Raw genomic sequence first — 115,343 nt, 5'->3', positions numbered from 1 at the left:
GGCCTGGTCCTTCCTGAGCTGGGCAACCCGATCTTCCCCGCGCTCGCCGAGGTGGTCGGCGGCGCGCTCGCCCAGCGCGGCTTCACTCCTGTGCTCTGCACGCGGACGGCGGGCGGGCTGTCGGAGTCCGACTACGTCGAGATGCTCCTGGAGCAGCAGGTGTCCGGCATGGTCTTCGCCGGCGGGCACTACATGGAGGCCGACGCGCCCCACGAGCACTACCTGCGCCTGCTCGACCTGCGCCTGCCCGCCGTGCTCGTCAACGCGGCGATCGGCGAGCTGAGCTTCCCGTGCCTCGCCACCGACGACGTGGTGGCGGTGGAGCAGGCGTTCGGCCACCTGACCTCGCTCGGGCACACGCGCATCGGCATGGTGCTCGGCCCGCGCGACCACGTGCCCTCGCGCAGGAAGCTCGCGGCCTTCGAGGCCGAGGCCCGCAGGGCCGGGCTCGAGGCGGGCCCCGACACCGTGGAGCACAGCCTGTTCTCCCTGGAAGGCGGCCAGGCCGTGGCGACCCGGCTGGTCAAGAACGGGATCACCGGCATCATCTGCGCCAGCGACGTGCTGGCCCTCGGCGTCCTGCGCGCGGTGCGCCGCCTCGGCATGTCGGTGCCGGAGGACGTCTCCGTGGTCGGCTTCGACGACTCGGCGTTCATGAACTGCACGAACCCGCCGCTGACCACCGTGCGCCAGCCCATAGAGGCGATCGGCAGGACCGCCGTCACCCTGCTCGTCAACCAGATCGACGGCGGCTCGGTCACCGCCGAGGAGCTCCTCTTCGAGCCCGAACTGGTCGTCCGCGGCTCCACCGGCCCGGTCAGGACGCGCGACTAGCCCGCTTCTGCGCACCCACATCGGACGGGAAGGGCCACCGGTGAAGCGAGCGGTCACCCGCAGGGCCGCAATCCCGGGCCGCAGACCATACCGGAACCCCAGGTCATAGGCCGGGGCGGTATGTCGGGCCGGCGGGCTGGTGTGACGTCAAGGTCACAGAGCTGTTACCGCTGGGTGCACTGTCACTTTTTTGCATCATGCACGCCAGAGTCTTGCTGGGATATGTCTGCCTCTATATGTTGCTCCCAACCGGTTCGCGAAGCTGTACCAGATCTTGAGCCTCGTAGTCGGGGGCAGTCCAGGAGGGACACATCCATGAAACCCCGCAACCTTGCGATCCTGCTGAGCGCAGGGATCGCGCTCGCCGCTGCCGGATGCGGCAGCGGCACCGGCAGCACCCCTGACGCCAAGTCGTCGCAGGGCTCAGCGGCTCCCGCCGCGGCGGCACCGGTGACGATCACGGTCGGCTGCAAGCCTCCGAAGAACAACCCGAAGGAAGTAGCCCAGTGGGACGCGGACGTCGCGGCGTTCCAGAAGCTGCACCCGAACATCACGGTCGAGGGCAAGGACGCCTTCCCCTGCATCGTTCCCGAGACGTTCCAGGCCAAGCTGGCCGGCGGGGAGATGGAGGACCTCTTCTACGTCTACTACACCGACGTCCAGAAGATCATCGGCGCCGGTCAGGCGGCGGACATCACGCCGTACCTCGACAGCGTCCCCGCGGTGAAGACCATCCGTCCTGACGTCATGACCGTCTTCAAGAGCGGCGAGAAGGTCTACGGCCTCCCGAGGGTCAACTACTCGACGGGTCTGGTGTACAACCGCAAGCTGTTCACCCAGGCCGGCCTGGACCCCGAAGCCCCGCCCAAGACCTGGGCCGAGGTGCAGGCGGCGGCCAAGAAGATCGCCGCGCTCGGTCCCGGCTATGTCGGGTACGGCGAGTACAGCGCCGGCAACACCGGCGGCTGGCACTTCACCTCCTCCCTGTTCGGCCGCGGCGGCGACGTCGTCACCCCCGACGGCAAGAAGGCCGCCTTCAACAGCCCCGAGGGCAAGGCCGTCCTCGAGAACCTCAAGACGATGCGCTGGACCGACAACAGCATGGGCACCAAGCAGCTGCTGCGCTGGGAAGACCTCATGCGCATGATGGGCAGCGGCAAGCTCGGCATGATGATCGGCGCCCCCAACGTCGTCCAGGAGGTCAACAACACCTTCAAGGGCAAGTTCGAGGACTACGGCGTCGCCGGTCTGCCGGAAGCCACGAAGTCCCTCAGCGGTGGCGACGGCTACATGTTCAACCCGAAGGCCTCGCCGGAGAAGATCAAGGCCGGCCTTCAGTGGCTGGAGTACAGGTTCCTGACCCCCGGACAGGGCCAGTTCAACTACGAGCGGGCCAAGGCCGACGGGCTGCCGGTCGGACTGCCGGACATCGACCTGTTCGGCAACACCGAGCCGGGAAAGAAGATCCTGGACCTGCGCAAGCAGTTCGCGACGATCCCCGTGGAGCACTTCCAGACGTACATCGACGCGAACTCCACGGTCGAGTTCAAGCTGGAGCCGCCCAAGGCCCAGGAGATCTACGCGGTCCTCGACACGGCCATGTCCGCCGTGCTGACGAGGCAGGACGCGAACATCGACCAGCTCCTCTCGGACGCGCAAAAGAAGGTCGACAACATTCTGGCGAAGTCCAGCTGATGCGGCTCAGGGGTGCCGGCCGCCAAGGGCCGGCACCCCGTCCAGGCACGATCGAGATCAGGAGTTCAGAATGACCACGATGTCCGTGAGAGGATCACGGCGCCGCACCCCGGGGGCGGTGCGGCGGCGTGTACGCCGCAATTTGACGGCGTACGGGTTCCTCTGCGGGGCGCTGATCTGCTTCGCGTTCTTCTCCTGGTACCCGATGGTGCGGGAGTTCCTGCTGAGCTTCCAGAAGACGAACTTCGTCGGACCGCCCGAGTGGATCGGCCTGGACAACTTCCGCACGGTGACCGAGGACTCGGCGTTCATCCCGGCCTGGACCAACACCGCCGTGTTCACCGGGCTGGCGCTGATCGTCGGATACGCCGTGCCGTTCGTGGCGGCGATCGTCCTCAACGAGCTGAGGCACGCCAAGGCCTACCTCAGGTTCGTGGTCTACCTGCCGGTGATGCTGCCGCCGGCCGTCGCGGTGCTGCTTTTCAAGTGGTTCTACGACCCGGGCCCCGGCCTGTTCAACCAGATCCTTGACCTCGTCCACCTGCCGGGACTGAGCTGGCTCGACTCCACCAGCACCGCGCTGATCTCGCTGGTACTGGTCTCGACCTGGATGAACCTCGGCACCGGCACGCTGATCTACCTCGCGGCGCTGCAGAGCATCCCGGGCGAGCTGTACGAGGCGGCGGAACTCGACGGCGCGGGCCTGTTCAGACGGGTATGGCACGTCACCATCCCGCAGACCAAGCTCATCCTGCTCGTGATGCTGCTGCTGCAGATCGTCGCGACCATGCAGGTCTTCATCGAGCCGTACCTCCTCACCGGCGGCGGCCCGGAGAACGCGACCGTGACGGTCGCCTACCTGATGTACCAGTACGCCTTCAGCTTCGGGAACTTCGGCGGCGGCGGCGCGCTGGGACTCATGCTCATGATCGTCCTGATGGTGTTCTCCGCCGTCTACCTGCGGGTCTCGCGGGACAACCAGATCTAGGAGGGAGTGGCGACGATGTCGAGCAGCACCGTGCGATCGAGCAGTGACCTCCGGCCGGGCCGCCCCGCGCGCCCCGCCCCGCCGCCCGCGGCCCGCGACGGCAGGCCCTCGCGCCCGCCGCGCAGGCGCAGGAAGGCGCCCGAGCGCCCCGTCCGCGGCCTGGTCTCCCCGCAGACCCTGAGCACCACCCACGGGCGGATCATCTACTGGATCATCCTCGTCACGGTCGTGGTGGGCTTCACCGCGATCTTCGTGTTCCCGCTGTACTGGATGGTCACCGGGGCGATGAAGTCATCCGACGAGCTCGCCCAGATCCCGCCGTCGTTCTTCCCCACGTCGATCGACTGGGGCGTGTACAAGGAGGCGTGGGACCAGCTCGACCTCGGCCTGTTCCTGCGCAACACGATCGTCTACGCGGCGGGCGCCTGGCTGTTCACCCTGGTCATCGACGTCACCGCCGCCTACGCCCTGTCGAAGCTGCGGCCGGTGCTCGGCAAGGTCGTCCTCGGCGGGATGCTCGCCACGCTGATGATCCCGCCGACCGTGATCCTGCTGCCCGCCTACCTGACGGTCAAGGATCTGCCGATCCTGGGCTGGAACCTGCTGAACACGCCATGGGCGATCTGGCTGCCCGCCGCCGCCAACGGCTTCTTCATCTTCCTGCTCAAACGGTTCTTCGACTCGATCCCCCGGGAGCTGCTGGAGGCCGCCGAGATCGACGGCGCCGGCCCGGTCAGGATCCTGTGGTCCATCGTCCTGCCGGTGTCCCGGCCGATCATCGGCGTGGTGTCCATCCTTTCGGTGATGAGCGTCTGGAAGGACTTCGTCTGGCCGCTGCTCGTGCTGCCGGACGGCGACAAGATGTCGATCAGCGTGGGCATCTCCTCGCTGTCGGCGCAGATGCCGCAGAACGTGCTCATGGCCGCGCTGGTCATCGCCAGCATCCCGGCCATCGTGGTGTTCTTCGTCTTCCAGCGCAGCATCATGGCGGGCCTCACCGCCGGAAGCCTCAAGGGATGACCCGGCGCGGGCCGTAACCGGCCACCACCACAGCGCACACCCGCCGCACCCGCCGCGGCCCGCACCCTCCGGTCGCGGCGGCGCGGGACGTACACCGAATCTGTAAGGAGAGACTCCAGCATGTCCGAAACGTGGTGGCGGGGAGCCGCGATCTACCAGGTCTACCTGCGAAGCTTCGCCGACGGCAACGGCGACGGCATCGGTGACCTGGCCGGCCTGCGGTCCCGCCTGTCCTACCTCGCAGACCTCGGTGCCGACGCGATCTGGCTCAACCCCTGGTACCCCTCGCCCATGGCGGACGGCGGCTACGACGTGGCCGACTACCGCGACATCGAGCCGTCGTTCGGCACGCTGGCGGAGGCGGAGAAGTTCATTCAGGAAGCCCACGCGGTGGGCATCAAGACGATCATCGACATCGTGCCCAACCACGGCTCCGACCAGCAGGAATGGTTCCTCCAGGCGCTGGCCGCCGGCCCCGGCTCGCGGGAGCGGGCGCGCTTCTGGTTCGCCGAGGGCCGCGGCGACCTGCCGCCGAACGACTGGCAGTCCATCTTCGGCGGCCCCGCGTGGACCCGGGTGGCCGACGGCCAGTGGTACCTCCACCTGTTCGCCCCCGAGCAGCCCGACTTCAACTGGACCAACCCCGAGGTCGTCGAGGAGTTCCACGACGTGCTCCGGTTCTGGTTCGAACGCGGCGTGGACGGCATCCGCATCGACTCCGCGGCCGTCCTCATCAAGGACTTCGACAGCGTCGAGGAGTCCTACACCGACCACGACGCCGTCCACGAGATCTACCGGGGCTGGCGCCGGATCGCCGACGAGTACGGCGACCGCATCCTCATCGGCGAGGTGTGGCTGCCCGACCAGGAGCGGTTCGCCCTCTACCTGCGGCCCGACGAGATGCACACCGCCTTCAACTTCGACTTCATGGCCCGCCCGTGGGCGGCCGGGGAGCTGCGCGCGTCCATCGACCTGACGCTGGAGACGCACCTGCCGATCGGGGCCCCGCCGACCTGGGTCCTGTCCAACCACGACGTCCCCCGGCCGGTGACCAAGTACGGCAGGGCGGTGACCTCCTTCGACCACGGCGAGCGCAGGGACGGCATGCCGTCCGACCTCGCGCTCGGCGAGCGCAGGGCCAGGGCCGCGGCGCTGCTGGCCATGGCGCTGCCCGGCAGCGTGTACGTCTACCAGGGCGAGGAGCTCGGGCTACCCGAGGTCGACGACATCCCGGGCGAGCTGCGCCAGGATCCCATTTGGCGGCGGTCCAAGCACACCGTCCCCGGCCGGGACGGCTGCCGGGTGCCGCTGCCGTGGTCGGGTGAGGAACCGCCGTTCGGCTACAGCACCGGCGAGCCGTGGCTGCCGCAGCCCGCCTCCTGGAAGGAACTGACGGCCGAGGCCCAGTCGGCGGACCCGAACTCCATGCTCTGCCTGTACCGGACGGCGCTGCGGATCCGGCGGGCCGAGCTGGGCGACGGCGCGCTGCGCTGGCTTGAGGCGCCGAGCGGGGTGCTGGCCTTCACCCGCGAGTCCGGGCTCGCCTGCGTGGTCAACTTCAACGCCGATCCGGTCGCGCTCCCGCCCCACGAGAAGGTGCTCCTCACCAGCGGCCCGCTGGAGGGCGACGCCCTCCCGTCCGACACCGCCGCCTGGATCCGCCTCTCCGGCTGAACCGGGACCGGCGTCAGCCGAAGAGGTCGGTCTCGTGGCCCTCGTCGTCGAGCGGGCCGGGGTCGCCGGCCAGCCGGGTGAAGTACTCGACGGGCAGGACCGGCTGGCCCACGTTGTTGGAGAGCGCGAAGAACCGGCCCTCCACCGTGATCTGCGTGCGGTGGGCGCGCAGGGCGGCGATCTTCGCCTCGAGGTGGGCGCTCGCGTCGACCTTGGTGGTCACCTGGTCGTCCGGGACGCCGAACCCGAAGTCCTCGACCGACTTCAGCCGTACGAACGGCCCGGTGTCCACGGCCCGCTCCAGCACCGACAGCGGCGTCGCGGTGGCGTAGAACCGCGACGGCGACCACGGCTCCCCCTCGCCGAACGCCGGGTCGGCGGCCTTCTCGAAGGCCCGCCACGCGACGCGGTGCGCCTGGATGTGATCGGGATGGCCGTAGTAGCCGTTGTCGTCGTAGGTCACGATCACCTGCGGCCGCACCTCGCGGACGATGCCGACCAGCTCAGCCGCCGCGAGGTCCACATCGGCCTGCCAGAAGCACGCCGGATCGTCGTTGGTGGGCGCCCCCATCATGCCGGAGTCGCGCCAGCGGCCGGCCCCGCCGAGGAAGCGGTGGTCGTCCACCCCCATCGCCGCGCACGCGCGCGCCAGCTCCCTCACGCGGTGTTCCCCGAGCCGGTCGTCCCGGTCGGCGCCGAGGTGGCGCAGCTCCGGCGGGATCACGTCGCCCTCCTCGCCGAGCGTGCAGGTGACCAGGCAGACGTGGGCGCCTTCGGCGGCGTACTTGGCCATCGTGGCGCCGGTGCCGATCGACTCGTCGTCGGGATGCGCGTGGACGAAAAGAATTCGACGATCGGGCGACATGACCGACCTGCCTTTCCTTCTATGGCTTTCAGCCGGGTCCGCCGAGGGGTCCCGCGTTGTCTCCGGTGGGGCCCCTGTTCGCGAGCGCTCGCGAGGGCCCGAATCCGGGACCTTACTCCACCGGCGCGCCGGAGCGAACCCTGGCCGGCCCGGTGGAGCCGCGGACGACCAGCTCGGGCTCGTAGAGCAGCTCCTCGGCCGTGACCGTCGCCCCCTCGATCTGGCTGACCAGCAAGGTCACCGCCGTCCTGCCCATGGCCTCGATCGGCTGGCGCACCGTGGTCAGCGGCGGGTTGGTGCAGTTCATGAAGGCCGAGTCGTCGAAGCCGACGATCGAGACGTCCTCGGGCACCGACATGCCCACCCGCCGCACGGCCCGGATGGCGCCGAGGGCCAGCGGGTCGCTCGCGCAGATGACGCCGGTGACGCCCCTTTTCAGCAGCTTGGTGACCACGGCCTGCCCGCCCTCAGGCGAGAAGAGGGTGTGCTCGACCGACTCCGGGCCCACCTGGACGCCGGCCTCGCGCGCCGACGCGGTGAACGCCGCGAGCTTGCGCCGCGAGGGGATGTGGTCCTCCGGCCCGAGTACCAGCCCGATGCGTTCGTGGCCGAGCGAGATCAGGTGGCCGAACGCCTGCTCGACGGCGACGGCGTCGTCGGTGGACACGCGGGGGAAGTCGAGGCTGTCGGTGGCCGCGTTGACCAGCACGACGGGCAGGCGTAGCTCCAGCAGCCGGAAGTAGTGCTCGTGGGGCGCGTCGGCCTCGGCGTAGTGGCCGCCCGCGAACACCACCCCGGACACCTGCTGCTCCAGGAGCATCTCGACGTAGTCGGCCTCGGACAGGCCGCCGGCGGTGCGGGTGCACAGGACGGGGGTGAACCCCTGCTGGGCGAGCGCGCCGCCGACCACCTCCGCGAGCGCGGGGAAGATCGGGTTGCCCAGCTCGGGGAGCACCAGGCCGGCCAGGCGCGCCCGCTCGCCCCGGAGTTGCGTGGGACGCTCGTACCCGAGCACGTCGAGCGCGGTCAGCACGGCGGCCCGGGTCGCCTCGGCCACCCCCGGCTTGCCGTTGAGCACCCGGCTGACGGTCGCCTCGCTGACGCCGACCTTCTTCGCCACTTCCGCAAGTCGCCGTGTCACGGCGCAATCATAGGTCGGCGCTCTGCAAATGGCTTACAGCCTGATGACATCGCCATGGAACGGTGGCCGCACCGTGATGTCACCCGCTTGCACGCCCTTACCACCATTTGCAACCGCCGCCTCCGCGCGCCTGTCAGCCGCGGCCGGATCTCAGCCCCAGAAGGCCAGGAAGCGCTCGGTGAGCGCCCGGCCCTGCGCGCGACCCGCTTCGGCGGCGGGCGTGCGGACCGCCGGGTCCAGGGGGTCGGGTCCCATGGCCGCGAGCGACGCCTCGTCCGGGGCGACCACCGTGACGCGGGACTCACCGCCGAGGGACGCCACCACTCCTCCGAGCTGGGGATCCTCCATCGGCGCCAGGATCAGCACGCGGTCGGCCCCGGCGGCCAGGTCGGCGTTGGTCGCCGAGCGGACCCCTCCGTCGGTGTAGCGGGCGGCGCCGATCGTCACCGGAGGCCACACCCCGGGCACCGCGCAGCTTGCGGCGACGGCGTCCACCAGGTCCACCCCGGAATCGCGGTCGAACACCCGGTGCTCGCCGGTCGCGGTGTCCACGGCGACGACCGCCAGGTCGGCGTCGGGCCACTCGTGGCGGGGCAGCCGCCCGGCGATCACCTCGCGCCGTACGGGCTCGGCGACCGTGTCGGCCGCGAGCGCCAGCCGCCCCATCTCCTTGCGGAGCCGGGGCAGGTCCTGCTCCCGCTGGAAGAGGCCCTCCAGCGAGGCCATCAGCTCCTCGATCGGCACCCCGCTGGGGAGTTCCTTGTTCTGCAGTGCCGGGTCGGCCTGCCGCCGGTACAGCTCCGCCCAGGAGAGGCCGCTGGTGATCTGGGCGGCGACGGTCGCTCCGGCGGAGGTCCCGATGATCCTGCCGGCGGCGCGGAGGTCGACGCCGCCGTCCGCCAGCCCGGCGAGGACCCCGGTCTCCCACGCGATCCCGGCGACCCCGCCCCCGCCCAGCACCAGAGCTCGTTTGGTCACGATATATCCCCCTTACTCGCCGTTATGGTGGTCAGGCTAGCCCAGCGGGCCGACCGGCTCCGGGCCGCCGGTGACGACGGTGACGACGCGGGTGCCGGGCGCGAACGCTCCCGCGGCGACCAGGGCGAAGATGCCGTACATCATCTTGGCGACGTAGACGCGCTCGAGCGTCAGGCCGTGCCGGGCGGCGAAGTCCTCGATGAACGCGTCCAGCTCCGGCGTCCTTCTGGCGTAGCCGCCGAAGTGGAAGCCGCAGTCGAGGCTCCAGTTCGACGTCGGCGCCCCGAGGGCCCCGCGCTGCAGGCGCTCCACCTCGCCGGCCAGGAACCCACCGCCCTTCAGCACCGGGAAGCCCAAGGCGCGGCGTCCCGGGGCGAGCCCCGCGGCGATGCCCGCCAACGTGCCGCCCGTACCGCAGGCACAGCAGACGACGTCGAACCCCCCAGCGCCGCCGATCGCCCGCGCGCCGAGCCCGACGCCGTCCCCGGCTTCCGCGCCGAGAACGGCCGCTTCCCTGGCCTCGATGCCGAGCTGGGCGTCAAGCTCGGCGGGCAGCTCGGCGCAGCCGCGTACCGCGAAGGCGTTGCTGCCGCCCTCGGGGAGCAGGTAGAAGTCACCCCACTCGGCACGCAGCCGGGAGATCACCTCGGGGGTGTCCTTGGCCCGGTAGGTGGCGCGGTCGAGATAGGAGAGCCGCATGCCCCACGAGACGGCGAGCGCGAGAGTGGGGTTGAGCGGCAGGTGCTCCTCGCCGCGGATCACCCCGATCGTCGCGAACCCGAAGCGGCGCCCGGCCGCGGCGGTCGCCCGGATGTGGTTGGAGTAGGCGCCGCCGAAGGTCAGCAACGTGTCCTTCCCCTGGCGGCCGGCCTCGGCGAGGTTGTACTTGAGCTTGCGCCACTTGTTCCCCGGCAGCTCGGGGTGGATGAGATCGTCCCGTTTCAGGAACAGGCGGACGTCGCCGAGCCGGTCGTCGCGCAGCTCTTCCAGCGGGCTCGGCAGCGACAGCCGCAGCCCCCCGGGACCTGTGTCGCCGTTGTCCACAGGCCCAGCTTGGCACGCGCCAGGAGGTGGAGGCGGCTCGGTAGGCTACCTCCGACCCCGAACACGAGGAGAACGCGTCATGCGCGCTGTCGATGCTTTCCGTGCGGCATACGGCCGCGACCCCGAGGGTGCCTGGCGCGCTCCCGGGCGGGTCAACCTGATCGGGGAGCACACCGACTACAACGACGGCTACGTGCTGCCCTTCGCGGTGCCGTGGGGCGTCACCGCCGCCGTCGCCAGGCGCGACGACGACACCCTCAGGCTGCTGTCCCTCCAGGACGCCACCGCCGGCTCGGATGGCGAGGACGCCGGCCCCCGGCCGATGACGATCACCGAGCACGACCAGGCCGGCGGGTGGTCCCGCTATGTCGTCGGGGTCTTCTGGGCGCTGCGCCAGGCCGGCCACCACGTGGGCGGCGCCGACCTGGTGATCGACGGTGACGTGCCGAAGGGCGCCGGGCTGTCCTCCAGCGCCGCGCTGGAGGTCGCCGTCGCCATGGCGCTCAACGACCTGTACGGGCTGGGCCTGGCCAAGATCGACCTCGCGCTGATCGGGCAGAAGGCCGAGAACGACTTCGTCGGCATGCCCTGCGGCATCATGGACCAGGCGGCGTCCGCGCTCAGCGAGGAGGGCCACGTCCTGTTCATGGACTGCCGCAGCCTGACGACGCGCAACGTGCCGCTCGACCTGCCCGCCGAGGGGCTCCAGATCCTGATCATCGACACGGGCGTCCACCACGAGCTGGCCGACGGGCAGTACGCCCGCCGCCGTCGCGACTGCGAGAGCGCCGCCGAGCGCCTCGGGGTCAAGGCGCTGCGGGACGTCACTGACCTGGCCGAGGCCCTCTCCCGGCTCGACGGGGACGAGCGCAAGCGCGTCCAGCACGTCGTGACCGAGAACCACCGGGTCCAGGCCCTGATCGGGCTGCTGCGCGCGGGCGCGGTGCGCGAGATCGGCGCCCTGCTGAACGCCTCGCACCTCTCGCTGCGCGACCAGTACGAGGTCTCCTGCGCCGAACTGGACGTGGCGGTCGAGGCCGCCGTCCGCGGCGGCGCGCGCGGCGCCCGCATGACCGGCGGCGGCTTCGGCGGCTCGGCGATCGCCCTGGTGGCCGACGACCGGGCGGACCGCGTCCGCGAGGAGGTCACCAAGGCCTACGACCAGCACGGCTGGGCCCCCCCACGCTTCCTCCCCGCCACCCCCTCCCCCGGCGCCCGCCGCCTCCTATAGCCCGGCAGCATCTCCCCCCGCCGCCCGTAGCCGGTAGCCACTCATCCGCGCCGGGCGGCCTCCCCTTCCCCGGGGCTCGGCGGCACGGTCGTTCTGTGTGCGCTCAACGCTAGATCGCCTGCCCGGTCCATACCGCTTTGCCGTAGAAGCGGCAGGCGGTGCCGCCGAGGACGGCGGCGCGGTCGGCCTCGGGCAGCCCGGCGAGCAGCACGCCGGTCTCCCGCCACACCTTGGCGTAGTCGCCCGCCAGGATGGCCATCGGCCAGTCGCCGCCGTACATCAGCCGGTCCGGGCCGAACACCTCGAGCGCGTGGTCCACGTAGGGGCGCAGGTCCTCGGCGGTCCACGTGGCGGGGTCGGCGGCGGTGTTGAGCCCCGACACCTTGGCGTACACGTTGGGGTGCTCGGCGGCGCGGGCGAGCAGCGACGCCCACGGCTCCCATTCTCGTTCCCTGATCGGCGGCTTGGCCAGGTGGTCGATGACCAGGCGCAGGCCGGGCACCCGCTCGGCGAGGACGGGGACGTGCTCGAGGTGCCTGGGCAGCACGGCGACCACGTCGAAGGTGAGTCCGGCCTCGGCGAGCAGGCCGAGGCTCTCGATCACCGGCTCCTGGACCACCCAGTCAGGGTCGGGCTCGTCGTGGATGAGGTGCCGGACGCCGACGAAGCTCGGGTGGCGGCGGTACCGCTCCAGCGCCTCGGCCGCCTCGGCCGGCCGCAGCAGCGGGACCCAGCCGACCACGGCGGCGACGAAGTCGCAGGCGTCGGCCTGCGCGAGCATGGCGTCGGTGTCGGCGTAGGAGTCCGCCGCCTGGACCAGGACGGTGCGGTCGACTCCGGCGGCGGCGAGCTGCGGGATGAGCTCCTCGGGCTCGAAGGTCCGGTAGATCGGCCCGCTGTCGGGGGTCAGCCAGGGATAGGACCCGGTCTCCAGGTTCCAGAAGTGCTGGTGGGCATCGATGATGGTCACCGTTCCCCCTTCAACGCCGGCGACTGGACAAGCTCCAGAGTGATCTCGTCAGATCGCGAAAATAGCAGGCGAATCCGCCGGTGTTCACGCCTGCGGTGATCTCGTTGGGCGGCGAGACGAAGCGCACCCCATCGTGCTGAGCTCGGGCGAGCGCCCTCCGGAAGGCCGGGCCGATCCGGCCTCAGGCCCAGCCGAGCTCCTCACGGAAGGCCTCGAGCGCGCGGCCGAAGGCCTCGCGGGTCAGGACCGCGCCGGCGTGCGGTCCCGAGGCGATCGGCTCCTCGTGGAAACGGCCGGGCAGTTCGTCGGGACCGGCTCCCTCGCGAACGGCGTAGGCGCGCATCAGGTCCAGACGCCGTCCGCCCGCCTCGAGAAGTTCCTCCACGGTGGACGGGGTCCCGGACACGGCGGTGACCAGGGACGTCACGTGGTCGAGGGTCAGCGGCCTGGTCGGGGTGGCGGCGAAGACGCAGACGTTGAGCGCGTCCAGGGCGCTCCACAGCCGCAGCAGGCGGGCGGTGCGCCGGCCTCGCTCCGCGTCCAGCGCGAGCGCGGGAGCGGGCTCGACGCCGATCCGCCCGGCCTCCGGGAAGCAGTACGGCAGGCCGAGGACCGGATCGAAGTCCAGGTCGTGCTCCAGCGCGTCGTAGCGCGGCCCGCCCGGGGCGGCGGCGTAGCCGAGGCCGATTCCCGGCTGGACCCGGGGGTCGAAGCACGGCACCTCGGCGCCCTTGACGGTCATCGCGAACCGCGCCGCCTCCGGCCCGATCAGCCGGGCGGCCCGGGCCGACCCCTCTGCCAGCAGGTCGCCGAGCGCGCCTCCCCGTACCGCGACGTCGTTCGCCAGGCCCGCGAGCGCCGCCGCGTCGCCGAAGGCGGGTCCCCCCGGCAACAGACCGTGCGCCGCGCACTCCATGGCGAAGGCGAGCGTGCCTCCGAACGAGACCGGGTCGAGGCCCAGGTCGTTGCAGAGGGCGTTGGCCGCGAGGATCGCGTCCAGGTCGTCGATGCCGAGGTTCCAGCCCAGCGACAGGAACGCCTCCTGGCCGAGCCCGCCGGTCCGCCGCTCGGGCGCGTCGGGCGGCGCGTACACCTTGAGGCAGTCGTTGGGACAGCCGGGGCAGGCGCCCGCCGTCGCCACCGCCAGCCCGTCGTAGGACGCCCGGCCGGGCGTCCGCAGGCCGCCGTCGTCCCCGGTCACCGAGAAGTTCCGCACGGCGGCGTATCCCGGGTCCGGCCGGTCACCGGCCCAGCCCGCGAAGCCGGGTTCGGCGTGCTGCCACGCGGTGAGCGGGTTGCCGGGCATGGCCGCCCGATAGTAGGCCGCCAGGGCCGTCAGCGCATCCGGGTCGGCGACAGAGGCCGGGGCGTCCCCCACGCAGACGATCGCCTTGAGGTTCTTGGCGCCGAGGACGGCGCCCAGCCCGTACCGCGCGGCGGCGTACGCGTGGTCGGTCACCACGCCGGCGTACCGGACCAGGTTCTCGCCCGCGGGCCCGATCGCCGCGACGTGGGCCCGGGCTCCGTGCCGGGCGCGCAGGGCGTCGGTGGTGGCGGCGGTGCCGAGGCCGCACAGTTCCCCGGCGGCGTGCACCGACAGGCGGCCCTCCTCGATCAGCAGGTAGGAGAGCGTGGTGGCCCGGCCGGTGATCGCCAGGGCCTTCGCCCCCGCGCCGCGCAGGCCGGCCGCGAAGGGCCCCAGCGCGTGCGCCTCCCCCGCCATCCCGGTGAGAGGGGACTTCGCCAGGAAGACGCACTTGGCCAGCCCCGGCCCCGCCGCTCCGCCCAGGACGCCCGCGGCGACGTACAGCAACGACCGCGGATCGTACGGCGCGAGGCCCGCGGGCGTGCGTTCGGCCAGCAGCCGCAGGCCGAGGATGGACCCGCCGAAGTGGCCGGCCTCGGCCGAGCGGTCCTCCCGCTCGACGGTCTTATGGGTCAAATCAACGATAAACGGCACGAAACACCCTCACGCCTTGGTTCGCACGAAACCGGACGAGCCGATCCTAGGAAGGGCGAACATCCTGCACCGAGAAGGGTGTGGGACGGAAGACCGCGTGCGCATGGAGGGTGACGGCGGGATCCCGCCGCCCTCCGGCGGCGGCCAAGGCGCGGGCAGACGGAAGCGGCGCCCCCGGCAGGCGGGGACGCCGCTTCCGATCATGCTTCGAACAGGTGCGGGCGCGTCAGCGCGAGGCCGGCTGGACGACCCTCCGGACCGCCTTGGCGGCCGACGCGCACGTGGCGGCGGGAGCGGTGGTGTCCGGCACGACGGGGAACAGGCGACGGAGCCCGCTCGCTTCAAGGACCCGGTGCACGGAGGACGAGGCGGCCACGATCCGCAGGTCACCGCCGAGGAGCACCGAACGCCGCCGGGCGGCCATGAGCGCCCCCAGCCCGCTGGCGTCCATGAAGGTGACCCCGGACAGGTCGAGAAGGAGCCGGGCCTGCGGCAACTGCAGCAGGGCGATGAGCCGCTCCCGTAGCTGCGGGGAGCAAGAGATGTCGATGTCCCCGCTGACCCGGCACAAGGTCGAGTCGGCGCGAACTTTTATGGACAGGTCCATGACGGACCTCCAATCGCGGACGCGAGGGCGGCTCGCGGTGGTGCAAACCGCCCCGACTTGCGTCCTTGAGGTGAAGGCGGCAGCGCCGCCTTCACGTGAGCCTTTCGGCCGTGATGCTTAGAGCGGGCGAACCTGCTCCGCCTGGGGGCCCTTCGGGCCACGAGTCGTCTGGTAGTCGACGCGCTGGTTCTCCTCCAGGCTGCGGTAGCCGCTGGAGTCGATGGCGGAGTAGTGGACGAAGACGTCCGCACTGCCGTCATCGGGAGCGATGAAACCGAAGCCCTTTTCGGCGTTGAACCACTTGACGGTTCCCTGAGCCATGAAACTGATCTCCTCATGAGACGATCTACGAGGTCCACGGCGTGGATCCTCGGGTTGTTTAGCGACCGACCGCCCCTTGAAACACTTGGCTTCGCACGGTGGAACGCCCGCTGTAAGAACTCCGCAGGCGCTGCTACACGTTAACGAACCTCCACTACAACCGCTCCCATTCAACACCATCTGGAGCCCGTTGGCCAACGCAGGGGGTCGCGGTGGATGAACACCCGTCTGCGACCGCGTATCCCCTGGTGCCGCGGGCGAACAGGAGCGGCGTGCCGCTAGGCGGTCAGCGGGGGGAAGGCGGGGGCGCGGCGCTCCAGGAAGCTCGCGACGCCCTCGCCGAAGTCGGGCCGCCCGAACGACTCCGCCATCAGCCGTTCGGCCTCGGCGGCGGAGCCCTCCAGGGACTTCTCCCAGTCGCCCCACAGCTGCCTCTTGATCACCGCCATCGAGGTGGGCGAGCTGTGCGTCGCCAGTTCGCGCGCGTAGGTCAGGGTCTCCTCGAGCAGCCGCTCCCCCGGCACCGCGCGGCTCGCCAGGCCCAGCTCGACGGCCTCGGCGCCGGTGAACGTGCGGCCGGAGAGCAGGATGTCCATCGACTTCGCCTGCCCGATGAGCCGGGGGAGGATCCAGGCGATGCCGTACTCGGCGACCAGCCCGCGCCGGACGAAGGCGGTGGTCCACTTGGCCTCGGCGGCCGTGAAGATCAGGTCGCACACCAGCGCGTGCACCATGCCGAGCCCGGCGCACGCGCCGTTGACCGCCGCGATGATCGGCTTGCGGATCGTCGTCGGGAAGATGTTCGGACGCTCGTCCGGCTCCTGGTCGTAGGAGCCGTCCTGGAGCGCGGCGAGCGTCTGGAAGTCCGCCCCCGCGCAGAAGCCCTTCCCGGCGCCGGTGACGATGATCACGCGCACGCCGGGGTCGCGCTCGGCCTGCTCCAGCAGGTCGAAGTAGCTCCTGCCCAGCGCGTCGGTCCACGCGTTCAGCCGGTCGGGCCGGTTGAAGGTGAGCGTCAGCACGCCCTCGTCCAGCGACGACAGCACGAGATCGGACATGGAACCTCCCGGAGAGACCGCTACAGAATAACGTTCTACACGAGTTCCCGGGAAACGGAGGACCCCATCACCCTTCGTACTGGCTCTTGCGCTGATGATGGACGAGCGCCGGCGTGAGCTGCACGTCGTCGTAGTAGCGGTGGAACACCGGTGTCAGCGAGCCCGACAGCGGCGGGACGATCCACGACCAGTCGGCCGGGCACATGCGCCCCGAACGCTCCTCGCGCTCCAGATGGGAGAGGAACCGGCGCGACTCGGTGTGATGGTCGGTGATCGTGACGCCCGCCTCCTCGAAGGAGTGCAGCACGGCGACGTTCAGCTCGACCAGCGCCTGGTCCTTCCACAGCGTGCGGTCGCTGGAGGTGTCCAGCCCCAGCCGCTTCGCGACGACGCGCAGCCGGTCATAGCGGTCCGCGTCGGCCAGGTTGCGCGCGCCGATCTCGGTACCCATGTACCAGCCGTTGAACGGCGCGCACGGGTAGCAGACGCCGCCGATCTCCAGGCACATGTCGGAGATCGCGGGCACGGCGTGCCAGCGCAGGCCGAGCTCGGCGAACCACGGGTAGGCGGGGTGGACGAGCGGCACCTCCAGGATCGCGTCCTGCGGAATGGTCGCGAGCAGCGGCGGCTTCCCGCCCGCCTCGATGATCAGCGGCAGCACGTCGAAGTCCGTGCCGGGGCCGCCCGGCCATCCGAGGCGGCGGGCCGTGGCGGTGATGTCGGCGTTGCGCGCGTCGCCCGCCAGGAGCGTCCCGTCATGCCCCCGGTATCCCGCGTACCGGATGAGCTGCTCGTTCCAGATCCTCGGCCCGGGGCGGCCCGGGCGGTCCTGGCCGAAGACGGTGATCGTGGGACGGACCCGTCCCGCCCCGGTCGCCTCCCGCAGGTGCTCGACCGCCTCCACCGCGATGCCCTCGGCGGTGTCGACGAAGCGCCGGTCGCGCACGCGAAGCGACTGCCAGTACAGCCGGCCGATGCACCGGCTGCTGTTGCGCCAGGCGACGCGCGCGCCGAAGACCAGTTCCTCGTAGGTGTGGGTGTAGGTGCCCGTCGCCGTGATCTCGGCCAGGGCCTCGTGCAGGCGAGGCCAGAAGGGGCCCGCGGAGGGGTTCTCCGTGTAGTACAGGCGCAGGAACTTGTCGGCTTCGTCGGGATCCACGACCCCGTCACCGCTCGCGGGACGGTGAAGCGGAAGGGCCACGGGACAGCTCCGCGCGGCAGACCCGCGGACGCCGTCGCTTTCGTAGATCGACAGGGGGACTTCGCTCCGTCCGGAAGGCGACATTGGGGCTCCAGCCTGTCCGGGGACGGACGCGGAGACGCCCTCCCCTTCAGGGGGCGGCACAGGAGTCGTACGACCCCATCGTCGCGCCGCGACAGCAGACTTTACCGGAAGTCGGGACCTCAGCCAGCCCAACACAGGACAACCGCCACATCATTCACATGGGCGTCATAGCCTTTCCGGGAGCTCTGACGCCCTGTGCGCAGCGGCCCTCCCCGCTGCGGTCGGCACGATCCGCGGCAACCGGACTCCGGGTCTCCCGCGACCACGGTGACAATGAGCGCCGACGCGTATGCGCAGGGGCACGAAGTGCGGCAGACCCACATCTTGAGGCATCGTCTGTGATTTGTCCCGCCTTATCGCAGACGAGTTGGTGCGCCCGGGAACGACGACAGCCCCAGGGGGCTTCCCCTGGGGCTGTGTGCGTGGCTCCCGCGATAGGACTCGAACCTATAACCTGCCGGTTAACAGCCGGCTGCTCTGCCGATTGAGCTACACGGGATCGTTTGCGCGTCGCGGGAAAGGTGTTGGCCCTCCCTTGCGGCGCGAAACTAGATTAGCGCATTCCGGGGGGTGCGTGTCGCACCCAGATCGCGCGGGCTTCGCGCAGATGCCCTTCCGGCAGAACACGCGGCGCATCTGGACCATAACCGCTCCCAGCCGGGGTAGGGGAGCCGGAGAGCGGGGGATGCCAGCGGCACGCGGGAGGTAGAAGATGCGATATCGATTCACGTTCGCCGTAGGCCTGGCCGTCGGCTACGTCCTCGGTAGCAAGGCCGGGCGGGAACGGTACGAGCAGATCAAGCGGATGGCACTGCGGGTCGCCGACAGCCCCATGGTGCAGCAGGCCGCCGGCGTGGCCGGGGCCCAGGCGTCCAAGGCGGCCGAGGTGACCAGGCACAAGCTCGGCGACGTGCTCGGCGACCGGGTGCCGTTCCTGCACAGGAACGGCTGGAGCGCCGTCAAGGACGACACGGGCACCGGCTGGCCCGACAGCGAGATGGACCGCGTCACCTGATCGGCGGCCCAAGGAGGCGACCCGCGCGCAACCCCCGCCCGCGGGCCGCCTCCATCCGCGCGCCTGCCCTGCCGCCTTCATCGGCGCGCCCGGCCTGCCGTCTTCATCCGCGCCCGGCCTGCCGCCTCCATCCCCGCGCCCGCCCTGCCGTCTTCAGACGCCGAGGTTGCGCCGCAGCTCTTCCAGGGCCTGCTCGGCGGCGGCCCGCAGCCCCGGGTCCGCGGGATCCAGGCCCGCGTCGAACACGAACTCCCACTCGGCCGCATCCTGGCCGGGCACCCGGCGCGCGACCAGGCGCACTCCCCCGCGATCCCCCAGGCGCACGTGGCGGCTGGCCAGGATCGAGGAGGTGACCCGCTCCCGCACGGCCTCCGGCAGGCGCCCGGGATCGGGCAGGTCCACCCGCCGCTGGGTGCCATCGGTGCCCACGACGAGCAGGCCCTCCTCGTCCCACACCGCCCGGTCGATCCGGTACCACGGCAGCGGGGCTCCGGCCGGCAGGCGTAGCGCTCGGTCGGTGGCCACCACGTAACCGCCGTCCGCCGTCCGCGCGTGGACGAGCACGCGTTCGCCCGCCTCCAGCGTCACGCCGGCCTCCGGAGGAAGGGTTCTCGCGCCCCAGGGAAATCGCATGGGTGAAAGCTACCCGGCGAGCAGGTCGAGGGTGAGCGCGGCCGACCAGGAGAAGTCCCGGCAGCCCCGGCCCATCCCGTCGAAGGGGTCGAAGCACTCGCGGAACCCCGCCTGGCGCACCAGGCGCAGGGTGCTCGAGGCCAGCAGCGCTTCCAGACCTCCCAGCCCGTGCTCGGCCGCCGCCTGCCGCAGCAGCCAGTTGGTGTTCACCCAGGACGGGCCGCGCCAGTACGTCGTCCGGTCGAACTCCAGTGCCCGTACCTCGCAGCTCGGCACCGGATACCCGCTGGGGCCGAGGAAGCGGGACTCCAGCAGCTCGGTCAGGACGCCGACGATCGGCGCGGGCATCCCGGGGTCCAGCAGCGGGCCGAACCCGCCGATGGTGCGGATCGGGATGAGCCGCCCGGCGCGCAGGTCCCGCGCGTAGAAGGCGTCGTCCCACAGGCGGCCGAGCAGTCCCGTGCGGATCCGCTCCACGGCCTCGCGGAACGGCGTGCCGTCGGCCCCGATGGCCTCGGCCAGGTTGGCCAGGGCCAGGCAGGAGGCCAGCCAGATGCCGTTGAACATCGGGTCCTCGACGGCGAAGGGGTGCTCGTCCCGCAGGTAGCCCGCGCCGTAGCCGGCGTCCCGGTAGCGCATGGCCAGCCACACGTACCGGTCGTGGTGGCTGTCGGACCACCACTCCTCCGGGCCGTGGGCGTAGTGCACCATGGGAAGCGCGGCGAGCGGGGCGTCCCAGACGGGGCTGTCGTCCAGGCCGGACTCCCACGGGTGGACGATCGACGCCAGGCCCTCGCCGCCGAGGTCGCGCGCCGAGGCCAGGTAGCGGTGCTGGGCCACCAGGACCGGCCACGCCCTGCGGACGAACCCCAGCGCCTCGTCCCGGTCGGCGGCGTACCGCCAGATCCACCACACGGCGCAGGCCTGGAGCGGCGGCTGGGTGAGCCCGGAGGTGAGCGTCCCGCGCGGGGCGGCGGCGCAGTCGCCGGACCGCCACAGCGACGGGCCGGGGTAGTACGCCGCGGCCGTGGCGCGGTCGAAGACGATGTGCGGCACCATGCCGGTGCTCCACTGGCCCGCGAACAGGCTCAGGAGCTCCGAGCAGGCCCGGGACCACCGGCGGCGGGCGAGCCCGATCGCCACGAAGGCGGAGTCCCAGCTCCACTGGTGGGGGTAGCGCCCCACGGCCGGCACGGTGGCCGATCCCGTCCAGTTCGCGTCAAGCACGTCAAGTGCGGCCTGCTCGAGCGCGGTGTCGTCGTCGAGGCCGAGCCGCGCGTCCATCGGATCGTCGGCAGGAGGCCGTCGCCGTCAAGGAGGCGAAGGCCGTCACCGCTGTTCCCAGGCCGTCACCTTGGGAGGACGGGAGTGCGGTTCCTGCCTTCCCTCCTTCCCTGGCACGGTGTTCCTGACGGGTGTCCCCCGTCAGGTGCCACGGCCGCGGTCCCGGCGCCGGTCACGCCGAGGCGTGACCCGGGCCGGTGCCCGTGCCCGTCCAGGGCCCATGGCCGGCAGGTCCTGGACGGGCACGGGGCGGCTCAGTCGAGGTAGTCGCGCAGCATCTGCGCCCGCGTCGGGTGGCGGAGCTTGGCCAGGGTCTTGGACTCGATCTGCCGGATGCGCTCGCGCGTCACGCCGAACTCCCGGCCGACCTCCTCCAGGGTCCTCGGATGGCCGTCGGACAGCCCGAAGCGGAGCTGGATGATGCGCTGCTCCCGGTCGGAGAGGGTGGCGAGGATGTCGTCCAGCTGGTCCTGCAGCATGATGAACGCCGCGGCCTCGATCGGCACCACGGCGTCGGCGTCCTCGATGAAGTCGCCGAGGTCGGAGTCCTCCTCGCCGATCGGCGACTGGAGCGAGACCGGCTCCTGCGCGATGCGCTGGATCTCGACCACGCGGTCCACGGGAAGGTCCATCTCCATCGCGATCTCCTCGGGAGCGGGCTCCCTGCCGAGATCCTGATGGAGCTGCCGCTGGACGCGGACCAGCTTGTTGATCGTCTCCACCATGTGCACGGGAATTCGAATCGTGCGCGCCTGGTCGGCGATCGCCCGGGTGATCGCCTGGCGAATCCACCACGTGGCGTAGGTCGAGAACTTATATCCCTTGGTGTAGTCGAATTTCTCGACCGCGCGGATCAGCCCGAGGTTGCCCTCCTGGATGAGATCGAGGAAGAGCATTCCGCGGCCGACATAGCGTTTGGCGATGGACACCACGAGCCGCAGGTTGGCCTCGATGAGCCGCTGCTTGGCCCGCACGCCCTCCCAGACGAGCTCCTCGAACTCCGGTTTGGCCAGTCGCAGACCGATGTCACCCAGTTTGTCCTCGGCGAACAGCCCTGCCTCGATCGCCTTGGCGAGCTCCACCTCCTCCTCCGCCGTCAGGAGAGGCACTCTGCCGATCTCCCGCAGGTAGATGCGGACGAGGTCGCTGGTCGGCGCCCGCTTGCCGACATCCTCCTCATCGGGGCGGGGGGTGTCCTCGTCGCCCTGGGGCTCGAGCACCTCCACACCCTTTTCGGCGAGCATCCGCACGACACGCTCCAGCGCGTCGGCCGGCAACTCTGAGCGGTCGAGCGCGGCGGCCACGTCGTCGACGGTGACGCTCCCGCGCTCCTTTCCTCTCGCGACGAGATCCGCCACCTGGTCTACCGACGGCGGTCCGCTTGGCAGCACCGATGTACCCACGGGACATAGTCTGCGGTATAGGGACCGGAAAATGGCAGGCCTATTTTTGTCACCGGAGGTAAGGCCAAAGCCATTACCGAATTGATATCAAACAAAAGTTTGGCCGTGGTGAGGAGCGGAAAGTAAAGTTAATTACGCCCCGACGGCGCGTTCTCTTAACACACGCCGTTGTTGTTCGAGCGCCACGAGCTCGCCGAAGAGCCGGTTGTACTCCTGCAGCTGCTCGACCGGGTTGAGCCGCTCCATCTTGGCCTTGACCTGCACGAGCGCGCGCGTCACGGCGATCTCGGCCAGCCGGGCGAGCACCGCCTGGCCATAGCGCTCCTCGCTCGCCAGCTCGGCCCGCACGGGCTCGACGGCGAACCTGGTGGCGAGCGCCCGCAGGCTCTCATCCTCGGTGGCGCCGACCAGCAGGTCGACCCACTCGCGTCCGCCGGGTCCGCCCGCCACCGTGCCGCCCGCGGTGATGATCAGCTCGTACAGCGCGACGTGCTCGGGCGCGCTGAACGCCTGCGCCCCCAGCGCGTCGAACTCCGGCCCCATCAGCGCCGGGCGCTGCACCGCGAGCTTCAGAGCCTCCGCCTCGATGCGCGCCACCGGGTCGGCGGGATCGGCCGGACGCGCGGCCCCCGCCCGCCTGGCGCCCCGCTCAGGGGCGCCACGGCCGCCTGTGGGGCGCCCGCCGACCTCCTGGATGCGCCGCAGCACCATGCGCTCGTCCATGAACCCGAGCCAGCGGTCGAGGTCGACGGCGTACCTGCCGCGCAGCGCGGAGTCCTTGATGCCGGCCACCAGCGGCGCCGCGGCGTCCAGGGCGGCGAGGCGGCCCTCGTTCGTGGTCAGCTCATAGCGGGAGATGACGCTGCGGATGGCGAACGCGAAGAGCGGCTCGCGGGCGGCGATCAGGTCGCGGACGGCGGCGTCGCCCTGCTTGACCCGCAGGTCGCACGGGTCGAGCCCGTCGGGCTGCACGGCCACGAAGGTCTGGGTGACGAACTTCTGCTCGTCGGCGAAGGCCCGCAGGGCGGCCTTCTGCCCGGCCGAGTCGCCGTCGAAGGTGAAGACGACCTCGCCGCGGAACTCCGCCTGGTCGAGCAGGAGCCTGCGCAGGACCTTGATGTGCTCCTCGCCGAAGGAGGTGCCGCAGGTCGCGACCGCCGTCGGCACGCCCGCCAGGTGGCAGGCCATCACGTCGGTGTACCCCTCGACGACGACGGCCTGGGAGCGCTTGGAGATCTCGCGCTTGGCCAGGTCGATGCCGTACAGGACCGAGCTCTTCTTGTAGATCGGGCTCTCGGGGGTGTTCAGGTATTTGGGTCCGTCGTCGCTGTCGAGCAGCTTGCGCGCGCCGAACCCGATGACCTCGCCGGTGATGTCGCGGATCGGCCAGACCAGCCGGCCGCGGAACCGGTCGACCGGCCCGCGGCGGCCGTCCCGTGCCAGGCCGCCCTTGATCAGCTCGTTGGCGGTGAAGCCGCGGCCCTGCAGATGGCGGGCGAGGCGGTCCCACTCGACCGGGGCGTAGCCCACCCCGAAGTGCTCGGCGTCGACCCGCTCGAAGCCGCGCTCGGACAGGAAGCGCCGGCCCGGCGCCGCCTCGGGCGTGGGCAGCAGGGAGGCGTAGAACTCGGCGGCCGCCTTGTGCGCCTCGATCAGGCGGCTCCGCTCACCCTGCTCGCGCCCGGGGACGTAGCCGCCCTGCTCGTAGCGGAGCTGGATCCCCGCGCGCTGCGCCAGCCGCTCGATCGCCTCGGTGAAGGAGAGGTGCTCCAGCTTGCGGACGAAGGTGATGACGTCGCCGCCCTCGGCGCACCCGAAGCAGTACCAGTAGCCGCGCGAGGGGGTGATGTTGAAGGACGGGGACTTCTCCTCGTGGAAGGGGCACAGGCCTTTGAGGTTGCCGCCGCCCGCGTTGCGAAGCTGGATGTGCTCCCCCGCGACCTCGGCGATCGATGAGCGCTCTCGCACGAGCGCGATGTCCTCGTCACTGATCCGCCCTGCCACGCCGTGAGTCTACGACTCGCCGCCGACAGCCTGGCCCGCTAACCGTCCAGCATGGGTGATTTTCCGCGAATGGGTCATGGTGGGGGTGAAGGTCGGTTACAAAGGAAACGCTAATTTCGGTAACGTCGAGCGGGTGAAGATCATGCGACCGGGGCGACTCACCGCCATTGCCGCAACGGTGCTGGTCAGCGCCGCCTGCGCCGCTCCAAGCGGGGTGCCCGGCATCAGCACGCTGCCGCCCGCGCCGTTGCAGAGCGTGCCCGCCGGCGTGCCGGACGCACTCGACTCTCAAGCCTCTCCCAGCCGGGCCGGCGTGGAGCTGGAAGCCGCCGAAGCCTCCCCCAGCGCGCGGGCCGAGATCGACGCGGCGACGCTGAAGCCCAGCCCCTCGGCGACCACGTCCGCCGTGAAGCCCCCGGCCGGCGAGGACCCCGTCCGCGTGCCCCCGCCCCGGATCTCGAAGTTCACCTACGTCTTCCCCGTGCGCGGCTGCCGGGTGAGCTACGCCCGCAAGCAGCTGGTCCTGCCGAAGACGACGATCTGGGCGGGGAAGGGCTGCGCGTTCGTCTCCCCCGTCGGCGGCGTCGTGCACGAGGTGAACGCAAGCAACCGCTGGAAGGCCTTGACCGACCACGGAGCCGACCGCGAGGGCCGCTTCGTGTCCGTGCTGGGCGCGGACGGAGTGCGCTACTTCGGCGGCCACCTGGACTCCGTCGAGCCGGGGCTGCGGGCCGGCGACCGGGTCGGCGCGGGCCAGGTGCTCGGGCGCGTCGGCGACTCGGGGAACGCCAAGGGCGAGGGGGCGAACCTCTACTTCTCGGTCTCCTGGCCCACCGCCGCCAAGTACTGGTGGGTACGGCGCGGAATGGTCGATCCGTGGACCTACCTGGACGCCTGGCTGAACGGCAACCCGACCCTCTCCCCCGCCCAGCAGGTGGCCGCCGCGCGCTCCAGGGTCGGCGCGACGCCCCCCTGCCGGACGCTGTGCGCCTCCAAGCCGGTGAAGAAGAAGCCCCCGCGCCCCGTCCCCACCCAGACCGCCGACCCCGACGGCGTCACCAAGGGCTAGCCCAACCCCCGCGAACCCCTCCGGCTCACCCACCGCTCATCGGCGCCGGCGCCGCCACACCTCTACTCGCCGTCGCGGCGCCAACGCACACACACGAACGAGGTCACCCGATTCTCCTCCGGTGTGGTGCTTTAACACTCGGCGCCGCGGCGGCGGGACGGGGTACGGCGGTGACGGCGCCGGTGTGCGGCGGTTCCGGTCAGTGGCGAGAGCCGAGGGTGCGGTGGAGGGCGATCGCGGAGCCGTCGGTGAGCGAGGCGATCTGGTCGATCACCACGCGCAGGCGGGCGGCGTCGTCGGCCGCCTCGGCGAAGGCCGCCCGCAGCGCCGGCTCCAGCGTCCCAGGGGCACCCAGCATGATCATCGAGGCCAGCTCGGCGATCAGCTCGCGCTGCCGGGCCTGGTTGGCGTGGTGGTCGTCCCGCGACATCACATAGTGCGCCGTGACGCCCTTGAGCAGCGCGCACTCCAGCCGGGTGACCCTCGGCACGATCAGGTCGGCGCCGTGCCGGGTGAACCCCCGGCCGTACGCCTCCAGCGTGGCCCTCTGCGCCGACAGGCAGAACCGCCCGATCAGCGCGCTGGTGAACGACTTGAGCGCCACCAGGTCGGCCATGGTCTCGGTGAACCGCGCCGGCCACAGCGGCTCGGCGACCAGGCGGGCCAGCGTCTCCTCCAGCTCGGTGAGGCAGGAGTCGTCCGCGTACGCCTTGAGGGTGCGCTCGCACACCTCGCGCCGCTCTCCCGCGTCCCTGAGCAGTGCCGGGGTGACGTGCCCGGAGTGCATGGCGTCCTCCAGGTCGTGCACGGAGTACGCCACGTCGTCCGACCAGTCCATGGTCTGGGCCTCGAAGCAGACCCGGTCGGCCGGCACGCCCTGCCTGACCCATCGGAAGACCGGCAGGTCGTCGGGGTAGACGCCGAACTTGGCGCCGTGGGCGGAGGTCCAGGGATACTTCAGCGCCGAGTCGAGCGTCGCGCGGGTGAGGTTCAGCCCGGCACTGCGGCCGTCGGCGGTGAGGACCTTGGCCTCCAGGCGGGTCAGCAGCCGCAGGCTCTGCGCGTTGCCCTCGAAGCCTCCGCACCGGGCCGCCAGCTCGTTCAGGACCGTCTCGCCGTTGTGCCCGAACGGGGGGTGGCCGAGGTCGTGCGCGAGGCAGGCCGTCTCCACCAGGTCGGGGTCGCAGCCGAGCGCCTTGCCCATCTCCCTGCCGATCTGGGCGCATTCGAGAGAGTGGGTCAGCCGGGTGCGCGGGATGTGGCGGCCGTGGTCGGGGATCTCTCCCGGCCCGACCACCTGGGTCTTGGCGGCCAGCCGCCGCAGCGCCGCGCTGTGCAGGACCCGCGCCCGGTCGCGTTCGAACGCGCTGCGCTCGGGGTTGCCGGGAGGTTCCGGCACCCATCTGGCCTGATCGAACTCGTCGTACTCTCTCATCGGTAGCCGGATGCTACCCCCGCTACCGGCGGTACATGACAAACATGCAGGAAACTCACGATGTCTGGCGGGTCTCGTCTTTCCCCGCAGGTCAGGAGCCCCGTACGGCCCCCTAGAGGACACCGCCGCCACCCCGGCGCGCTGGACGCCCGGCCCGTACGACGGGCGGGCCGCGTGGGACGGCGCGGGCGGCGCTCGGGCTCGCCGGGCCGGCCCGCGGGATCTTGTGAAGACGTCCGCGGGCCGGCCGTCGCGCGTCAGCGAGAGTCGGAGCCGCCGCCGCTCAGGGCCGCGCGGCCCGCCTCCAGGCGGGCGACAGGAACCCGGAACGGCGAGCAGGACACGTAGTCCAGGCCGATCTCGTGGCAGAAGCGCACCGACTCCGGGTCGCCGCCGTGCTCCCCGCAGATGCCGATCTTGAGGTCGGGGCGCGTCTTACGGCCCTCCTCGACGGCGATCGTCATCAGCCGGCCCACGCCCGCGCGGTCGATGCTCTCGAACGGCGACACCCCGAAGATGCCCAGCTCCAGGTAGCGGGAGAAGAACGCGGCCTCGACGTCGTCCCGGGAGAATCCCCAGGTCATCTGGGTGAGGTCGTTGGTGCCGAAGGAGAAGAACCGCGCCGCCTCGGCGATCTGGCCGGCGGTGAGCGCCGCGCGCGGCACCTCGATCATCGTGCCGATCAAGGCCTCGACTCCGGCCCGCTCCAGGATGCGCTCGGTCTCGTCGCGCACGCCCTCCAGCTCCTGCACGGCGCTGACCAGCGGGATCATGATCTCGGCCCGCGGGTCGCCGCCCGCGGCGCGGCGCTCCACGGCCGCCTGGGCGATGGCCCGCACCTGCATGGCGAACAGGCCGGGGATCACCAGCCCGAGGCGCACGCCCCGCAGGCCGAGCATCGGGTTCTGCTCGTGCAGCCGCTTGACCGCCGCGAGCAGCTTGCGGTCCCGGTCCGCGGCGTCGTCGCCCGCCAGCGCGACCTTCACCGACAGCGCGGTCAGGTCGGGCAGGAACTCGTGCAGCGGCGGGTCGATGAGCCGGATCGTCACCGGCAGGCCGTCCATCGCCGCGAGGATGCCGACGAAGTCGGACTTCTGCAGGGGTTCGAGCGCGTCCAGCGCCGCCTGGCGCTCCTCCGGCGACACGGCCAGGATCAGGTCCTCGACGAGCTGGCGCCGCTCGCCCAGGAACATGTGCTCGGTACGGCAGAGCCCGATGCCCTGGGCACCGAACCTGCGGGCGCGCGCCGCGTCCTCGGGGGTGTCGGCGTTGGCGCGCACGGCCATGCGGCGCCGCTCGTCGGCGTGGGTCATGATCCGGTGCACGGCCTGGACGAGGGCGTCGCCGGTGCCGCCCGTGCCCTCGAAGTACTCGACGACCGGCGAGGCCATGACCGGCACCTCGCCCAGGTACACCTCGCCGGTGGTGCCGTCGATCGAGATGACGTCGCCCTCCTCGACGACCACGCCGCCGGGCCCGGTGAACCGCCGCTCCTTCGCGTCCACCTCGAGTCGCTCGGCGCCGCACACGCACGTCTTGCCCATGCCGCGGGCGACCACCGCGGCGTGCGAGGTCTTGCCGCCCCTGCTGGTCAGCACGCCCCGGGCGGCGATCATGCCGGCGAGGTCGTCGGGGGTGGTCTCCCGGCGGACCAGGATGACGTCCTCACCCTGGCCGGAAAGCTCCTCGGCCCGCGCGGAGGAGAACACCGCCTTGCCCACGGCCGCGCCGGGCGAGGCGTTCATGCCCTTGGCGATGGGCCGCAGGTCGGCGTGGATCGCGAACCTCGGGAACATCAGCTGCGCGAGCTGGTCGCCGCTCACCCGCTCGACGGCCTCGTCGAGGTCGATGAGGCCCTGGTCGGCGAGCTGCGTCGCGATGCGGAACGCCGCCCCGGCCGTGCGCTTGCCGACGCGGGTCTGCAGCATCCACAGCTTGCCGCGCTCGATCGTGAACTCGATGTCGCACAGGTCGCGGTAGTGGTTCTCCAGTGTCTCCATGATGCCGATCAGCTGCCGGTAGGACGCCGGGTCGATCTTCTCGAGCTCCTGCAGCGGCAGCGTGTTGCGGATGCCGGCGACGACGTCCTCTCCCTGCGCGTTCTGCAGGTAGTCGCCGTACACGCCCTGCTGCCCCGAGCCGGGGTCGCGGGTGAAGGCGACGCCGGTGCCGGAGTCCATGCCGAGGTTGCCGAAGACCATCGCGACGATGTTGACGGCCGTGCCGAGGTCGGCGGGGATGCGCTCCTGGCGGCGGTAGACCACCGCGCGCGGGGCGTTCCACGAATTGAACACCGCCTCGACGGCCATCCGCATCTGCGAGCGGGGATCGGAGGGGAACTCCTCGCCCGTCGCGTCCTTGACGATGCCCTTGTAGATCTCCACGAGGTGCTGGAAGTCGGCCGCGCCAAGGTCGAGGTCGCTGTCGACGCCCTTGGTCCGCTTGGCGTCGTCGATGGCGTCCTCGAAGCGGTCGCCTTCGATGCCGAGCACGGTCCTGCCGAACATCTGGATGAGCCTGCGGTAGGAGTCCCAGGCGAAGCGCTCGTCGCCGGCCTGCTCGGCCAGGCCGTGGACGGACTCGTCGTTGAGGCCGATGTTGAGGACGGTCTCCATCATGCCCGGCATCGAGAACTTCGCGCCGGACCGGACGCTGACCAGCAGGGGGTCGCCGGCGGCGCCGAGGCGCTTGCCCATCCCCGTCTCCATGTCCCGGAGATGCGCCTCTACCTCGTCCCAGAGCCCCTCGGGGACGCCGCCGTCCGTGAGGAAGCTGCGGCAGGCCTCGGTCGTGATCGTGAAGCCCGCGGGCACGGGAAGACCCAGGTTCGTCATCTCCGCGAGATTGGCACCCTTACCACCGAGGAGATCCTTGAGATCCTTGTTGCCCTCGGTGAAGTCGTATACGTATTTGGGCACTGGGACTCCTTCAACGACTTCAATGGCGTCCGATTCCGCCTCGTTCCGGGGACTCTACCTACGATTTACCGCAGGAAACGTCACTCATCCCATACGAGGGCGTTTGCCCTGCTAGGCCCCAATATAGCGGTCTAATCCATTGAGCCTGAGAGTCCGCACCCGGCCGAAAGTCGGGCCCGCGAACCGTGGTATATACCAATTCTTGGATCATTCACGGCGATTAACCGACGGTTCACTGGCCGGGAATTGGTGTAGACCATGAGGTGTAAACGCGTGGAAATGCCGCGCCGCACGCGAGAGCCCCGCGAACTCCGCACCACGGCGGGCTCGCGGGGCCCCGGTCAAGGCTCGCAGAACGGTCCCGTCAGGAGTGCGAGGTGTTCACCACGCTGATCGCGTTCTTGGCCACCACGGCGGCCCACGGCACGATGACCACGGTGCCGTCGCGCTCGAACACCTCGGCGTCCTCGCCCTCGTGCCCGAACTCCAGCGGCAGCTCGGCGACGGCCTGCGTCTTGCCGGTGGCGGCGTCGATCCGCACCACCCGGGGCGCCAGGTCGCGATGGTCACCGGTCTCCAGCGCCAGGACCCCCTTGTCGTCGGCGCGGATGAAGTTCAGCTTGCAGTCCGACCCGCCCGAGGACTTCCAGAGCGGCTTGCCACCCCGCATGTCGAAGGCCACGGCGTAGTCCCTGGAGCGCAGCTTGCCCGGCACGTTCTTGGAGAAGGTGGCCAGATACAGCGTGTCGCCGTGGACCGTCATCCGCAGGTGCTCGTTACCCCCCTCGAAGGCGATGGCACGGCTCATCGACAGCAGGTCGATCTCCTCCGTGGGCGAGAAGTCCGACACCTGCTTGCCGGCCTCGTCCAGGACCGTGAACCGCTGCCCCTTGGCGCCCGACATGAGCACCGGCGGGTCGGCGGACAGCACCATGTCCGGCCCCTCGTCCGGCGCGTCGAACTTCCACTTGATCTTCCCGGTCGCGGGCTCGAACCCATAGGTCGCACCACGCGGGAAGCAGTTCAGGGTGACCACGACGACCTTGGCGCCGGCGCCGAGGCCGGTCGAACGGCAGCCGCTCGGCGGCGTGCCCCGCCACAGCCCCTTGCCGTCGGAGAGGCGGTACGCCCGCAACCCCGCCCCGGGCTGGGCGATCACGACGTCCCCGGCGAGCGCCAGCTCGGGCACCTCGATGGACCGCGACCCTCCCAGCCGCTTCTCGGCCGCCACCTGCGCCTTCCAGAGCACCTTGCCGGTGCGCGCGTCGATGCCGGCCAGATGGTCGCAGGCGTCCCCGCCGCCGTAGGCGATCACGCCCTTGCCGTCCTGCAGGGTGGGGGTCGCGCCGCAGAGGGATCCGGAGGGCGCCGGGGTGCCCCAGACCCGCTTGCCCGTGCCGAAGGCGTAGGCCAGCACGCCGTCCCGCTGCACCCGGACCACCGCGGTGTCCGTCAGCCACGAGGCGAACATCAGCTCGCCGTCGAAGTCCGAGCTGTCGGGCTGCGCGAACGGCACCTTCCACGTCCCGGCCGCCGCTCCGCCCGCCGGGGCGCCGCCCCGGCTCGCGACGAACCACGCCGTGCCCCCGCCGAGGATCAGCAGCCCCACCAGCCCGAGCGCCACGAACAGCACGGTCCTGCCGGTGCGCCGCGGCGGCGCCGGCGGCCGCGGTCCCTGCCCGTACGGCCCCCCGAACCCCTGGACCGGCGGGGCGGGGTACGGGGAGGCGGGGTACGGCGCGCCCGGATAGGGCTGCTGCGGCGGCCCCGGATACGGCTGCCCTTGCGGCCCTCCCGGGTACGGCTGCCCCTGCGCACCCCCCGGGTAGGGCTGCCCCTGCGGCCCTCCCGGGTACGGCTGCTGGGGAGCGGGATACGGCTGCCCTTGGGGAACCTGGCCCGGATAGGTCTGGCCCGGAGGGGTCTGGCCGGGATGGGGCTGGGCCGGGTAGGTCTGGCCGGGGTATCCCGGTGGCGGGTACTGGGCCCGGTCCGGGTAGGGCGCCCCCGCGTCCTCCGGACCGTACGGCTGCGACTGGTGCGGGTCGGTCATCTTCGTCATCCCCCGGTCAGCCGAGCTTGCCGCGGACGTACTGCGCCCACTGCCGCTCGAACTCCTGCCTGCTCACGCCGAGTACGTCCTGGAGCGCCGTGTCGGCCTTCTTGTCCCGGTAGTACGCGGCCACGAAGGCCGTCATCCTCTCCTCGCCGTATCGCTCGGCGATCAGCTGGATCGCCAGGTGGCCGAGCTGGTAGTTCACGCTCGTCAGGCCCTCGGCGTCCCAGGAGAGATTGTCGGGGATCTTGCCGGTGAACGGCTGGTCGAGCTGCCCTCGCACGTACGCGCGGGTCTGGGGTGTGCGGCCGTTCGCGTTCAGGCTCTCGCCGCGGTGGGCCATGAACTCCGCGAAGCCCTCGATGATCCAGTTGTCCCCGCCCAACACCTCGAACTCGCCGTTGTCCAGGGGGGCCATCACCGAATGCGCCATCTCGTGCCGGAAGATCTCCCGCACGCCCTTGGCGTCGTCGAAGAAGGGCGAGGCGGTGTCCACCACGATGCGGGACCCACCGATCTTGACCTTGTCCCCGCTCCCTCCGAAGGTCGGCATGCCGATGGAGACGCCGGACTCGGTGACCTTCTCCACGGTGCGGAACAGGTGCCCCAGCTGGGCCCGGCCCTTGGCCAGGGCGACCACGAAGCCGGCGGGCACCTCGGCGCTCCCGTCACCGTTCTTCGCCCAGAAGTCCAGGTCCTCGGCGGCGGCCCGCTCCGCGACGGGCGCGATCTGGCGGGCCCGCGCGGCCTGCGCCGGAGGGGCGAGGACGATCGTGTGCAGGGTCTTGGTGACCGAGATGTCCGGCCAGCTGTCCCACGGGGCCGGGTAGAAGACGGTCTTGTCCTCACCGAAGGCCGCGGGGGCGCCACCGACCTTGGTCACGACCAGCGGGGCGTCCTTGCTCGCCTTGGTCACCGTCCAGCGGTACCACTCGGCGACCGGGCGCAGGTCGATGCCCGCGAACTGGTGGACGAAGGCGACGTCGAGGGAGAAGGACACCTGCCGCCCGAAGTTGTCCTGGGCGAGCCCCTGCTGCTTCAGGATCTCGAAGGAGGCCGACTGGAGCGGCAACTTGCGCAGGTTGGCGAAGGTGCGGGTCTGCGCCTTGACCAGGGCCGCGTTCTTCTGGTCGAAGATCTTCAGGTAGCCCTTCAGGTCGCCCGTCTGGTAGGCATTGCCGTGCTCTAGCACCGCCTTCTTCAGTTCCGCCTCGGTCACGGCGATCGTGTCGGAGTTTCCCGTGCCGGCGGCGTTCTCGGCCGGGGACGGCTTCGCGAGCATCATGCCGACCAGCGCGCCCACGCCGACGGTGAGCAGCACGACCAGCGCGCTGAGCGCCACCCACAGGCCCGTCCTGCGACGGCGCGGCGGCGGCCCGGGAGGCGGGTACGGGCCCTGCGGCGGGTACGACGGTTGCGGGTACGGGGGCTGACCACCCGGCGGCGGGTACGGCGGCTGGGGAGCCTGCGGTGGCGGCCACGACTGCGGTTGCGGATGGTGCGGAAAAGACTGCCCCGATGTCACTTTTGCCCCATAGGTAACAGCAGTTGCAGAACGCCGCAAACCCTACCCAAAACCCGGCGGGGCCCGGGGTCCGTTACCAGTACTGGCCGGCCGCGCGGGCGGAGCGGGAAGCCCGGCACGGCCGGTCCCCGCCTCGGCCCCGGTGGCGGTCACGGTCATGGTCATGGTCGCGGTCGCGGTCGTGGGCGTTCACAGTGTGTCCAGGGAGGCGCGGCGGCGGCTCTCCGCTTCGAACACCTTCAGCAGGACGCCGGCCGTGACCGCGTACCCGAGGCCCACCACCGCCTCGGCGCCCAGGTCCGCCGGCACGGCCCCCTGCCCGGACACCAGGGCCCGCGCCGCGCGCGCCGCGTGGGTGATCGGCAGCAGGTCCCCCAGCGCCCCCATCCACGCGGGAAGCCTGTTCAGCGGGATGTTGACCCCCGTCAGCAGGAGCATCAGCGAGGTGGCCACGTTGGACACCAGCCACACGTCCCGGAAGCGCAACCCGATCGCGCCGAGCGTCAGTCCGAAGAAGCCGCAGGACAGCGACCCCGCGGCGAGTACCACCAGCAGCCCGGGCACCGCTCCGGGCGGGATGCGCAGGCCGAGCAGCAGCGCCCCGGCGGACAGCGTGAACGCCGCGACGAGCAGGCCGTTCAGGGCGTACGGCAGCACCCGGCCGAGGAAGATCGCCGTACGGCTCCGCGGGGAGAGCAGGACGTGGCCGAGGGTGCCGAACCTGCGCTCGTTGGCGACGGCCATCGTGCCGCCGAACACGCACGCCACCGAGGCCGAGAGCACGGCGTTGCCGACGATGTAGAAGGTGTCGTCCGCGACACCGAGCTGACGCCCGAGGTAGGCGAAGAACAGCAGCTGGAACAGCGGGCTCGCCAGCAGCGTCCCGGTGAACATGGCCGGGCTGGTCCAGTTGAACAGGGCCCGGTAGGCGATCACGCCGCCGAGGCCGATGAGCCGCGACACCTTGGCTTCCTTTCCGCCACGCGGGCCGGACGATGGGAGGAGGTACATGTCAGGCCAGCGCGAGGGTCGCGGTGACGCGCGCACGGCGCTCCACGTGGACCAGGGCGAGGGTGCCGAGCGCCAGGCACGCCGCGCCGATGGCCAGGCAGGCGGCCAGCGACGGCCAGATCGGACCGCCCGCCGCCGCCTCCCGCACCGCGCGTGCGCCCCAGGTGGTCGGCAGCACCGCCGCGATGGGCCCGGTCCATCCGGGCAGCGCGCTGATGGGGACGAGCATCCCCGACACCAGCCAGATGGGGTATTCCAGGGTGTTGGTCAGCGCGTTGGCGTTGCGCAGCAGCACGAACGTGGCGGCCAGGAGGAGCCCGAACATCCCCAGTCCCGCGACACATCCGGCCGCCGCGGCGACGAACCCCAGCGGGTCGCGGAAGTCGGGGGTGATGCCGTAGAGCGCCCATCCCCAGGCCAGCGTGCCGAGCATCGCGTACGTGCCTGTGACGGCGTTCGCCAGCGTGACCGGCAGCAACGTGAGCACGGCGGGCCTGGGCGCGATCATGAGCATCTCCAGCGTGCCCTGCCAGCGCTGGTTCTGGATGGCGCCGCCGGAGCCGAACAGCACCGAGGACCACACCCCCATCAGGCCCGCCCCGACGGCCGCCTCGAGCAGCAGATGCGGCTCGGTGCCGGCGCGGAACAGGTACACCGCGAGCGTGGCCTGCACCAGCGGGACGATGAACGCCGTGGCGATCTCGAACGGCGACCGGCTGAGCTGCTTCACGTGCAGCAGCGCGCCGACGATGACCACCCGTGCCGCGCTCGCGCCGGCGGCGATCGCGCGTTCGGCGCGCACGCCGGTGGTGGTCGCCGGGGTGGTGCCCGGGCCGATGGCGCTCACGCGGGCTGCACCTCCCCGACGATCGAGACGTACGCGTCCTCGAGGGTCCCGGTGCCGCCCTTGAGCTCGGCGGGCGTGCCGAGCGCGCGGATCACGCCGCCGGCGATGACCGCGATGCGGTCGCACAGCTCGTCGGCCTCGGCCATGTAGTGCGTGGTCAGCAGCACCGTGGTGCCGGTCGCGGCGAGGTCTGCGATGGTACGGCGAAGCTCGCGCGCGGCCACCGGATCGACGCCGATCGACGGCTCGTCCAGGAACAGGACCTGCGGCTCGTGGAGCAGCCCTCGGGCGATGTGCAGCCGCTGCCGCATGCCACGGGAGTACCCCTCGACCCGCTCGCGTTCCCGGCCGGCCAGGCCCACGAGGTCCAGCAGCTCGGCGATTCTGCGTCGCTGCTCCCGTGGTGGCACGCCGTACAGTTCGGCGAAGTAGCGCAGGTTGTCCAGACCGGACAGCCGGTCGTACAGTCCCCGGTCGCCGCCGAAGACGTACCCGATGCGGCGCCGCACCTCGCGGGTCTGCCTGACGACGTCGAACCCCGCCACCCTGGCGGTGCCGGCCGTCGGGATGAGCAGCGTGTTGAGCATCTTGATGGTCGTGGTCTTGCCCGCGCCGTTCGGGCCGAGCAGCCCGAACAGCTCGCCTCTGGCGACGGAGAGGCTCACGCCGCGCACCGCCTCGGTCTCGATGAGCTTCGGGCTCAGCCATCCGGTCCGCTGGCGGTAGGTGCGGCGCAGTCCGTCCGCCTCGATCGCGTTCATGACCAGGGACGGTAGATAGACCCCAGGGCAGCGGCAATGGATTCGGCGCCCGCCGAATGCTCACCTCGCGCGTGCGGTTCAGCCGGCGGCGGAGGTGGTTCCCTGCTGGGCGAGCAGGCCGACGAGGGCGACGCCCGCGGGCTCCAGGCCGTACAGGACCCGCCGCCCGACCCGCCGCCGGTTGACCACACCCGCCGCCAGCAGCGCGGACAGATGCTCGGAGACCGTGCTCGGCGCGAGCCCCAGCTCGGCGGCCAGTCCGGCCGTGGTCGCCGGCCTGGCCAGCGCCCGCAGCACGGAGGCCCTGCCCCGCCCGACGAGGATCGCCAGCCGGTCGGCCTCGGGGCCCGCCGCCCGCGGAGCCGCATCCCCGGCGAGGGCCACCGCGCCACGCGACTGGTAGGAGACGGCGACCACCCCGGGGTTGTCCGTGGTGCACATCAGCCCGCCCGCCGAGAAGATCAGCGGGATGAGCAGCAGGCGCTGGTCGTCGGCGGTGAACGAGTGCTCCAGGGCCTTCACCAGGGTCAGCGTCGGCGGTTCCCAGCGGATGCGGTCGCGAAGGCCGGCCAGCAGGGCGTCCGGACCGGCCCCGGCGAGCGCCCTGGCCCGGTAGAGGACCTCCTCGTCGAGCGCGGCGCGCATGGCGGGCCAGTGGGGTGCCATCGCCGCCTCCCAGAAGACCCCCAGCGCGTCGGCCAGCTCGCCGAAGGCCCGGGCCGGGTCCTCCAGGAAGGGCACGAGCTCGGGCGGCGGCCGGTGGGGGAAGTACGCGGAGAGCTCCCTTCGGACGACCTCCGGCGCGGTCGCCCGCAGCCCGTCGAGCTCCTCGCCGATCGTCGGGCAGGCCGAGGGCGGGATCGGGGACAGGAAGTCGGGAAATCGGGATCCGGTGTCCAGCACGGCCCGCACCGGCGCGGTGGCCGGCTCCGACCGCAGCACTTCCCGCGCCGAGCGGACCCATGCCGTGTAAGGCCAGTGGATCTCGTCCCGCCGGGTCAGGAACAGGCCGCAGATCGTCTCCCAGAGCGGGCTGACCGCGATCCTCGTGCGGCTCAGCGTCGCCTCGTCCAGCCGGATCCTGATCACGCAGGCAGCATATCCGCCCACGTCCCGGCATGTCCGGCGCCACCGATCGCCGGTGGTGACCTCCCGCGGCGAGCACGCGGCCGGCCGTCACGCCTCGGGCGAACATCCCGCTCAGCGTTCCGAGGAGAGGCCGGGAAGCTGCCAGGATGGCGGCATGACGGAGCTGAACGGTCGTCCCGTGACCCCCGGCGAGCTCGCCGCTCTCGCGCTCTACAACTACGGCCACTTCACCACCATGCGGGTGGAGGAGATGCGGGTCCGCGGCCTGTCCCTTCATCTCGACAGGCTTCTCGCCGACTGCCGCATCCTGCACGGCGTCGACCTCGACCTCGACCGGGTCCGCCACCTGGTCCGCCGCGCGGCGGCCTCCGCTCCCTCGCCGGTGATCGTTCGGGTCACCGTGTTCGACCCCGAGTTCGACAGGGCCCACCCGGCGGCCAAGGCACGGCCGGAGATCCTCGTCGGCACGCGCCCCGTCCCGGCCGGCCAGGCGCCGCCCGCGCTGGGCGTCGTGGAGTACGAGCGCGACATGCCCGAGGTGAAGCACTCCGGCCTGTTCGGCCCCCTCCTCCACCGGCGCTTCGCGCAGATCAACGGCTACGACGACGTGCTGTTCGTCAACCGCCGCGCGCAAGTGACCGAAGGGCCGACCTGGAACATCGGCTTCGTCCGCAACGGCGGCGTCGTGTGGCCGGAGTCCGACCACCTCAACGGCGTCACCATGCGGCTGCTCGACGATGCCCTGCGCCGCGCCGGCATCCCTTCCCGCACCACCGAGGTCGACACCGACGACCTGGCCTCGATGGGGTCCGCCTTCATCACCGACGCCGCCTTCGGGCCGCGCCCCGTCCGCTCAATCGAGGGCGTCGAGCTGTCCCTGGACGAGCCGATCCTCACCACCCTGCGCAGGGAGTACGCCGCCATCCCCGGCGACCCCCTGTAGGCGTCAGGCGCCGGCCCGCGCCGGCTGCACCGGCGTCGGCGTCGGCGTCGGCGTCGGCGTCGGCGTCGGCGTCGGCGTCGGCGTCGGCGGGAAGGTCACACGTCGGCGCCGGTCGGAAGGTCACGCGCCGGCCCTTCTCCAGCCGGGCGGGGTCATCGTCGGCGTCCGCGTGTGCGGCGGTCACGTTCTCGAGCCTCCATGGACCGGAGCGGCGCCGGTGGCCGCCGACACCAGGTCTTCGTAGACGTCCGGGTCGGTGGTGAAGGCGCCCAGCCGGACGGTCTTGTTGTCGCCGTGGTAGTCGCTCGACCCGGTGGCGCGCAGGCCGAGGTCGCGGGCGAGCGCGCGCATGTGCTCGCGGTCGTCGTCGGAATGGTCGGGATGGCCGGACTCCACGCCCCACAGACCGGCCTCGGCCAGATGGGCGATCACCGCGTCCGGCACGATGTGGCCACGCCTGCCCGCCCTCGGATGCGCCAGCACCGACACGCCACCCGCCTCGCTCACCAGACGCACCGCGGTCAGCACGTCGATGTCGGTTTTCGGCAGCCGATAGCGGCGTCCCAGCCACTCCGGCGCGAACGCCTCGTCCATCGACCTGACCAGGCCCCGACGGAGCAACGCCCGGGCGATGTGCGGCCGCCCCGCCGTGCCGCCGGCCGCATACCCATGCACCTCGGGGAGCGTGACATCGATGCCGTCGGCGTTCAGCAGCGCGACGATCTTCTCGCTGCGGCTGTCGCGCGACCGGCGGACCTTGGCCAGTTCCTCGGCGAGCGCGGCGTTCCCGGGATCGAACAGGTAGGCCAGCAGATGCAGCCCGACCGACGGCTCATCGCCGTGCCAGCGGCCCGACAGCTCCGCACCCGGCACCAGCGTCAGCCCCGGCGGCACGGCCTCGGCGGCCGCCCGCCACCCTGCCGTCGTGTCGTGGTCGGTGAGCGCCACCACGTCCAGCCCTTCGGCGGCGGCGTGTCCCAGCAGGGCGGCGGGAGGGTCGGTGCCGTCGCTGACGGTTGAGTGCGTGTGCAGATCGATCCGCATACGACGAGCCTCTCAGCTTCCGGGCCGCCGTGCCGCCCCTCTCCCGCGTCGCGACGGGTCCGGGAAAGTGCCGCGGGCGCGAGGGAAGCCGGTGTACGGCACGGCGGGCGTCGGGTTCGGGATCCAAGTGGCCGCGCGCGACGGGCGCCGTCCAGGACGCCGTTGCCGTCGGGGACGCATGTCAGCCGATGGCCACCTCGGCCTCGATCTCGACGGGGATCGAGAAGGGCAGTTCCGCCAGCCCGACGGCCGAGCGGGCATGCCTGCCCGCCTCCGGGCCCCACAGCCGCAGGATCAGGTCGGAGAACCCGTTGATCACCATCGGGGTGTCGGTGAACCCCGGCGCGGTGTTGACCATGCCGTACACCCTGAGCCATCCGGTCACCCGGTCGAGATCGCCCAGCTCCCGCTTGAGGCTGGACAGGATCGCCAGGCCCGTCAGCCGCGCCGCCTCGTACCCCTGCTCCCGGGTCAGCTGGTCGCCCACCTTGCCGAGCGGCCCGGCCAAAGACCCGTCCTCGCGCAGCGGCCCGTGCCCGGACACGAACGCGCGATCTCCGTACACCCTGACCCAGGGGAACGGCAGCACGGCCCCCGGCGGCAGGCGCGTGGGCCCGGGCAGCACGAGCCCGAGTTCGCCCAGCCTTTCCTCGATGTGCATGGAACCCCCCTTCGGCGGCACGGCCCCGCGGCCCGGACCGCCGAGCGGCGTGTCCCTGTGCCGACCGCCATTATCCGAGTGATCGGATCCTCCGGCCGCGATCCAGCGGCAACAGGCCGGTACGGACGATCAACCGCCGCCGCCGGGCGGGGGCCCTGACCACGACCCGCCTTATGTGGACATGTGGTCATCATCATCAACGTGGGGTGGACGGGATACCCTCGTTCGCACGAACGTCGGCACCCGGGGGAAAAGTGACGCTTGCCAGACGGTCGGGCCGGTTGTGGCGCGCGATCATGATCGTGCTGTCCGTCCCGCCGCTCCTCCTCGTGGCCAGCGGGATCTCGCTGTACCTGCTCGACGCCGGTGAGCCGGTGGCGCGCTCGCAGGCCGCCGGCCAGGACGCTATGTGGCTCGGCCACGCGTGGGTGGACGGGCGCAACGGCGAGCGCGAGCTCTCGGCACTCGCCGACCGGCTGCGCGGCGGCGGCATCGGTGACGTGTACGTGCACACCGGCCCGCTGGAGGACGACGGCACCCTGTCCGCGTCCCTCTACCCCCGTGCGGCCTGGGCGGTGACCGCGCTGCACCGCGCGGTCCCGGGCCTGCGCGTCCACGCCTGGCTGGGCCAGCTCGTCGAGCCCGGCCGGCTCGACCTGTCCTCGCCTTCCGTGCGGGCCAACGTCGTCCGGGCGGCCGAGCAGGTCCTCACCGCCGGCTTCGACGGCGTCCACTACAACTTCGAGCCGGTGCCCGACGGCGATACCGGGCTGCTCGACCTCCTCGACAGCACCCGCGCCGCCATACCGCCCGCCCGTGCCACGCTCTCGATGTCGGTCCACCACATCGAACCGCTGCCGGGCATCGCCTTCGCCGGGAACGCGCTGCTCGGGCACCCCAAGTGGTGGACGCCCGGCTACCTGACACAGGTCGCCCGCCGCCTCGACCAGGTGGCGGTGATGAGCTACGACACCGCGCAGCCCACCGAGGCGCTCTACAGCGGGTACGTCCGGCGGCAGACCGAACTCGCCCTGGCGGCTGTCCCGCCCAGCACTCGCCTGCTCATGGGACTGCCCGCCTACCACGACGACAACCTGCTCCGCCATCACCTGGCCGAGACCGTCGCCGCGGGCGTCCGCGGCGTGCGCCTCGGGCTGGGCACGGATTCCCGTCCCGGCTTCGGGGTGGCCCTCTACGTCGACTTCGCCGCCACGCCCGCCGACTGGGCCGCCTACCACCGCATCTGGTCCGACCAACGACCCCCGACCTAGGAAGCTTGAGCGACCAGAGTCGTGAAGATCCAGACCGGATCGCAGCGGGTCCACCTGCCGGAGAAGTACGGCAACTGGCGAGGCGTCTGCAACCGGCTGCTGATGTGAGACGGCACCGGCGGTTCCGGCCACATCTCACCTGTCGCACCGCGGCAGGGGCCCCCTAGGACGAAGTTCGCTCGGTCTACCGAGCCGACCAGGGCCAACACGTCGACCAGCCGACCTCTGTCTCCTCGCCGCCGGGTCGATGCCGTCGCACACGCCTTGACGGCTAACGCTGTTATCCTTACCGTTTAGCTAACAGCGTTAGCCGGACGCGCCGAGCGGCCGGGGACCGAACCTGAGGGAGACGCCATGCACCAGCCCGCCACGCTCGCCACCCGGACTTCCGGCGCGACCTCCGCCGCCCCGACCGCCCGTACCCCGGCGGCCCGTACCCCGGCGGCCCGCACCTCGGCGGCCCGCACCCTGCGGATCGCTCGCCGCGTGGGCTGGCTCGGTCTCGCGCTCTTCCTCACCGCGTTCGCCGTGCTGGAGATCGCCAAGTACGGCACCACCACACTGCTCGCCGCCGTGCTGTTCATGATCGCCCCCGACCTGACCATGCTCGTCGGCGCCTCGGACGCGAAGAACCTGCGGCGCGGCCGGCTCTCGCCTCGCGCGGTGCCGTTCTACAACGCCGCCCACCGCCCGTGGATCCCGCTGGCCCTGCTGGTGGCCTACACGTTCTCCCCGATCGCCTGGCCCCCGCTCTTCGCGGCGGGGCTGGCGTGGCTCGGGCACATCGCCTACGACCGCGCGCTCGGGTACGGGCTGCGCACCCCCGAAGGCTTCCAGCGCGGCTGAACGCGCCCCGAGCGCCCGTACCACCGAATGCCGGTGGCTCAGGCGTGCGCCAGGACATTCCGGTAGAACGGCGGAGCGAGGTAAGCCGCGACCGCCAGCGCCACCAGTCCCGCGCTCAGGCTCGCCCCAGGACCTCCCCCGGCGACGGCCGCGTTGAGCGTGTCGAGCAGTAGCACGGCGGCGGCCAGGCCGAACAGCGGCAGGCCGATCGTGGCGGCCAGCCCCGACGGCTCGTCGTCGCCACGTCGCATGACGTACCAGACCGCGCCGAGGACCAGCCCGAGGATCCCCGCGGCCACCCGGTACGTCACGACCTCACCCCAGTGGTGGAGCGCCGCGGCCTCCAGACAGCTCTTGCCGGGAAAGTAGCGGACGAAGTCGGCGCAGCGTTCGGGCGTGTAGGCGACTCCGGGCAGATCGGCCGAGACGAACCCCGCCCCGAAGACCCGGCCGAGGATCTTGGCGACGGCACCGCTGACCCCGATCGCGACGAGTCCCCCAGCGGCCAGGCCGGTGAGGGGCCGCAGGACATGTCTGTTGCTCATGCTCCGACGCTAGGCAGCGGACGAAATCCACTCCACACCGGCGCAGTGCAGCATTTGTGAAGGTTCGGCGCGCACCCCCTCGGCCTACTCCACGGCCCCCCGCGAAGGTTCGGCGCACCCCCCGCCGTACCTCGCGAACCGCCACTCCGGACGCGGACGGTCCGAGCACTACAGCGGGCGGAGATGGGAGGGCGAGCGGCGAAGGCAGGGGGGGCACCGAACCGGACATCTCAGCGCACGGGCGCCGGGACCTTCCCGATGCCGAGCGTGTTGCCGGCGTACCCGAGGGCCGCCGCCTCGGCGAGCACCTCCGGCGAGTACCAGAACGGGGCGTGCACCGGAGGCGTCGCCCGATCCCGAGGCGGCGGAGATCGGTATCCTGGGACGCCGTAGTGATCCAAGATCGCCACACTGGTGTCCAGACGGTGGCGAGCCCCGCCCGGTGGCGTGGTCGTCGAGCCGCGTCCGGCGGGCCGGCGGGTGGCGGCACGCACGGCCGCGGCACCGGTGACGGATTTTCGACATCGACGAGAAAGGCGTACGGCGTGCTGCTGGCGGCTCGATACCGGTTGGACGAGCCTCTCGGGCGCGGAGGCATGGGCGAGGTCTGGAGGGCCACGGACGAGGTCCTCAACCGTCCCGTCGCGGTGAAACTGCTGCTGGCCGAGGCCGTCTCCTCGTCCTCCGCCGCCGCGCGCTTCCGCCAGGAGGCCCAGGCCACCGCCCGGCTCAACCACGCCAACGTCGTCGCCGTCCACGACTTCGGTGAGGCCGGCGACCGCCTGTTCCTCGTGATGGAACTGATCGAGGGACGCAGCCTCGCCGACCATCTCGCCGCCACCGGACCGCTCAGCGTGGCGGAGGTGACCCGCATCGGCGCCCAGGCGGCCGCCGGCCTGGCCGCCGCGCACCGGCTGGGAGTCATCCACCGCGACATCAAACCCGGCAACCTGCTGCTGACCGCCGACGGAACGGTGAAGGTCGTCGACTTCGGCATCGCCCGCCTTGCCGACCAGGCGGCGGCCGCGCTCACCAGGACAGGGCTCATCGTCGGCACGAGCACCTACCTCGCCCCCGAACGCGCGCTCGGCGGCGACGCCGGCCCGGCATCCGACGTGTACGCGCTCGGGTGCGTCCTGTACGAACTCCTGGCCGGGCACCCGCCGTTCCGCGGTGACACCTCGACGGCGGTGCTCTACCAGCACGTCCAGGTGGCCCCCGCGCCACCGCGCCGGCTGCGCGGAGACCTGCCGCCCGCGTTGGACGACCTGCTGATGCGCCTGCTCGCGAAGAAACCCGACGCCCGCCCCTCAGCCGACCAGACAGCCCACTGGCTCGCCACAGCCTCCGCCTCGCCCACAGGCCCGCCCCTCTCGCCCACAGGCCCCCCACCGACCGGCACCCCTACCCGCCCGGCATCGGCTCCACAGACCGGCACATCTACACGCATGGGCATGGCCACGGGCAATCCCACCCATCCAGAATCGGTGCCATCGACCGGCATGTCCGCTCGTACGGAATTCCTGCGGCCGACAAGCCCGCCCTCCCCTGCCGGAGCCGCCTTCGCTACCGGTGCACCCGGCTCCGCGCGACCCATGCCGCCGGTGGACATGCCTGGGGCGACGCGGTTCATGCCGCCGCTGTCCCTGGACGCCGAGGATGGCGCGCGGCCGTCTCCGGTGGCGGCGGCGTGGCGATCGCTGCGGCTCGGCGATCGGACGCCCGTCGTCACCGTCGCGGGGATCGCCGTGGTCGCCCTTGTCGCGGTGCTGGCCTTCTCCCTCCTGCGGCCCGGCGCTGGACCGGCCGCCGGCGAGGGCACCGCCAAGCCGTCATCCCCCGCCGAGCAGTCCGCCCCGGCCTCGTCCGCGTCGCCTCTGGCATCGCCGTCCTCCCCCACCCCTCAGGCGACGCCGTCCCCCTCAGCGGTGGCCGTGGGGCCGAGGCGGCTGTCGGACGATCCGCGCGTCCTGCTGGCGCAGCTCGCCCAAGGGCTGCGCTGGTCGGCGGGCCGGGGGCAGCTCGACCCTGACGTCGCCGAGAAGGTGCAGCGCGACATCGCCGAGGCCCGCTCCAAGCTGGACCACGACGACCGGAAGCATCGCCGCCAGGGCGGAGACGAGAGCAAAACGGCCGAGCGGATCCGCGGGATCCTGCAGGAGCTCGCCGAGGCCGAGCAGCGTGGCCGGTTCACCGCCGCCCCGGCGCTCACCCGGCTCCTCGACCACCTCGCCGACCTCGTCCAAGCCGGCGATGGCCGGCGCGACGACGAGGACTGAAGACCATGCGCGCCGGCACGGCGGTGATGAGGACCAAGCTCGTCGACGCCATGCCTGCGGTTCCCGAGGACACCGGCAGGCCGGCGACCCGCTAGTCGTGCCGCCCACCGGCTTCGACCGAGTTGCCCGCCGTACGGTGGCGCCGGCATCGCCGTCCCCCTTCGCATCGCCCCGGCGCCGACCCACGCACCACACGTGGCGGAGCAGCGGTCCGCCTGGTGCGCAGACAGGTGGACTGGCGTGGAGACCCTGCGTGTACTTGCCCGGTGGTCGCGTACTCCCCCAGTAGTACGGCACTGACCGCTGCACGGGGGACGACGTGGCGCGCCGTGTGCAACAGCATCAGCACTATCCCACCGACCTGAAGGGAGCACGCGATGCGCAAGATCTATGTCGCTCTTGCCGGAGTGCTGATGCTCGCCGTTTTGGCGCAGTTCTATTTCGCAGCGGTCGGCGCGTTCGCCAAGCCGCAGGATGACAGCTCCTACGCTCTGCACGGCATGACCGGAATGATGATCATCCCGGTCCTGTCCTTGCTGGCCACCCTCGCCGCCGCGGCGTCCCGCGCACCCGGCCGGCAGATCGCGCTGACCCTCCTGCCACTGGGCCTCGTGATCGTCCAAGTGTTGATCATCGTGCTCGGCCGCGCGCTGAACGACGCCACGGGGAACACCACCCCGGTCGGGCTGGCCATCCTCGGCCTGCACGCGATCAACGGCATGGCCGTCATCGGGGCCGCCGGCATGGTGCTCCGCCAGGCCCGGACCCTCGCGGCGTCCTCAGGCACCCCTGTGGCGTCCGCTGGACCCGTCGGAGACGAGTCCGGGGCACGCGCATCCGGATCGCTCGGAAGCGACTCCGCGGCACGGCCGTCTGGGTCGCCGGGTAACGACTCCGCGGCGCGGTCCTCGTGACCGTCGCGACGCTCATGACGCTCGACCTGCTCGCCGGGGTCCTCGCCGCCGTCGCGTGGCTGGGCGCCGGCGCGCTGGCCGCCTCCCGGCGGGCCCGGCCGGCGGCGGCCGTGTTCGCGGTGGCGGTGCTGGTGTCGCTGGCGCGGGCGGGGATCGTCTGGGCACTCGCCGGCGCGGGATGGTGGTTCGTCCAGGAGAAGATCACTCTCACGCTGCCGCTCCTCGCGGTCGGCACGGTCGCCGCGACCCTGATCGCCGGCCCGCACCTGGTGAGAGCGGCCCTGCCCGGCCGTCAGGCCCCGGCGCCATCCCGGGGGGCGGCAGGTGGTGCCGAGCCGGAGCCGGTAGCGGGAGCGGGAGCGCAGCCAGGGGTCGTCGTGCCGCTGCTCGGCGCCGGGTACGCGGCGGCCGTGGGGCCGGTCATCACGCTGCTGCTGGGGTATCCGGCGACCTGGAGCACCGTCGCGATCACCGTCGCCCTGGTGGCGACGGCCGTGCTGGTGACCTACCGCATCATGTCCCCGGGAGTGCCTGTGCCAGGGATGCGGGTCACCGTCGCGACGACCACGGTGGTGGGCCTGGCCGGGGTGGGGCTCGCATTCCTGCCGTCCGAGGGCGTGGACACCGGCGGCGTCCCGGTGGCCGCGCACATGACGGCGGGCCTCCACGGGGCATCGCACGCGATGGCCGCCGGGGCGACGCGACATCACACCACCGCCGCTGACGCGTCGGGGCCCGGTCAGCCTGTCACGGCGCTGCGGGGGCCCGCCGTGCCGTCGCCGGGCGGGACGGTGCGCCGGTTCGAGCTGACCGCGCGGACGGCGATGGTCACGCTGTCGTCCGGGCAACGGGTGTCGGCGTGGACGTTCAACGGGACCGTTCCCGGCCCGCCGATCACCGCCGCCGAAGGCGACCTCATCGAGGTACGGCTGCGCAACGCGGACATCGAAGGGGGGGTGACCCTGCACTGGCACGGTTATGACGTACTGGCAGGTGAGGACGGTGTCCCCGGCCTGACGCAGGACAGCGTGCGGCCCGGGCAGGAGTTCGTGTACCGGTTCCTCGCGAACCAGGTGGGCACGTACTGGTACCACACGCACGAGGTGTCCGACCAGGGCGTCAAGATGGGCCTGTACGGAACGCTGGTCGTCTCACCACGGGCGGCGCGGTCGCCCGCCGGCACCCGAGACTCGACGCGGCCGCCGAACACGACAGACGCGACACAACCCCCGAGTTCGACAGGCGCGGCGCGAGCGGTGGGGGTGGATCTGGTCCTGCCGGTGCACACTTTCGCGGGGCGGACCGTGCTCGGCGACCACGACCAGCCGATCGACCGGCGGGCGGCTCCCGGCACGCCCGTACGGCTCCGGCTGATCAATACCGACAACACGCCGCACCGGTTCACCCTCGCCGGTACCCCCTACCGGCTCGTGGCCGTGGACGGCACCGACCTGAGCGGCCCCGGCGAGGTGAGCCGGGTCGGGTTGCGTCTGCCCGCGGGTGGCCGTTACGACCTCGCGTTCAGCATGCCGCGGGATCGGGCGGTCGTACTGGCCGCGGATGACCGCGTGACCGGCCTGCGCCTCACTCCCGGCGACCCCCTCGATTCAACCTCGAACGAGTCCTCGGGGCCGGAGACGGGAAGCGAGGACGGCGTCGCGGATGCCGCCGGGTGGCCCGAGCTCGATCTCACCCGGTACGGCACGGCGGCCCGCACGCCGTTCACGTCCGCCGGGCCCTTCGACCGGGATTTCACCCTCGTGCTCGACCAGGGGCTGGCACTGGCCGACGGCCTCCCGGCGTACGCGCACACCGTGAACGGCCGCGCGTTCCCGTCGGTCCCCACGCAGCTCGTCGGCGATGGTGATCTCGTCCGGATGACCGTGGTGAACCGGGGGCGGGAGACACATCCGTGGCACCTGCACGGTCACCGCGTGCTGGTGCTGAGCCGGGACGGGCGGGCGCCGACCGGTAGCCCCCTGTGGCTGGACACTTTCGACGTCCGGCCGGGTGAGGTCTGGCAGGTCGCCTTCCGCGCGGCGAACCCGGGTCTGTGGATGAACCACTGCCACAACCTGAGCCACGCGGATCAGGGCATGGTCCTCCACCTGGCCTATCAGGGGATCACGACCCCGTTCCACGGTGCGCATGGCGGCTGAGCGTTTGAGGCGGCGACCCTTAAGGTGATCTTTGCGGCCATCGGTACTAGGCTTCGCCGTCGATGTCCGGAAATATCCCGCCTCGCACCCGTATGTGGAAGCCTGGGGCCTTGGTCATGGCGTTGACGATCGGAGCCGCCGTCCTGCTGGGCGGATGCACCCTTCTCCTCGGCACGCAGAACGATGCGGTGAGCACGGTCGCGAGGATGCCGGACGGCACGCCTCGCGCCGTGGCCACTCCGTCAGGGGTGACGTCCCCGGCCGCCACCACGTCCGCCTCGCCGCCGGGACGGATGGCGGGCATGGGCACGCCGCCGGCAGGCTCGCCCTCCTCCGCCGCGTCCTCTCCGGCCGCCACGCCGACGACCTCGGGCTCCGATCCGGGCCCCGGGAAGCGACCGGAGGTCGTGCGCGTACCCCGGTCCGGGAAGGGGCGTTACGCCGTGGTCAAGGGCGTCGCCCTCCCGCCTGAGGGCCGCCACGGGAAGGTGGTCCGCTACATGGTCGAGGTCGAGCGGGGGCTTCCGTTCGACCCGGAGGAGTTCGCCGCCATGGTGCACCGGACGCTCAACGATCCGCGCAGCTGGGGACGGGGCGGCCGGATGCGCTTCCAGCGGGTGGACCACGGCCCCGTACGGTTCCGCGTGGCGCTGTCCAGCCCCATGATGACCAACGCGCGCTGCCGCCCGCTCCAGACGTTCGGCGAGCTGTCCTGCTGGAACGGCAGGCGCTCGGTCATCAACGCGAAGCGGTGGGCCTCGGCCATCCCGGGATACCGCCGGGATCTCACCGCCTACCGGCAGTACGTGATCAATCACGAGGTCGGCCACGCGCTCGGCCACGGGCACGAGCGGTGCCCCGGGCGCGGCAAGCGCGCTCCGGTGATGCTCCAGCAGACGAAGTCCCTGCAAGGCTGCCGCCCCAACCCGTGGCCGTTCCCCGACGCCAAGGCAGGGTCACGCGGTACGCCCGAGCGTCGGGAGGACCACCGTCCCGGCGGTCACGGGACCCATTCGCAGACTTCCCCCGGCCAAGCGCGACAGCAGCGCGAATAGCACGGGAAGGCGATGCTGCCGAGGAGCCAGGCCACCGTCGGCCCCCAGACGAAATGCCGCGAGCGAAATGCCGCGGCCCTGCTCGTGGTCGGGTCACGTCATCGCTCAAGTAAAGATCATCCTTGTTGGGTCAGCTCAACCGACGTTTGCCGTCAATGGCATGATCTATGCCCTAATTACCACTGAATTGAGTTTCAGTCGCACTCCGAAAACCTTTCGACATATCCGTTAGCTCCGCAATATGCACCCGGCTCGGCTTCTGACGGCGTAAGTGGAAAGGCCCTGTCCTTCCGCCCTCCGCGACGACTTGACCTCAACCAAGGTTGAAGTTCAACGATGGTCGCCACACCACCTTGGACTAGGGAGAACACCATGATCCTCGTGACGGGCGCCACAGGTCACGTCGGCAGGCACGCCGTGTCCGGCCTCCTCGCGGCAGGCGCCGGCGTACGTGCGCTGAGCCGTGCCCCGGGCTCCGCCGGCTTCCCCGACGGCGTCGAGGCCGTCTACGGCGACCTGGCCGCGCCCGAGACCCTGGACGCCGCCCTGGACGGCGTCGAGTCGGTGTTCCTGGTGTGGCCCACCCTGTCGGCGGACCACGCCGCCCCGGCGACCATCGAGGCGATCGCGAAGCGCGCCCGTCACGTCGTGTACCTGTCCGCGCGCGGCGTTCCCGACGGCCCGCAGCAGGCCCAGGGGTCGATCCTCGGCTCCCACGCCCTCCTCGAGCACCTGATCGAGAAGAGCGGGATGGAGTGGACGTTCCTGCGCCCGGGCGGCTTCGCGGTGAACACGCTGATGTGGGCGCCGCAGATCCGTGAGACCGGGACCGTCCGGTGGATCCACGGGTCGGCGGGCCGGGCGCTGATCCACGAGCGGGACATCGCCGCCGCCGGCGTGCGCGCGCTGACCGGGACCGGCCACCTCGGCGCGAAGTACGAGCTGACCGGACCGCAGACGATCAGCCAGGTAGAGCAGGTGACCGCCATCGGGGAGGCGATCGGCCGCCCGGTGCGCTGGGAGGATCTGCCGCCGGAGATCGCGCGGCAGACGATGCTGTCCCAGGGCATGCCGCCGTCGATGACCGACGACATCCTCGCCGCGCACGCCGCGATGGTCGCGGCGCCGGAGCGGGTCACCACCACCGTCGAGGAGGTCACCGGAGCCCCCGCGACCACCTTCCGCCAGTGGGCCGCCGACCACGCCGCCGACTTCCGCTGACCCGACCGCCGAGTTCCGCGGAGGCCGTGTCACGATGAAAGAAGTCCGGTTTCGGCCGGTATGAGAACCGGTATGAGAAGCAGTCCCGCGCTCGGACACCATCGCACCTCGCAGCACCCAGCCACTGGAGGCCATGCGGCAGAGAGTCAGGAGATTCCCACTCTGCACGGGGGAGAGCACATGCTGGAAGTCATCGGGGCTGGCATGGGACGAACCGGGACCTACTCGCTGAAGACCGCTCTCGAACGCCTGGGGTACGGGCCCTGTCACCACATGTCCTCGCTGGACGGTGATCTCGATCGCATCAGAGGCTGGGAAGCGGCGGCGCAGGAGGAGCCGGTCGAGTGGAGCCGCCTGCTGGGCGGATACCACGCGACCGTGGACTGGCCGTCGTGCTACTTCTGGCGGGAACTGACGGCCGCCTACCCGGACGCGCGGGTGATTCTGACCGTGCGGGATCCCGGCCGCTGGTACGCGAGCGTGCGCGACACGATCTACCGGTCCAGTCACCGGCAGCCAGGATGGGCGGGGCTGGTGATGCGGCTGGAGAACCTGGTCTGCCCGGCGCTTCGCGTCCGGCGCCGGATGTGCGAACGGGTGATCTGGGATGGCACCTTCGGCTCCCGGTTCGACGAGCGGCGGTACGCGATCGAGGTCTTCGAATGGCATACGGCCCAGGTGCGGGCCGCGGTGCCGGCCGACCGGCTGCTGGTGTACGAGGCGGGACAGGGCTGGGAACCGCTGTGCGAGTTCCTCCGCGTACCTCCGCCGGACGAGCCGTTCCCCCACCTGAACGACGGCGCCGCGTTCCGGCGGATGGCCGCTCGCCGCCGCCGGCGAGTGCTGACCCTGCGCCCGCTCGACTCCGGCGACAGTACGGCGGTCCGGTGAGCGGAGCGGGTGTACGTGAGCTGATCGGGTCGCTCGGGCCGCCGACGGCGCGGGCCGGCGAGTACTACGCACGGGGATGGTGGCGCAAGGAGACGTTCACGGACGACCTGCGGGCCGCCGTCTCGGCCGTGCCCGACCGGACGGCGTTCATCAACTGGCGCCACGAGGAGGGTCGCGAGGTGACCGTGACCTTCGGCGAGCTGGCCGCGCATGTGGACCACCTCGCGGCGGGACTGCGGGAACTCGGGGTGGCTCCCGGCGAGGCGGTCGCCTTCCAGCTCCCCAACTGGTGGGAGACCGCGGCCCTCAGCCTGGCGTGCCTCGCCGCCGACGTGGTGGCGGTGCCGATGATGATGACGCTGGGCGTGCGCGAGGTGGAGCGGATCCTGTCCGGCACCCAGGCCTCCGTGTGCGTGGTCGCCGACCATTGGGGCGGCCTGCGCCCGGCCCGGATGCTCGCCGACCTCGGCGTCCGCCTGCCACGGCTGCGCCACCGAGTGGTCCTCGGCGACGCCCGCGCGACGGGGGCGGTCGCGTTCGCCGACCTGCTCGGCGCGATGCCGGCCGGCGCGGCGCGGGCCACGGGCGGTGACGAGGTGTCCGTGGTGCTGTTCACCTCGGGAACGACGGGCGAGGTCAAGGGCGTCCTGCACACGCCCAACACCCAGTACGCGTCCGCCCGGCCGAGGGCGGCGGGCGTGCCGATCCCCCGGTTCTGCACCCCGGCGAACCTGACCCATTCGGTGGGCATGCGCACCAACGTCCTGTTGCCGCTGGTGACGCGGTGCAGTTCGGTCTTCGCCGATACCCGCGACCCGGACACCTGGCTGGACCTGCTGGCCCGGCACGGGGTGACGCATCTGCTCGGCGCGCCGGAGATGCTGGGCGACCTGATACGAGCGCAACGGCGACGCCATCGCCCGCTGCCCGATCTGTACCTGGTCACCAGCACCGGGGCCCCGCTGCCGGCCTCGCTCGTCGCGCCGCTCCGCGAGACGCTGTGCCCGCGGCTCGTCAACGGCTTCGGGATGACGGAGACGGGCGGGTTGACCTTGACGGCCGTCGACGATCCTCCCGGCTGGCCGGGGCACAGCATCGGCCGTCCGACGCCGGGGCGGGAAGTCCGGCTGGAACCCGTCGACGACGGGATCTTCCGGTTGCACGTACGCGGTCCGTCCGTGTGCGTGGGCACCTTCGAGCTCCGCGGCCGCCGGCTGACCTGGGAGCCGGCGGACACCGGCGGCTGGTACGACACCGGCGACCTGGTCGGTGACGACCGGCGCGGAGGCCTGCGCTACTTCTCCCGGGTCGCCGACCGGGTCGGCAGCCCGCACCTGATCCCGGTCCTGGAGGTCGAGGACGAGCTTCTGAAGCACCCCGCCGTCGAGGACGTCGCCATCGTCGGCCGCCAGAACGCGGACGGCAAGGAGATCGTCTGCGCCTTCGTCGTCCCGCGCGGCGCGCCGCCGACCCTGGACGAGCTGCGCGAGCACCTCCTGCGGCAAGGAATGACCGAGTGGTATCTGCCTATTCGCCTGGAATGCGTGGACGAATTGCCGCGGAACGAGCTCGGCAAGGTCCGCAAGAACCGGCTCCGCGACCGGCTACAGGCACCGGCGGCAGGTGACGCGCCGGACACGCACCCGTGCGGCTCCTGACGAATGCGGCCGGAACCCGGCCGGCGCCACATTGAGCGTTGTCGCATCGAATCGGGAATCGCGGAACTGGAAATCGACCGTCATTCTCACCGCTTCAACGTGGCGGCGTGGTCGGGAACGCGATTGCGCTCGTTGCGCGGCAGCCGCTGGTATCCCGAGGACGGCGGACGCGGCGGCAGCGTCAACGGGGGCCGCTGGACCTCGTAATAGGGAATGCTGGACAGCAGGTGGGCGATCATGTTGATTCTCGCGCTCCTCTTGTCCTCGCTCTCCACCTCGTACCACGGCGCCTCCAGGACATCGGTGTGCACCAGCATCTCGTCCTTGGCCCGCGAGTAGTCCTCCCAGCGGGTGATCGACTCCATGTCCATCGGGGAGAGCTTCCAGCGCCGCATCGGGTCCTGCAGGCGGGACCGGAAGCGGCGCTCCTGCTCGGCGTCGCTGACCGAGAACCAGTACTTGCGCAACAGGATGCCGTCCTCCACCAGTAACCGCTCGAACACGGGGCACTGGTGCAGGAACCGGGTGTACTCCTCAGGAGTGCAGAACCCCATCACCCGCTCCACGCCGGCACGGTTGTACCAGCTGCGGTCGAACAGCACGATCTCCCCGGCGGCGGGCAGATGCTCGACGTAACGCTGGAAGTACCACTGGGTGCGCTGCCGCTCGCCGGGCACGGGAAGCGCCGCGATGCGGGCGACCCGGGGGTTCAGGTACTCGGTCACCCGCTTGATGGTGCTCCCCTTGCCCGCGGCGTCCCTGCCCTCGAAGAGGACGACCAGGCGCGCGCCCTCGACCCGCACCCACTCCTGCAGCTTCACCAGCTCGGCCTGCAGCCGGTACAGCTCGGCCTCGTAGACCTGCCGAGGGAGCCGCCCCTGCTTCTTGCCGCTCCCTCCGTTCTTCTTGCCGGCTCCCGCGTCCTTCTTGCCGGCTCCCGCGTCCTTCTTTCCGCCCACCGCGACCGCCTCCTCGCTTCGGCTCCACCCGGCGCCGCCGGCGCCTACCGCCCATCCTGCCGTTCCCGACCTTCAGGCGTCTCTGCGCCGCAGGAGCAGGGCGCCCGCGGCCAGCGGCAGGAGCGCGTACGCGACCAGCACGGCCACCGCCCCGGCCGGGGACAGCAGCGACCCGAACACCGAGTGGTCGTTGGCCTCTCCGACGATCTGGCGGGGCAGCCCGGGCAGCATGACCGAGCCCAGCCGCTCGCTCCACGGCTCGGGCAGGTTGCCCGCGACCATCGGCACCACGTACACCAGCCCGACCACGATGACGATGGCCCCCGCCGTGGAGCGCAGCACCGTGGCCAGGCCCAGGCCGAGCAGGGCGAACACGACGACCGAGAGCCCCGAGACGGCGAGCAGGGCCACCTTGTCGCCCACGGGGGTGAGGTAGGCGCCGTTGAACCGGTCGCCGATGATCGACCGGCTCGCGAAGTACGTCCCGAACACGACCAGCGGTCCGGTGACCAGGCCGATGGCGGCCAGGACGCAGGCCTTGGCCGCGAGCATCGGCCACCGCCGGGGCACCGCCATCAGGCTGGTCGCGATCATCTCGGTGCCGTACTCGGAGGTGATCGCCAGCACACCGAGTATCCCCAGGCACAGCTGCGGGACCAGCACGACCACCTCCTCCAGGTTCGCGACCCTGGCCGTGGCCCGCATGGCGGGCGGGGCGCCGTCGAACGCCGCCACCGCCGACCAGGCGACCGCGACACCGAGCAGGATGCCTCCGAGGGCCACGCCGAGGGTGTAGTAGGTGGAGCGCACCGAGCGGACTTTGATCCACTCCGCGCGCAGGACATCGGTGTTCAAGAGGTCTCCTCTGGTGGTGCCGGCGACGTTCGAGAAGCGACGCTCTCGCAGTACGGGCCGGCGCGCATCGGACGAGCGCCTGAACTCTCGAGCACCTACTAAGACCAGGGAACGACCTCCTCCAGGCGGAGCCGCGGGACCCTCACCCGCACGACCGCACGGCCCGCCGCCCGGGGCGGCGCTCTCCCGAAGTGGATCACAGCGCCCCTCCGAAGTGGATCACAGCGCCGGTCGGCCTCGGCTATGCTCGGCGGCCGTGACCACGAACCGGGCCGTACTGGACGCCCTCACGATGGAGACCACCACCGACCGCCACGACGGCGCCTGCCGGCACCGGGTTCCCTGATCGATGAGCGAGTACCAGTATTACGAGTTCCTGGCGCTGGACCGCCCGCTGACGTCCGCCGAGCAGGCCGAGGTCCGGGGCCTGTCCACCCGTGCCGAGCTCACCGCGACGAGCTTCACCAACCACTACGAGTTCGGTGACTTCGGCGGCGACCCGCGCCAGATGATGGAGCGCTACTACGACGCCCATCTCCACGTCACCGACTGGGGCACCCGTGAGGTGATGCTGCGGCTGCCGAAGGAGCTTTTCGACCTCGGCGCCGCGCGCGAGTACCTCCTGGACGAGCAGGTCGAGGCGTGGGTCTCGGGCGAGCACATCATCCTGGACCTCCGAAGCGAAGACGACGAAGACGACGAAGACGACGAAGACGACGAGGACGCCTGGGACGGCGCCGGGGACCAGGACGTCGCCCCGGACAGGGGCGGGGAGGTCTCGCTCTCCGCCATCGCCGGCGTCCGCGGCGAGCTGGCCTCCGGCGACCTGCGCCCCCTCTACCTGGCCTGGCTGTCCGCCGTCGGCACCTGGGAACGCGACGAGGACGCCTTCGACGATGACTTCGAGGCCGAGCCGGAACCACCGGTGCCGGCGGGCCTGGGCTCGCTGACCGCGTCCCAGCAGGCACTCGCCGGCTTCCTGCGGCTCGACCCCGACCTGCTCGCGACCGCCGCCGAGGCCGCTCCCGAGCTGACCGCCACCCGCGACGAGCTTCGGGAGCACGCCGAGTCGATCGCGAGCCTGCCGGGGCCGGAGAAGGACGCGCTACTGCTGCGCGTCGCCCGCGGCGAGGCCGGGCGGGTGCACCTGGAGCTGCTCCACCGGCTCCGCGAGCTCCGCGGGGAGCCGGAGAACGGCAGGGACGGCGCCGCCGCCCGGCGCACGGTGGCCGAACTGCTCGACGCGGCGGCGCGGCGGCGCCAGGAACGCGAGGCGCCCGCCGCGGCGCGATGAGCGACCGCTGAAACGCGTGGTCAAACGCGACGAACATGGGCGACACACATGGATTGTTCCTGCCGTCTCCGCCCGTGACGGGGCTTGTTAGCGGCCGGGGGCGGGTGACACCTCCACGGGTGGGCGCTGGACGATGAAGGACAGCGCCGTGGTCTGGCGTCCGAGCGACGCGTCATACGCGCTCACCCGTACATAGCCGGCCGGGTGGGCGGTGCGGCACTCGTTGACCTGGTCCAACGCCACGCGGGCGTCGGCCAGGTCGAACAGCGGCAGCGCCCACATGTCCCAGTAGACGTTGCGGGGATGGGGGTCGGTCGTGTGCTCGACCCCCACGGCCCAGCCCCGTCCGATGGCGTAGCGAAGCTGGGCGAGGATCTCCTCGTCGGTCAGCTCGGGAAGGTAGGAGAAGGCTCCCTGGGTCACTCTCATGCCGGCGCTCCGTCGGGTCGGTCGGTGGACTCGTAGGCGAACTCGACGTCTCCCCAGGTCGCGAGGGCGGCGGCGAGCTCGGGTGAGTGCTTGGCGGCTTCCTTCAGGATGTCGGGGCCTTCGGTGGCGAGGTCGCGGCCCTCGTTGCGCGCCTTGACGACGGCCTCCAGCGCGACCCGGTTGCCGGTGGCGCCGGCCGCGACCCCCATCGGGTGGCCGATCGTGCCGCCGCCGAACTGCAGGACGACGTCCTCGCCGAGGTGGTGGACCAGGTCGTGCATCTGCGCGGCGTGGATGCCTCCGGAGGCGACCGGCATGACGCCGGGCATCGAGCCCCAGTCCTGGTCGAAGTAGATGCCGTGCTCGGCGGACACGGGGGTGAAGGAGTCGCGGCAGGTCGCGTAGTACCCCTTGGTCGTCGCGGCGTCGCCCTCGAGCTTGCCGACGACGGTTCCCGCGTGCAGGTGGTCGACGCCGAGCAGGCGCGACCACTTGGCGAGGACGCGGAAGTTGACGCCGTGGTTCTTCTGCCGCGTATAGGTGGAGTGCCCGGCGCGGTGCAGGTGCAGCAGCACGCCGTTGTCCCTGGCCCACCTGGCCATCGACCCCATCGCGGTGAACCCGATCGTCAGGTCGATCATGATGATCGGGCTGCCGAGTTCCTTGGCGAAGGCGGCCCGCTCGTACATCTGCTCCATGGTCGCGGCGGTGCAGTTCAGGTAGTGACCCTTGATCTCGCCGGTCCGGTCCATCGCCCGGTTCACCGCCTCGGTGACGAACTGGAACCGGTCCCGCCAGCGCATGAAGGGCTGGGAGTTGATGTTCTCGTCGTCCTTGGTGAAGTCGAGCCCGCCTCTGAGCGCGTCGAAGACGACCCGGCCGTAGTTGCGCGCGGACAGCCCGAGCTTGGGCTTGATCGTGGCGCCCAGCAGCGGCCTGCCGTACTTGCCGAGGATCTCCCGCTCCATCACGATGCCGTGCGGCGGGCCCTGGAACGTCTTGACGTACGCCAGCGGGATGCGCGTGTCCTCCAGCCGCAACGCCTTCACGGCCTTGAACCCGAAGACGTTGCCGATGATGGAGGACGTCAGGTTGGGGATCGATCCCTCCTCGAACAGGTCGATGTCGTAGGCGATGTAGGCGATGTACTCGCCGGGCCGCACCTCGTCGACCCGGTACGCCTTCGCCTGGTAGTGGTCGTACGCCGTCAGCCGGTCGGTCCACACGACCGTCCAGGTCGCCGTGGAGGACTCGCCGGCCACCGCGGCCGCCGCCTCCTCGGGCGACACTCCCGGCTGCGGGGTGATCCGGAAGGCGCACAGCACGTCGGTGTCCTTCGGCACGTAGTCCGGATCGTGGTAACCGAGCTTCGCGTAGGGGATGACCCCCGAACTCAAGCGGTCCATGCCGTCAACGGTCACCGCTGACCGTCCAGTTGTCCATTGACAGTTGACGGAGCACTATCAAGCATGACCTTGACTCAGCTGCGTACGTTCCTCGCCGTCGTCGAGACGGGGTCGGTGAAGAGCGCCGCCAAGCGGCTCGTCGTGACGGAGTCGGCGGTCTCGGCGTCCTTGGTGGCGCTGCAGCGGTCGCTGGGCCTCCAGCTCGTACGGCCGGCGGGGCGCGGGCTGGAGCTGACCGAGTCCGGCGAGACCTATGCCGGGTACGTACGGCAGGCGCTGGGGCTGCTGGAGGCGGGGCAGGCGGCCGCGGCCGGCGAGTCCGACCCCGAGGGGGGCGAGCTGAGGATCGCGGCGGTCACCCCGGCCGGCGAGCAGCTGGTCCCCCGGTTCCTGCGCGGCTTCCGCCAGGCCCACCCTCGCGTCCGCGTCACCCTGCGCATCGGCAACAGGGAGCGGGTGCACGAGCTCCTGGACCACCGCGAGGTGGACCTCCTCATCGGAGGCCGCCCGCCGAAGGGCCGGGCCGTGCTCGCCGTGCGCCCGAACGAGCTCGTCGTCGTCACCCCCGGCGCCGGCTCGGGGTGGGAGGAGGACCACGACGCGGACAGTCCGCAGGAGCACGAGGCGGGCGGGACCGAGGCCCGCGACGCGGGCGGGCCGGAGGACCATGACGCGGGCGGGCCGGAGGACCATGACGCGGGGGCGTGGGAGGAGCGCAGGCGGTGGCTGGCCGGGCGGACGTGGCTGCTGCGCGAGCCTGGATCCGGCACCCGCGCGACCGCCGAGGTGCTGCTCGACGAGCTGAACATCTCCCCGCCCACGCTGACGATCGGCTCGAACACGGCCATCCGGGAGGCGGTGATCGCGGGGCTCGGCGTGAGCCTGATGTCGCGGGACGCCGTCATCCGCGACCTCGCGTCGGGCGCGATGGCGGTGCGGAGCACGCCGGGAACGCCGCTGCGCAGGGACTGGCACCTGGTGGCCCACCCCGGCCGGCTGCCCGCGACCGCCACGCTGTTCGTCCGATATTTACTCTCAGGCGGAGAATTCACCGATTTTCAGGGGAAATGAATCGGGAACTTCTTTCGTACAGCACAGGGAAGACGGTTCCACGGCTCGAAGTTACCTTCGGGTAATGCCCGACAAGCTGATGCGGATCAGGCGCGCGGACGAGGCCGTACGGCCCATCATGATCGCCATCGCCGGTGACAGCGCCGCCGGGAAGACCACGCTCACACGCGGCCTCGTCGCCGCACTGGGTAGCGAGCGCAGCATCTCCCTCTGCGTCGACGACTACCACCGGTACGACCGGGCCGAACGGCGCTCGCTGCCGTTCACCCCCCTGCACCCGTCCTGCAACTACGTCCAGATCATGGAGCAGCACCTGCGGCTGCTCGCGCTCGGCCGGCCCATCCTCAAGCCCGTCTACGACCACGGCCACGGCGAGCTCATCCGGCCCGAGCTGGTCGAGCCGCACCCCCTGGTGATCGTGGAAGGGCTGCTCCCGCTGCACACCAAGCTCCTGCGGGCCTGCTTCGACGTGACCGTCTACCTCTCCCCGCCCGAGGAGGTCCGCCGGCAATGGAAGATCGCCCGGGACACCCTCAAGCGCGGCTACACCCACGACCAGGTGATCTCCGAGCTGGAACGCAGGGAACCGGAGGCCGACCGGTACGTCCGGCCGCAACGGCGGAACGCCGACATCGTCGTGGAGTTCGCCCGCACCGGGGCGTCGGTGCTGCTCCGGCCGACGATCCGGCACCCCGACTTCGCGCGGATCCTCAGCGAGACCGGGGTTGACGGGGTGACCCTGGCACTGACCCGCGACCCGGACGGCATCCCCGCCGACGCACTCCACATCAGCCGCGCGCTCCCCACGTCCTCGGGCGACGCCGTCGCCGCGGCGATCTGGGACGACCTGGGCAAACCCGGCCCGCTGCCGGACTCCCTGGGCCTGCTCGACGGCACCCGGGACGAACCCCTCCGGCTGGTGCAGCTCATCCTGCTCTACCACCTCCTGAGCCTGATGGGCGTCGACGAGTGGGAGTGCGTCCGGGCACGGCCGGAAGATGCCGCGGGGGCGCCGGCCGGCCGGCCGCGAGATCGCCAGGAATAGGGCGGAACACGACGAGAGTTATATGCTCGTGCGATGCCTATGGCGTCAGTCGGGCCGGTTCGGAACCGAAGCATGGTGATCAGCGCGATACCGCGATCCCCTCGCCCGTGACGAAGACCTGGACGATCGTCCTGGCACTCAGGGGAGAGTAATTGCGTCCGCTGCCGGTGGAGACCGACCAGAACCATGCGCCGCGCGGCACGGCCGGCGAGACGATCGCCCTCGCTGCCGGTATGGAACTCGCGGCGCCGGACGGCCGCCACCGGACGGCACGCCCCCCGGGCGCGCCGCGCGCGGCCCTGGCGGCGCCGGCGGTCTTCCTGGCCGGGGAGGCGGCTCCACCGCCTCGGACGCTGGTGGACATCCTCGCCGAGACGACCCGCCGGTACCCGCGCATGCCCGCGCTCGACGACGGGTCGGCCTGCCTCGACTACCGGGGCCTGAGCGCCGAGGTGGCGCGGCTGGCCGAGGAACTCCGGGACGCGGATGTGCGACCCGGCGACCGCGTGGGCGTGCGCGTGCCGTCGGGCACCACCGGCCTCTATGTCGCGATCCTCGCGGTGCTGACGGCCGGCGCGGCATACGTCCCCGTCGACGCCGACGATCCCGATGAGCGGGCCGAGCTCGTCTTCACCGAGGCGGAGGCCCGCGCGGTCATCGGCGCCGACCGCGTGATCACCGTGCGCGGCACCTCCAGCGGCCCTTCAGCGCAGGACGATCACGACGAGCAGGACCAGGACGGGCGGGAGGGGCGTCCCGGCCTGGACGGGCAGGACGGGCGTCCTGGCCTGGACGAGCGGGACAGGCGTCCCGGCCTGGACGACGACGCCTGGATCATCTTCACGTCGGGGTCCACCGGCAAGCCCAAGGGCGTCGCCGTGACCCATCGCAGCGCCGCGGCGTTCGTCGACGCCGAGGCCCGCCTGTTCCTGGCGGAGGAGCCCATCGGCCCCGGCGACCGCGTCCTGGCGGGGCTGTCCGTGGCCTTCGACGCGTCCTGTGAGGAGATGTGGCTGGCCTGGCGGCACGGCGCCTGCCTCGTCGCCGCTCCCCGGGCGCTCGTACGCAGCGGCATGGATCTCGGCCCCTGGCTGGTCGACAGGGGCGTCACGGTCGTGTCCACGGTGCCGACGCTGGCGGCGCTGTGGCCGGTCGAGACCCTCGACGACGTGCGTTTGCTGATCTTCGGCGGCGAGGCGTGCCCGCCCGAGCTGGCCGAGCGGCTGGCCGTGCCGGGACGTGAGGTGTGGAACACCTACGGCCCGACCGAGGCCACCGTCGTCGCGTGCGCCGCTCCGCTGGGCGGCCAGGGACAAGTACGGATCGGCCTGCCGCTCGACGGCTGGGATCTCGCCGTGGTCAACGAGCGGGACGAACCCGTCGCCATGGGCGAGACCGGCCAGCTCGTCATCGGCGGCGTCGGCCTCGCCCGCTACCTGGACACCGGCAAGGACGAGGAGAAGTACGCCCCGCTCCGCTCCCTCGGCTGGGATCGCGCCTACCGCAGCGGCGACCTGGTGAAGGCGGAGCGGCAGGGCCTGGTCTTCGTCGGGCGGGCGGACGAGCAGATCAAGCTCGGCGGCCGGCGCATCGAGCTGGGAGAGATCGACACCGCGATCCAGTCACTGCCGGGCGTGATGGGAGCCGCCGCCGCGGTCCGCACAACCGGCTCGGGGCATCAGCTTCTGATCGGTTACGTCGTCCCCGGTGCGGACTTCGACCAGGCGACCGCCCGCGACCGGCTGGCGGAGGCGCTGCCCGCCGCGCTGGTCCCGCGGATCGTGCTCGTCGACTCCCTGCCGACCCGCACCTCCGGGAAGATCGACCGCGATGCCCTCCCGTGGCCGTCGGCCGGCGGTGCGGCCACCCGCGACGCGGCCGCGACCGGGCTGTCCGGCACCGAGGCGTGGGTGGCGAGGCAGTGGGCCGACATCCTCGGCATGGACGCCGGCGACCGGGACGCCGACTTCTTCGTCCAGGGCGGCACGAGCCTCGCCGTCGCCAGGCTGGTGACCGCCCTGCGCACCCGGTACCCCGCCGCCGCGGTCGGCGACGTCTACGAGAACCCCACGCTGGGGGCACTCGCCGCACGCCTGTCCGCACTCGGCACGCCGGAGGCCACGACCGCGAACCGCACCGTGACACCGGTGCCGCGCCGCGCCGCGCTGGCGCAGACGGCACTGATGGTGCCGCTGCTCACCATCGGCGGCATGCGCTGGATCGTCGGCCTCGCCACGCTGAACAACGTCGTGTCGTTTCCCTGGGCTCCGACGGTCTCGTGGTGGTGGGTGCTGGCCGGCTGGCTGCTGTTCATCTCACCGTGGGGACGGATGGGCATCGCGGCGGGGGTCGCCCGGGTGCTGCTGCGCGGCCTGAAACCCGGCGCCTATCCCCGCGGCGGGCGCACACATCTGCGGTTGTGGTTCGCCGAGCAGTTCGCCGCCCAGATCGGGGTGGGCCAGCTGTCCGGCGCGCCATGGGTCGCCCGTTACGCGCGGGCGCTCGGAGCGCAGATCGGCGAGGACACCGACCTGCACACGCTGCCGCCGGTGACCGGAATGCTCAAGCTGGGGAAGAACGCCGCGATCGAGCCCGAGGTCGACCTGCACGGGTACTGGCTGGACGGCGACCTCCTGCGCGTCGGTGAGATCCGCATCGGCGCCGCCGCCACGGTCGGCGCGCGCGCGACCTTGCTCCCCGGCGCGCGCGTCGGCAAGAACGCGCAGGTGGCCCCGGGGGCGGTGGTCGAAGGCGCGGTCCCGTCGGGTGAGCGCTGGGCGGGCGCGCCCGCCACCCGGCAGGGCAAGGCGCGACGTTTCCGCCCCTCGGACCGGCCGCCGCGCTCCAAGCGCTGGGAACTGACGTACGGCCTGTCCGCGATCTTCTTGAGCCTGATCCCGGTCGTCGCCGCCCTCTGCGGCCTCATCGTGCTCCAGGGGTTCGTACGCGACGCCGCCACGCTCGGGGAGGCACTGCCCGCCGCGCTCTACGGGGTCGCGCCGGCCACGGTGACCTCACTGGCCGCCTTCGCCCTGGTCATCGTCCTCTGCGTGCGGCTGCTCGGCGTCGGCCTTCGCCCCGGGCAGCATCCGGTGCACAGCCGCCAGGCCTGGCAGGCGTGGGCGACCGGCCGGCTGATGGCCGCGGCCCGCGTCTGGCTCTTCCCGCTGTACGCCAGCATCCTCACCCCCGCGTGGCTACGCGCCCTGGGCATGAAGGTCGGCCGCGACGTCGAGCTGTCGACGGTGCTCGCACTGCCCACGATGACGACCGTCGGCGACGGGGCGTTCCTCGCCGACGACACGATGGTCGCCCCGTACGAGCTGGTCAACGGCAGCATGCGCGTCGACCAGGTGCGCATCGGCAAGCGCGCCTTCCTCGGCAACTCCGGCATGACCGCTCCGGGCCGCAAGGTGCCGAAGGACGGCCTGGTGGGCGTCCTGTCGGCCGCGCCGAAGAAGGCCAAGGCGGGGTCGTCCTACCTCGGCATGCCGCCCGTGGAGTTGCGCAGGACGGCCGAGGACGGAGACCGGAACCGCACCTACGACCCGCCGCGCCGGCTCAAGGCCGCCCGGGCCACGGTGGAGATCTGCCGGATCGTCCCCGCGATGTTCACGGTCGCGCTGACCGTGCTCGTCGCGGCGACCCTTGAGTTCCTCGCCGCCTCGAGGGGCTTCGCGGTCGCGGCGCTGCTGGTGGGGATCATGCTGGCGGGTGCCGGAGTGCTGGCCGCCGCGATCACCACCGCGGCCAAATGGGCGCTCCTCGGCAGGATCACCGCGGGGAACCGCCCGCTGTGGAGCTCGTTCGTCTGGCGCAACGAGCTCGCCGACAACTTCGTCGAGGTGCTCGCCGCACCGTGGTTCGCCGAGGCCTGGCTGGGGACCGCTCCCCTTAACCTGTGGCTACGGTCGCTCGGGGCGAGCGTCGGGCGCGGGGTGTGGTGCGACACCTACTGGCTGCCCGAAGCGGATCTCGTCCAGGTGGGTGACGGCTCCAGCGTCAACCGGGGCTGCGTGCTGCAGACCCACCTCTTCCACGATCGCGTCATGAGCATCGATAGGGTCGTGCTGCGGAACGGGGCGACACTCGGACCGCATGGAGTCGTCCTTCCCGCCGCGACAATCGGGGAGGACACCACGATCGGACCGGCATCCCTCGTGATGCGCGGCGAGACCGTGCCTCCGCGGACCCGCTGGTTCGGAAACCCGATCACGGCGTGGTCCCCGCCCTCGTCGAGATGATCCGGAAGGCAAGACCGATCGTGAGCGTGGCATCGGGTACCTGTGGCCACCCCTACTTTCCGGAACGGGGCAACGAGGGCTACTGGGTCGAGCACTACGACCTGGCCCTGGAGTACCGCGTCGTCGCCAACCGGCTCCGCGCGTCGGCGACGATCTCGGCGTTCGCGGCCGGGGCGCTGAGCTGGTTCGCCCTCGACCTCGCCGGTCTTCGGGCCACCGCGGTACTGGTCGACGGCCTACCCGCGCGTTTCACCCAGCACGGCGACAAACTGCGCGTCACCCCCGCGCGGACTCTGCAAGAAGGCACGCTGTTCGTCGTGGAGATCCGGTACGGGGGGAACCCCCGCCCGGTGCCGAGCCACTGGGGCGGGCTGGGCTGGGAGCAGCTCAGCGACGGTGTGATCGTCGCGAGCCAGCCGACCGGGGCGCCGTCGTGGTTCCCGTGCAACGACCGGCCGGGCGACAAGTCCACCTTTCGCATCTCGGTCACCACCGCATCGGCGTACGAGGTCGTCGCCAACGGCCGCCTGGCCGGCAAACGCCGCGCCGCGTCCACCACCACCTGGGTGTACGAGCAGGCCGAACCGATGGCGACCTATCTGGCGAGCGTGCAGATCGGGCGGTACCAGACGGCCGAGGTGTCCGGCCCGGTGCCGCAGCGGCTGTTCTTCCCCTCCCGGCTCGCGTCGCGGGTCCGTCTCGACTTCGGCCGGCAGCAGCAGATGCTCGCGCTCTTCACCGAGCGGTTCGGCCCCTACCCGTTCGCCGCCTACACCGTGGTGGTGGCCGACGACGACCTGGAGATCCCGGTCGAGGCCCAGGGAATGTCGATCTTCGGCAGGAACCACGTGGACGGCCGGCGCGGCGAGGAACGCCTCGTCGCCCACGAACTGGCCCACCAGTGGTTCGGCAACAGCCTGACCTTGGAGTCCTGGCGCGAGATCTGGCTGCACGAAGGGTTCGCCAGCTACGCGGAGTGGCTGTGGTCGGAGGCCTCGGGAGGTGAGACCGCCGACGCGCTCGCCGCTCGCTGGCACCGCAAGCTGTCGCGACTCCCCCAGGACTTCGTGCTGGCCGACCCCGGCGCCCGGCGGCTCTTCGACGACCGCGTCTACAAACGTGGCGCGCTCACCGTGCACGCCCTGCGGCGCGCTCTCGGCGACGAGGCGTTCTTCCCCATGCTGCGCGAGTGGACGACCACCTACCAGCACGGCGCCGTCACCACCGACCGGTTCACCCGCCTGGCCGACCGCTACGCCACCACCCCGCTCGACCCGCTCTTCACCTCATGGCTGCACACCGAACGCCTCCCGGCCGAGCACCGTTGACCTGCGCCGGACGGTGCTCGCCGGGACCGGGCCAGCGTGGAGACCCTCGCGCCGACGGGCACCCCCACCAGCTCGGCCGAAGGCTCGGGCAAATGATCACTGGTGGTTAAACCGGGGTTCACCAGGACAAACGCTTAGCGCACGATCGGTCCCGATGTTCCTCGGACCCCGAGCCGCACGGCAGTTTCGTGGTCAGTCGGTGATGACGTTGTCGCGCGGGCCGCCGTAGACGGGGTTCTTGTCGTAGCGCTTGTCGGTGACGAGCAGTCGGACCGTGTCCGAGGCGGCTTCTTCCGCCTCCCAGACGACCCAGTCCTTGCCGACGGGGACACTTTGCTTGTCCGGGTCGATGCCGAAGCCGCCCGGGTTCCCGGGGCCGACAGTCATGATCAGGTAGGTGACCTTCAGGCCGCGCTTCTCAATCTCCGGCACGACCTCGCCCACGGTCTTCTCATCCACCCGGTACCCGGCGAGCGAGCCTCCCTTGGTGGTGGCGATCGTCCCTCCGTCCTCATCGTAGGCCTCTCCGGGGTTGGCCTGGCGTCCCAGCCTGAGATATGCCTTCCCGGTCAGGTCGGCCGGAACACGGAGCACCAGGTAGCAGCCCTTCTGCTGCGCCATGCACGGTTTCCCGTCGCGGTCCTCCATGCCGGAGGGGGAGGTCCACTCCTTCCCGGATTTGCGCACACCGTCCTGGAACCCCGTCACTTCCTGGCCCACTTTGCCCGGCGCTACGGGGACGATGCGCACGTCGACGTCCAGGCCGAGCGCCTTGAACGCCTCGCGGTACTTCTGGTGGTCGGCGTAGGGGTCCTTGATACGGGCGACGTACTCGTCGCCCTCCCGCTGGATCTCGATCTCCGAGCTGGCGTAGGAGGTGGCCACGCCGCGGCCGTTCCCCAGCAGGCTCGGGCCGACCACGATGCCCGTGGCGAGCACGGCCGCGGCCGCCACCAGGACGAGGCGCCGGGGACCGTGGTGGCGGGCACGGCGCGGCTCGCCGACGGCTGTGGCGGGCTCCTCGGCCGTGATCAAGGCCAGGAGCGTCCGTGCCTCCGGGTCGGATGGGTCGCCTACCGGCTGTCCGGGCTGGACCCGGGCCAGCGCTCTTGTCATCGCGTCGATCTCGTCGGTGTTCTTCACAGCGACCTCTCCGCCGGTACCGGCCGGCTTTTTGGCGTCGAATGAATGCCCGCCTCGGTGAGCGCGCGGGAAAAGCGCCTGCGGGCGCGGTGAAGCCTGACGCGTACGGCGTTGCGCGACAGGCCCATCGCCGTGGCGATCTCTTGGCGGTCCAGGCCCTCCCAGGCGACCAGTGACAGCAATTCGCGGTCGTCATCGGGCAGGGTCCGGAAGATCTGGGCGATCGCTTTCAGTTCGCCTCCGCTGTCGGGGGAGTCCGCGTAGAGGTCGGCCATCTTGGCGTCGAGCTCGACGCTGCGGGCCTGGCGGCGGGCCTCGCTACGGTGATGGTTGGCCAGCACTTTGCGTGCCACGCCGTACAACCACAGCGTGGCCTCTTCCCCTGGTGGCAGCTCGTCCATCCGCCGCCAGGCGACGGTGAAGGTCTCCGCGACCACGTCCGCGGCATCCTGCGGCGAGTCGCAGCGACGCGCGGCATAGGCCCTGATCTGGCCATATGTCTCCCGATAGACGGCCTCGAACCTGGCCAGCCGTGCGTTATCCACGGGTGATTCCCATGAGCGGTTTCCTTTGTCAGCGCGAAATACGGACATCCTCCCTATGTGCGGAGCGAACCCATCATTACTTGCCAATCCCAAAAGAATTTCGCGTGTCGGAAGCACACCCGAAGCGTGCGCACCTTGCGATCTCAGAAACGGTCCATTCCCGGAGCGAGATCAAGAGGGCGCCGCCCCACACTGCCGGGTCATCCTCACCGTGTATGAGATGAAGCGCCTGGGCCGCGACGCCGCCGAACTCACCGCGCTCGCCGACCATCTCACCGCCCACGGCCTGGTCCCGGAGATGCTCGCCGGCCCGCTGCCCGGCATCTACGACCCGACCGGGCCCGGCCGCATCCTGTTCGGCTTCTTCGCCGCCATGGCCGAGACCGAACGCGAGAACATCCGCGAAGCCACCCTTGAAGGACTCGACGCCGCCGCCCGCAAGGGCAAGCACGGCGGACGGCCCCCGGTCATCACCCAGGACATGCTCCACACCGTCCTGCGCCGCTCAATCTCAGCGCCAACCGCTGTACCGCTGCTACTCAACCCCGGGAACCGGCTTCAGTGAGCCTGTGACCGATAGCTGGCCCCTGCTCGGCGCGTTCGCCCGTGTACGCTACCGCCGACGGTGGCCGAGGACGGTGCCGATGCCCGGTCACAGTGTGGCCAGTGCCTCGGTCGGGGACAGTCGGGCCGCCCGGATTGCCGGGTAGAGCCCGGCGAGGCCGCCGATGGGCACGGTGGCGCCGAGTCCACCCGCCGTCGCCCACACCGGTACGACCGCCGGCCAAGCGCCGAGGTGCTACTGGCCAAGCCGCAGAGCACGATCGCCCAATGGGAGGCCATGGCGCAACGCGTGCTGACCGCAACCGGCCGCACCGAACGACTGTTGGACGGCCTGCTGGCGCTCGCCCGCAGCGACAGCGGCGTGATCACCCAGGAGCCGCACGATCTGGCGGTCGCGGCGGCCGTCGCGCTGAGTGAGGCGGACCACGAAGCGGAGACCACCGATCTGACCATCACCCCCGACCTGCGCCCCCCCGGTCAGCGGCGACCCGGTCCTGCTGGACCGCCTGGTGCGTAACCTTGTGGACAACGCGATCCGGCACAACCACCACGGTGGCTGGATCGAGGTGACGACGAGCGGCGGGGACGGCGTCGCAGTCCTCAGCGTGCGCAACAGCGGCGACGCGATCCCCCCAGAGGACGTGGACCGGCTGTTCGAGCCGTTCCAGCGGCTGCAGTCCGACCGCACCGCAGAAGCCAAATCCAGCGGCCTGGGCCTGGCCATCGTCAGGTCCATCGTGCGCGCGCACCGGGGAACGGTGGAGGCGGCACCGATGGCCGGTGGCGGACTGAAGGTCATCGTGAAGCTGCCGGCGCGGGAGACGCCGTCCACGGCACCCGCAGCCACGCCTGGCAACGCCACCGATCCGGCATCGGCTGGACCGTTCGAAAACTCGGCAGGAACCACCTGGACGGCCGGCGCGGCGAGGAACGCCTCGTCGCCCACGAACTGGCCCACCAGTGGTTCGGCAACAGCCTGACCTTGGAACGCCGGAACCGGCTTGCGGCGTGGCGAACGGTTCGCCTACACCTTGATGCTCTGGTCGGGAAGGGGGGCGGCCGCCGGTCCGCACACGCCGGGGAGATCGCAGACCTTCGCGGCCATCTTCTTCGCGTCACGGGCGAGCACCTTGGACACGTCTCTCCAGCTGGAATCGGCTGCGTAGGTGATCAGTGCCGTGCCTCGGCGGGCGACGACGAACCTCTCACCCCACGACGACTCGCTCTCGCCCTTGTCGTAGAAGTACCCGCCGACCAGCATCGCCTCGTCTCCGATGCGGAGCGTCCGGGAGACGGCGTAACGATGCCGGGTGCCGGAGAGGGTGTACGCCCGCGAGCCGCCGGCGGCGCACCGCTTCACCTCGGCGCGGAGCCGCTTGAACGTCGCCCGGGCGGCCTTGACGTCGCGGTAGAGCACGAGTTGCTCGCTGTAGAAGGAGGGAGCGCTGGTGCTGTGCACGATGGTGCGCATCGCCACGCGGCCGTCGCGCGGCTTCTTCCGGTGACCGCAGGGGTTCAGCTCGAGCTGCCTGGACGGCTTGTCGCTGACTTCCCACCACTGCTCGGCCGCGTCCTCGGGGGCGAGCTTCTTGGCGGCCTCGGCCTCGGCCTCGGTCAGCAGGAACCCCTTGGGAATCGTGACCGTCTCCGCCTCCGCCGCACCCGCCCCGCCGAACGCGGGCGCGGCCACGAGCGCCGTCACGAGCACCGAGACGAGCACCGCATTTCTGCTCATATTTCCGATCATGAATCGTTTGATGCGTAGATCAGGGAAACGGTTCGCGGCAACTCCCGCAGAAAGCCACTGGAAGCCTGATTTTTCGGCTGGGAGGGCGGGCGCGGAGAAACCCGCCTCCCATGTAGGAATAAGCCCTGCGTAGGTGTGGTTGCCGCCGTCATGGCAACTCTCGGATTGATCGGCAGCGGCAACATCGGAAGCACGCTCGCCCGGCTGGCGGTCGACGCCGGCCTCGACGTCGTCCTGAGCAACTCCCGCGGGCCGGACACCCTGGCCTCGCTCGTCGAGGAACTCGGCCCGCGCGCCCGGGCCGCCACCCCGGCCGAGGCCGCGGCCGCCGGGGACTGGGTGGTGGTGACCATCCCGTTGAAGGCCTACCAGCAGGTGCCGGCGGAGTCGCTGGCCGGCAAGGTCGTCCTGGACACCGGCAACTACTATCCGCAGCGCGACGGGCAGATCCCCGAGCTGGACGCCGAGCAGACCACCACCAGCGAACTGCTCCAGCGGCACCTGCCGGACGCCAAGGTCGTCAAGGCTTTCAACAACATCTACTTCAAGCACCTGGCCGCCCTCGCCCGCCCCTCGGGCGCCCCCGACCGCTCCGCCCTGCCGATCGCCGGCGACGACCCCGCCGCCAAGACCGCCGCCACCGCGCTGCTGGACACTCTCGGCTTCGACGCCGTCGACGCCGGAGCGCTGGCCGAGGGCTGGCGCTTCCAGCGTGACACCCCCGCCTACGCCGTGCCGTACGCGAAGGACCCACGGGGCACCGGCATCGCGGGCGACGACCCCGGCTCCCCCGCGAGCGCCGACACCATCCGCACCGCCCTCACCGCCGCCCGCCGCTAACGCGACACCGCGCCCGGCCGACCGGGCACGGCTGACCGCGCACGGCTGAACGGGCAGAATCAACGCATGGGGCCGACGACGGTGAGAGGTGACGGTTCGCATGCGGATCACGCTGTTCCAGGGTGACATCACCGAGCAGCAGGTGGATGTGGTCGTCAACGCGGCCAACTCCTCACTCCTGGGCGGCGGCGGTGTCGACGGGGCGATCCACCGGCGTGGTGGGCCGGCGATCCTCGCGGAGTGCCGGCGGCTTCGCGCCTCGCAGTACGGCAAGGGGCTGCCGGCCGGAGAGGCCGTGGCCACCACGGCGGGCGACCTGCCGGCCCGGTGGGTCGTCCACACGGTCGGACCGGTCTTCTCCTCGAGCGAGGACCGGTCCGAGCTGCTCGCCTCCTGTTACCGCGAGTCTCTCCGCGTCGCCGACGGCCTGGGCGCGACCAGCATCTCGTTCCCCGCGATATCCACCGGGGTCTACCGCTGGCCGATGGCCGACGCCGCCCGCATCGCGATCACCACCGTGCGCACCACGCCCTCGAAGGTGGAGGACGTGCGCTTCGTCCTGTTCACCGCGGAGGCGCACGCCGCCTTCGAGGAGGCGCTCAGCTCCGCCGGGCCCACCGACGGCGACTGACACCCCGCACGGGAGGAGCACGGTGGACGTACTCCTCCCGCCGGTGTGGCCGCGGGCCTACAGCCACGGCCACGAGGCCGACGCGCCCGCCTCCAGCATGGGGATCATCCGGAAGGCGGTGTCGGAGAACCCGCCGAACTCGTGGCGGTTCCCGCGGCCGGTCGGCATGGCCGCGTGCCGGTAGCCCTGCAGGTTGTAGCCGTACATGGGCACATGCCCGGGCGCCGCCCCGGTGACGTCGCCCCCGTAGCCGTTCATCGTCTGCATGTCCGACAGGATCACGACCCGGTCGTGCCCCTTGTAGGTGGCGCGCACCGACGCGGCGATCCGCGTGCCATGGCCCACCTCTCCGATCCGGCCGCAGAACCGCTCGACTTCCTTGAGCACGGAGGCTCCCCGCTTGACGCCGTGCCGGAACACGCCGTCGGCGAAGCCGTACAGGTCCACCTTGTCTCCGCGCACGGCCAGGGTCACCCCGAACAACGCCGCGGCCTGCGCGGGCGTGACCATGGAGCGGGCCGAGATGGACCCGCCGGACATGGACGCCGAGGTGTCGACCAGGATCAAGGTCCGGCCCCGGAACGACGGGACGTTGCCCGTCGCCAGCGTCAGCGCCTTGTCCAGCGCGTGGCCCCACCGCAGCGTCGGCGCCGCCCGGTAGGCCGAGTAGAACCGGAACGGAAGCTGCCGCGACCGCGCCACCTCGGCCGGGTCGGTGATCTCCGCCGCGACCTGCTCGGCGACCTCGTCGGAGATCCCCGCCTCGTCGAAGTTCCGCAGGTTCCGCAGCCTGGCCATATACCCCATCGACGGGATCACCGCGGTCCAGGCCGCCGCGTCCATCGGCCCCTGGAGCCAGCCGGCGAGCGCCTCCCACGTCATCCCCGCGGACGCGAGCCGCCCCGCGTCGGCGAGGACGCCGCGCCGCTCGGCGACCGGCAGGGCGAGCAGCTCGGCACGGTCCCGGAGCATCCGCAGCGAACCGGGGATGGGATTGCCGCGGTCGTGCCGCCGGTCCAGCGCGTGCCGGAACAGCTCCCCCTGCCACGGCCTGCCGGGGTCGGGGGTGGGGTGGACCAGATCGATGACGTCGCCGAACCGGAAACCCCTGGCGTCGGTGTCGTACTTGACCAGGGACCGCTCGTTGTACAGCCGGCGCACGGCGTCGACGATGCCCCGCTTGACCGGCTTCGGCACCGCGCGGCCGTACGTGGAGATCCAGTACGCGAGGGCCTCACCGGGCTCGTCCGCGCGCTGGAGCACGCTCGCCACGAGCTGCCGGTTGCCACCGTCCAGCCCAGCGGCGAGACGCGCGTTGACGGCCTCGAGCGCGGCGACGATCGGCGCCGTACGCATGTTGGCCTCGCCGCGCAGCCAGGGCAGGAACCCGGCCAGCCAGCCGACGTCCTCGACCGCGACCTGGTGGACGAGGGTGCGGAAACGCTCGTCCCGGCCTCGCGCCTTCTCGTAGAAAGTGTCCTCGCCGACCATGTTCGACACGGCCAGGAGGAAGAGCTCGCTCTTGGCATCGCGAACGTATCCGGGGGCGCCCTCGTGCGTGCGGCCGGACGGGACCGTCTCCGTGGTGACCGGGCTGAACGTCACGGTACGCGCGTCCTTCCGGTTGAACTTCGCCATCATGGAACAACTCCTCTCAAAGGTCGTGCCGGGAGGAGCCGTCGTCCAGAGTGAGTGCCCGAGATCGAAGTCGGCGGCGGTACATAGTGCTCTAACCGGCTGAGCTACGCCTCGGTCTCCCGAGACGGCGGGAGTCGAACCCGCGACCTCTCGATTTCGATTCGAAGTAACCGCTGCCTGCGCACCGGGCACGCTCTGAAGTCGAATCCCCTCCCGAGATCGAAGCGACGGTGGCCTGCCCACCTATCTGGGCGAATGGCTCCCTATGGGGAACCGGAAGGGATCGAACCTCGAAGTATCCGCCGTCAGCGCACCGGGAAGGTGCGTATAAAGTTGTGGCTCCCCGAGATCGAGACGACCGCGGAACAGAAGTGCTGCCGTTACACCACACCGGCCGGGGCCGGCGCCGGGAGTCGAACCCGGACCCTCGCTTTAGCAGAGCGAAGTATCCGCGGTCTGCGCACCGGGGAAGCGTTCACCAAGCAGCGGGTCTCAGGGATACCGAACAGCGCCGGACGCATTCTCGATGATCAATCATCACAAACCGGCTCCTTTCGCCCTGAACTCGAGATCAACGGTACAGATCGCCGTGACAGGACGCACCCGAATTTACGGGCCCTCTCGATGACCGGAGCCGGCCCAGGCTCGGACCGTGCGCGGCAGCACGCGCGTGCGCCGGCGAGAACCTCCAGCCGCTCCTCGCGCGCGTGCGGAAGTCCGGTTCAAACCGCTCATTTCCCGCGAAATCGGAAATGTCGGCTGGTCGAATTGCTTGACGATCCAGGTCCCGGCTTTTGCCTCCGTGGGATGCCCATCCAGGTCGCCTCGGCTAGCGTCTTCAGACATAGACGTCGGATTCGGCATCTTCCCGGGAGCCGATTCGGCGCTCCGTATTAGCCCAGGCGCCAAGCCGGGCTCGATCATCGGAGATTTCGCATGCTCAAGAATGCACTCACCGCCGCCTCTCTGGTGGCGTTCAGCTTTGCCCTTCCCGTGGCGATTTCGGGCCAGCCGGCCGGCGCCGATTCCCTGTCCCAGGGCCACCCCTGCCAGCAGAGTCCGTACGGCCAATACCCGCAATACGACCAATACGGCCGCCTATGCGACCATGCCCAGCCCTACGGTGACCAGCACTGGCACCACGGTCATCCCTACGGCCACCACCATTGGCACCACGGTCACCATCACCCGTACGGCCACCACGGCTACGGCGGCTACAGATAGGTCCGGCCAGCCGACCGGCGCCCGGTGCCGGGGCGGTGAAGGCTCACCGCCCCGGCACCGGCTCAGCGAAGGTGCCGGTCAGCCGCGCCACCATTTCTGGTTGGCGCCGCCCGTGCACTCCCACAACTGCAGCGGGGTGCCGGTGCCGCCCCAGGCGGCGACGTCCACGCACTTGTTGGCCTGCGGGTTGACCAGGTCGCCCGCGCCGCTGAGGACGAACTGCCGCACCGGGTTGCCGCTGCAGTCGGCGAGCTGGATGGCCCCGCCACCCTGAAGCCCACCCATTGGCCGCGGCGGCGCTCACGAGGTGATCTCGGGCGCCTTCGCGCCCTCGCCTTCGAGCCCGAAGCTGAGGACCCGGAGCGGATGGATGCGGATGATCTCGCTGGAGGCGCCCGGCATGGGAGGCTCCTGGTCGCGCAGCGCCTCGGCGCGTCCCCGGATCTCGACGCATCGCACCCGCCACGGACTGAACGAGGCGATGTCGTCGACGACGAAGGCCACCTGGTCGTTGCCCTGGATGTTGCGGAACTTCCGGCTGGCACCCATGTTGTAGCCGCCGATGTCGATGGTGCCGGATGCGGCGTTGTAGCGGAAGCTCACCGGGTTGTTCTGCGGCGCCCCCTTCGGATCGACGGTGGCCGGCGTACGCCATCACCTGCGGCACCAGGTAGGCGGCCACGGTGATCCCGGCGAGCAGATCACCCCGCAACCAGCCGCGCCGATACTCCCGCAACCGCCCCAGGCCAGGCACCAAACGGCTCCAAACGGTCATGGGCTCTCACGCTTCCAGTCCATGCCCCCGGCCGCAACGTCCCGCGCGGCAGGCCGATCAGCTCCAGCGCGGCAGGCCGATCAGCTCCCGCGCGGCAGGCCGATCAGCAGTTCCACCTCGACATCGGCGTCACGGACCTCGACCGGGCCGACGAGCAGGTTCGCGCCCACGGCGCCACGCTCCTCGCCCCCGGCGACGCGAGGCGGAGCCGGCGCGTCTACGCCGACCCGGCGGGACACCCGTTCTGCCTCCGTCGCGGCGCCGAGGATCAACCGATGCGCCCCAGCGCGCTGGCGTACATGCGGATCGCGGAGCGGGCGGCGGCATCGACGTATCCCGGGAACGGTGGCAATTCCCGGCAGAAGCCGAGCAGCCGGGCATGCACCTCGTCGGCGGAGGCGGGCCGGTCATCCGGATCCTTGGCGAGCAACCGGAGGACGAGCCGTTCCAGCTCCTCGGGGACGTCGCGTCTGCGCGCACGCAGGGGTCTCGGGGAGCGGCCGGTGTGATTGCGCATCGAGACGAGCGTGCTCTCGCCCTTGAACTGGTTGTCCTTCGTCAGCATCTCGTCCAGCACGACACCGAGGGAGTACAGGTCGGTCCGCGGTCCGATGACACCGCCGTTGAACTGCTCCGGAGCCATGTACTCCGGGGTGCCGACGGTGACGCCGGTACGCGTCAGCTTGGTCTCCGTGGACGCCAGCACCGCGGCGACGCCGAAATCGAGCACCTTGACGGTGCCGTCGCGGCACAGCATGAGGTTGCCCGGCTTGAGGTCACGGTGGACCAGCGATCGTTCATGGGCCGCGGCCAGCACCGAGCAGACCTGCGCGGCGATGGCGGCCGCCCACTGGACCGGGATCTCGCCCGCCTCGCTGATCTCGTCCAGCAGGTCGGAGACGGCGCAACCGTCGACGAGCTGCATGACCAGATAGAGGTCCTCGCCGTCGGTCCCGCAGTCGAAGACCATGGGAACGCCGGGATGCTCCAGCCGTGCGGTGACCCGCGCCTCCCGGACGAAACGCCGCGTGAGCTCCTTGTCGGGCCTGCCGTCCTCCCGCCTGTCGATCCGGATGAACTTGATCGCGACCGGCCGGTCCAGGCGCTTGTCATGGCCGAACCAGATCTCGCCCATCCCGCCGGCACGGCGCGAGAGCGGATCCAGCGTGTAGCGACCATCTCCCACAGTCCGCACCCGGCCCGCCTTTCCGAAGAGGCATTGCCACCGGGGTGAAATTACCCGACGACAGCGCATTGCGAGACTCCGATGCGGGGATCGGCGCTCCTGTCGATCTCGTCGCCCCCGTATCATGCGCACCATGCCCCCGGCCCGCCAGCCCGCCGTACCGCTTTCGCCGCTCAGGCGCACGCTCAGCATCGTCTGGGCACTGGTTCCGCTCTGCACCTTCGGCATCGCGACCGTCGCCATCATGGGATCCGCGGCGGTACGGCTGCCGCGCCTGAGCGTGCGGCTCGCCGCGGTGGGCTACGGCGTACTGTTCGTGGCGGTCATGATCGTGGCGCCGACCCCGGAGGAGCTGCCCAAAGAAGCGCTGCGGAATGACATCGCCATGTGGACCTGGTTCGGCAGCCAGTGGATCATTGGAACGATACATGCGTTCCGCCTTCGGTCAGAGGTATTCCGGCCGCGCCTGCCCGTCGCGGTCACCTATCCGTCGCCGACGTCGCATTACCCGGCGACCCTCCCGCCGGAGTCCTCGAGCCCCCGAGGTACCTCCCATCCGGCATGGGATCCCTGGGGCACCGACTCGGCGGTGAGCCCGTCCTTCTCGGATGCTCTCGGCGAGATCGGGCCCTACCGGCTGTTGCGCAGGCTCGGGCAGGGCGGTCAGGGAACGGTCTATCTCGCCCAGTCCCGCGACGGACGGCAACTCGCCGTCAAGGTGCTGCACGCGCGCATCCCCGGGGGCATGGCCGAGCGGGACGGCTTCATGCGCGAGGCCCTGGCGGCGCAGCGCGTGCCGCCTTTCTCCACCGCCCGCCTGATCGACGTCGGGGTGGTCGGCGACGTCGCCTACATCGCCAGCGAGTACGTGCCCGGCGTCTCCTTGGAGCGGCGCGTCCACGACGACCGGCCCCTGGACGGCGACGGCCTGACCCGGCTGGCCATCGCGACCGCCGCCGCCCTGCGCGGCATCCATTCCGCGGGCATCGTGCACCGGGATTTCAAACCGGCCAATGTCCTGCTCGGTCCCGACGGTCCGCGCGTGATCGACTTCGGCGTCGCCAAGGCGCTGGACCGGGCGACGATGACGTCGGGCGGGTTCAAGGGAACGCTCCCGTACATGTCGCCGGAGCAGGTCTCCGGCGGCCCGGTCGGCCCCGAGTCGGACGTGTTCAGCTGGGCCTCGACCATGATCTACGGCGCGACCGGCCGGCTCGCCTTCGGCGGCTCGACCCAGTATCACGTGATCAATCTGATCATGACCTACCACCCGGACCTCTCCGTGCTCCCCTATCCCCTGCGCGGACCGGTCGCCGCCTCCCTGGACAAGAACCCCCGCAACCGCCCCACGGCCGCCGACCTGATGGTCGCCATCACCCGCTGACGCGTTCGGCGCCCGACGCCGCGAGACGCGTGAACTCCCGGCTGCGAGGTCCCCACTCGGCGCACGGCGACGACCGCCTCCGCCCCATCGTCAAGATCGAGACCGCGCGGAGCGCTTGCCTTGCCTATTCCCTTCTAATAAGGTAGGAAAACCATGTATCCGTGACTAGAGACGCGGAACGATGACATACGCGCCTCCGGAGGATCACCGTGGTCTACACGCAGCCGGACGCCCCTCAGCGGCTCGAACGGCCGGTGGCTCCGGGCCGCGGGCCGGCGCCGGGGGCGGCTCCGGACCGGCGCAGCTCACGCCGGATCGTTGTGCGGCTGGCGGCCATCGCGGTGCTCGCGGGGCTCTGGCAGCTCGCGGCCGTCACGACGCGGAACCCGTCGTTCGTGCCCTCACCGAAGGCGGTGTGGGACCAGCTCGTGCTGACCTCCACCACTCATGACGGGATCCGGGGCTACAGCGGGCACTACCTGATCGAGCATCTCGGGATCAGCCTGCGCCGGATCCTCATCGGCTCGGTGCTCGGTGCGGTGGCCGGGCTGGTCCTGGGCGTCATCATGGGCACCGTCCCGTGGATCCGGCTGGTGACGGAACCGGTGGTCACCTTCGTCCGTGCCCTGCCCCCGCTGGCGTACTTCAGCCTTCTGATCATCTGGTTCGGCATCGACGAGACCCCGAAGCTGTGGCTGCTCACCATCGCCGCCCTGCCCCCGGTCGCGGTGGCCACCGCCTCCGCCGTGCACGGCGCCCCGACAGGGCTGGTCGAGGTGGCACGCGCACTGGGCGCCACGCGGTGGAACGTCGTCAGGGACGTGGTGCTGCCCAACGCGCTGCCGGAGATCTTCACGGGCATCCGGCTCGCCGTGGGCCTGGCGTACTCCTCGGTGGTCGCCGCCGAGACCATCAACGGCGTGCCGGGCATCGGCGGGATGGTGCGCGACGCCCAGCGCTACCTGCAGACCGACGTCGTCGTACTCGGCCTGTTCGCCATCGGCCTGTCCGGGCTGCTCATCGACGCCGTGCTGCGTACGGCCGAGAACCGGCTCATCCCCTGGCGAGGGCGCACGTGAGCCCCACCGGCCCTCCGCTCGACCCATCCTTGGAAGGAAACCCCCCATGTCACGACAACGCCCCAGGCGACTGCTCCTGATCACCCTGGCCGCCGTCACGGCGGCCGTCCTGGCGGCGTGCGGCGACGGCGCGGCCAGCGGCGGCGGAGGGGGCGGTGGAGGGGGCGCGCCTGCCAAGACGATCCGCGTCGCCTACCAGGCGTTCCCCAGCGGGGACCTCATCGTCAAGAACAAGCGCTGGCTGGAGGACGCGCTGCCCGGCTACACGATCACCTGGACCAAGTTCGACTCCGGGGCCAGCATCAACACCGCGTTCGTGGCCAAGAGCGTCGACATCGCGGCGATCGGCTCCAGTCCGGTGGCTCGAGGGCTCGCAGCGCCCCTGAACATCCCGTACCAGGTGGCGTTCGTGCTGGACGTGGCGGGTGACAACGAGGCGCTGGTGGCCAGGAACGGGACGGGCATCACCTCGATCGAGGGCCTGCGCGGCAAGAAGATCGCCACGTCGTTCGCCTCGACGTCCCACTACAGCCTGCTCGCCACCCTGGACAAGGCGGGCATCCCGGAGTCGGCCGTGACCCTCGTCGATCTGGAGCCCCAGGACATCCTGGCGTCCTGGACACGGGGTGACATCGACGCCGCGTACACCTGGCTGCCGACCCTGCAGGAGATCAAGAAGAACGGCAAGGTACTCATCAGCAGTCGCGAACTCGCCACCGCGGGGAAGCCCACCCTCGACCTCGGGGTGGTGGCCACCGCGTTCATCGACGCGCACCCCGAGGCCGTGGACGCCTGGCGCAAGGCTGAGGCCAAGGCGCTCGACCTGATCGCCGGCGACCCCGGAGCCGCCGCCGAGGCGGTGGGCAAGGAGCTGAACATCAGCCCGGAGGAGGCCAAGTCGCAACTGAGCCAGGGCGTGTTCCTCAAGCCGGCGGACCTGGCCGGCGATGAGTGGCTGGGCACTCCTGGAAAGGTGGGCGGCCTGGCGCAGAACCTGGTCAGCGCCGCACAGTTCCTCAAGGACCAGCAGAAGATCGACAGCGTGCCCGATCTCGCGACGGTGCAGAAGGCGATCTACAACAGCGGACTCCCCGGTGCCCTCGAATCCTGAGCCCGTAGCGGGTCTCGCCCCCGCCCCTGAAGACGTCGCGGCCGTGGACGTGAGCGAGCTCGAGCACGTCTATGGTGACGGCCGGAGCGCCGTGACCGCGCTGGGACCGATCTCCCTCCGCGTTCCCACGGGCTCGTTCCTCGTGATCGTCGGCGCCTCCGGATGCGGAAAGAGCACCCTGCTGCGCCTCATCGCCGGTTTCGAGCGGCCCACCTCCGGCACCGTCCGGACAGGCGGCGAGGAGCCGGTGCCGGGCAGGGGCGCGGGCGTCGTCTTCCAGCAGCCCCGGCTCTTCCCGTGGAAGACCGTGGGCGGCAACGTCGACCTGGCCCTGCGGTACGCCGGTGTCCCGAAGCCGGAACGGGCGCGGCGCGTCCCGGAACTGCTGGAACGGGTGGGCCTGCACGACGTCGCCGACCGGCGGATCTGGCAGATCTCCGGAGGCCAGCAGCAGCGCGTGGCCATCGCCAGGGCGCTGGCGGGCGACGATCCACTGCTGCTGCTCGACGAGCCGTTCGCGGCGCTGGACGCGCTCACCCGCGAGCGCCTCCAAGAGGACCTGCGCCGGGTGAGCACGGAGACCGGCCGTACGTCCGTCTTCGTCACCCACAGCGTGGATGAGGCGGTGTTCCTCGGCAGTCGCGTCGTGGTGCTCACCCACCGCCCTGGCCGGATCGCCCTCGACCTCGAAGTCGGTCTCCCGCGCACCGGCCTGGAACCCGACGAGCTGCGAGCCCTACCCGAGTACGCCGCCCTGCGAACCACCATCGGCCATGCCGTCCGTACCGCCGCCGCCCTGGAAGGAGAAACGAGATGACCAGTACGTTGCACGTCTCGCATGTCGACCTGAGCCTGACCCCGCTGGGACCCAACTTCGGCGCGGAGGTGAACGGCCTGGACCTGGCGACCGCGACCGACGAGGAGGTGGCGGCGGTGAGCGCCGCCCTGGTCGATCACAAGGTCCTGTTCTTCCGCGACCAGAACCTCGACGACGACGGCCAGGTGGCGCTGGGACGCCGCATCGGTGAACTCACCGCCTCCCATCCGGTGGTCGGCGGAGTGGACGAGGCGCATCCGGAGATCTACGCGCTGGACAGCGCCGACAACGGCTTCGCCGACGTCTGGCACACCGACGTCACGTTCATGCCACGCCCGCCCCTGGGGTCGATCCTGCGCGCGGTCGTCCTGCCCGCCACCGGCGGTGACACGAACTGGGCCGACAGCCAGCTCGCCTACGACTCCCTGTCCGCCCCCGTGCGCGAGCTGGCCGACAAGCTCACCGCCGTACACGACGGCAACCGCGAGTTCGGCTACTACCTGGCCCAGCGTCGCGGCGGGAAGGGAAGCGTCTGGGACGGAGAGGTCGTCACCCGGCTCGACCCGGTCGAGCATCCGGTCGTCCGCGTGCATCCGGAGACCGGACGCAAGGGGATCTTCGTCAACCCGGGCTTCACGTCGCACATCGTCGGGGTGTCGGAGGCCGAGAGCCGCGGCATCCTGGACCTGCTCTACGCGCATCTCACCAAGCCCGAGCACATCATCCGGCACCGCTGGCGCGCCGGGGACGTGGCCATGTGGGACAACCGCGGCACGGCCCACTACGCCAACCGCGATTACGGTACGCAACATCGCGTCATGCACCGCATCACCCTGCGCGGCGACACTCCGGTGGGCCCCGTCCCCAACCGGTGACGCGGGCAGACCACGCCTTCGCCCGCCACGACTCTTTCCTGCCTGCGACATGCGGATCATGTACGCCTCGGCGTACGTTCCAAGTGGGTACCGGTATCGGGGAACGATGGTGCCGGGGTGCCGGCGGGAAGGGGTGGGCGTGGAGATGGTGCACGGGACGCCCGCTGCCGCATTGCGTTCCCTCATCGGGGACTACCACGGCTACCGCGAGCGGGACGGACTCCCCGGCCGCCATCGCGGCCTGCCGTCGCCGTACCTGACCGTCATCGTGACCCTTGACGATCCGCTCGACATCGCCGCCCATCCCGACCCGGCCCAGCCGCCGGGGCGGTACCACACGCTGGTCGGCGGGCTGCACACCTCGACCGCCCTGATCACGCATGAGGGCCGGCAGGCCGGTGTGCAACTCGCCCTGAGCCCGCTCGGCGCGCGTGCCCTGCTCGGCCTGCCCGCGGGCCCGCTGCGGAACGTCGACGTGGACGCGACCGCCGTCCTGGGCTCGGTCGCCAACGAGTTGCACGACCGCCTGAACGCCGCGCCGGACTGGGGCCGGCGCTTCGCGATCCTGGACGAACTGCTGCTGCGCCAGGCCGATCTCGACCGCGTCGTGCCGGCCGAGGTCGTCCGGGCCTGGCGGTTGCTGCTGTCCAGCGGCGGCAGGATGCCGGTCGGCGACCTGGCCCATGAGGTCGGCTGGAGCACCCGTCACCTCCGCGCGCGGTTCACCGCCGAGATCGGGCTCACTCCCAAGGCCGCCGCCCGGGTCATCAGGTTCGACCGGGCCCGGCGGAAGCTGCAACACCTGGCCGGCGCGGGCATGAGCGTTCCTTGCCTGGCGGACCTGGCGGCCGAATGCGGGTACTACGACCAAGCGCACCTCGCCCGGGAGTTCCGCGACCTCGCAGGTTGCCCGCCCACCCAATGGCTGGCCGAAGAGTTCCGAAACGTCCAAGCCCCCGTCCCGGTCCTGGAGCCAGACTCGATGGCATGACGCAAACACCTCAACCTCAGGTCTGGCCGACGCTGCGCGCCCGTGACGCCCGCAAGCTCATCGCCTTTCTCGTGGACGCGTTCGGCTTCGAGGCCACCGCCGTGTACGGCGACGGCGACCGTGTCGACCACGCACAACTCGACTGGCCGCTCGGCGGCGGCATCATGCTCGGCTCCGACCGGGAACGCAGCGAGGACAACCCGTGGTGGCTGCCCCCGGGCACCTTCGGCGCGTACGTCGTCACCGACGACCCCGAGACCTTGTATGCCCGCGCCACCGATGCCGGAGCCGAGACGCTCTACGCGCCCCGCGAGACCGACTATGGCTCCCGCGACTTCGCCGTCCGCGACCCGGAGGGCAACCTCTGGTCCTTCGGCACCTACCGCGGCGAACCCCGCAAAACCTGAGATGGCCCAGCGAAGCGTCCCGGCCTGGGCCGCCCCCACCGGGCGCCCTCGGGACGCTCCGGCTCTCGGCCACGTGACCGGCATCCCTCTCCTGCGACTCGTCGTGGAGATGATGTGCTAGGCTGTTCGCAGTTGCAGTTGTGGTATCCGTAAACTTTTTGCGCACCTGACGGGAATTGTAACGTTGGGTGCATTTTTTGTTTTCCCGGTCATCTCCGGACGGGCTTATCACGGCGACACGGAATCGGCACGGTGCCGGTTCCGGTTCGGCCCTCTAATCAAAGGAGATTGACATGGCGACTGGAACCGTGAAGTGGTTCAACGCGGAAAAGGGCTTCGGCTTCATCGAGCAGGACGGCGGCGGCGCCGACGTCTTCGCCCACTACTCGAACATCGCCGCTCAGGGCTTCCGCGAACTGCAGGAAGGCCAGAAGGTGTCCTTCGACGTCACCCAGGGCCAGAAGGGCCCGCAGGCCGAGAACATCGTTCCCGCCTGACGCACCACGCCACACAGCCGGGGCCCGCACCTTTGAGGTGCGGGCCCCGGCTCGCGTCATGGCCGAGATCACTCGGCCGGGCGGCATGGACTTCAGCACCGCCCTCCCCCATCAGGTAGGGGAACGGCGGACTTGTCATCCCCCGCGGAGAAGGGGGACCGGGCGGCCAGCGGGCAGATCAGGCGCGATAGATCGTTGTCGGCCGGGACCGCGACACCGCCCCACAGGCGTACGGTGCCGTCACCAAGCAACGGCTTCGAGCTGGGACCTCAGCTCCTGTACCTGCGCGGCGTTCATGGTCTTCACCCGGTTCGCGGAGACCTCCACCTCGGTGTCGGTGGCGCTCCTCCTCTTCGCTACCTGTCACAGCCGACGAAGCCCGTTCTCCCGAAGCGCCCGCCGCGCCAGGATCACCCATGGACGTGAGTCACAGCGCTGTACAGGCGCCCAGGTAGCCGGCCAGCATCGCGCGGGCGAGCCGGTCGACGTCCGCATCGCCCGGGAGGAACCGGTCACTGTGCAGGGAGACGTCGGTATCAGTGCCCACGAACATCATCACCGACGGCATCCGCTCGGCGAAGAAGGAGAAGTCGTCCGCGCCCACCGAGCGAAGCGTGTCGGAGACCTCCAGCCCGTGCGACCGCAGCAGCCGGGACACCTGCGCCACCAGATGGGGGTTGTTCTCCAGCACGGGCTCCCCCTTGACGAAGGTCACCTCTGCCTCGCATCCGTGCGTCCGCGCCACCGACTCCGCCACCTCGACGACTCGCTGGTGCAGCAGTTCGCGCGTCGCCGTCGACAGCGCCCGTATGGTGCCTCGCGCCCTCGCCACGCCGGGAACGACGTTGGCCGCGCTCCCCGCCTGTAGTGACGAGACCCCCACCACTGCCGGCACCATCGGGTCGATCGACCGGCTGACCACGCTCTGGAGCGCGACCACCGTGTGCGACAGGGCCAGAACGGGGTCGCGCGTGAGGTGCGGGTAGGCGGCGTGTCCCGACTCGCCGTGCACGCTGATCTGGAACTCGTCCGAAGAGGCGTTGACACCGCCGGGTACGCAGGCGACGACGTCGGGCGCGAGCACCGGCTGCACGTGCGCGCCGATCATCGCCTCGCACCGCTCGGCGCCGAGCACGCCGCTCTCGACGATGTCCTGCGCTCCTGAGGGGTAGGTCTCCTCGCGCGGTTGCAGGACCAGCAGCAACGGCTTCGGCCCTCCCACCCTGTGCACCGCGCGGGCCATCGCCACCAGCGCGGCCAGATGCACGTCGTGGCCACAGGCGTGCATGATCCCGCGGTTCCGCGAGCTCCACTCGACGCCGGTCGCCTCCGTCACCGCGAGCGCGTCGAGTTCACCGCGCACTCCGACGGCCGGTCCCGGTCCGCCGACGCGCACCACCGCCCCGGTCTCCGCGACCTTGGTCAGTGGCAGCCCGTCGGGCAGCGACGCGAGTACGGCTTCGCGCGTCGCCGACTCGCCGCCGGACAGGTCCGGCGAGGCGTGCAGCCGGCGGCGCAACGACAGGGCCGCGGGCAGTTCCCGCTCGAGGGCCGCCCACAGCTCGGCGTGGTCGCTCATCCGAGGTCCAATCCGTAGACGCGGGCCGCGTTGGAGCGGCCGATCATCGTCGCGACGCGTACGGCGTCCGCCGGAGTCCACTCGCCCTCCTCGACCCACGCCGACAGGGCACGCGTCATGCCACGGCGCCACAGCAGCGCGCCGAGGTAGTGCAACTCCGGCGGGCCCCACGCGTCGGAGGAGTAGAGCACCTTGGCGAAGGGCGCGAGTTCCAGGCTCTCGGCCACGATCGCGTCGGAGCGTGCGCCGGTGTAGTTGATCGCGAGCCCCACGTCGAAGTAGACGTGCGGGAAGACCTGGGCGAGATAGCCGGCGTTGCGCTGGAAGGGGTAGCAGTGCAGCAGGAGGATGTCGGACCCGGTGTGCTCCACGGCCTTCAGCCAGCGGGTCAGCAGCAGCGGGTCGGAGCGGTGCAGCTCGACGTCCGGATCGCCGTAACCGGTGTGGAGCTGCAGCGGCAGGCCGGTTTCGACCCCCGCCCACAGCAGCATCCGCAGCAGCACCGGGTCGTCGACGCGCGGCACCGCCCCCGTGCCGATCTCCCGCAGCCAGTCTCCGGCGGCCTCGCGAACCTCGGCGTCGGTCGGCGGCGCCGGGTCGAAGTCGAAGCCGTGGCGGTAGGCCACGATGCTCTTCAGCCCGACGGCGCCGCGCGCCCGCTTCTCCAGCGCCTCGCGGAAGCCGTCTCGCAGGCCGGCGGCGGAGGTGGCCGTGGCGGCCAGCTCCTCCAGCACCGCCTCCAGCCGCACCACCTCGTCGGCTCGGACGCCGCTGGCGGACGCCATGCCGGCGACGCTGAGGATCTGGTCGCCCTTGTAGCCCGTCTCCACCAGCCAGTGCTCCGTCCCGCTCGCGCGCAGGAAGGTGCGGGCCAGCTCGTCCGGGGCCGACGCGGACCGCGCGGCCCAGTAGTCGTCCGCGCTCGCCGACGGCTCCAGCCCGAGCAGCGGCGCGCAGTGCCGCCGGATCGCGAAGCCCAGCTGCGAGTCCAGCTGGGTCATCCACGACGGGATCGGCCGGTCGGACTCGGTGATCAGCTCCTCGAACGCCGGCCGCTCCACCGGCCGGCGCAGCGTGCCGTGCACGTGGTGGTCGACCAGCCCTATCTCGTCGATCCGCCCCTTGAGATCAGTAGACATCGGCGATCCTCCGGCACACCTCATCGGCCCCCAGCCCCTCGACCAGCGCGAGCTCGGTGCGCTTCACGTCGAGGTGCGTCCGCAGCAGATCATCGTCGAACCAGCCCCGCACGACGTCGTCCTTGGCCAGCTCGTCGAGCGCCTCGTCCAGCGACCCCGGCAGGGAGGGCGCGCCCGACAGCTCGGCCTCGGTGCTGTGCTCGGGCCACACCTTCGGCTCGGGATACCCGGCGGTGACGCCCCGCAGTCCGGCCCGTATGAGCGTGCCGATCACCAGCCACGGGTTCGCGGTCGCGTCGGCGGCGCGGAACTCCAGGTTCAGCTGCCGCGCCGCGTCGCCGCTCGACGTGGTCGGGCAGATCCGCAGCAACGCCTCCCTGTTGCGTTCGGCCAGGAAGATGCCGCCGGCGCTCCACCGGTGGGGGGTGAGCCGCAGGAACGACACGGGGCTGGGCGCGGTGACGGCGGTGATCGCGCGGGCGTGCTGGAGGATGCCGGCCGCGAACCGGCCGCCGATCTCCGACAGCCGCCCCGGTCGCGAGTCGTCGAAGAGCACCGGCTCACCGGTCTCGGCGTCACGCAGCGAGAGGTGCACGTGCACGCCGTTGCCGACCCCCTCGGGCCCGACCAGCGGCGCGAAGGTCAGCCGCCGGCCGCGGCGGCGACCGAGGTCGCGGACCAGCTCGCGCAGCAGCACGGCGCGGTCCGCCGCCACCATGGCGCCGCTCGGCCGCATCGTGATCTCGAACTGCCCGTCGCCGTACTCCGGCAGCCAGGTCTCCGGTTCGAGACCGGCCTGGGTCATCAGCTCGACCAGCTGCGACCCGAACGGTTCGGCGTCGCGGAACCGCTCGAACGAGAACGGCGGTGAGGCAGGAAGGCCCTCGATGACGAATTCGTGCTCGAACGACGCCACGACCTCCAGCCCCGTCAGCTCGCGGAACTCGGCGATCGCCGTCCGGGCGAAGGTGCGCGGGCAGGACGGCCACGGCGACCCGTCGGGCAGCACCTGGTCCGCGAGGTAGAGGCGCACGCCCGGGTGCGTGCCATCGGCCGGGATGTCGACGCCGGTCGACTCGTCGGGCAGCAGTCGCAGGTCACCGGTCGGGCCGAACACGTTGTCCTCGGCGATCGGGCCGAAGCAGCTGATCGCGAGGTCGGCGGGCACCCAGCCGACCCCGGTGTGCAGCACCTTGTCGTGGTCCGCCGCCGGGACGGCTCTGCCGCGGGTCTGCCCCGCCAGGTCGCAGGTCGCGATGAAGATCATCGATGTCATGCGTACGTCACCAACCTCTGTACGGCGCGACGGCCGCGTCGTCCACTTTGCCTGCCGCGACATCGGCGATGGCCGTGTCGAGGACGTCCAGCGCCCGGTCGAGATCCGCCTCGTCGATGACCAGCGGCGGGGTGAGCTCCAGGACGTTCGACCTCGGTCCTACGTAGTAGAGCACCGCGCCGAGCTGGTAGGCGCGGAAGACGACCTTGGCCGCGGTCGTGGCGTCGGTCAGCTCGATGCCGCCTATCAGCCCGCGGTTGCGCACGTCGGCCACCTGGTCGTGACGGGCGCGGAGCTGGTCGAGCCTGGCGCCCAGCCCCTCGCCGAGCCGGGCCGCGCGGGCGGGCAGCTCCTCCTCGGCCAAGATGCGCAGCACGGCGCGCCCGGCCGCGGCCGCCACCGGGTTGCCGGCGGTCGTGAGCAGCGATGATCCTTCGGCGGCGTCGAGGATCTCGGCCGGGCCGATCGCCGCGGACAGCGGCAGCCCTCCGCCGAGTGACTTGCCGAACGCGACGAGGTCGGGGGCGATGCCGTCGCACTCGAAGGCGTGCAGCCGGCCGGTTCGCCCGAGACCGGCCTTCACCTCGTCGGCGACCAGCCAGGTGCCGTGCCGGTGGCACAGGTCGGCGAGCCCCTTGAGGAAGCCGGCCGGTGGGATGACCACTCCGCCGTCGCTGAGGATCGGCTCGACGATCACCGCGGCGACGTCGCCGGCGGCGAGCTCGGTGGCGACGCCGTCGAGGTCGGGGTAGGGCACGAGCACCAGACCGGGGTCCCGTTCGGCGCCGGCCGCGACATGAAGGCCGGAGACGTGCTGGGCGGGACCGAGCCCGCCGTGGTAGGAGCCCTCGAACGTCATGATGCGCGGGCGGTGGCCGGCGGCGCGGATGCTTCTGATGATCGCGGCGTTGGCGTCGGAGCCGGCGTGACCGAGGTACACCCGGCGATCGGATGCGCCAGGAGTGATGGCCAGCAGCTCCTCGGCGAGCGCGACCGCCTCGGGATTGGTGGCCGAGAGCAGGCTGGCCCCCGCCATCCGCCGTACCGCTCGCTCCACGGCCTCGACGACCCGCGGATGCGCGTAGCCGACACCGGCCGCGCTCCAGGCGCCGGAGAGGTCGATCAGCTCGCGGCCGTCCGCCTCCACCAGGCGGGCCCCGTGCCCCGAAACCGGTGCGAGCGGGAAGAACCGCAGCCGCTGCGCCCCGGCCACGACGGCGAGATCGGCGTCGTAGAGCGAGGTCATCGAGGCTGTTCCACCAGTTCGTCCGCGACGCTGCCCGTGCCAGTGAGCTCGGAGGTGAGCCGCTCGCCGATGCGCCGGGCGAGGGCGGGCGCGGAGAGGATCACCGCGACGCCGAGCAGGCACCACACGCCCGCGATCCACGGGAAGTAGGAGTACGGCGCGTCCTGGCCGGACGACTGCTTGTAGAAGACGAAGAGGAGGTAGGCGATGCCGGCCACCGGCAGTACCGCCTCCCATCGGGGGATGGCCGAGCGGCCGGAGAAGGTGAAGGCGATGACGCCGACGCCCGCCACGGCGTACGCGACGAGGATGCACAGCACGCCGAGCGTGGCGAACCAGTAGTACGCGTCGAAGGCGCCGACCCCGGCCGCCCAGACGATGACGTCCACGACGAGCGTGATGGCGACGACGGCGACCAGGGCGACGCGGGGAGACCCGGTGGCGGGGTCCACGCGGGAGAGCGCCTTCGGCCCGAAACCGTCCCGGGAGAGGGCGAAGAGCATGCGGGCGGCGGCCGCGGAAGAGGACAGCGAGCTCGCGAACGCCGACGCCACCGCGGTGAAGGCGACCACAAGGGCGAACCACGTGCCGATGTAGCGGGCCGACAGCGTGGACAGCGGCGACTCCGCACCGGCGAAGGCGTCGATGCCCGCCTGGTCGGTGCCGAATCCGATCGTCTCGGTGAACATCATGACGACGAAGAGCAGGCCGGTGAGCACCACACTGCCGACGAGAGCGCGTGGGATGTTGCGCTTGGGGTTGTCGGTCTCCTCCCCGAGCGAGGCGCAGGCCTCGAAGCCGGCCCAGGACAGGAACGCGAAGACGGTGGCGGTCATGATCGTGCCGAAGGTCGTGCCGCCGGCGGTGAACGTGGAGAGGTCCAGGATGGGCGCTCCCCCGCTCTCAGTGCCGCCGCCCGACCCGGTGACGGAGCCGCCGACGACGACGGCGGCCAGCACGAGCATGGCGAGGATGCCGAAACCCTCGATGACCAGCAGCATCCGCGCGGTGAGGCGGGTGTCGCGCGAGTTGAGGATCGTGATGCCGAGCGCGGCGACGACGGCGACGATGATCCACGGGCCACTGTTGTGCACGCCGAGCGCCTCGAGGAAGGCGTGCGCGAACACCCCGGTGGCGGCCTGGGTGCAGGTCAGGAAGAACAAGTAGGTGCCAAGGAGCGCGAAGCCGCCGAAGAAGCCGGCCCGCGGCCCGATGGTGGCACCGGCCAGCGCGTACACCGACCCGGCATGGTTGAAGTGCTGGGTCAGGCGCCAGAAGCCGTATCCGACGAGGGCGACGCCGATGAGGCCGAGAACGAAGACGAGCGGGACGGCCTTGCCGACGGTGGCGGCGACGCCGGGACCGTTGAGGCCCATGGCCAGGGTCGGGCCCATCAACCCGACGGAGAGGGCGAGTGCCTCCCACAGGCGCAGCTTACGTGGTGCTTTATCGGCCATGAGGCGGGCTCCAGGAGACGCGGAAGTCGGGCGCGGGGTGCCGCCATGAAACATTCATTTCATTCGAATGTCAATAAATCGCCCAAGAAACGTCTCAGTCAAACGTGATGTCCCCGGCCAGCTCGTCCGCCTCTCTGATCCTGGTCTCGGCCTGCTTCCCGAGCTTGGCCAGCACACCGGCCACCATCGACTCGACGACGGCCGTGGCCGGGACGATCGAGTCGAACGGGCTCGGACCATCGACCTTGACCGGCAGAACGAGGTCGGCCACCTCGGCGGCCGGTGACAGCCACGGGTCGGTGACGAGCAGGATCTTCGCCCCCCTGCCGTGCGCGTGGACGGCCAGATCGACGACGTCGCGCTGGTACCGGCGGAAGTCGAACACCACGCAGACGTCACGTTTGCCGACGTCCAGCAGGAAGCCCGAGTGGTGAGTGGGCGTCTGCGGATGCACGGTCGTCCCCGGGCGCATCTGGCGCAGATGCAGGTCCAGGTAGGCGGCGAGCAGGTGCGAGTAACGGCCGCCGAAGCAGGTGATGTGCCTGCCGGTGTCGGCGAGCAGGTCGACGGCCTTGTCCAGCTCCTCGTCGGGGAGCGACGCGTAGGTCTGCTCGACGGCCTGGGTGAAGACCCGGGCGGAGACCGCGCGAAGGTCATCCTTGGTGATGCGCTGCGGGATGGTCAGCGGCGAGGCCCTGCGCTCCTGGACCTCGTCACGGAGCGCCTGCTGGAACTCCTTGTAGCCGTCGAACTCCAGGTGGGCGACGAACCTGACGACGGTCGGGGCGCTGACGCCCGCACGCCCCGCGAGCTCGTGGGTGGACCCCAGACCCGCCGACGGATAGTGCGCCAGGAGAGCCCGGGCGACCTTGCGCTCACCGGCCGAGAGCCGCCCCATGCGGCTGCGAACCCGCTCCGCGACACTGGAGCTCGCGCCCCCGCCACTCGCAACACTCATGTTCCCGCTCTCCTCACATCACGCTAAGAGCAAGGTATAGCCGACGTCCAGGTCCCCGGTCCGGGCCGGAAAGGTATAGCCGACGTCCAGGTCCCCGGTCCGGGCCGGATCAGTTCGGCGTCTGGGCGAGCTCGGCGCCGATGCTGTCCGCGGTGGCCAGCAGATGTGGCAGCCACGACCGGCGCATGGTGTCCATGGACGTGCGGCTTGAGTGCGTGGAGGTGTTCACGGCCGCGACGACCCGGCCGTCGGCGTCGCGGACCGGTGCCGCGATCGAGCGCAGGCCCTGCTCCAGCTCCTGGTCGACAATGGTCCACCCCTGCCGGCGTACCCGGGCGATCTCCTGGGTGAGGCGCTCACGATTGGTGAGCGTTCCGGAGGTGAGCTGTCGCGGCGTGATGCGCTCGAAGTAGGCCTCGAACTCGTCGGCGTCCAGACCGGCCAGCAGGACCCGGCCGGTCGACGTCGCGTAGGCGGGGAAGCGGGTTCCGACGGCGATGGAGACCGTGAGGATGCGGAACCCGTGCACGCGGGCGACGTAGACGATCTCGTCGTCGTCCAGAACGGTCAACGAGGTGGTCTCGGACACCGTGGCGGCGAGTCGCTCCAGGTGCGGCAGGGCGACCTCCGGGAGCCGCAGGCTGGAGAGGTAGGCATGCCCGAGCTCCAGCACCCGGGGTCGCAGCGAGAACCCCCGGTCGTCGGATCCCGCGTAGCCCAACTCGACGAGGGTGAGCAGGAACCGCCGCGCGGCCGCTCGTGTCATCCCCACCTGGGTGGCGATCTCCGTCAGGGTCAGGCTCGCGGGAGAGTCGTTCAGCGCCCGCAGCACCTCAAGGCCACGCTCCAGGGATTGGACGAAGGGCGGCTCCCCCGCCGTCCGGTCAGACACCGTTGCCTCCTCGGTGGTCGGGTGCGGGTCTGGCCGGGTAGATCCGCAGGTCGGCCTCGATGCGTGCGGCGGCGGCCAGCAGCGGTGGCAGCAGCGACCGCCGGATGTCGTCGATCGAGGTACGGCTCGCGTGTGTCGAGACATTCAGCGCGGCGAAGACCACGCCGGCGCCCGACCGTACCGGCACCGCGACGGCCCGCAGTCCTTCTTCCAGCTCCTGGTCGACGATGGACCAACCCTGGTTACGGACGCGTTCGAGCTCCGCGCGCAGGTCGCCGGCGGTTCGGATGGTCTTGCTGGTCCGCTGGGTGAGCGACACCCGTTCGAGGTGGCGTTCGCGGGCATCGGAGGGGAGGTTGGCCAGCAGGACCCGCCCCATGGATGTGAGGTGCGCGGGCAGGCGAGTTCCCATCCCGATGCCGATCGTCATGATGCGTGATACGGACACCCGCACCACGTAGACGATGTCGTCACCGTCGAGGACCGAGAGCGACGACGACTCGTGCACCTCGGCCGCCAGTTGCTCCAGGTGAGGTTCGGCGACGTCGCGCACCGAAAGCCGGGAGAGGTATCGGTAGCCGAGGCCGAGCACGCGTGGGCGCAACGAGTAGCGCCCGTCCTGGTAGGCGACGTACCCCAGTTGGGCCAGCGTCAGCAGGGACCGGCGGGCGGCGGCGGGCGCCAGGTTGGCGGCTCGAGCCACTTGGCTCAGCGTCATCCGCGGGTTGTCGGCGTCGAATGCCTTGATGACGGCCAGGCCTCGTGCCAGCGACTGGACGAAGTCGGTGTTACGGGAGTGCCGCGCGGCGTCCGTCATCAAGGCCTCGCTCTCCACAGTTCAGATGATCCTCTCAGATCGGATCCGTCCCGACGACCGTGCGGTTCATCGCCTCGCATGTTTGCGCATGGCGAACCGTAGCTGTCCATACGCATGATGTGCAATGCACTGGACGGGAATCGACGGTCGCGGAAGTGGACAGGGCTCCCATACGACCTCGAATCGGTAGCTTCGATGGCTTGACGCGACGTTACGCGCACTTTACGGTCACGTGTATCCGCATTACGCACCAATGTTCGACATGCGAAAGGTTTCTCGATGACAAGCGCGACCGAAGGCCGTACCTCGGTGCCTCGAGGCTTCGGGTTGACGCTCGCGCTCTCCATGGGAGCCGGACCGCTGGCTCTCTACGCCCTCACTGCCACCTCGCCGGTGGTCACCGCGGACCTGGGCCTGAGCCGTGCCCAGTTCGGCACCTTCGCGACGGCGGCGTTCCTCGCCGCGGCGGCCTTCTCCCCATTCGTCGGCCGGTGCGCCGATCTCTTCAGCGCCCGTATGGTGCTCGCCGTCCTGTTCACCGGAGCCGGCATGGCCATCGGGGGCGTCGCCCTGGCGCCGTCCTACCCCTGGCTGCTGGTCGCCGTGGTCGTCTGCGGCGCGGTTCAAGCACTCTCCAACCCGGTGACGAACCAGCTCATCGCCGCGCGGGTGCCCGCGGGCCGGCGCGGATCCCTGATGGGGGTCAAGCAGTCGGGCGTGCAGATGTGCCAGTTCGCCGCGGGACTCGCGCTTCCCGGCATCGCGGTGGCGTTCGGCTGGCGTGGCGCCGCGGCCGTGGCCGCGATCGCCGCCGTCGCGGGCCTGCTGCTCGTGCCGGGCACGGTCCCGGCCGGCGACGCCACGCCCGCGCCCAGGGCCGCCAGGCGGACAGCGGACCTTCCGGCCTCGGTGTGGTGGCTCGCCGGATACGCGCTCCTCACCGGCGCCGGTCTGCAGGCCACGAACGTCTACCTGCCGCTCTACAGCTTCGAGCGGCTGGACATGTCGGTTCGGGTCGCCGGGCTCACCGCCGCCACGGTCGGCGGAGTCGGTCTCGTGGCCCGCATCGGCTGGGGGCGTGCCGCCGAACGGATGCGCGAGCCCCGCCGTCCGTTGCTTCTGCTCGCCACGGTCTCGGGGCTCGCCGCGTGCGCCCTGCTCGGAGCCGAACAGCTCGGCCTGCCGTGGGTGGTCTGGGTGGCCGCGGCGCTGTTCGGTGCGAGCGGGATCGCCGCGAACGTCGTCGTCATGCTCGTCCTGATCCGGATCAGCCCCATCCAGGTCGTGGGCACGGCCTCCGGGGTCCTCGCGGTCGGCCTCTACATCGGCTTCGCGTTGGGGCCGCTGAGTTTCGGCCTGCTGGTCGACCACACCGGGTCCTACAGCGTCGGCTGGCTCGCCGTCGTGTCGGTCTATCTGGCCGCCGGCGTCCTCTCCCTGGTCTGGCGCGCCCAGAGTACGTCCCCCAGGGAACTCGCCGAAGCGATCTGAAGCCGTCTCCGGCCTTTGGCTCTTACCTGTTTTCGCCTCCAGGAAGGACAGTAATGCTCACCCATGAACAGAACGAACGCCTCGTGCGGACCGGCCCCGGCACCCCTATGGGCGCCCTGTTCCGCCGGTACTGGATCCCGGCGCTGCTCGCCGAGGAGATCCCCGAGCCCGACTGCCCGCCCGTCCGGGTGAAGCTGCTCGGCGAGCAACTCATCGCCTTCCGCGACTCGCGGGGCCGGATCGGCCTGCTCGACGAGTTCTGCAGTCATCGCACCGCGTCGCTGTTCTTCGGCCGCAACGAGGACTGCGGTCTGCGCTGCTCGTACCACGGCTGGAAGTACGACGTGGAGGGCAACTGCGTCGACATGCCCTCCGAGCCGGAGAGTTCGTCCTTCAAGAACCGCATCAAGCACACCGCTTACCCGTGCGTGGAGCGTGCCGGGATCATCTGGACCTACATGGGCCCGGCCGACAAGCAGCCCCCGCTGCCCGAGTTGGAGTGGGCACTGCTCGACGACGATCAGCGCTACGTCTCCAAGCGCTGGCAGGAGTCCAACTACCTGCAGGCCATGGAGGGCGGCATCGACTCCAGCCACGTCTCCTTCGCGCACCGGTTCAACATCGACGACGACCCGATGCACGCGGGCACCGAGGGGCTGAAGTACCTCAAGGCCGACACCCGGCCGAAGTTCGAGGTCGCCGAGTCCGACGGCGGGCTCGTGATCGGCGCCCGGCGGTTCGCCGACGAGGAGAACTATTACTGGCGGATCACGCAGTGGATCATGCCGTGGTACACGATCATCCCGCCGTTCGGTACCCACAACCCGCTCGGCGGCCACGCCTGGGTGCCCATCGACGACGAGAACTGCTGGTCCTGGAGCATCAACTACCACCCCAGCCGTCCCCTGCGCGAGGACGAGCTGGCCGCGATGCGCGCCGGAGACGGCATCCACGTGAAGTACGTGCCCGGCACGTACCGTCCCGTCGCGAGCCGGGCCAACGACTACCTGATCGACCGGCAGGCGCAGAAGGACAACCGCACGTTCAGCGGGGTCGAAGGCATCGCGATGCAGGACGCCTCGCTGCAGGAGAGCATGGGCGAGATCTGCGACCGCACCAAGGAGCGGCTGGGCACCAGCGACGCCGCGATCATCCTCGCGCGACGCCGGCTGCTCGCCGCCACCGAGGATCTCGACGAGACCGACGTGCTGCCCGGAGCCGACCCGGCGCACCAGCGAGTCCGGTCGACCTCGCTCATCCTGCCCAACTCGGTGCCGTTCCAAGAAGGAGCCCGGGAGGCGTTGATCGCCTCGCCCGGCGAGGACTTCGTCTCCATCTGACCCCCCTCATGGCCTTCGGGGACGGCCATCGAGAAACGAAGGACGCTGACATGAAAGCAATCACCAGCACCGGCTTGCGCTCCGCGACAGCCGGCGTGGCCGTCTCCATGGCACTCGTCACGGCGGGCTGTGGAGGTGGCTCCACACAGGCCGCAGGAGGCGAGACATGCGACGGCAAGACCGTGACCGTCGGCATCACCAAGAGCGCCAGTGACGCGCCGTTCTATGTGGCGCAGGACAAGGGCTACTTCAAGAAGCAGGGCCTGACCGTCCAGTTCGTACCGTTCGACTCCGCCGCGAAGATGATCCCGCCGCTCGGCGCCGGTCAGCTGGACGTCGGCGCCGGCGCCCCGTCCGCGGGGTTCTACAACGCCGTGGCCCGGGGCGTGGAACTGCGGATCGTCGCGGACAAGGGGTCGATGCCCAAGGGGTACGGCTACATGCCTCTCATGGTGCGCAAAGATCTCCACGACGGCGGCAAGGTGAAGACCATCGCCGACCTCAAGGGGCTCAAGGTGGCCGAGCCCGCCCAGGCCACCGCGACGTCCTCCACCGCGAGCGCGCTCCTCGAGAGCGGTGGCCTTGGCTACGGCGACGTCAAGCACGAGTACATCGGCTTCGCCGAGCAGGTGACCGCCTTCGGCAACGGAGCGATCGACGCGGCAATGATCACTGAGCCCTCCGCCACGGTCGCCGAGCAGCGGGGGGTCGCTGTACGGCTGGCCAGCCCGCCGGACGTCTACGACAACCAGCAACTGGCCGTCGTGCTCTACGGCGGCAAGTTCGCCGGCGAGAAGAGCAGGCTCGGCACCTGTTTCATGACCGCCTACCTGCAGGGCGCCCGTGACTACGTGTCCGCGCTCGCGGACGGCAAGGTGACCGGCAAGGGCGCCGACGAGATCGTCAAGATCGTGACCACGGCCACCGGGCTCAAGCCGGAGCTCTACCGCGCCATCGTGGCGAACTACGTCAACCCCGACGGGGTGGTCAACGCCGAGAGCCTGCGCCGCGACTACGACTTCTTCGACAAGCAGGGCTGGCTCGAAGGCAAGAAGGTCTCGGTGGACACACTGGTCGACCCCTCGTTCGCGAAGGCCGCGGTCGCGAAGCTCGGCGCGTTCGACAAGGCCGGGGCCGCGAAGGCCGCCGGATAGGAGAGGCACCCATGGCAACCACAACTTCCCCGGAACGGCAGGGCACCGAGGCCGCCCCTGCCGCCACGCCCGTACGGCCGGCGCGCTGGCGCAACGCCCGGAACCGCGACCGCCTGCTCGCCGCCGTCACCCCGCTGGTGCTGCTCGGCATCTGGGAGGTCCTCGTCCGGATCGGCGCGCTGGACGCACGGTTCTTCCCCGCGCCGAGCAGCATCTTCGGCCGGATGGTCGACATGGTGTCCTCCGGCGAGCTGTGGACCCAGACCTGGGCCAGCCTGCAGCGGCTGTTCCTCGGCTTCTGGCTCGGCCTGATCCCCGGACTGGTGCTGGGCGCCGTCATGGGGTTGAGCCGTCCGGTGCGGGCGGCGCTCTCGCCGCTGGTGTCCGGGACGTACCCGATCCCGAAGAGCGCGCTGCTGCCGCTGATCCTGCTGGTCTTCGGCCTCGGCGAGATGTCGAAGATCGTGATGGTCGCGATCGGCGTGTTCTACCCCGTCGTGCTCAACACGACCGCGGGCGTCCTGCAGATCCAGCCCATGTACTACGACGTCGCGAAGAACTTCGGCGCAAAGCGTCTGCAGGTGTTCCGCACGGTGGCCCTGCCCGGCGCGATGCCCAGCATCATGACCGGCATCGAGCTCGGCGCCGGCCTGGGGCTGATCCTCATCGCCATCGCCGAGATGGTCGGCGCCCAGTCCGGTCTCGGCTTCATGATCTGGAACGCCTGGCAGCTGTACTCGGTGGACACCATGTACGTCGGGTTGCTGGTGATCGCGGTCATCGGTTACGCGATGTCGCTCGTACTCGGCTGGGTCGCCCGCCTCGTCACTCCCTGGAGGACCGACCGATGATCGACCAGCACGCCTCCTCGCCGGTGGCCCCGGCCCAGGAGATCACGGTGTCGGTGCGGGGCCTGCTCAAGCAGTTCCCCGCCAAGGACCGCACCGTGACCGCCCTGGACTCGCTCGATCTCGACATCCCGCGTGGGCAGTTCTTCGTCATCGTCGGCCCCAGCGGGTGCGGGAAGACGACGCTGCTGCGCATCCTCGCCCGTCTGGAGGAGGCCAGCGCGGGCCGGGTCGAGGTCCACGGCTCGGCAGAGGGCCGGCCGGAGAACTCGATGGTCTTCCAGGGTGACTCGATCTTTCCCTGGATGACCGTCTGGGACAACGCCTCGTACGGCCTGCGCATGCGCGGGGTGCCGGCGGCCGACATCCGCGAGACGGTGGGCCACTACCTGGCCAAGACCGGGCTCACTCAGTTCTCGGACTGCTACCCCCACCAGCTGTCCGGAGGCATGCGCCAGCGGGTGTCCATCGCCCGGGCGTTCGCCAACGACCCCGACGTGCTGCTCATGGACGAGCCGTTCTCGGCGCTGGACGAGCAGAACAAGACCCTGCTCCAGGGCGAGCTGCTGCGGATCTGGGACGAGACCCGCAAGACCGTCGTCTTCATCACGCACAGCGTCGACGAGGCGGTCACCCTGGGCGACCGCATCATGGTGATGACCGCGCATCCGGGACGGGCCAAGGCCTTCTTCGACGTGCCGTTCGAACGCCCCCGGGACGTGCTCGAACTTCGCCAGCGGCCGGAGTACGGCGAGATGGTCTACGACATCTGGCAGCACCTGCGCGACGAGGTCGACCACAGCCAGGCCGCCACCCGGCCGCCCGAGCGACGCCGATGGTTCCGCCGATGACGGCCGGCACCGCCCTGGCGAGCGTCGCCCTGCCCGGGGGCCGCTCCGAACTGCGCGAGTTCCCCCTCACGCCGAGCCGGGCGGACGACGGCTGGCTGCGGGTGGAGGCCGGCGGCATCTGCGGCACCGACGTGGCGCTGCACAGCGCCGGGCTGCCCAGGCCGACGGTGCTCGGCCACCACGTGCACGGCGTCGTCACCGAGCTCGGCGACGACGCCGCGCGCCGCTGGGGCGTGCGGGCCGGTGACAGGGTGGTGGTCGAGGAGTACTTGCCCTGCGGCGACTGCGAACAGTGCCGCGCCGGCCGGTACCGGCTGTGTCCCCGTACCGACATGTGGGGCGAAGGGCGCCGGGTCGGGCTGGTCCCTGTCGACGAAAGCCCCTCCCTGTGGGGCGGCAACGCCCAGTACATGTACCTGCCCAGGGAGGCCGTGGTCCATCCGCTGCCCACCGGCCTCGGCGACACGCTCGCGGCCTGGGCACTGCCCTTGGCGAACGCGCTCGACTGGGTGCTGGGCGCGGGCGCGCTACGGCCTGGCGAGACGGTCGTGGTGCTCGGCCCCGGGTATCACGGGCTCGCTGCGGTGGCGGCGGCACGGTACGGCGGCGCAGGCGAGATCCTCGTCTCCGGTCTGCCGCAGGACCGCTCCCGTCTGGACATCGCGAGGTCCCTGGGCGCCACCGCCGCCGAATCCGCCGGCCCCGACCTGCGGGAGCTTCTCGCGGAGGCCACCGATGGCCGGATGGCCGACGTCGTGCTCGACCTCACCGGCGCCGGGTCCGGCAGCGTCACCGGTGCGGTATCCCTGCTCGCCCAAGGTGGGCGGCTGGTGCTGGCGGGCGGCAAGGGCTCGACCGCCGCGACCCTCGACACCAGCGAGCTGACCAGGCTGAACGCGACCATCCGTGGCGTGCGCGGCCGCGCCCCGGAACGGGTGCGCCAGAGCATCGAGCTGCTGGACGGCGGCGGATCCGGGTTGGAGGGCGTGCCCACCGTCGACGTGCCCCTTGCCGGCGTCGGCGACATGCTGAACCGGCTAGCCGCCGGGCAGGGCCCGGACACCCCGCACGTCGTCGTCCGCCCGTGGGCGGACCGGCCGGCCACCTGAAGGGAAGGACCGTGATGAACAGTGCACAGCCGAACGGCGCGCGGCCGGACAACGCACCGCCGAACGGCGCGCGGCCGGACAGTGCACGGCCGAACGGCGCGCGACGCTCATATGAGGCGCGCGTCCTGGTCGTACCACTGGGCACCGACGCCACGAGGGCACAGGTGGCCATGCTCGGGTCGGGTCTCGACGGCCTGATGACCGTCCGGGGCGTGACCGCGTCGACGGGTGTGGACGGCGACGTGCCGCGGCTCGGGTCGGTCCCGCTGGGCGAGCACGGCTGGCGTCCCGCCTTCGACGACCTCGGCGTCGCCGAACTGGTGGACACCGCCGACATGGTGGTGCTGCTGGCCACCGACCTCGCCGAGGTACCCGGGCCCCTGTGCCTGAACCTGGCCGAGGCCGCCCGGGCCAACGGCTCCCTGATCGCCGCCCTCGTGGTCGGCTCCCGGAACTGGGACACCCCTATGGGCAACACGGCGATGGCGACGCTGCGCGAGGCCGCGGACATGCTCGTCGTCCTGCGGGGCACCGAGCTCGCGGCGCACTTCCTCGACGTACTGCGGGGTGGCCCCCGCGAACCCGCCGTGGCGTCATGACGGCGGTACCCCCGTGGCGTCGTGATGGCGGTACCCCGCACCCAGATCTGCGAAGGCGAACACCATGACCATGCTGAGCGAGAATCCCGCGGCCACGCTGCACGGGGCCGACCCGGACAGACGTGACCTACTGGTGCGAAGCACGACGTGGGAAGCCGACGACGTGATGTCCCTGCGTCTCGTCGATCCGGACGGTGGCGAGCTGCCCGCCTGGGAACCCGGCGCGCACATCGACCTGGTGCTGCCCTCGGGCCTGGTGCGGCAGTACTCGCTGTGCGGCCGACCGGCCGACCGGGGTTGCTACACCGTGGCGGTGCTGCGCGAGGCGGCAGGCCGCGGCGGGTCTCAGGAGCTGCATGAGACCGTGCTGCCGGGCAAGACCATCTCGGTCCGCGGCCCGCGGAACAGGTTTCCGCTGGTCGAAGCGGCTCGGTACCTGTTCGTCGCCGGGGGGATCGGCATAACGCCGATCCTCGCGATGGTCCGGGACGTCAGCGCACGGGGCGCCGAGTGGCGCCTTGTCTACGGCGGGCGGTCACGCTCATCCATGGCGTTCGTGGAGGAGCTGGTCGAGCTGGGCGAGGACCGCGTCGAAATCGTTCCGCAGGACGAGCTGGGCATTCCGGATCTCGACGCGGCGCTGGCCCAGAGCGGGCCGGGCACGGCCGTTTACTGCTGCGGGCCCGAGGGCCTGTTGGCGGCAGTGGAGCGGCGGTGTGCCGAGGGCCCGATGAGCCTGCACACGGAGCGCTTCGGCTCGACGGGCGCGGCACGAGCGGCCGAGCCGGTTGTCGTGAGCCAGGTGACCACCTTCGAGGTCGAGCTGCGGCGCAGCGGCTGTGTGGTCACCGTCCCGTCCGACCGCACCATTCTCGACGCGGTGCGCGACGTCGTACCCGAAGCCATGTCCTCGTGCGAGGAGGGATACTGCGGCACCTGCGAGACCCGCGTCATCGAGGGCGTGCCCGAACACCACGACACCATCCTGAGCGACAAGGAACGCCAGGCGGGCAAGACGATGATGATCTGCGTCGGCAGGTCCAGAACCCCTCGCCTGGTCCTCGACATATAGGGGCCGACGCGCAGGACGGCGCGGCCGCCGGCTGCCGGATCCGGAATTCCTCTTCTGTGCTCGCTCCGTGGAAGCCCCGAGGGGCTGACCGTGTTGCGATCGCGGCGGGCGCCCGCGCGGTCTGGCTCCCGCTCGGCGCGATCGACCAGGCCGCCGCCCAGCGCGCCCTCGGCGCCGGGCTCGATGTCGTCATGGACCGCTGCCCGGGCGTCGAGTGGGCACTGTGCCGAGGATGAGCGGCCCGCATCCAGCTCGGTCCCCGGGGCGTCAGCGCAGCGGCTCATAGACCGTGCCCGCCTGAAGAGCACCAACCGGCGTCCCTACGCCACCGCACGTCGTACATCAGGTGGCGAGGCCGCACAGGTCACGCGATCGCCTTTCCACAGGTTCACGAATCGGCGGACATCGACGCAAGGTGGCGGTTTCTGCCGGTACGGTCGGGGACAGCCGTGGGGGAGGAGATCATCATCATGCGCGAAGCCGAGCACAGCGAGGTGACGTTCGGGAGCAGGGTGCGTGGCTGCCTGCTCGGTGGGGCGATGGGTGACGCGCTGGGGGCGCCGATCGAGTTCGAGTCCATCGCGGCCATCCGCCACCTCCATGGTCATGCCGGGCTCACCGACCTCGCTCCCGATTGGCGCGGAAAGGTCGGTCTGATCACGGACGACACCCAGATGACGCTGTTCACGGTCGAAGGGCTGATTCGCGCCAACGTCCGTGGACGGCACCGGGGCATCGGCGGTGCCGAGGTCGCCGTCGTGCGCCACGCGTACCTGCGCTGGCTCGACACCCAGCAGCACTCCGCGCCGCCGCCAGGGAATGACATGGTGCGCACCGGCTGGTTGCGGGAACAGTCCTGGCTCTACTCGCGGCGCGCACCCGGCAACGCCTGCCTGTCCGGCCTGCACCACGAACTCGGCCCGATGGCCGCCGCCGGCGAACCCGGTGCGATCAATCCCGGCTCCAAGGGATGCGGCACCGTCATGCGCTCGGCCCCGTTCGGTCTGGCGGTTCAGGAAGAGGAGATGGCTTTCCGGCTCGCGGCTCGGTGCGCCCAGATCACTCACGGCCACCCCACGGGTTATCTCGCCGCCGGAGCCTTCGCCGCCATCATCTTCTTCCTCGTGCGAGGCGACACCACGGCGCAGGCGGTACGGCGGACCCTTGACCTGCTGGCCGAGCACCCTGCACACGACGAGACCACGAAGGCGCTCGAAACCGCGGTCGCGCTGGCCGCCAAGGGGAACCCGTCCCCAGAGGCCGTGGAGACGCTAGGAGGCGCGTGGGTGGCCGAGGAAGCACTCTCCATCGCCGTCTACAGCGCCCTGATGCACGAACACGACTTCGAGCAAGCCCTGCTCCTGGCCGTGAACCACTCCGGCGACAGCGACTCCACCGGCGCCATCTGCGGCAACCTCCTGGGAGCCCGGCACGGCGACACCGCCCTCCCCCTGCGGTGGCTGTCACAGCTGGAAGGCCGGGACACCATCACCGAACTCGCCGACGACTTCGCGACCGAGTTCACCGGGCGCCACGTCTCCTTCGCCAAATACCCAGGATGCTGAGGTGCCGTACTAAGCGTCACGACCGGTGGCCGGATGACCACCGGCCTGATCACCAGCAATGTGATCTCTGCAGAAAGGTCACGCAGGACCTCGACCTCACGCCCGTCACACTGACACGGGCGGCCGTTCGTGCGGCGCGCCGGTGCCGTGGGTGGCGGCGAGGCGCAGCGATCGGTACAGCAGACGGGCGTCGCCGAGCCGGTGGCGGAGGAGCTTCTCCAACCCGCCGATGGGCACGAGGTTCTGCGGAGCGCGCGGGTCCTTGTAGTCGACGCCGGCGAGAGGCGGCAGCAGGCGCGAGACCGCGTCCGCGAGGCCGATCACCTCGTCCGCGAACAGGTCGGCACCGGCCTCGCAGCGTACGATCCCGGCCCACGGCGTCGCGGACCGGATGGGCAGCCGGAGGTACCAGGCGTGCCGGCTCCAGCTGGTGCCCATCAGGAAGACGGGCGTGCGCTGCCCCGGAAGCAGCGCCGAGACGATGGCGGCCTGCGGCGAAGGAAGGTAGGCGGTGTGGTGCGTCTTGATGTAGCCGACGGTACGCGGCAGGTGGGTACGGCCACGCAGCGGCCCGTCCACCAGGAGCAGGTCATCGGAGCCGGCCTGGGCGCGGTAGCGGATCGCGACGTCGACTTCGAGCTCCGCGAGATGCTGCTGGAGAGCCAGGGAGAGCTGGTCCATCGTGGCACCGGACGCCCTGCGCCCCTGGTAGGTGGCGGCGGCGGTCACGATGTCCGGCACGTCGGGCGAGGCGCTGAACACCGACCGGCTCACCTCGACATCGACCAGGGTCGCCGGCGTGCCGCCGCCGGGAACGCAGCGGACGATCCCGGCCGCCAACGAGGCGGCGATGCCCGGCAGCGGCACGGCGCCGTCGGGCTGATGGGCCCACACCCGGGCGTCGATCCGGCGCACCCCGTCGGCGACGAGCAGGACGCCGGGAGCCGCGGCGCTCGATGCGGGCGAGATGGGACGCCAGTCGGCGCCCGGGACCTCGATGCCCAGATCGAGCTCGGCGGTGGTGATCTTCTGCTCGCCGAGAGCCTCGTGGTCGAGCGCCGCGCCGTAACCGGGATCCCAAGGGTCGACGGTGAAACCCGGCCGCGGAGCCGTGATCGTCATGATGCCGCCTTCCGCAGATGAGATCCCCTGGTGTCGCGGGTGACCTCGAATCGTACCGGCACCCGGTCGGCCAGAGCGGGGACATGGGTGACCAGCCCGACCATGCGCTCCCGGCTGATGGCCAGGCGTTCGAGCGTCGTGGCGACCGTGTCGAGCGTGGCCGGGTCGAGGGTGCCGAAGCCTTCGTCCAGGAAGATCGAGTCGAGGCTGCGGGAGGCGGCGGCCGCCAGCCCCGCGACCTGCTCTGACAGTGCGAGCGCGAGGGCCAGCGCGGCCTGGAAGGTCTCGCCGCCCGACAGGGTGCGCACGTTGCGCCGCATCCCCGCCTCGGCATGGTCGACGACCTCGATCTCGTTCCTTCCGCCGAGGGCCAGCTCGTACTGGCCGTCGGACAGCTCGCGCAGGGTGTCGGACGCCGCGGCGACGAGCAGTTCCAGCGCCTCGGAGCACAGCCATCGTTCGAAAGCGTCGGCACGCAGCAGTTGTGCCAGCTCGTGGGCGACCCGTGCTTCCTGGTCCTTCTCCGTGGCCTGCTCGGTGAGTTCGGTGGCGAGCCTGCGGTTCTCCCGGACCCGCTCCACCAGGGTCTCGGCTCGGGTGACCGCCTTGACGACGGTCTCGGCGATCGCGTCCGGTGTGGGCTCGGAATCAATGGAGATCTCATGGTCGACGAGCCGCTTGAGGAGCAGGACACGCTCGCCGTCTTGCCTGCGCTCCATCTGGGTCAGTTCTTCGTCGTGTACGGCCATCGCCGACCGCCGGCTCTCGGCGGCTCGATCGCGCCAGGCGAGGAGTTCGGTCCAGGCCCGGTGGAGGTCGTCGCGGTCGAGCGGCGGCGCGCCGAGGGCGACGACCGTGTCGCGCGCCGCGTCCAGGTCCCGCCAGGACTGTTCGGCCTTCCGCCCGGCCTCATCGGCACGCCGCTGAACCTCCGCCAGCCGTGAACGAGCCGCCTTCATGGCCTGCCTGGCCTGCGTGACCGCGTCCTCCGCCTCGTGGATCGTGCCCAGCCTCGACGCGATCTCGTCCCGGTCTCCGGAGAGGGACAGGGCGGCGAGACTCTCACCCAGTTCGTCGGCTCGGCGCGTCGCCACGGTGGCCTGGGTCTCAGCCTTGCCATGCCGGGTTCGACCCTGTTCGGCCTGCTTCCTGGCCGCGTCGACCGCCCGCCTGGCCGTTTCGAGGTCGGAGAGGGCGGGATGGTGGGGCAGTTCGGTGACGGGACGCAGACAGGTCGGGCAGGGCTCGCCGACCGAGAGCCGCTGGGCCAGCTCAGCCGCGGCATGGGCGTCGCGGAGCCGGTTCCACTCCTGCTCGGCGTCGGCGAGAGCGGTCGCGCACTTCTCGGCTTCGGCGCCGAGCCGGCGCAGGTCAGCCTGTGCCCGTTCGGCTTCCGCGTTCGCTCTGGCGAGGTCGGCGCTCAGCCGATCGTGGTCGTCGAACGCGGTCAGGTGGGCGGTGAGCGCGGCCTTGTCTCCGAGCGCGGCCAGGTCCTCGTGGGCCCGCTGCTCCTCGGCCTCCAGACGGGAGACCTCATCGGCGCGTGCCTTCACCTCGTTGCCGACCTGGCGCAGCGTGGCCGCGAGGGCGGGTGCGTCGCCGGGCATGGCGAGAGCGTCCAGCGGAGCGAGCCGCTGGGCAGCGGCCGCCCGTTCCTCCCTGGCCTTCCGTAGCGTCTCATCGCCGGCGCGCAAGGAGTCGACATCGGCCCTGATCTGAGCCGTGAAGGCGCGCAATGACGTGAGCCGGTCGGTGGCCGCCCGCTCCGCCGCCTCGTCGGCGTCGGACAGCTTGGCCAGCCGGTCGCGGGCGAATGCGGCGCTCTGCCTGGCCACGGCCTCCTCGCGGCCGGCACGCTCCCGGATCTGGTCGTACACCTCGGCGCCGAGGAGCTGGACCAGCAGGTCCTGCCGCTCGCGTGGCTGGGCGTGCAGGAACTCGGCGAACCTGCCCTGGGGCAGCACCACGCACTGGGTGAAGAACTTGTACTCCAGGCCGGTGATGCGCTGCACCTCAGCGGTCACGGCCTCGCCCTCGGCGACCGGCCGGATCACCGCCTCCAGCAGCTCGGCGAGCTCCGCCGTGGCCGGGACCGCGGGGTCCAGCTCGTCGATCCGGGCCTCCTTGGTGTGAACCTTGCCTTTCGCGTCGCGGCGGACGGCTCGGACGACGGCGTGCCGACGGCCGGAGCTCTCGAAGACGAGCGCCACCTTGCCGGCGGTGGCGGAGGGCGCCAGGGCGTGCGCGATGACGTTCTCCTTGCCCCAGCGCGGCACGGTGCCGTAGAGGGCGAAGCAGATCGCGTCGATGACCGTGCTCTTACCGGCTCCGGTCGCGCCGACGAGCGCGAAGTAGTCCACGTCGGCGAAGTCGACGGTGACCGGCTCGCGGAAGCTGCCGAAATTGTCCATGTGAAGCCGCACCGGGCGCATCAGCTTGCCACCTCGTCGTAGAGCCGGTTGAACAACTTCTCGACCTGGTCGTTCTGCCTGCCCGTGGCTGTCAGGTAGCCGCGGAACAGCTCCCTGGGGCTGTGCGCGGTACCCGCCGCGCCCTGCGATCGGGAGGCGCGCACCGGGCGGAACCGCTCGTCGAGTTCGACGTCCAAAGCACCGGGCAGGATCTCGCGTACCGTCTCGGCGAGCCCGGGCCGCGGCCTCTCCGCCACGATCACCCGCAGCCAGGTGTCCGCGAGTTCGCCCGCCATGGCCTCCAGTTCCTCCAGCGTGCCGCTCACCGTGGCGAGGGCACGAGCCGAGGCGATGGTCGCCTCGCGCACCACGGCGGGCCGCCCGGGTTCCACGGTCACCAGGAGCGCCCCAGGGGTGTTGGCCTCCTCGCCGAAGTCGACCGCGATCGGCGAGCCGCTGTACCAGATGGGGCACGGGCCCGGCAGCTGCTGGCGCCGGTGCAGGTGACCGAGAGCGGCGTACTGGGTCGAGACGGGGAAGGCGGCGGCCTCGAAGTAGTAGGAGAAGATGGACTGCGCCTCGCGCTCGCCTCCCCCGAACTTCCCACTGGGAAGCGTGCCGTGGGTGGTGACGAGGTTGACGGTGTCGGAGGCGAAGCCCGAGGTCAGGGCGCCGAGCAGCTCGCCGATGCGCTGAGCGTAGTCGCGGTTGTGCTCGGCGGTGGTGCCCGCGAGCACCTCGGCGGCGCGGACGACGTACCGGTGGGACAGAAACGGCAGCACCGCGAGCCGTACCGGCTCACCCGAGCGGGCCGTGAACGCCAGCGTGCCACCGTGATCCGGTCGCCGGAACGTTCCGATGATCTGGACGCCGAGCTTGCCGAGCACCGGCCGGTACACCTCCAGCAGGTGCGGGTTGTCGTGGTTGCCCGCCAGCACGACCACCTCGCGCCCGCCCTCCCGCAGCGCCATCAGCGTGTTCAGCACCAGGGACTGCGCCTCCGGCGTCGGCGCGGAGGTGTCGAAGAGGTCGCCGGCCACGATCACCGCGTCGACGTCCTCCTCACGCGCCAGCTGGACCAGTTCGCGCAGCACCGCGCGGTGCTCGTCGACGCGGGTCCGGCCCTTGAGAACCTTGCCGACATGCCAGTCGGCGGTGTGCAGAATCTTCATCCGTTTCCTTCTACAGCGGGGAAGTCTCGGAACGGGGGCGTGCCGGCGGGGTGGCCCCCCGGGCGCGCAGGCGTCTCAGAACGGGGGGATGTCGTCGTCGGCACCAGGGAGGCCGGCGAAGGGGTCGGCGCGGCGCGCGGCGCGCGCCGGAGCGGCGGCCGCCTCCGATGGGCGCGTCGCCCAGGCGGGGAACGGGAAGGTGACGGCGAGCGGCACGGGAATCTCCGGCTGGGCGACGAACATGGTGCCCGGCTTGGCGATCGTGGCGCGTTCCCGTACAGCCGGCGGCAACCAGCCGTACTCCGAACGGGCGGCCTCCGCGGGGTCGAGCCGCCCGGCGACCCGGACCGCGCAGTTGGCCACGATGCGCCGCTCGACCTCAGAGGCGGTCTGCTGAGCGCCGATGAGGATGACGCCGAGGGAACGTCCCCGCTCCGCCACGTCGAGCAAGATCTCCTTGATCGGCGAATCGCCTTCGCGCGGCGCGTACTTGTTCAGCTCGTCCAGCACCACGAACAGCAGCGGCCGGGCCGTGCCGGTGCTCTCCTTGCGGGCGAACTCTCCGCGCAGGACCACGCCGACCACGAACCGCTGGGCCCGTTCCGGCAGGTTGTGCAGGTCGACGATGGACACCTGCGCATCAGAGGTGCTGATCGTGCGCTGGAGGCCGGGCGGCAGATCGCCGCGGATGATCGGTGCCAGTGGCCGGACCGCGCTGCGGAGCCGTCGCAGGAACGCGTTCACCGTGCCGAGCGGTGTCGGCGAACCCGTCCAGGTCGTACGCGTGTCCTCGTCGGCGAGCTGGTCGCCGATGAAGTCGACCAGGTCGGCGAAGGTACGGCAGGTGGGCGTGGTTCCCCCGTCGGGGAGTCTGATCGTGACCGCGCCTGCATCGCCCACCGGTTGCGCCCAAGACTGCAGCCTGGCGGCGATCTGGCCGATGAGCAGGGAGTACTGCGAGCGCTCGTCATCGGCGTCGGCGAACGCGAATCGCAGCAGTTCCTGCGCGCAGAACTCCGCCAGCGTCCAGTAGTAGGCGCTCACCCCCTGGGTTCTGGCGGACACGTGCGGCACGCCGTTGGGATCGCCGGGCCGCGGTGGCGCGAACACGTGGACGCTGCCGAACGGCCGGGCGGGCAGGCCGAGCCGGCCGTAGGCGCTCTTGGCGCGATCGTCGAGCCGGGTGTTGGCGTGGTCGAGGAACAGCAGGTCCTCGCCCTTGACCGAGAAGATCAGCGCCTTGGTGTTGGCCGCCTCCACCTCCAGCACCCCGGAGTTGAAGATCGAGTAGAGCAGGAACGTCGCGAACGAGGTCTTGGTGGCCACGCCCGACACTCCGGAGATCGACACGTGTGCGCCGCGTGTGCCGTCCAGGAAGTCGAAGTTGACGTACAGCGGCAGGCCGTCACGGCCCAGCCCCATGGGGATGCGCCGGTCCATGACGTCGAAGTACAACGCCTGGTCGCGGTCGTCCGCCTGGGCCCGGTAGACCGGTGAGCCGGGCAGCGGGGGCACGAAGACCTCCGGCTCGACCCGGGTGACCCGGACCTCGGCGCACTCCACCACCGCGGCGGGCAGGGCGCCGTCGGCGATGAGGAACACATCGGAGTCGAAGCTGGCCCCCTCGTGCCGGGCCTCGACGCCGGTGACGACTCCGGCCACCAGGACCGGCCCATGCCCGGGCACCTCTCGCCGGGTCACCACGACGTCGTCGAGCTGCAGGACCCTGCCGGGTTCGAGCCCGACCCAGAACGACAGCGGCGAGGCCGCCTGCGTCCCGAGCACCCGCCCGACCGCCTCCCCCGACACGCTCGCCCCATTCTCGGTCGAATGGATGGCCATACCGTTCTGAGTCACCGAGCCCCTCCCGCCCCATACGTCGCCAGCACCCTCAGCCGCGCACAACCACACTAGGGCAAGCGCCGTCGTAGCGACGAGAAACCGAAATATCTCTGTGTCTTTGATTCACAAGACCACGAAAGCTCGTTCGACTTCGCCTCAGGCGGCGGGACCATCGTCACGGCCGTCCGCCCACGTCTCCAACGTGCTGCTCAAGCTGGGCGCGCGGCACCGCGGCGTGGCGATCGCCCGCGCCCGCGACGCCGGCCTCGGCGGCGAGCCGGGCCCCCGACCGGATCGCATCACGACGCCGGCCGGCGTCGTGAACTCCGTCCCGGGAGGTCCACTCCGGTGCGGCGCCCCCGGCCGTGACCTACCGGACCGTAATGAAATCGGCTGATCGATCGTGACATACGAGTAATTGTCGGCTTTACGATCTGTTGTCAAGATCCGGATAGGACGCTGCCTACGTCGGCCGCCGACATGGCGCCGCCGCGCAGCGCTGTCTATCTGGGAGGCATCCCAATGGCCTTCAAACGTCGCCGTACCCTTCTGACACTCCTGGCCGGGCTCGTCGCCGTGGTCATCGCCGGTGTGGGTGTGTTCTTCCTCCTCGAAGAGGAGTCCGGCAAGGCCGAGCCCGAGATGCCCGTCGCGCTCGGGCAGCATCTTGAACAGCTGCGCGAGGCCGCGCCGGGCCACGAGGAGCCGGGGGAAGGACCCGCCTCGGCCGCCGACGCCGAGTTCCAGAAGCGCGCCTACCCCGCCGACACCATCAAGGTCGCACAGGTCGACGCGGCCAAGGCGGCGGCCGACAAGGCCGAGGTCCGCACCCTGTCCGCGGACAAGGCCAAGGGCCGCGTCTGGAAACCTCTCGGTCCCGACCAGGCCCTATATCCGGACACCGACCTGCGCAACTCCTTCAGTTACGTCCCCAATGAGTACATCGCCTCGGGACGTACGACGGCGATCGCGATCGGAAGCTCCTGCACGACCCTGCGCTGCCGCCTGTACGTCACCCCGTCGGGAGGCGGCCTGTGGCGAACGGACAACGCCCTTGACGGCCGGCCCCGATGGAAGTACCTCGGCGCCTCGCTCGGCGTCAACGCGGCCGGGGCGGTGACCGTCGACAGCAACGACCGCTCCGGCAACACCATCTACCTGGGCACCGGCGAGGCGAACGTCTGCGGGTCCGGCTGCGTGGCCGGTGTCGGCCTCTACAAGTCGACCGACGGCGGCGACACCTGGACCGGGCCGATCGGCAAGGCCGAGCTCGGCGGGAAGGGCATCGGCGACATCCTGGTCAAGCCGGGCTCGCCGAAGACCATTTACGTCGCCACGACCTCGGCGATGCGGGGCATGTCCAGCGTCTGCTGCAAGCCGCTACCGGAACGCCGCGTCCCCGACGCGGCCAAGTGGGGCCTTTACAAGTCCACCAACGGCGGGCGCACCTGGACGTTCATCCACAACGGCTCCGCGAACGCCGCCGAGTGCACCGGCAGCCAGACCGAGTTCACCAACGGCTCCGCCTGCTCGCCGCGTGGCGTCCGGCACATCGCGCTGGACCCGGTGAACCCCGGCATCGTGTACGCCTCCTCCTACGCCCGGGGCATCTGGCGCTCCCCGGACGGCGGCGCGACCTGGACGCAGATCAAGCCGTCGCTCAACCAGGCCGTCCTGCAGAGCCGCGCCGCGTTCGACGTGACGCGCCTGCCGAACGGCAAGACCCGCATGTACGTCAACGAGGGGAACAACGGGACGAACCCGGCGGTCTTCTCGCGCAGCGACGACGTCGCCACCGGCACCCCCGCGTTCACGACCCTGTCCAGCCCGGCCGTGGCGCAGCCCGGGTTCGCGACGTACAACCTGTGCGGGGGGCAGTGCTGGTACGACAACTTCGTCCACACGCCTCCGGGACGCCCCGACATGGTGTACGTCGGCGGTTCCTACGCCTACGGGGAGAACGTCGCCAACCACCGTGCCGTCGTCCTGTCGACGGACGCCGGCGTCTCGGCGACCGACATGACCTTCGACGGCACCGACCCGCTGCACCCGAACGGCCTGCACCCCGACCAGCACGACATCGTCGTCAACCCCGCCAACCCGTTCCAGTTCTTCGAGACCAACGACGGCGGCATCATGCGGTCGAGCGGCGCGTTCGTGAACCGCTCGACCTGGTGCGACGACCCCGCGCGCGGGCTCGGCGACACGGAGAAGGCGCGCTGCCGGCAGATGCTCTCGCGTATCCCGTCAGAGATCCGGGGCGTCAACGACGGGCTGTCGACGCTGCAGTTCCTGAGCCTGTCGGTCGACCCGCACAACAGCTCGGCCCTGCAGGGCGGCACGCAGGACAACGGCACGTGGGAGTCCGGCACGAGCCCCGGCAGGTGGCTCAACACCATGATCGGCGACGGCGGCCAGTCCGGCTTCGACACCGGGGTGAAGGAGTTCAGGTTCCACAACTTCTACGACGCCAGCACCGAGGTGAACTTCAACAACGGGAACATCGCGGACTGGATCTGGACGGCCGACCCGATCTACGGGCAACCCGGCACGCAGTTCTACGCGCCCATCATCAGCGATCCCAAGGTGAGCAAGACGATGTTCGCCGGTACCGCGTTCACCGCCTACCGCACCAAGACCGCCGGGCTCGGCGACCGGACGCTGGCAGAGGCCGACCGCATCTGCAACAGCTGGACCGGCACCTACGAGGCGGTATGCGGCGACTGGGCCGAACTCGGCCCGAACCGGCTGACCGCCGCCGTCTGGGGCGACCGGGCTGGTGGCGCGGTCGCGGCCATCGAGCGCACCGTGGCCGACACCTCCACCGCGTGGTCGGCCACATCGACCGGCCGCGTCTTCCTCTCCAGGAACGTCGACGCCGAGCCCGCGTCCTCGGTCTCCTGGACCCGGCTGGACGACGACGCTCCCACCCCGAACCGCTTCCCGTCCAGCATCTACGTCGACCCCGCCAACGGGAACCACGCCTGGATCTCCTACAGCGGGTTCAACTCCAACACCACCGCGACACCGGGACACGTCTTCGAGGTCACCTACAACCCGGGCACCGGCACCTCGTCGTGGACGGACCTGTCAGGCGACCTTGGAGACGTGCCGGTGAACGACCTCGTCCGCGACGACGTGACCGGTGACCTGTACGCCGCCAACGACTTCGGGGTGCTGCGCCTGCCCTCGGGCTCCACCGGCTGGACCGGTGCCGCGGCGGGTATGCCGAACCTCGAGGTGGCCGGTCTCACCATCCTGCCGGGCGAGCGCCTCCTGTACGCCGCCTCCCACGGCCTCGGCGCCTGGAAGCTGACGCTCAACTGACAGGCGCCCCTTATGTCCCGTACCCGCCGCCGAACCCGGCGGCGGGTACGGGACACAAACTCCCGGAATCCAGGAATCTCGGCGCCCCCTCGCCTGCGGACTCCGGGCCGTACGGTCCTTGACCGGTGGGGCGGTCAGCGTCCAGGCAACAGCGACTTGGCGATGTAGGCGACGATGGTCTTGTTGCCGTCGACCGCCTCGGCGACGATGAAGTCGACCGCGATGCTGCACAGCGCGTAGGCGTCGGACGCCCGCTCCGCTCTGCCGATCGCCGGGGACGACCCCGAGGCCAAGGCCGCCGGCCCCCATCTCGCTTTAGCGTCCGCCGGACACACTCGGCGGTCGCGAACCGTGATGGCCACCTGCCCGATTGCGCTGTTCTTCCAAGCTGGCCATAAGGGCAGCGTCCTCCACCATCTCCTTCTCCGAAGGAGTCAGAATAGCCAAAAGCGCCGTGACCATGGTGATCGGCGCAATGACGATCGCGAGCGGCACCAGGAAGGCGAAAGCGTCAACGCCTGAGACACTCGCTGGTTCCGTATTCAGCTCGACGATCATCGCGTACATGCCGGTGTAATGCATTCCGCTTACGGCCGCACCCATGATCAGAGCCGCACCGGTGATCGCGAAAAGCCGCCTTACCCGCAGCGTGAACCAGAGTGCCACAGTGGCCGCCACGATAGCGATGATCACGGAGGCGACGACAATCGGCGGGTCGTAGGATACGTGGGCAGACATGTTCATGGCGTACATGCCCATGTAGTGCATACCGGCCACGCCGAGCCCCGTGAGCAGGCCGCCGCCGAGCAACGCGGGCGTTCGACCGCGCCCCAGAAAGACGAGAAACAACCCTGCGCCGACCACGACGATCGAGACAAGAGCCGACGCGATGGTGAGCGGCACGTCATACTTGATCTGTGTGCCCTCCACTTCGAAGCCCATCATCGCGATGAAGTGCATAGTCCAGATCCCAGTCCCGCCGATGGAGATCGCCGCACCCACAAGCCAACCGTTACGCGAGACGCCGGTGGAGGCATGCGCCCGGACGGTCATCCGTAGTCCGAGAACTGACCCTACGCACGACATCGCGTAGGCGATTACCAGCGTGAGCGGACCTTGCGCAAAATGGTTGACAGTGGTCATGATGTGAGATTCCTCGATATCAACTGTTCGAACCTGATCGAGATGTAGCCCTGCGGTCTACTCGGGGGGAGATCGGGCCTGAAGGAGCCGTGGCCCCGTCGACCGCTCCTGCTGTCGAAGCAAGATTCCACAAGAGAGGATCCGCAGTCAACGAAGTCGACCTATCTGAGGCGATCGTTATCTGATGTCCGGATCGACAATGGCGAGCAGTGGCCTGTCATATAGGACCGCGGCCCAGGCAGGAGCCTGGTTGTGCTTCGAGAACGAGGCCGGCCAAAGGGCTGCACCGCGGCCGACTACGCCGCGTTGATCCACGCTGCGCGTTTCTGGCGATACGGCCGGGGTCAGCCGTGCGGGAGGAGATCACCATCATGCGCGAAGCCGAGCAGAGCGACGTGACGTTCGGGAGCAGAGTGGTGTGGCTGCCTGCTCGGTGGGGCGGTCAGCGTCCGGGCAACAGCGACTTGGCGATGTAGGCGACGATGGTCTTGTTGCCGTCGACCGCCTCGGCGACGATGAAGTCGACCGCGATGCTGCACAGCGCGTAGGCGTCGGCGGTCGTCAGCGCACCACCCGTGGCCTCGACGAGATAGCCGACCGCCTCCTCGACGGCGATCTGCAGCGCGACGTCGAGATCGGCGTCGATGCCCATGCACCAGAAGTAGTCGTCACTCTCCGCGCGCGGCCACTCGATGCTCGCGCCCTTACGGACGATGAACTGCGCGGTGAACGCCATCGAGTGCTCGACGGCGGTCTGGTCCACTTCACCGTGGCCCTGCGCGCCGTGCGTGTCGCCCGCGTAGAACATGGCGCCCGGCTGGAAGACCGGCAGGTACAGCGTCGTACCGGCGACAAGGTCGCGGAAATCCAGGTTGCCGCCCCACCGGTTCGGCGGGTTGGCGGAGACGAAGCCGGCCGACGTGGGCGGCGCGACTCCGGTGATTCCGGCGAACGGCTTGAACGGGACCTTGATGCCGTGCCCGAACGAGTAGTAGCGGTTGGAGGGGTCCAGCCGGAGCAGGCGGTCCGATGCCGTGTCCAGCAGATCGCCGCAGACGCCTCGGCCCGGGCCGGTGCTGTTCACGCCGTACGGGACGCGCGGAGACACATCCAGGATACGGATCTCCAGTACGTCTCCAGGTTCGGCGCCCCTCACATGAATCGGGCCGGTGAGGATGTGGCCGCTGGAGCCGGCCGGGCGGGGGTTCTTCGCGACCTCCGCCAGCTCGGGCAGCACCTGGTCGGCGGGCACGCCCAACGCCTCGAAGTACGCTACCGGCCCCTGGGCGGCCGACACTCCGGACTGGTTGACGGCATCGATCCTGACGACCGTGCCGGAGTCCACGGTCAGCACCGGCGCCCGGTCAGTGGGGAAGTAACCCCAGATCGCGGTCTCCTGGGTGGTCTTGAGCACGACCGGTTCCGGGTAGCCGTTTCGCGACGGCGGCGTAGCGGCGGCCGCACTGGTGGAAAGTCGATGGCGGAACGGATCGCCACTCTTGCTCCGGGAGCACATGTCGACAAAGCCTCCCACATACCTCCCACCCGGCAGTGGATCGGAGCGCCCGGCAAGTACCACCTCACGAACCCTCGCACGGCGGCTGACATCACCAGGCGTGCCAAAGGGCGACATGGCGGCCGAAGGCGGCGGGCAGCTCGGGTCGGCTCTGGGAGAAATCCGGCGCGCCGGGCGGCGGTGTCGCGTTGACTGGCGGCGGGACCACGTCACGGAGAGGAACGCATGGGCGAGCACGATGCCTTCTGGATCGACCACGGCCACGACCGGGAGCTCGCCGCCGGCGGGTCGAGCCACTACGCCGAGCACGTACGGGCCAACGTCGCGGCGTTCGACGGCTCATGGGGCGACATCGCGCCGGTCACCTTCGCCTGCGCCGCCTGGCGGCTCGCCATCACACCCTCGCCGCCGTACGTGCGCCGGCACCGCCGCATCCTGTCCGCCGCCTGCGACCGCAACCCCTGGGACGGCACGCTCACCGCCCACCTCCTGCTCGTGTCACCACTGCCCGCCGAGCTCACCGCCTCCCGCGAATGGTGGCACGACCGCGGCTGGCGCGAGTGGCCGCAGACCTTCGGCCAGTACCTGGAGCCCACCGACCAGGACCTGACCCGCGCCCCCTTCCTGCGGACCACCCTGCTCATCGACGCCCCGATCCCCCTCGACGCCCTCCCACCCGCCCCCGATGGCCCTTCGGATTCCCTCCCCGACACCGCCCGCCTGGCGGTCACCGCCCTGGTCAGAGAGCTCAACGCCCTGCTCACCCCGATCATCCGCAAACTGGAGACCGCCCAGACCCCCGGCTGACCGGCGCCGGTCTCGCACTCACCGGGAAGGCCCGCCACGATGGGACCAGAACGCAGGCTCCGCGGCGAGGCACCGGTATCAGCCGCAGGCCCCCAAACGAGGCACCGGCCCGCCGCTAGGGCGTGTTCGGAGTTCCGATCTTTTGAGTCGCCGCAGCCGAATCCCGGAAGATCCACCTTTGTCGACCTGGCAGACGATCAGGAGCCATGATCTCTGCCGCCTACCAGCGGAGATTACTCCCGATACCGTCAGGCCAGCACCTCCCACTTGCGGAAACAGGATGGAAACTACTCAGCGGGTCTCAAGAGAGCTTCCGC

100 protein-coding genes, 3 tRNA genes and 2 pseudogenes (1 of these 105 running past the window's edge) are annotated in these 115,343 nt (G+C 70.9%); 50 read left to right on the top strand and 55 right to left on the bottom strand.

Features of this window, described 5'->3' with window-relative positions; translation table 11 throughout:
* The 5 genes from MYF83_RS29925 to MYF83_RS29905 all read left to right on the top strand — a co-directional run.
* A protein-coding gene (locus tag MYF83_RS29925; protein ID WP_443729302.1) for a LacI family DNA-binding transcriptional regulator crosses the window boundary here: on the top strand, positions 1-834 show its 3' portion. Its footprint begins 258 nt before the window's first position; 834 of the gene's 1,092 nt are visible here — the last part of the coding sequence; its start codon lies beyond the left edge, outside the window; it ends in the stop codon at positions 832-834.
* A gap of 315 nt (positions 835-1,149) precedes the next feature.
* The gene (locus tag MYF83_RS29920; protein ID WP_248964083.1) at positions 1,150-2,529 is read left to right on the top strand and encodes an ABC transporter substrate-binding protein; all 1,380 of its coding nucleotides are present in this window, start codon (positions 1,150-1,152) and stop codon (positions 2,527-2,529) included.
* Between the two features lie 70 nt (positions 2,530-2,599).
* On the top strand, positions 2,600-3,517 hold the full coding sequence (locus tag MYF83_RS29915; protein WP_248964082.1) for a carbohydrate ABC transporter permease: 918 nt from the start codon (positions 2,600-2,602) through the stop codon (positions 3,515-3,517).
* A gap of 15 nt (positions 3,518-3,532) precedes the next feature.
* The gene (locus MYF83_RS29910; RefSeq protein WP_248964081.1) at positions 3,533-4,537 is read left to right on the top strand and encodes a carbohydrate ABC transporter permease; all 1,005 of its coding nucleotides are present in this window, start codon (positions 3,533-3,535) and stop codon (positions 4,535-4,537) included.
* 120 nt (positions 4,538-4,657) lie between these two features.
* Positions 4,658-6,211, top strand: a complete 1,554-nt coding sequence (locus tag MYF83_RS29905) for a glycoside hydrolase family 13 protein (protein ID WP_248964080.1) — start codon at positions 4,658-4,660, stop codon at positions 6,209-6,211.
* Between the two features lie 13 nt (positions 6,212-6,224).
* Here MYF83_RS29905 and mshB read toward each other — a convergent pair whose 3' ends face one another.
* From mshB to MYF83_RS29885, 4 genes are all read right to left on the bottom strand, one after another.
* The gene (gene mshB / locus MYF83_RS29900; protein ID WP_248964079.1) at positions 6,225-7,076 is read right to left on the bottom strand and encodes an N-acetyl-1-D-myo-inositol-2-amino-2-deoxy-alpha-D-glucopyranoside deacetylase; all 852 of its coding nucleotides are present in this window, start codon (positions 7,074-7,076) and stop codon (positions 6,225-6,227) included.
* A 112-nt stretch (positions 7,077-7,188) separates the two neighbouring features.
* A complete protein-coding gene (locus MYF83_RS29895) occupies positions 7,189-8,217 on the bottom strand; it encodes a LacI family DNA-binding transcriptional regulator (protein WP_248964078.1) in 1,029 nt (342 codons plus the stop codon).
* Between the two features lie 150 nt (positions 8,218-8,367).
* A complete protein-coding gene (locus MYF83_RS29890) occupies positions 8,368-9,195 on the bottom strand; it encodes a patatin-like phospholipase family protein (protein WP_248964077.1) in 828 nt (275 codons plus the stop codon).
* A 36-nt stretch (positions 9,196-9,231) separates the two neighbouring features.
* Positions 9,232-10,239, bottom strand: coding sequence for a 1-aminocyclopropane-1-carboxylate deaminase/D-cysteine desulfhydrase (locus tag MYF83_RS29885; RefSeq protein WP_248964076.1), 1,008 nt, complete (start codon positions 10,237-10,239; stop codon positions 9,232-9,234).
* Between the two features lie 79 nt (positions 10,240-10,318).
* Between MYF83_RS29885 and galK the strand changes: the two genes are divergently transcribed.
* The gene (gene galK / locus MYF83_RS29880) at positions 10,319-11,470 is read left to right on the top strand and encodes a galactokinase (RefSeq protein WP_248964075.1); all 1,152 of its coding nucleotides are present in this window, start codon (positions 10,319-10,321) and stop codon (positions 11,468-11,470) included.
* 109 nt (positions 11,471-11,579) lie between these two features.
* Here galK and MYF83_RS29875 read toward each other — a convergent pair whose 3' ends face one another.
* The 7 genes from MYF83_RS29875 to MYF83_RS29845 form a co-directional block, all read right to left on the bottom strand.
* Positions 11,580-12,440, bottom strand: coding sequence for an amidohydrolase family protein (locus MYF83_RS29875; RefSeq protein ID WP_248964074.1), 861 nt, complete (start codon positions 12,438-12,440; stop codon positions 11,580-11,582).
* A gap of 181 nt (positions 12,441-12,621) precedes the next feature.
* Positions 12,622-14,400 carry an aldehyde ferredoxin oxidoreductase C-terminal domain-containing protein gene (locus MYF83_RS29870; protein ID WP_248964073.1) on the bottom strand — a complete coding sequence of 593 codons (1,779 nt, stop codon included), beginning with the start codon at positions 14,398-14,400 and terminating at the stop codon, positions 12,622-12,624.
* A 226-nt stretch (positions 14,401-14,626) separates the two neighbouring features.
* Positions 14,627-15,007 (bottom strand): STAS domain-containing protein, encoded by a 381-nt coding sequence (locus MYF83_RS29865; protein ID WP_248964072.1) that lies wholly within the window; start codon positions 15,005-15,007, stop codon positions 14,627-14,629.
* Positions 15,008-15,124: 117 nt separating this feature from the next.
* Positions 15,125-15,328 carry a cold-shock protein gene (locus MYF83_RS29860; RefSeq protein ID WP_248964071.1) on the bottom strand — a complete coding sequence of 68 codons (204 nt, stop codon included), beginning with the start codon at positions 15,326-15,328 and terminating at the stop codon, positions 15,125-15,127.
* Positions 15,329-15,606: 278 nt separating this feature from the next.
* On the bottom strand, positions 15,607-16,386 hold the full coding sequence (locus MYF83_RS29855; protein WP_248964070.1) for an enoyl-CoA hydratase-related protein: 780 nt from the start codon (positions 16,384-16,386) through the stop codon (positions 15,607-15,609).
* A gap of 67 nt (positions 16,387-16,453) precedes the next feature.
* Positions 16,454-17,587 (bottom strand): nitric oxide synthase oxygenase, encoded by a 1,134-nt coding sequence (locus MYF83_RS29850; RefSeq protein WP_248964069.1) that lies wholly within the window; start codon positions 17,585-17,587, stop codon positions 16,454-16,456.
* A 507-nt stretch (positions 17,588-18,094) separates the two neighbouring features.
* A tRNA-Asn gene (locus tag MYF83_RS29845) sits at positions 18,095-18,170 on the bottom strand.
* A 213-nt stretch (positions 18,171-18,383) separates the two neighbouring features.
* Between MYF83_RS29845 and MYF83_RS29840 the strand changes: the two genes are divergently transcribed.
* A complete protein-coding gene (locus MYF83_RS29840) occupies positions 18,384-18,686 on the top strand; it encodes a YtxH domain-containing protein (protein WP_248964068.1) in 303 nt (100 codons plus the stop codon).
* A 153-nt stretch (positions 18,687-18,839) separates the two neighbouring features.
* Here the strand turns inward: MYF83_RS29840 and MYF83_RS29835 are convergent, their stop codons facing one another.
* From MYF83_RS29835 to dnaG, 4 genes are all read right to left on the bottom strand, one after another.
* Complete coding sequence (locus tag MYF83_RS29835; RefSeq protein ID WP_248964067.1) at positions 18,840-19,319, bottom strand: hypothetical protein; 480 nt, start codon at positions 19,317-19,319, stop codon at positions 18,840-18,842.
* A gap of 9 nt (positions 19,320-19,328) precedes the next feature.
* Positions 19,329-20,603, bottom strand: a complete 1,275-nt coding sequence (locus tag MYF83_RS29830; RefSeq protein ID WP_248964066.1) for an MGH1-like glycoside hydrolase domain-containing protein — start codon at positions 20,601-20,603, stop codon at positions 19,329-19,331.
* Between the two features lie 254 nt (positions 20,604-20,857).
* A complete protein-coding gene (gene rpoD / locus MYF83_RS29825) occupies positions 20,858-21,961 on the bottom strand; it encodes an RNA polymerase sigma factor RpoD (RefSeq protein WP_248964065.1) in 1,104 nt (367 codons plus the stop codon).
* 177 nt (positions 21,962-22,138) lie between these two features.
* A complete protein-coding gene (dnaG, locus tag MYF83_RS29820) occupies positions 22,139-24,010 on the bottom strand; it encodes a DNA primase (protein ID WP_248964064.1) in 1,872 nt (623 codons plus the stop codon).
* Between the two features lie 142 nt (positions 24,011-24,152).
* Between dnaG and MYF83_RS29815 the strand changes: the two genes are divergently transcribed.
* A complete protein-coding gene (locus MYF83_RS29815) occupies positions 24,153-25,079 on the top strand; it encodes a M23 family metallopeptidase (protein ID WP_248964063.1) in 927 nt (308 codons plus the stop codon).
* Between the two features lie 199 nt (positions 25,080-25,278).
* Here the strand turns inward: MYF83_RS29815 and MYF83_RS29810 are convergent, their stop codons facing one another.
* From MYF83_RS29810 to MYF83_RS43965, 8 genes are all read right to left on the bottom strand, one after another.
* On the bottom strand, positions 25,279-26,514 hold the full coding sequence (locus MYF83_RS29810; protein WP_248964062.1) for a deoxyguanosinetriphosphate triphosphohydrolase: 1,236 nt from the start codon (positions 26,512-26,514) through the stop codon (positions 25,279-25,281).
* 257 nt (positions 26,515-26,771) lie between these two features.
* Complete coding sequence (gene ppdK, locus MYF83_RS29805; RefSeq protein WP_248964061.1) at positions 26,772-29,432, bottom strand: pyruvate, phosphate dikinase; 2,661 nt, start codon at positions 29,430-29,432, stop codon at positions 26,772-26,774.
* A gap of 364 nt (positions 29,433-29,796) precedes the next feature.
* Positions 29,797-31,485: an outer membrane protein assembly factor BamB family protein gene (locus MYF83_RS29800; protein WP_248964060.1), complete on the bottom strand. Its 1,689-nt coding sequence runs from the start codon at positions 31,483-31,485 to the stop codon at positions 29,797-29,799.
* 16 nt (positions 31,486-31,501) lie between these two features.
* Positions 31,502-32,830 (bottom strand): gluzincin family metallopeptidase, encoded by a 1,329-nt coding sequence (locus MYF83_RS29795; protein ID WP_248964059.1) that lies wholly within the window; start codon positions 32,828-32,830, stop codon positions 31,502-31,504.
* Between the two features lie 372 nt (positions 32,831-33,202).
* The gene (locus tag MYF83_RS29790) at positions 33,203-33,976 is read right to left on the bottom strand and encodes an ABC transporter permease (protein ID WP_248964058.1); all 774 of its coding nucleotides are present in this window, start codon (positions 33,974-33,976) and stop codon (positions 33,203-33,205) included.
* A 49-nt stretch (positions 33,977-34,025) separates the two neighbouring features.
* Positions 34,026-34,871: an ABC transporter permease gene (locus tag MYF83_RS29785; RefSeq protein WP_248964057.1), complete on the bottom strand. Its 846-nt coding sequence runs from the start codon at positions 34,869-34,871 to the stop codon at positions 34,026-34,028.
* Positions 34,868-35,632 carry an ABC transporter ATP-binding protein gene (locus tag MYF83_RS29780; protein WP_248964056.1) on the bottom strand — a complete coding sequence of 255 codons (765 nt, stop codon included), beginning with the start codon at positions 35,630-35,632 and terminating at the stop codon, positions 34,868-34,870. The genes MYF83_RS29785 and MYF83_RS29780 overlap by 4 nt, the downstream gene beginning before the upstream one ends.
* Before the next feature lie 78 nt (positions 35,633-35,710).
* Complete coding sequence (locus MYF83_RS43965) at positions 35,711-36,721, bottom strand: ArsR family transcriptional regulator (RefSeq protein ID WP_248964055.1); 1,011 nt, start codon at positions 36,719-36,721, stop codon at positions 35,711-35,713.
* A gap of 154 nt (positions 36,722-36,875) precedes the next feature.
* On the opposite strand from MYF83_RS43965, the gene MYF83_RS29770 reads away from it, so the two are divergent.
* Positions 36,876-37,664, top strand: a complete 789-nt coding sequence (locus tag MYF83_RS29770; RefSeq protein ID WP_248964054.1) for an aminotransferase class IV family protein — start codon at positions 36,876-36,878, stop codon at positions 37,662-37,664.
* 180 nt (positions 37,665-37,844) lie between these two features.
* Here the strand turns inward: MYF83_RS29770 and MYF83_RS29765 are convergent, their stop codons facing one another.
* Both MYF83_RS29765 and MYF83_RS29760 read right to left on the bottom strand, forming a co-directional pair.
* Entirely contained in the window at positions 37,845-38,708 is an 864-nt protein-coding gene (locus MYF83_RS29765) for a PHP domain-containing protein (RefSeq protein WP_248964053.1), read from the bottom strand.
* Positions 38,709-38,889: 181 nt separating this feature from the next.
* Positions 38,890-39,369 carry a RidA family protein gene (locus tag MYF83_RS29760; protein ID WP_248964052.1) on the bottom strand — a complete coding sequence of 160 codons (480 nt, stop codon included), beginning with the start codon at positions 39,367-39,369 and terminating at the stop codon, positions 38,890-38,892.
* Positions 39,370-39,665: 296 nt separating this feature from the next.
* On the opposite strand from MYF83_RS29760, the gene MYF83_RS29755 reads away from it, so the two are divergent.
* Positions 39,666-40,640, top strand: a complete 975-nt coding sequence (locus MYF83_RS29755) for a glycoside hydrolase family 18 protein (protein WP_248964051.1) — start codon at positions 39,666-39,668, stop codon at positions 40,638-40,640.
* A 354-nt stretch (positions 40,641-40,994) separates the two neighbouring features.
* A complete protein-coding gene (locus tag MYF83_RS29750) occupies positions 40,995-41,486 on the top strand; it encodes a DUF4260 family protein (RefSeq protein WP_248964050.1) in 492 nt (163 codons plus the stop codon).
* A gap of 38 nt (positions 41,487-41,524) precedes the next feature.
* On the opposite strand, the gene MYF83_RS29745 is transcribed toward MYF83_RS29750, so the two are convergent.
* On the bottom strand, positions 41,525-42,031 hold the full coding sequence (locus tag MYF83_RS29745; RefSeq protein WP_248964049.1) for a hypothetical protein: 507 nt from the start codon (positions 42,029-42,031) through the stop codon (positions 41,525-41,527).
* Between the two features lie 545 nt (positions 42,032-42,576).
* Between MYF83_RS29745 and MYF83_RS29740 the strand changes: the two genes are divergently transcribed.
* From MYF83_RS29740 to MYF83_RS43960, 3 genes are all read left to right on the top strand, one after another.
* Positions 42,577-44,310 carry a serine/threonine-protein kinase gene (locus MYF83_RS29740; RefSeq protein WP_248964048.1) on the top strand — a complete coding sequence of 578 codons (1,734 nt, stop codon included), beginning with the start codon at positions 42,577-42,579 and terminating at the stop codon, positions 44,308-44,310.
* 377 nt (positions 44,311-44,687) lie between these two features.
* Entirely contained in the window at positions 44,688-45,224 is a 537-nt protein-coding gene (locus MYF83_RS29735; RefSeq protein ID WP_248964047.1) for a DUF6220 domain-containing protein, read from the top strand.
* Positions 45,221-47,383, top strand: a complete 2,163-nt coding sequence (locus MYF83_RS43960) for a multicopper oxidase family protein (protein WP_248964046.1) — start codon at positions 45,221-45,223, stop codon at positions 47,381-47,383. Before MYF83_RS29735 ends, MYF83_RS43960 begins: the two co-directional genes overlap by 4 nt.
* 46 nt (positions 47,384-47,429) lie before the next feature.
* On the opposite strand, the gene MYF83_RS29725 is transcribed toward MYF83_RS43960, so the two are convergent.
* Positions 47,430-47,741 (bottom strand): hypothetical protein, encoded by a 312-nt coding sequence (locus tag MYF83_RS29725; RefSeq protein WP_248964045.1) that lies wholly within the window; start codon positions 47,739-47,741, stop codon positions 47,430-47,432.
* 49 nt (positions 47,742-47,790) lie between these two features.
* On the opposite strand from MYF83_RS29725, the gene MYF83_RS29720 reads away from it, so the two are divergent.
* From MYF83_RS29720 to MYF83_RS29705, 4 genes are all read left to right on the top strand, one after another.
* Positions 47,791-48,438, top strand: a complete 648-nt coding sequence (locus MYF83_RS29720; protein ID WP_248964044.1) for a DUF3152 domain-containing protein — start codon at positions 47,791-47,793, stop codon at positions 48,436-48,438.
* 372 nt (positions 48,439-48,810) lie between these two features.
* The gene (locus MYF83_RS29715) at positions 48,811-49,659 is read left to right on the top strand and encodes an NAD(P)H-binding protein (RefSeq protein ID WP_248964043.1); all 849 of its coding nucleotides are present in this window, start codon (positions 48,811-48,813) and stop codon (positions 49,657-49,659) included.
* 180 nt (positions 49,660-49,839) lie between these two features.
* Positions 49,840-50,550 carry a sulfotransferase family protein gene (locus MYF83_RS29710; RefSeq protein WP_248964042.1) on the top strand — a complete coding sequence of 237 codons (711 nt, stop codon included), beginning with the start codon at positions 49,840-49,842 and terminating at the stop codon, positions 50,548-50,550.
* The gene (locus MYF83_RS29705) at positions 50,547-52,208 is read left to right on the top strand and encodes an AMP-binding protein (RefSeq protein WP_248964041.1); all 1,662 of its coding nucleotides are present in this window, start codon (positions 50,547-50,549) and stop codon (positions 52,206-52,208) included. Before MYF83_RS29710 ends, MYF83_RS29705 begins: the two co-directional genes overlap by 4 nt.
* Before the next feature lie 86 nt (positions 52,209-52,294).
* On the opposite strand, the gene ppk2 is transcribed toward MYF83_RS29705, so the two are convergent.
* Positions 52,295-53,167 carry a polyphosphate kinase 2 gene (gene ppk2 / locus MYF83_RS29700; RefSeq protein ID WP_248964040.1) on the bottom strand — a complete coding sequence of 291 codons (873 nt, stop codon included), beginning with the start codon at positions 53,165-53,167 and terminating at the stop codon, positions 52,295-52,297.
* Positions 53,168-53,239: 72 nt separating this feature from the next.
* Entirely contained in the window at positions 53,240-54,022 is a 783-nt protein-coding gene (locus tag MYF83_RS29695) for an ABC transporter permease subunit (RefSeq protein WP_248964039.1), read from the bottom strand.
* Between the two features lie 349 nt (positions 54,023-54,371).
* Between MYF83_RS29695 and MYF83_RS29690 the strand changes: the two genes are divergently transcribed.
* Entirely contained in the window at positions 54,372-55,316 is a 945-nt protein-coding gene (locus MYF83_RS29690; RefSeq protein WP_248964038.1) for a hypothetical protein, read from the top strand.
* Positions 55,317-55,403: 87 nt separating this feature from the next.
* Here the strand turns inward: MYF83_RS29690 and MYF83_RS29685 are convergent, their stop codons facing one another.
* Positions 55,404-55,745, bottom strand: coding sequence for a ribulose bisphosphate carboxylase small subunit (locus MYF83_RS29685; RefSeq protein WP_248964037.1), 342 nt, complete (start codon positions 55,743-55,745; stop codon positions 55,404-55,406).
* Positions 55,742-57,151 carry a ribulose-bisphosphate carboxylase large subunit gene (locus MYF83_RS29680; RefSeq protein ID WP_248964036.1) on the bottom strand — a complete coding sequence of 470 codons (1,410 nt, stop codon included), beginning with the start codon at positions 57,149-57,151 and terminating at the stop codon, positions 55,742-55,744. The genes MYF83_RS29685 and MYF83_RS29680 overlap by 4 nt, the downstream gene beginning before the upstream one ends.
* A gap of 63 nt (positions 57,152-57,214) precedes the next feature.
* On the opposite strand from MYF83_RS29680, the gene MYF83_RS29675 reads away from it, so the two are divergent.
* From MYF83_RS29675 to MYF83_RS29660, 4 genes are all read left to right on the top strand, one after another.
* Positions 57,215-58,222, top strand: coding sequence for a LysR substrate-binding domain-containing protein (locus MYF83_RS29675; protein ID WP_248964035.1), 1,008 nt, complete (start codon positions 57,215-57,217; stop codon positions 58,220-58,222).
* A gap of 64 nt (positions 58,223-58,286) precedes the next feature.
* Positions 58,287-59,267: a phosphoribulokinase gene (locus tag MYF83_RS29670; RefSeq protein WP_248964034.1), complete on the top strand. Its 981-nt coding sequence runs from the start codon at positions 58,287-58,289 to the stop codon at positions 59,265-59,267.
* Between the two features lie 152 nt (positions 59,268-59,419).
* Entirely contained in the window at positions 59,420-63,511 is a 4,092-nt protein-coding gene (locus MYF83_RS29665; protein WP_248964033.1) for a Pls/PosA family non-ribosomal peptide synthetase, read from the top strand.
* A gap of 20 nt (positions 63,512-63,531) precedes the next feature.
* Entirely contained in the window at positions 63,532-64,839 is a 1,308-nt protein-coding gene (locus MYF83_RS29660; RefSeq protein ID WP_248964032.1) for a M1 family metallopeptidase, read from the top strand.
* Positions 64,840-65,031: 192 nt separating this feature from the next.
* Here the strand turns inward: MYF83_RS29660 and MYF83_RS29655 are convergent, their stop codons facing one another.
* Both MYF83_RS29655 and MYF83_RS29650 read right to left on the bottom strand, forming a co-directional pair.
* Positions 65,032-65,982, bottom strand: a complete 951-nt coding sequence (locus MYF83_RS29655; RefSeq protein WP_248964031.1) for a hypothetical protein — start codon at positions 65,980-65,982, stop codon at positions 65,032-65,034.
* Positions 65,979-66,527 (bottom strand): RNA polymerase sigma factor, encoded by a 549-nt coding sequence (locus tag MYF83_RS29650; RefSeq protein WP_248964030.1) that lies wholly within the window; start codon positions 66,525-66,527, stop codon positions 65,979-65,981. The genes MYF83_RS29655 and MYF83_RS29650 overlap by 4 nt, the downstream gene beginning before the upstream one ends.
* Positions 66,528-66,582: 55 nt before the next feature.
* On the opposite strand from MYF83_RS29650, the gene MYF83_RS29645 reads away from it, so the two are divergent.
* The 3 genes from MYF83_RS29645 to MYF83_RS29630 all read left to right on the top strand — a co-directional run bounded on the left by MYF83_RS29645 (position 66,583) and on the right by MYF83_RS29630 (position 68,071).
* Positions 66,583-67,092: a recombinase family protein gene (locus tag MYF83_RS29645; protein WP_279340228.1), complete on the top strand. Its 510-nt coding sequence runs from the start codon at positions 66,583-66,585 to the stop codon at positions 67,090-67,092.
* A gap of 231 nt (positions 67,093-67,323) precedes the next feature.
* Positions 67,324-67,608 (top strand): hypothetical protein, encoded by a 285-nt coding sequence (locus MYF83_RS29635; RefSeq protein WP_248964028.1) that lies wholly within the window; start codon positions 67,324-67,326, stop codon positions 67,606-67,608.
* A gap of 4 nt (positions 67,609-67,612) precedes the next feature.
* A complete protein-coding gene (locus MYF83_RS29630) occupies positions 67,613-68,071 on the top strand; it encodes a sensor histidine kinase (protein ID WP_248964027.1) in 459 nt (152 codons plus the stop codon).
* Positions 68,072-68,115: 44 nt separating this feature from the next.
* Here MYF83_RS29630 and MYF83_RS29625 read toward each other — a convergent pair whose 3' ends face one another.
* Positions 68,116-68,826 carry a hypothetical protein gene (locus MYF83_RS29625; RefSeq protein WP_248964026.1) on the bottom strand — a complete coding sequence of 237 codons (711 nt, stop codon included), beginning with the start codon at positions 68,824-68,826 and terminating at the stop codon, positions 68,116-68,118.
* A gap of 162 nt (positions 68,827-68,988) precedes the next feature.
* Here MYF83_RS29625 and MYF83_RS29620 point away from each other — a divergent pair, with 162 nt between their 5' ends.
* Both MYF83_RS29620 and MYF83_RS29615 read left to right on the top strand, forming a co-directional pair.
* Positions 68,989-69,678, top strand: a complete 690-nt coding sequence (locus tag MYF83_RS29620) for an NADPH-dependent F420 reductase (protein ID WP_248964025.1) — start codon at positions 68,989-68,991, stop codon at positions 69,676-69,678.
* Positions 69,679-69,778: 100 nt separating this feature from the next.
* A complete protein-coding gene (locus MYF83_RS29615) occupies positions 69,779-70,309 on the top strand; it encodes an O-acetyl-ADP-ribose deacetylase (protein ID WP_248964024.1) in 531 nt (176 codons plus the stop codon).
* A gap of 57 nt (positions 70,310-70,366) precedes the next feature.
* Here MYF83_RS29615 and MYF83_RS29610 read toward each other — a convergent pair whose 3' ends face one another.
* The 3 genes from MYF83_RS29610 to MYF83_RS29600 form a co-directional block, all read right to left on the bottom strand.
* Positions 70,367-71,950 (bottom strand): TROVE domain-containing protein, encoded by a 1,584-nt coding sequence (locus MYF83_RS29610; RefSeq protein ID WP_308201515.1) that lies wholly within the window; start codon positions 71,948-71,950, stop codon positions 70,367-70,369.
* Between the two features lie 116 nt (positions 71,951-72,066).
* Positions 72,067-72,134 (bottom strand) — tRNA-Ser (locus MYF83_RS29605).
* Between the two features lie 211 nt (positions 72,135-72,345).
* Positions 72,346-72,462 (bottom strand) — tRNA-Ser (locus MYF83_RS29600).
* Between the two features lie 421 nt (positions 72,463-72,883).
* On the opposite strand from MYF83_RS29600, the gene MYF83_RS29595 reads away from it, so the two are divergent.
* A complete protein-coding gene (locus MYF83_RS29595) occupies positions 72,884-73,171 on the top strand; it encodes a hypothetical protein (protein ID WP_248964023.1) in 288 nt (95 codons plus the stop codon).
* Positions 73,172-73,249: 78 nt separating this feature from the next.
* On the opposite strand, the gene MYF83_RS29590 is transcribed toward MYF83_RS29595, so the two are convergent.
* Both MYF83_RS29590 and MYF83_RS29585 read right to left on the bottom strand, forming a co-directional pair.
* Complete coding sequence (locus MYF83_RS29590; protein ID WP_248964022.1) at positions 73,250-73,456, bottom strand: ricin-type beta-trefoil lectin domain protein; 207 nt, start codon at positions 73,454-73,456, stop codon at positions 73,250-73,252.
* Positions 73,457-73,471: 15 nt separating this feature from the next.
* A pseudogene (locus tag MYF83_RS29585) lies at positions 73,472-73,801 on the bottom strand (PPOX class F420-dependent oxidoreductase); the annotation flags it as partial.
* A gap of 201 nt (positions 73,802-74,002) precedes the next feature.
* Here MYF83_RS29585 and MYF83_RS43955 point away from each other — a divergent pair.
* Positions 74,003-74,137, top strand: a pseudogene (locus MYF83_RS43955) (hypothetical protein); the annotation flags it as partial.
* Between the two features lie 77 nt (positions 74,138-74,214).
* Here the strand turns inward: MYF83_RS43955 and MYF83_RS29575 are convergent.
* The gene (locus tag MYF83_RS29575; RefSeq protein ID WP_248964020.1) at positions 74,215-75,141 is read right to left on the bottom strand and encodes a serine/threonine-protein kinase; all 927 of its coding nucleotides are present in this window, start codon (positions 75,139-75,141) and stop codon (positions 74,215-74,217) included.
* 124 nt (positions 75,142-75,265) lie between these two features.
* Between MYF83_RS29575 and MYF83_RS29570 the strand changes: the two genes are divergently transcribed.
* The 8 genes from MYF83_RS29570 to MYF83_RS29535 all read left to right on the top strand — a co-directional run bounded on the left by MYF83_RS29570 (position 75,266) and on the right by MYF83_RS29535 (position 82,293).
* Complete coding sequence (locus MYF83_RS29570; RefSeq protein WP_248964019.1) at positions 75,266-76,516, top strand: serine/threonine-protein kinase; 1,251 nt, start codon at positions 75,266-75,268, stop codon at positions 76,514-76,516.
* Positions 76,517-76,725: 209 nt separating this feature from the next.
* On the top strand, positions 76,726-77,595 hold the full coding sequence (locus MYF83_RS29565; RefSeq protein ID WP_248964018.1) for an ABC transporter permease: 870 nt from the start codon (positions 76,726-76,728) through the stop codon (positions 77,593-77,595).
* Between the two features lie 46 nt (positions 77,596-77,641).
* Positions 77,642-78,706: a taurine ABC transporter substrate-binding protein gene (locus MYF83_RS29560; RefSeq protein ID WP_248964017.1), complete on the top strand. Its 1,065-nt coding sequence runs from the start codon at positions 77,642-77,644 to the stop codon at positions 78,704-78,706.
* Positions 78,690-79,523: an ABC transporter ATP-binding protein gene (locus tag MYF83_RS29555; RefSeq protein ID WP_248964016.1), complete on the top strand. Its 834-nt coding sequence runs from the start codon at positions 78,690-78,692 to the stop codon at positions 79,521-79,523. Before MYF83_RS29560 ends, MYF83_RS29555 begins: the two co-directional genes overlap by 17 nt.
* Positions 79,520-80,398: a TauD/TfdA dioxygenase family protein gene (locus MYF83_RS29550; protein ID WP_248964015.1), complete on the top strand. Its 879-nt coding sequence runs from the start codon at positions 79,520-79,522 to the stop codon at positions 80,396-80,398. Before MYF83_RS29555 ends, MYF83_RS29550 begins: the two co-directional genes overlap by 4 nt.
* Positions 80,399-80,543: 145 nt before the next feature.
* Entirely contained in the window at positions 80,544-81,389 is an 846-nt protein-coding gene (locus tag MYF83_RS29545; protein WP_248964084.1) for an AraC family transcriptional regulator, read from the top strand.
* Complete coding sequence (locus MYF83_RS29540; protein ID WP_248964014.1) at positions 81,386-81,796, top strand: VOC family protein; 411 nt, start codon at positions 81,386-81,388, stop codon at positions 81,794-81,796. Before MYF83_RS29545 ends, MYF83_RS29540 begins: the two co-directional genes overlap by 4 nt.
* A 293-nt stretch (positions 81,797-82,089) precedes the next feature.
* Positions 82,090-82,293: a cold-shock protein gene (locus tag MYF83_RS29535; protein ID WP_034275260.1), complete on the top strand. Its 204-nt coding sequence runs from the start codon at positions 82,090-82,092 to the stop codon at positions 82,291-82,293.
* 427 nt (positions 82,294-82,720) lie between these two features.
* On the opposite strand, the gene MYF83_RS29530 is transcribed toward MYF83_RS29535, so the two are convergent.
* The 8 genes from MYF83_RS29530 to MYF83_RS29495 all read right to left on the bottom strand — a co-directional run bounded on the left by MYF83_RS29530 (position 82,721) and on the right by MYF83_RS29495 (position 91,657).
* Complete coding sequence (locus MYF83_RS29530; RefSeq protein ID WP_248964013.1) at positions 82,721-83,872, bottom strand: M20 metallopeptidase family protein; 1,152 nt, start codon at positions 83,870-83,872, stop codon at positions 82,721-82,723.
* Entirely contained in the window at positions 83,869-85,011 is a 1,143-nt protein-coding gene (locus MYF83_RS29525) for an amidohydrolase family protein (RefSeq protein WP_248964012.1), read from the bottom strand. Before MYF83_RS29525 ends, MYF83_RS29530 begins: the two co-directional genes overlap by 4 nt.
* Positions 85,001-86,287 carry a type I glutamate--ammonia ligase gene (locus MYF83_RS29520; protein ID WP_248964011.1) on the bottom strand — a complete coding sequence of 429 codons (1,287 nt, stop codon included), beginning with the start codon at positions 86,285-86,287 and terminating at the stop codon, positions 85,001-85,003. Before MYF83_RS29520 ends, MYF83_RS29525 begins: the two co-directional genes overlap by 11 nt.
* A gap of 7 nt (positions 86,288-86,294) precedes the next feature.
* Positions 86,295-87,533 (bottom strand): aspartate aminotransferase family protein, encoded by a 1,239-nt coding sequence (locus MYF83_RS29515; RefSeq protein ID WP_248964010.1) that lies wholly within the window; start codon positions 87,531-87,533, stop codon positions 86,295-86,297.
* A complete protein-coding gene (locus tag MYF83_RS29510) occupies positions 87,530-88,990 on the bottom strand; it encodes an APC family permease (RefSeq protein WP_248964009.1) in 1,461 nt (486 codons plus the stop codon). The genes MYF83_RS29515 and MYF83_RS29510 overlap by 4 nt, the downstream gene beginning before the upstream one ends.
* Before the next feature lie 94 nt (positions 88,991-89,084).
* Positions 89,085-89,948, bottom strand: a complete 864-nt coding sequence (locus tag MYF83_RS29505) for a MurR/RpiR family transcriptional regulator (protein ID WP_248964008.1) — start codon at positions 89,946-89,948, stop codon at positions 89,085-89,087.
* Between the two features lie 109 nt (positions 89,949-90,057).
* The gene (locus MYF83_RS29500) at positions 90,058-90,840 is read right to left on the bottom strand and encodes an IclR family transcriptional regulator domain-containing protein (RefSeq protein WP_248964007.1); all 783 of its coding nucleotides are present in this window, start codon (positions 90,838-90,840) and stop codon (positions 90,058-90,060) included.
* Positions 90,833-91,657 (bottom strand): IclR family transcriptional regulator domain-containing protein, encoded by an 825-nt coding sequence (locus MYF83_RS29495; RefSeq protein WP_248964006.1) that lies wholly within the window; start codon positions 91,655-91,657, stop codon positions 90,833-90,835. Before MYF83_RS29495 ends, MYF83_RS29500 begins: the two co-directional genes overlap by 8 nt.
* A gap of 279 nt (positions 91,658-91,936) precedes the next feature.
* Here MYF83_RS29495 and MYF83_RS29490 point away from each other — a divergent pair, with 279 nt between their 5' ends.
* The 10 genes from MYF83_RS29490 (at position 91,937) to MYF83_RS29445 (ending at position 101,686) form a co-directional block, all read left to right on the top strand.
* A complete protein-coding gene (locus MYF83_RS29490; RefSeq protein ID WP_248964005.1) occupies positions 91,937-93,148 on the top strand; it encodes an MFS transporter in 1,212 nt (403 codons plus the stop codon).
* A gap of 53 nt (positions 93,149-93,201) precedes the next feature.
* Positions 93,202-94,488, top strand: a complete 1,287-nt coding sequence (locus tag MYF83_RS29485; protein WP_248964004.1) for a Rieske 2Fe-2S domain-containing protein — start codon at positions 93,202-93,204, stop codon at positions 94,486-94,488.
* A gap of 50 nt (positions 94,489-94,538) precedes the next feature.
* Complete coding sequence (locus tag MYF83_RS29480; protein WP_248964003.1) at positions 94,539-95,642, top strand: ABC transporter substrate-binding protein; 1,104 nt, start codon at positions 94,539-94,541, stop codon at positions 95,640-95,642.
* 11 nt (positions 95,643-95,653) lie between these two features.
* The gene (locus tag MYF83_RS29475) at positions 95,654-96,493 is read left to right on the top strand and encodes an ABC transporter permease (RefSeq protein ID WP_248964002.1); all 840 of its coding nucleotides are present in this window, start codon (positions 95,654-95,656) and stop codon (positions 96,491-96,493) included.
* Positions 96,490-97,341 carry an ABC transporter ATP-binding protein gene (locus tag MYF83_RS29470; protein WP_248964001.1) on the top strand — a complete coding sequence of 284 codons (852 nt, stop codon included), beginning with the start codon at positions 96,490-96,492 and terminating at the stop codon, positions 97,339-97,341. Before MYF83_RS29475 ends, MYF83_RS29470 begins: the two co-directional genes overlap by 4 nt.
* Entirely contained in the window at positions 97,338-98,450 is a 1,113-nt protein-coding gene (locus tag MYF83_RS29465) for a zinc-dependent alcohol dehydrogenase (RefSeq protein WP_248964000.1), read from the top strand. The genes MYF83_RS29470 and MYF83_RS29465 overlap by 4 nt, the downstream gene beginning before the upstream one ends.
* Positions 98,451-98,464: 14 nt before the next feature.
* Positions 98,465-99,049 carry a hypothetical protein gene (locus MYF83_RS29460; protein ID WP_248963999.1) on the top strand — a complete coding sequence of 195 codons (585 nt, stop codon included), beginning with the start codon at positions 98,465-98,467 and terminating at the stop codon, positions 99,047-99,049.
* 64 nt (positions 99,050-99,113) lie between these two features.
* Positions 99,114-100,121, top strand: coding sequence for a PDR/VanB family oxidoreductase (locus MYF83_RS29455; protein WP_248963998.1), 1,008 nt, complete (start codon positions 99,114-99,116; stop codon positions 100,119-100,121).
* A gap of 56 nt (positions 100,122-100,177) precedes the next feature.
* Positions 100,178-100,357, top strand: coding sequence for a CoA-binding protein (locus tag MYF83_RS43950; RefSeq protein ID WP_248963997.1), 180 nt, complete (start codon positions 100,178-100,180; stop codon positions 100,355-100,357).
* Positions 100,358-100,591: 234 nt separating this feature from the next.
* Positions 100,592-101,686 (top strand): ADP-ribosylglycohydrolase family protein, encoded by a 1,095-nt coding sequence (locus MYF83_RS29445; RefSeq protein ID WP_248963996.1) that lies wholly within the window; start codon positions 100,592-100,594, stop codon positions 101,684-101,686.
* A gap of 105 nt (positions 101,687-101,791) precedes the next feature.
* Here the strand turns inward: MYF83_RS29445 and MYF83_RS29440 are convergent, their stop codons facing one another.
* The 4 genes from MYF83_RS29440 to MYF83_RS29425 all read right to left on the bottom strand — a co-directional run bounded on the left by MYF83_RS29440 (position 101,792) and on the right by MYF83_RS29425 (position 108,248).
* Entirely contained in the window at positions 101,792-102,808 is a 1,017-nt protein-coding gene (locus tag MYF83_RS29440) for a hypothetical protein (RefSeq protein ID WP_248963995.1), read from the bottom strand.
* The gene (locus MYF83_RS29435; RefSeq protein WP_248963994.1) at positions 102,805-105,240 is read right to left on the bottom strand and encodes an AAA family ATPase; all 2,436 of its coding nucleotides are present in this window, start codon (positions 105,238-105,240) and stop codon (positions 102,805-102,807) included. Before MYF83_RS29435 ends, MYF83_RS29440 begins: the two co-directional genes overlap by 4 nt.
* Positions 105,240-106,391, bottom strand: coding sequence for an exonuclease SbcCD subunit D (locus MYF83_RS29430; RefSeq protein WP_248963993.1), 1,152 nt, complete (start codon positions 106,389-106,391; stop codon positions 105,240-105,242). The genes MYF83_RS29435 and MYF83_RS29430 overlap by 1 nt, the downstream gene beginning before the upstream one ends.
* A gap of 75 nt (positions 106,392-106,466) precedes the next feature.
* On the bottom strand, positions 106,467-108,248 hold the full coding sequence (locus MYF83_RS29425) for an ATP-binding protein (protein WP_248963992.1): 1,782 nt from the start codon (positions 108,246-108,248) through the stop codon (positions 106,467-106,469).
* 507 nt (positions 108,249-108,755) lie between these two features.
* Between MYF83_RS29425 and MYF83_RS29420 the strand changes: the two genes are divergently transcribed.
* Positions 108,756-111,560 carry a WD40/YVTN/BNR-like repeat-containing protein gene (locus tag MYF83_RS29420; RefSeq protein WP_248963991.1) on the top strand — a complete coding sequence of 935 codons (2,805 nt, stop codon included), beginning with the start codon at positions 108,756-108,758 and terminating at the stop codon, positions 111,558-111,560.
* Between the two features lie 134 nt (positions 111,561-111,694).
* Here MYF83_RS29420 and MYF83_RS29415 read toward each other — a convergent pair whose 3' ends face one another.
* The 3 genes from MYF83_RS29415 to MYF83_RS29405 form a co-directional block, all read right to left on the bottom strand.
* Entirely contained in the window at positions 111,695-111,853 is a 159-nt protein-coding gene (locus MYF83_RS29415) for a hypothetical protein (protein WP_248963990.1), read from the bottom strand.
* A 22-nt stretch (positions 111,854-111,875) separates the two neighbouring features.
* Positions 111,876-112,703, bottom strand: a complete 828-nt coding sequence (locus MYF83_RS29410; protein ID WP_248963989.1) for an MHYT domain-containing protein — start codon at positions 112,701-112,703, stop codon at positions 111,876-111,878.
* Between the two features lie 442 nt (positions 112,704-113,145).
* Positions 113,146-114,117: an acetamidase/formamidase family protein gene (locus MYF83_RS29405; RefSeq protein ID WP_248963988.1), complete on the bottom strand. Its 972-nt coding sequence runs from the start codon at positions 114,115-114,117 to the stop codon at positions 113,146-113,148.
* A 327-nt stretch (positions 114,118-114,444) separates the two neighbouring features.
* On the opposite strand from MYF83_RS29405, the gene MYF83_RS29400 reads away from it, so the two are divergent.
* Positions 114,445-115,026, top strand: coding sequence for a hypothetical protein (locus tag MYF83_RS29400; protein ID WP_248963987.1), 582 nt, complete (start codon positions 114,445-114,447; stop codon positions 115,024-115,026).
* Positions 115,027-115,343 lie beyond the last annotated feature (317 nt).

It is taken from the genome of Sphaerisporangium perillae, assembly GCF_023276435.1.
In the GTDB taxonomy this organism is placed as follows: Bacteria; Actinomycetota; Actinomycetes; order Streptosporangiales; family Streptosporangiaceae; genus Sphaerisporangium; species Sphaerisporangium perillae.
Note: the sequence above shows the minus strand (reverse complement) of the source record. Positions and strands in the feature narration are given on the sequence as shown.

Bases quoted from the DNA above. Each gene is read 5' to 3' on its own strand.
- MYF83_RS29470 (WP_248964001.1), top strand. From the start codon at position 96,490: ATGATCGACCAGCACGCCTCCTCGCCGGTGGCCCCGGCCCAGGAGATC.
- MYF83_RS29505 (WP_248964008.1), bottom strand. From the start codon at position 89,948: ATGAGTGTTGCGAGTGGCGGGGGCGCGAGCTCCAGTGTCGCGGAGCGG.
- MYF83_RS29530 (WP_248964013.1), bottom strand. From the start codon at position 83,872: ATGAGCGACCACGCCGAGCTGTGGGCGGCCCTCGAGCGGGAACTGCCC.
- MYF83_RS29735 (WP_248964047.1), top strand. From the start codon at position 44,688: ATGCGCAAGATCTATGTCGCTCTTGCCGGAGTGCTGATGCTCGCCGTT.
- MYF83_RS29560 (WP_248964017.1), top strand. From the start codon at position 77,642: ATGTCACGACAACGCCCCAGGCGACTGCTCCTGATCACCCTGGCCGCC.
- MYF83_RS29525 (WP_248964012.1), bottom strand. From the start codon at position 85,011: ATGTCTACTGATCTCAAGGGGCGGATCGACGAGATAGGGCTGGTCGAC.
- MYF83_RS29670 (WP_248964034.1), top strand. From the start codon at position 58,287: ATGCCCGACAAGCTGATGCGGATCAGGCGCGCGGACGAGGCCGTACGG.
- MYF83_RS29835 (WP_248964067.1), bottom strand. From the start codon at position 19,319: ATGCGATTTCCCTGGGGCGCGAGAACCCTTCCTCCGGAGGCCGGCGTG.
- MYF83_RS29455 (WP_248963998.1), top strand. From the start codon at position 99,114: ATGACCATGCTGAGCGAGAATCCCGCGGCCACGCTGCACGGGGCCGAC.
- MYF83_RS29495 (WP_248964006.1), bottom strand. From the start codon at position 91,657: ATGACGGACGCCGCGCGGCACTCCCGTAACACCGACTTCGTCCAGTCG.
- MYF83_RS29595 (WP_248964023.1), top strand. From the start codon at position 72,884: ATGCTCAAGAATGCACTCACCGCCGCCTCTCTGGTGGCGTTCAGCTTT.
- MYF83_RS29780 (WP_248964056.1), bottom strand. From the start codon at position 35,632: ATGAACGCGATCGAGGCGGACGGACTGCGCCGCACCTACCGCCAGCGG.
- MYF83_RS29710 (WP_248964042.1), top strand. From the start codon at position 49,840: ATGCTGGAAGTCATCGGGGCTGGCATGGGACGAACCGGGACCTACTCG.
- MYF83_RS29750 (WP_248964050.1), top strand. From the start codon at position 40,995: ATGCACCAGCCCGCCACGCTCGCCACCCGGACTTCCGGCGCGACCTCC.
- MYF83_RS29810 (WP_248964062.1), bottom strand. From the start codon at position 26,514: ATGAGAGAGTACGACGAGTTCGATCAGGCCAGATGGGTGCCGGAACCT.
- MYF83_RS29435 (WP_248963994.1), bottom strand. From the start codon at position 105,240: ATGCGCCCGGTGCGGCTTCACATGGACAATTTCGGCAGCTTCCGCGAG.
- MYF83_RS29685 (WP_248964037.1), bottom strand. From the start codon at position 55,745: ATGAGAGTGACCCAGGGAGCCTTCTCCTACCTTCCCGAGCTGACCGAC.
- MYF83_RS29510 (WP_248964009.1), bottom strand. From the start codon at position 88,990: ATGGCCGATAAAGCACCACGTAAGCTGCGCCTGTGGGAGGCACTCGCC.
- mshB (WP_248964079.1), bottom strand. From the start codon at position 7,076: ATGTCGCCCGATCGTCGAATTCTTTTCGTCCACGCGCATCCCGACGAC.
- MYF83_RS29800 (WP_248964060.1), bottom strand. From the start codon at position 31,485: ATGACCGACCCGCACCAGTCGCAGCCGTACGGTCCGGAGGACGCGGGG.
- MYF83_RS29915 (WP_248964082.1), top strand. From the start codon at position 2,600: ATGACCACGATGTCCGTGAGAGGATCACGGCGCCGCACCCCGGGGGCG.
- MYF83_RS29855 (WP_248964070.1), bottom strand. From the start codon at position 16,386: ATGTCCGATCTCGTGCTGTCGTCGCTGGACGAGGGCGTGCTGACGCTC.
- MYF83_RS29475 (WP_248964002.1), top strand. From the start codon at position 95,654: ATGGCAACCACAACTTCCCCGGAACGGCAGGGCACCGAGGCCGCCCCT.
- MYF83_RS29480 (WP_248964003.1), top strand. From the start codon at position 94,539: ATGAAAGCAATCACCAGCACCGGCTTGCGCTCCGCGACAGCCGGCGTG.
- MYF83_RS29905 (WP_248964080.1), top strand. From the start codon at position 4,658: ATGTCCGAAACGTGGTGGCGGGGAGCCGCGATCTACCAGGTCTACCTG.
- MYF83_RS29755 (WP_248964051.1), top strand. From the start codon at position 39,666: ATGATCGTGCTGTCCGTCCCGCCGCTCCTCCTCGTGGCCAGCGGGATC.
- MYF83_RS29770 (WP_248964054.1), top strand. From the start codon at position 36,876: ATGACGGAGCTGAACGGTCGTCCCGTGACCCCCGGCGAGCTCGCCGCT.
- MYF83_RS29675 (WP_248964035.1), top strand. From the start codon at position 57,215: ATGACCTTGACTCAGCTGCGTACGTTCCTCGCCGTCGTCGAGACGGGG.
- MYF83_RS29865 (WP_248964072.1), bottom strand. From the start codon at position 15,007: ATGGACCTGTCCATAAAAGTTCGCGCCGACTCGACCTTGTGCCGGGTC.
- MYF83_RS29420 (WP_248963991.1), top strand. From the start codon at position 108,756: ATGGCCTTCAAACGTCGCCGTACCCTTCTGACACTCCTGGCCGGGCTC.
- MYF83_RS29520 (WP_248964011.1), bottom strand. From the start codon at position 86,287: ATGACATCGATGATCTTCATCGCGACCTGCGACCTGGCGGGGCAGACC.
- MYF83_RS29440 (WP_248963995.1), bottom strand. From the start codon at position 102,808: ATGACGATCACGGCTCCGCGGCCGGGTTTCACCGTCGACCCTTGGGAT.
- MYF83_RS29400 (WP_248963987.1), top strand. From the start codon at position 114,445: ATGGGCGAGCACGATGCCTTCTGGATCGACCACGGCCACGACCGGGAG.
- MYF83_RS29545 (WP_248964084.1), top strand. From the start codon at position 80,544: ATGGTGCACGGGACGCCCGCTGCCGCATTGCGTTCCCTCATCGGGGAC.
- MYF83_RS29430 (WP_248963993.1), bottom strand. From the start codon at position 106,391: ATGAAGATTCTGCACACCGCCGACTGGCATGTCGGCAAGGTTCTCAAG.
- MYF83_RS29760 (WP_248964052.1), bottom strand. From the start codon at position 39,369: ATGCACATCGAGGAAAGGCTGGGCGAACTCGGGCTCGTGCTGCCCGGG.
- MYF83_RS29765 (WP_248964053.1), bottom strand. From the start codon at position 38,708: ATGCGGATCGATCTGCACACGCACTCAACCGTCAGCGACGGCACCGAC.
- MYF83_RS29550 (WP_248964015.1), top strand. From the start codon at position 79,520: ATGACCAGTACGTTGCACGTCTCGCATGTCGACCTGAGCCTGACCCCG.
- MYF83_RS29610 (WP_308201515.1), bottom strand. From the start codon at position 71,950: ATGATGGCGAAGTTCAACCGGAAGGACGCGCGTACCGTGACGTTCAGC.
- MYF83_RS29680 (WP_248964036.1), bottom strand. From the start codon at position 57,151: ATGGACCGCTTGAGTTCGGGGGTCATCCCCTACGCGAAGCTCGGTTAC.
- MYF83_RS29535 (WP_034275260.1), top strand. From the start codon at position 82,090: ATGGCGACTGGAACCGTGAAGTGGTTCAACGCGGAAAAGGGCTTCGGC.
- MYF83_RS29690 (WP_248964038.1), top strand. From the start codon at position 54,372: ATGAGCGAGTACCAGTATTACGAGTTCCTGGCGCTGGACCGCCCGCTG.
- MYF83_RS29715 (WP_248964043.1), top strand. From the start codon at position 48,811: ATGATCCTCGTGACGGGCGCCACAGGTCACGTCGGCAGGCACGCCGTG.
- MYF83_RS29485 (WP_248964004.1), top strand. From the start codon at position 93,202: ATGCTCACCCATGAACAGAACGAACGCCTCGTGCGGACCGGCCCCGGC.
- MYF83_RS29410 (WP_248963989.1), bottom strand. From the start codon at position 112,703: ATGACCACTGTCAACCATTTTGCGCAAGGTCCGCTCACGCTGGTAATC.
- galK (WP_248964075.1), top strand. From the start codon at position 10,319: ATGCGCGCTGTCGATGCTTTCCGTGCGGCATACGGCCGCGACCCCGAG.
- MYF83_RS29625 (WP_248964026.1), bottom strand. From the start codon at position 68,826: ATGAGCAGAAATGCGGTGCTCGTCTCGGTGCTCGTGACGGCGCTCGTG.
- MYF83_RS29830 (WP_248964066.1), bottom strand. From the start codon at position 20,603: ATGGACGCGCGGCTCGGCCTCGACGACGACACCGCGCTCGAGCAGGCC.
- MYF83_RS29540 (WP_248964014.1), top strand. From the start codon at position 81,386: ATGACGCAAACACCTCAACCTCAGGTCTGGCCGACGCTGCGCGCCCGT.
- MYF83_RS29745 (WP_248964049.1), bottom strand. From the start codon at position 42,031: ATGAGCAACAGACATGTCCTGCGGCCCCTCACCGGCCTGGCCGCTGGG.
- MYF83_RS29515 (WP_248964010.1), bottom strand. From the start codon at position 87,533: ATGACCTCGCTCTACGACGCCGATCTCGCCGTCGTGGCCGGGGCGCAG.
- MYF83_RS29645 (WP_279340228.1), top strand. From the start codon at position 66,583: ATGTGCGGAGCGAACCCATCATTACTTGCCAATCCCAAAAGAATTTCG.
- MYF83_RS29620 (WP_248964025.1), top strand. From the start codon at position 68,989: ATGGCAACTCTCGGATTGATCGGCAGCGGCAACATCGGAAGCACGCTC.
- MYF83_RS29615 (WP_248964024.1), top strand. From the start codon at position 69,779: ATGCGGATCACGCTGTTCCAGGGTGACATCACCGAGCAGCAGGTGGAT.
- MYF83_RS29490 (WP_248964005.1), top strand. From the start codon at position 91,937: ATGACAAGCGCGACCGAAGGCCGTACCTCGGTGCCTCGAGGCTTCGGG.
- MYF83_RS29590 (WP_248964022.1), bottom strand. From the start codon at position 73,456: ATGGGTGGGCTTCAGGGTGGCGGGGCCATCCAGCTCGCCGACTGCAGC.
- MYF83_RS29465 (WP_248964000.1), top strand. From the start codon at position 97,338: ATGACGGCCGGCACCGCCCTGGCGAGCGTCGCCCTGCCCGGGGGCCGC.
- MYF83_RS29445 (WP_248963996.1), top strand. From the start codon at position 100,592: ATGCGCGAAGCCGAGCACAGCGAGGTGACGTTCGGGAGCAGGGTGCGT.
- MYF83_RS29815 (WP_248964063.1), top strand. From the start codon at position 24,153: ATGCGACCGGGGCGACTCACCGCCATTGCCGCAACGGTGCTGGTCAGC.
- MYF83_RS29860 (WP_248964071.1), bottom strand. From the start codon at position 15,328: ATGGCTCAGGGAACCGTCAAGTGGTTCAACGCCGAAAAGGGCTTCGGT.
- MYF83_RS29840 (WP_248964068.1), top strand. From the start codon at position 18,384: ATGCGATATCGATTCACGTTCGCCGTAGGCCTGGCCGTCGGCTACGTC.
- MYF83_RS29920 (WP_248964083.1), top strand. From the start codon at position 1,150: ATGAAACCCCGCAACCTTGCGATCCTGCTGAGCGCAGGGATCGCGCTC.
- MYF83_RS29570 (WP_248964019.1), top strand. From the start codon at position 75,266: ATGCCCCCGGCCCGCCAGCCCGCCGTACCGCTTTCGCCGCTCAGGCGC.
- MYF83_RS29910 (WP_248964081.1), top strand. From the start codon at position 3,533: ATGTCGAGCAGCACCGTGCGATCGAGCAGTGACCTCCGGCCGGGCCGC.
- MYF83_RS29460 (WP_248963999.1), top strand. From the start codon at position 98,465: ATGAACAGTGCACAGCCGAACGGCGCGCGGCCGGACAACGCACCGCCG.